The organism is Aquincola sp. J276, assembly GCF_024700035.1.
Lineage (GTDB): Bacteria > Pseudomonadota > Gammaproteobacteria > Burkholderiales > Burkholderiaceae_C > Aquincola > Aquincola tertiaricarbonis.
In genome coordinates this window covers 1222501-1337843 of record NZ_JAJONC010000002.1, presented here as the reverse complement: position 1 = coordinate 1337843, position 115343 = coordinate 1222501, and the positions used below count along the sequence as shown (strand labels likewise).

Genomic DNA, 115343 nt, shown 5'->3' with positions numbered 1-115343 from the left:
CCTCAGCGCAGTGCATGGCGCATGCGCGCCGCAAGTTCAACGACCTATGGGCCAACCACGGCAGCGAGGTCGGCCGCCAGGCACGGCGGCTGTCTGAGTTGCTGGGCCACCGGCCCTACCTAGCGCTTTCAAGCGGCGGTGGTCATGGCGCCGGTGGGCAACATCGAAACGCACTACGGCACCTCCGAAGGCAATTCCGACGCCGCCCCGCTGTACTTGCATTCCGCGCCGCGCTTTAACCGCGAGGCCGCGCGGCGGCTGTCGCCGCCCCAAATGTGGAGCGCTCGAAGACGCCACGTTGCTACTGCAGGGCAAAGAGGACGAACACGCCCCAAATGCCAGTCCCAGGAACTGTTCGTCAGCCTGCTGCGCGCTGGGTACACGCCGGCCGAGATGGTGCTGTACCCCAACGAGGGACACGGCTTCCTAGGCGAAAGCCAACCCGCCTGCCGCCACAATGCGGCCACCCGCATCGTGGCGTGGCTGCAGCAGCATGTGTTGTTGAAGCGTGAGCGTGGCCTCGAGACTCCATCGACCGAAGCTGCTTGAGTGCCGAGCATGCGTCCGCATGGACGTGAACCGACCCCCAGAAGTTGGACTCCGAAAACGTCGATGCTACCGCCTGCCTCGTCGCAGGAATCGCTGAGCCGCCGGTTCGGGAAAATGACTCGAATGCGGACGGCGTATGTGGCCGCCTGAGCGGCCGTCCGCAATTGCTGCGCAGTGGTCTCCGACGGTGGCAGCCGGGCGCTCATTTTGGGTCGAAACGGTGCGTTGACCGTCCGCTTCGCGCACACGGCTGTGGCTTGCCGAGGGGAGGGCAGGCCTGCCGTCAGCTTGAAAGGGTGCGTTCGACGGGGGCCATAGCCCGCCGCCGTGCAGCGACGGTCCGCTGCCAGCGCTGCCACGGACCGGCAGCGCCGCCTGACCTTCGGGCAGGCGTCCGCGAAGCGGACGTTGACGGCCCGCTGTCGGCCAACAACCGGCGGTGGAGCGGGAGCTTCCTGGCATTCCGATGTGTTCGCGTGCTCATCACCCGAGCGGCGCGACTCGCAATTGAACACAGGCGCCGCGGCGACACGCCGCGATCCATTGAGGAGTCGAGTAAGGCTTCAAAGCGCGGCTGATTGCTCTCGGCGCGCAAAGTGTGCGGGAGGCTGGCCGACATGGCGCGTAAACGCGACGCTGAACGCGCTGGCCGAGCCGTACCCGACACGGGCTGCGACGTCGGTGACCGTCGCGCCGTCGCTGAGCAGGCGCTTCGCGAGTGCAATGCGCCACCCGAGCAGGTAGTCCATCGGCGTCACGCCAACGAGGCGGCTGAACCGGGCGAAGAACGCCGACCGGGACATCGCAGCCTCCCGCGCGAGCTCGGCGACGGTCCACGCTGCGGTCGGCTGCTCGTGCATCCGCCGGATCGCCACGGCCAGCCGCTCGTCGGCAAGGCCGCCGACGAGGCCGGGCGAGGCCGCATGTCCTGGCGCCGAGCGAAGCGCTTCGATCAGCAGCACGTCCAGCAGGCGCGCGAGCACGACGTCGCGCGCCGGGCGCCGGGTGCAGAACTCCGCGTGTACCAGCGACACCAGCGTGGTGAGCGTCGGCTCGCCACGCACGTGCACGAGTTGCGGCAACAGCGACACCAGCAGCCGTGCGTCCGGGGACGCGAACCTGCAGTGACCGACCAGCATCCGCACGTCGGGCGGCGCGTCGGGGTCGCCGTGCCGGATCTCGCCGTCGGCGCGGAAGACGTAAGGCGTCGCCTCGCCGTCCGTGGGCGGCCCGAGGCTCGACACCGAGAAGTCGAATGCAGCCGGAATGAGAACGAAGTCACCCTGCTCGAGCACCAGGGGCTCGTGCCCCTGGACCGTCAGCCGGGTCGTACCCTCGACGATCGCGCAGAAGAACGGGCGGCCCGCCTCGGCGCGACGCGCCAGCCAACGCCCAGCGGCCGTCGCGAGCTTCGCGAACGGCGCACTCGGGCGTAGCAGCGTGACGACCTCAGCAAGTGGATCAACCATTTCTGGACTATCAAACACGATTCGTGGACTGCGCATCATAGTCAGTCCCGCCGACGAACCGTATGGTTCAAGGGTTGATGAGCGCAGCGCCAGATCCGCGGTGCACGCCACGCGATCCCAACCTTCAAAGGAACCGTCCTATGTCCACGTCCATCTCGCCTGTCGTCGGCACCCTGTCCGTCGAGCCGGTGCCCGTTGTCTCCATCAGCCCCATCGTGCTGCCCGCGCCGGGGCGCACCGTCCCTCTGCACGTGCGCGTGTCTGCGCCGGTGGCCGGTCGCGATCTTCCGATCATCCTGCTCTCGCACGGGCACGGCTCGTCGAACAACCTGTCGTCGCTGAACGGCTACGGGCCGCTCGCCAACTACTGGGCTGCGCGCGGCTTCGTGGTGGTACAGCCGACACATCTGTCGTCGGCCACCCTGCGTGGCGTCGTGGACCCGAACGGTCCTGAGGGAGCGCTGTTCTGGCGCTCTCGTGCGCAGGACATGACGCGCCTGCTCGATGCGATCGACGCGCTCGAGGCGTCCTTGCCGGGGTTACGCGGGCGGATGGACCGGAGTCGGGTCGCCGTGGCCGGGCATTCGCTCGGCGCCATGACGGCGGGGATGCTGCTCGGTCAGCGCGTGACGGACGCCGACGGTACCGTCGTCGATCTACGCGACCCGCGGATCGCCGCCGGCGTCATCATCGCCGGGCCGGGCAACCCGACGTACCTGACCGGGGCCGCGCAAAACCGCTATCCGATCCTGCGCACGCTCGACTTCTCTGCGATGGCCGCGCCCGCGCTTGTCGTAGTCGGTGATCAGGACGTCAATCCGATGTTTTCCGACCAGGCGGCGTACCGGGCCGGCGCCTACACCCTGAGTCCGGGCCCCAAGCACCTGCTCACCGTGTTCGGGGGCGAGCACATCCTCGGCGGCATCTCCGGCTACGACGCGGCAGAGACGACCGACGAAAGCCCGGCGCGCGTGGACGCGGTGGCGCAGATGACGTGGGCCTACCTGCGCACCGCGCTCAATCCGGCAGACTCGGCGTGGACGGCCGCTTGCGCCGCGCTGCGCGATGCGCCGAGCCCGTTCGCTCGCGTCGACGCTAAGTGACGCGAGCCGCCGACGTGCTTAACCGACGTCATACCTAGCTATGGGGGGGCCGAGGCAACTTGGCCTCGGGTGGTGGGGCCTTGCGATAGTGAGTTCACACGGTCTCAAGCCGTGCTCTGTGCCTGAATCGCCTGGGTGCTGCGTGCCGATTGCGCCCTGTGCTGCAGGTACTCCTCAGGGAGTTCACAAGGCTCCGACCGGCAGTTTCAGGGCGGCGGGTTCGGGGAGGCGGATGTCTTCTCAGGGTCGAAACGGTGCGTTGACCGTCCGCTTCGCGGACACGGCTGTGGCTTGCCGAGGGGAGGGCAGGCCTGCAGTCACCTTGAAAGTGTGCGTCCGACGGGGGCCATAGCCCGCCGCCGTGCAGCGACAGTCCGCTGCCAGGATTGCGACGGACTGGCAGCGCCGCCTTACCCTCGGGCAGGTGTCCGCGAAGCGGACGTTGACAGAGCGCTTTCGGCCAAGAGCGGTCGACTACGTATGACCGTTGGGAGGCCGACCACTCCACGACCGACGAAGGGTCCAGCCCTCCATGGGCCGTCGATATCGCTTAACGGATCCAACCTATGGTCGAAATGGCTCTGCTGACCAGCGAGCTCGTGGCTATTGCAGCCTTGGCAGAGATCCGCTTCGACCTGGACAGTGACCGATTTCAGATTGGCTGCGTACCGAGGTACCGTTCAAATACCTCATGTAACCGAAACCTCGCCGAGTTGTTGATGTTTGCGGACCGGGCCTGGAAGACCCCGATAAAGGGATGCTCCGGATTTGCTGACGGTAGCTGCGCGCGTAGGAAGCCGATGCGCCATAGAATGTTGATGAGCTCCGTGGGCTGCTTGTCTAGGCACCAGCGCGCGTCGGCGTCCACCTTCAGGTCGCCGGCGCACAGAAGTAGGCAGTGGTACTCCAGCTCGTCCCGCGTGAGGATCGTCTTGCCGTTGCGAAACGTCTCGATTAGGCTCATCAGCCCCGGATACTGGAAGCGGTACTCCGCCACTAGGTCGGACGATCGCTCCCGCGCGTACTGGGCGACGGCCTCATCGATGTCGTTTTCCGAGAAGGGCAGCGAGCGCTCCGCGTTGCGGGCAACCTCGAGCACTAGGCTACAAACGTGGATAAGTTCTCGCGGCCGCCACAGCGTCAGGTCGAGAATAGATTCGAACGACGGTGCGCCCCAGATCGACTTCGGCATGACGGTGTCCCAGGCGATCTGATCCATCGTGTCGGGCGCGAGCTGAAGGGAAAAGCGGATGCGCTTAGCGATCATCGCGAGTAGTTCCTTCGAGGACCAGTCAAGCATCTCGACGGCATCTCGCAGCTTCTGCGCATCGTCATTCAGTGAAGGGATGTTCTCAAATAACTCCCTGCGCAGAGTCATGACGACTCTGACGCTAGGCGTCCGCTGCGAGACCGCGGAGCCGGCCTGGAACAGGCCGGCTACGAAGGCGATCGCGTCTTCGGAAGCATCCCAGCCCTTGTCTAGCTCGTCTACGAGAATCAGCACCGGACGTTCGCGGCAAAACTCCTCGAGGTCGGCGAGTAGGTTGTTCAACTCCTCCAGCGAGTACAGGCGCTGCAGCTCTCGTGTCTTCGCGGCGGCTTCAAGCTTGCCAATTTTTACGGACTCGAGACGCTTGAGGAAGGACACCAGAGAACCGATCGGATTGCCAGACAGCCCGCTATAGTTGTCGCGCACAAAGTTGTAAATGCGCATCGATGCACCCGTTCGTAGGCCGGGCCGTCTGTCCAAGGCGGCCTTCATGGCAGAGACATAGAGCAGGTGTTTCCACGCGGCGGTATACGCGCCCTGCTTCGCCCAGGCCCCGGTCGCCTCCTTGGCCAGCAGATTGTTCAGTTGCTCATAGGAATAGTCTTCGGGACTGAGTCGCAGCACGATGCTGCCATTGCTCTCGGCCAAATTGCCGAGCATCGTCAACGCCGCGGACTTGCCGACCCCTCGATTGCCAAGGAGCGCCACCTTGCGCGACTGACGCGATCCCAGGAACTCGAACTTGGATGTGCGGAGGAACACCTGCGGCAGTGAACGCTCCCGTTCGGCCGCCAGCGCGCCAAAGTCCAGGGCGGCAATGTCGACGGACGGATTACGTGCGTTTGATAGAGGCATTTCGCGTGTTCCCGAGGAGAAGTCGAAGATCCTTTGTCCACTTGACGCTGCGGTCTGGGAGCTTCTCGCCGAGCACAAGTCGTGCGAGGAAGCCTGCGCCCAGTTCAACGTTGGTCGAGTTTCGGACGTTGGCAAAAAAGTCGTCAATGATTCGCCGCTTGTCTCCGGGCAAGTGGGCCAGCTTGAAAAACTCGGATTCTGGCGGCGCCTGCTCAGGCCGCCCAATGATGACCGCGACGCGCGCGTCTTCGGGCACCTTCACAAGGGTCGCATACGGTAATGGCACGTGGCCGCAGTCCCTCGCCTCGTCGCGAAGCATACGCAACGGTATACGCGCCTCTTCCCAACGCGCCAATGGCACTAGCTTCGCCCCCCTGGCCAAGTGCGGTCGACGATCTGAATGAACAAGCAGAGCAAGCATGACACCGCCATTCAGCTGTTGATGCAGCATTTTGCTCGTGCTTGGAGAGACTGGGAAGGCTTGTGAGATGCCTCGCTCGCTCGTCAGCGCCCGTGAGAACCTTACCTACGGTACTCGACGCCTTCTCCACCGCCGTATGGTTATTCTCTTACTTTGACAGCTTTGCTTAATCGGACCAATTCAGCTGTGCGGCGGGAAGAGCTGCTTTTCAGCGCTTCCCGTACGCTACGCGGCTGCCTGTGAGGCTGACTGCCGGATGCCCGCTTGGGGTCGGTGAGCGTCCGCGAACGTCCGGTCTTGCAGGCCGCGCAGAGGTTGCTCTCGCTCTCAAGCTGGATTCCGGCAATGCAGGTACAGGACACTGAGTCGCGCGCGTGTTAGTTTGCTTACTCGCGTAGACGCTGAGCCAACGCGACCAGCCGGCTCTGCCGGTGTCCTTACGACGCGGCCCTTGCCCGTGCCCGGGGATCGCGGGCTTTGGTTGCCTTCCCGCTGCGCGGGAACGCCGCCCGCTTGTCGTCCTGACCGGCTGCGCCAGCCAGCACGCCACCCCAGTCACCCGCCACGCCCGAAGCCGGGCCGCGGAGGTGGATGTGATCGCCCCGGCTCGTCCGTCGCGCCAGTCGCTGCGTTGCACTGCGCTTGGTGGCACGCCGGCCGCGGCGCCGCCGGGGCTCAAGGATGGGGCGGGTGCCTCCCGCGTGCAGCCGCTGCGCCAGGCAAGCTGTCACATCGGCTGCAGGCGCTTGGACCCTCTGTCCGTTGCAGCCCTCGCGCCGATCGGCCCACCGGGTCCCCCCACAAGTCCCCCCGATCCTGCAGCGAGGGGGGACTTGTGGGGGGATCTACATACGGTGGGCCGGGTGACCGGCGCACCGCTTCGGCTGCTGTAAAGCCTTCGCCCATCCCCCACCCCTTCCCGCCGGGAAGGGGCCGTGCCCCACCCCCGCCCGCCCGTGGGCGGGAGCGAGGAAGGTCCGAATGAAGGGATCAGCTTCTTAAAGCCACTCACCCCGGGTGACCAGCGATGCCTTCACGCAAAGGAGCGCACCATGTCCCCCGTCCAGATCATCCAGCGCCACGCCCACCTCGCCGGCCCGGTGCAACTCGACCACATTCCCACCTCCGACGGCCCCCGGGCCCGTGCCACCCTGACCGCGCTCAGCCAGCGCCGTCGGGGCAAGGACAAGCAGGACCCGCCGGTGGCCATCCGCTGGACGGTGTGGGGTGCGCTGGCCGAACACGCCGCCAAGTACCTCGGCCGCGGCAGCCACGTCAACGTGGTGGGCCACCTGCACAACCACAGCTACGTCGCCACCGACGGCCACACCGTGCACACCTTTGTCTTTACCGCCGAGGAGATCGACTTCCTTGACAGCAAGGCCGAAGCCGACGCCCGGCGCGAACGCCAGGCGTTCGTCGCCGAGATGGACCAGGCCCAGGCCACCCGCTGAAGGAGACCACCATGCAAACGATCCACTCCACCCCGACGCTGACCACCCGCTTCGCCTACGGCACCCGCGTGCTGCGCCAGGACAGCGGCCTGGCCGAAGACCAGATGCGGCAGGTCGCCCCGTCCATCTTCGCCCCCGGCAAACACGCCAGCCGGTCGGAGCGCTACAGCTACATCCCCACCATCGAGGTGCTGCGCGGCCTGCAGAAGGAGAACTTTCGTCCGGTGATGGTTGCTCAGGGTGCCAGCCGTGTCGAAGGCAAGGCCGACTACACCAAGCACCTGATCCGCCTGCGCCATGGCGAGCCGAACCAGCGAGACGAAGCGCAGGAAATCATCCTGATCAATAGCCATGACGGCGTCAGCGCGTACCAGATGCTCGCCGGGCTGTTCCGATACGCGTGTGCCAACGGCCTGGTGGTCGGCGACGTGGTGGAAGATCTGCGCATCCCGCACAAGGGCCAGGTGCAGGACCGGGTGATCGAAGGCGCCTTCCGCGTTCTGGACCAGTTCCAGGCGGTCGAGGAGCACACCGATGCCATGAAGGCGCTGCCCCTGCAACCGGCGGAGGAAAGGGCGTTTGCCACCGCCGCGCTTGCGCTGCGCTTTGGCGAGAACACCGTGGCCGACTTCGGCGGTCACACGGCCGCCCCAGTCACAGCCGAGCAACTGCTAGAAGCACGGCGGCCGCAGGACGTCGGCCACAGCCTCTGGCATTCCTTCCAGCGAGTTCAGGAAAACGTCATCCGCGGTGGCCTGACGGGGAGGGGTGCCAAGGGTAGGCGTCTGCACACCCGGCCGGTGAACAGTATCGACCGCAACGTCAGCCTCAACCGGGCCCTGTGGCTGCTGGCCGAGGAGATGCGCAAGCTCAAGGCTTGACGAGGGAAAGGGGCATTTCGAATGCCCCTTTTTCTCAGCTGAAGGTGAACAGCCACCAACCGCCTGCCAGTCCTGCGGTACCGCCGACGGAGAACGCGACGACGGCCAGCTGCCACGACCTGAGCAGATTCAAATGCAGCGCACGGCATCTTTCCTGGATGACGCGCTGCATCGCCATGCTCAGCTCGCGGTGGAGGATCTCCTTGGCCGAGGTCTGCAGGGCTTTGACCTGCGCCGCATGCGTGTCGCGCATCAACTGCTCGGTCCGGGAGGCGACGCGGCGCATGACCTCCACCTGGGCAGCCCACGCCAAGGCGTTGACCTCGTTGCGCATGTCTTTGACGCCGGTGTCCACCAGGACGCCGGCGGCCTGCACGGCCTTTGCACTCGCTTGCAGGTCACCGACACAGCTACGCGTCGCTTCCAAGGCGCTCAGGAGATCGCCGATCGCCTCGGCGACGAGCGCTTCGCGAACGGTCGTCGGGCTGCTCATCATGCTGCCGCCGGTGCGGGTGCCGGGGCGCTGCACGGCGCTACAAGACCCAACGCCGCAAAGCAGGCGTCCAGCTCGGGCACCACGCCGCGGGCGAGCCGCCGGGCTGCCAGCCGCCGGGCGTGCACCAGCTTCTCGGAAGTGTCGGTGGCCTGCGCGATCAACGCCTTGTGGTCGGTGCCGTCATCTGCCAGCACATGCAGGTCGACCGGTGACTGCTTGACCAGCTCGTACACCTCATTGAGGCCAATGCGACAAGCGCCATTGGCCCCCTCGATGCGGCTGTGCCGGGCAAACGCCAGCACCGGCTCGAACGCCCGATCGAAATCTTCGGTTTTGTCGACCATGTTGAACACCACCCGCAGCTTGTCCGAAGGGACCCCAAGGCGCCGCAGTTCCGTCAAGGTGGCGATTGTGTCCCGCTGTTGCTTGAACGCCGACACGGTGGGCACGATGAAGAAGTCGAAGTCTTCGTGACTGCCGGTGTAGCGTTCCATTAACGCCAGCAACTGCTCGACGTTGCTGGCCCCGATGTCGATCACCACACTGTCGACCGTCTGCACGTAGTCCTGCAGATCACCGAACTGGTTGCCTCGCAGCGACGCATGATCTCCCTGGTCGTCGTTGATGGTCTCCACGGCAACCAAAGAGGCGCCTGGCATTCGGGGCAGGAGCAGGTGGCGCGCCACTGTGGTTTTGCCGACATTGCCGGAGAAGTTGATGACAGCGACTTTCATGGATGCCTCCGAAGCAGTGGGTTGGAGATGCGGTTGCGCATGAACGCTTCGGCGAACTCTTTGCCATTGCAGTGCGCGCCGAGCATGCGTTGAACGAGCTGTTGATCCTCTGTGTCGCGGATTGCCGGGCGTGCAGACAGGGTGTTCCGGCATGGCGGTTGCACCACGCTGGGGATCGGTTCGTCTCGCGACTGCGCAGGCGTCGCTAGACGAGCCAGTGCCTTCTTGGCCTCTCTGTGCACCGTGCTCTTGCTGACAGTGATGCCCGCATTGGCTAGAGCGCGCCGGATTGCCTCCAAAGAGTAGCCGCGTTGGCGCAGCCTGGCGATGTCGTCGAGGTAGCCGCGGGCCTTCCGGTTGGGTCGCCCCGGCAGTTCGCTGAATTCTAGTGTCATGAAAACTCCTTTGTCCTGACACTGCGCAGCCCGAAACGGTGTGCTGCACTCGTCTTGTCACCAGTTCGCTAACGTCTCAGGTTCGTGTCGGTAGCGTGCCGCTTTTGTATGCGCTCCGTCTCGCATTCGCTCCTCTTTCGTTTGGCAATCGTCGCGGTTGGCTGCCTACGGGGGCTCAGTTTCAGGCCTTGTCGCTGGGAGTCGGACGGTGCGAAGCGATGTTGAGTGCCTTCTAAGGCGTTTCGGCCGCTGGATCTGGCGGACATCCAGCGTGAATGTGACCTGTGCAGTCACCGAAGATGAGGGCAAGGGTTAGTGCAGGATAGGCGCGGTGGCGCCGTTTGTCGGACAAGCTGGCGCTTGTCCTGGGAGGCTCGGATGGACACCTCACCTCGCGACCGCATTACGGTCGATTTGCAGGGCCTGAAGGCAGCGCTGATCGCGCGCGCAGAATCCGATGGGCTGATGCCGTCGCAGGTCGTGCGGCAGGCACTTGTTGCGGCGTTGGGCCCGAGAAGAGTGATGGCCACCCAGCCAAAGCAGCCAATCGCGCGACTGAAGTCTCAGCGCTTGTGCTTGCGCATGCGTCCTGAAGAGGTCAGGGCGGTGCTGACGTCCGCTGCGCTTGCTGGCCAGCGGCCCGGTCGCTGGCTTGGGCGGGTGGCGGCCGGTGGTCCTGGCGTTGCAACTGCAGAGCAACTGGACGCTCAGCACACCGCGTTGGTGGCAGTCTCCGCCGAGCTTGCGGCGCTCCGTCGAGCCCTGCAACGACTGACGTTGCAGAGTCGGACCGAGGCTCAGGCGGTAGACGCAATGGCCATTGCGCAGATCCTCGGCGACCTGCAAGCACTTCTGGCGTCAGTCGCATCGTCGACGGCGAAGCGCCTACCTGTCGGCAGGGCGGCGGGGCAGCGCACGTCCCACAGCCGCCTTGCTAGGAGCGCAATGTGACTTCAACGACGGAAACAGCACTGCTGCACTGGGGCGAACGTCTGTTCTACCCCGGCAATCGACGGGTGGCCAACTCGGCGCCGCACCTGCGGGGCACGCCAACCGAGCGAGCCGCGGCGCTGCGCCAGCGCATTGCTGCGGTGGTGCAGCGCCGAGCGCCACAAGTGATGGTCAAGGTCACTGGCGGGGGCAGGGGCATGCGGGCCATCACGGCGCACTTCCACTACATCAGCAAGCATGGTCGGCTGCCGATGGAGGATGACCGGGGTGAGTCAGTGCGAGGCCGCGAGGAGCTTGGTTTGCTGGTCGACGAGTGGCGCTGGGGCGGGACCCACATTTCAGAGCACACGGAGCGCCGGGAGGCCTACAACGTCATGCTGTCCATGCCGCGCGGCACGGACCCGTCCATCGTGCTGCGGGCGGCGCGCGAGTTTGCGCAGACTGAGCTTGCAGATCACAAGTACGTCATGGTGCTGCACGACCATCAGGCAAATCCTCACGTGCACCTCAGTGTGCGGGCGGAGTCAAACCATGGGCGCCGGCTGAACCCGCGCAAGGCCGACCTGCAACGTTGGCGGCAGACCTTCGCGGAGAAGCTGCGGGGATGGGGCATTGACGCAGAGGCGACACGTGCGCCGACACGTGGTGTGCGCGGGCGTGATGAACCGTTGTGGCAGCGGCAGGCGCGGGCACAACAGCGGCTTCGGCGAGACGCCAAACGACCGCCGGCCCGGATAGCACCGTCCCAGCTTGCGGCTCGTCAAGCCTGGGCGCACATCGGACAGGCGCTAATACGCTCAGATGACCCGCGCGACCGTGCGCTGGCCCGCCATCTCGCTGCGTTCATGCAGCGGACACCTGGTTTCGACGTTTCCAACCGCTCGGTACAGCGCATCATGGAAACAGATCGCAGGGACCGTACCTCCGAGCCACGCCGCTGAGCTATAACCTTTGACGAATACGACGTACTGGCAACGGTGCTCAGATTGGCACTACCGCCTAGCCTCGCTGCTGAAACGCTCGGGCGGCACCACTGGTCGCAACACGCTGGCCGCCGGCGGCGGAAGATCGGCACGCCCGTTCGGCGGTTGATTAACTGCTGCGCGTCCAACTGCCGGCCGCACCCACTGACTACCGCGACGACGAGACGAAACTGCAGGTGCTCAACGAGCCCGGCAAGAAGGCGCAGGCCAGGAGCCGCCTGTTGGCGAAAGAATGACGGAATGCTGGGGGGACGGCACAGGGCCGCCAATCCGTTCGAGGCCGAGATTAGACGCAAGGGGCTCGCGTGCGGTGCCCTGGGCTGCCGCCGCAACGGACACAGCGTGCCGGTGCTGACCGAGATCTAGGCACTGCTGGCGGCCAACCTACAGGCGGTTCTCCTATCCAGCCTGCTGGGCAAGGCACTGCACTACCTGGCTTCGCAGCGGCTCAAGCTCCTGCGCTTTGTCAACGATGCCACTGCCCGCAGGACAACAACGCCTGCCACCAGTAAACGGGCGCTCGCGGCTGCCTTCGCCAGCTAGGCGCTGTCAATCGGAGGCCTCGTGTTATCAATCAGGCCGACGGCGCCATGCAAGGAGTCCAACAGCGGCAATGCCCCCCAGCATTAACGCGTAAGACGATGGTTCAGGAATCGGCGCAGTCAAGCTCAGGGTATACAGCCCACCCTCCGCGCCAGTGGCTGTACCGGTGACTCGATAAATGAACTCGCCGGCTGGGAGGCTGAGCGCCACAATCCAGCCCAAACCCAGCAGCAGCATCAGGCCCACCGCCACAGCCTGCTGCCGCACCAGCACCAGCACCAGCACCAGCACCAGCACCAGCACCAGCACCAGCACCAGCACCAGCAGCAGTGGCAGCAGCAGCAGCAGCAGCAGCAGCATGACCGTGGCCGCCAGGCCGGAGGCCAGCAGCACCAGCCCGTCGAGGCCCAGCCGGGTGCGCAGCCGCAGCAGCAGTAGCGCCCCGCCGATGGCGCCCGCGCCCACCGCGCCCAGCAGCACGCCGTAGTAGCCGGCGGTGCCGCGCAGCAGCTGGCGCGCCGCCAGCGGCAGCAGCGCCAACACCGCGCTGGCGAACAGGAAAAACACTACCGGGCGCAGCATCACCACATGCAGCTCGCGGCTGGCGCGGGTGTAGCGCAGCCCGGCGCGGAAGGCGCCAAGGAAGTTTCCGACAGGCCGGTGTCCGGCGTGGCCGGCCGCTTCCACCGCAGCAGCGCGCCGATCACCTGCACGTAGCTGGCCACATCAGCGCCGTAGGTCACGCCGGCGCCGAAGCTGGCAAGCAGCAGGCCGCCCGCGGCCGGGCCGATCGAGCGGGCGATGTTGATGCCCAGCGAGTTGAGCGCCACTGCGCCCTTCAGGTCGGCGCGCGGCATCAGCTCGGGCACGATGGCCTGCCAGGTGGGCGCCATCAGCGCCGCGCCGATACCGCCGATGAAGGTAAGCGCGATCAGCCACTTTACCGTCAACTCGCCGGTCTGCAATAACACCATCAGCGTGCCGCCGCCAGCACCAGCTGCACGGAGATGAGGAAGCGCTGGCGGTCGAGGCTGTCGGACAGCACAACCGCCGGGATGGCCAGCAAGAACACCGGCAGCGTGGCTGCCGTCTGGATCTAGGTGTGAACCGTCAAGAGGTTCTTTCTTGATTTGGTGAGTTTGGACATCGGAAAAGCGCCGCTGATACCTGCGTGAGGGCGGTGCCAGTTGTAGTGGTGCTGCCAGCTGGCCAACGCCTGCGTGCGCTGGTCGGAGTTCTGGTAGGTCCATCCATAGGCCCACTCGCGCAGCGCCGACTGGATGAAGCGCTCGGCTTTGCCGTTGGTCTGGGGCCGGTACGCGCGGGTGAACTTCTGCGTGATGCCCAGAGCAGTGCAGGCGGCGGCGAAGTCCTTGGACCGGAACGCCGAGCCGTTGTCGGTCAGCAAGCGGCGCACCGTGATGCCCAGGCTGGCGTAGTAGGCCACCGCATCACGCAGGAACTGCACTGCCTGCGGCGTCCTCTCGTCCGGGTGCATGGCCGTGAAGGCAATGCGCGCGTGGTCATCCACGGCCACGAACAGCATCTCCCAGCCGGCCCCGTCGACCGAGTCGCGGCGGTTGCCCGTAACGCGGTGGCTGGGTCGCTCGATGCGTCCGAGCTTCTTGGTGTCGATGTGCAGCAGGTCGCCTGGCTGGTCGTGCTCGTAGCGCACCACCGGCTCGACCGGATCCAGATCGCTGAGCTTGGACAACCCCGCGCGAGCCAGCACGCGGCTAACGGTGCTGGCGGAGACGCCCACGCTTAGGGCGATGCGCGCCTGGGTCATGCGGCGCCGGCGCAGCTCCACGATCAGCAGCGCCTTGGACGGATCGATGGCACGAGGCGAGTGGGCGGGCCGCGACGACGCGTCGGCCAGCGCTGCCTCGCCCCCCGGCCAGGTAACGCCCAAGCCACTTGCGTGCGGTCACAGGCGTCACCCCGTGCTTAGCGGCCGCATCACTGGCCGACCAGCTCAGCTCGATCATCTGCTCAACCATCTCCAGGCGACGTGCGTACGTCAATCGGGCATGCTTATGGATGTTCATCCGGTTGGCTTCCTTGAGGATTGGGTGTTTGGCGACTTCCAGTCTCTCAAACCCAACCCGGATGAACACCGGATACAACCTATTGAAGCTTCACATCTGATATGGCCGCTCTCCGCAAGTCCTGTGCGTTTAGTTGATGCTTGAATGGCAATGGCCCGAGGGGATGCGACACGAAGCCTGCTGCGACGATGGATCAGACTGATATCCGTGGGTTGGGTACCACTGTGCATGGATCCGCCGTGGAAGCTGCCTCGCTCTAGTTTCGCGGGTTGCCAGGGCCTTCCGTCGTAGTGTGACTGAGGGTTCTTCCCGTCGGATGCCGTGTCGCATCGCCTCGGGCCACTACCGATCAAGCGCCGTTGCGTAATGGCGCAGCGGCTTGTGCCTGACGCGCTATCGCCCAGACGAATCCCGCCAGCTCGCGCGCGACTGCAACGCAGACCTTATTTATCTGCACGCCACGCGAGGACAACTGGGCAAACCGACTGCTGAGCCTCATCTGTGCCTTCCAGGCATGGTCGCGAATCGCAGCTGGCAGCTCCGCGCTGCGATTGCGCAGCGTCGTGCTCATGCGAGCCGCAAAGCGGTAGTTCCACGCTGCCTCCACGAGCAGCCGCCGAGCGTGGCCGTTTCCGGTCTTGGTGATGGAGCCGCGTCGCACGCTGTTGCCGCTTGAATGCTCCGACGGCACCAAGCCCAGATAGCCCATCAGGTCACGCGCGGTCTCGAAGCGCTCGAAATCTCCGATCTCGGCGATCAGGCCGATCGCCGTGACGCTGTCGACACCACGCAAGCTGCGCAGCGCCGCGACGACCGGCGCGAAGCACCAGCTCTGCACGATTTGCAGCAGTGCTGTCGTCAAGCGATCGACCCGCTGCTGAGCCGCTTCCACGGCCAGCAGGTATTCCGCCATGGCCAGTGTTTCGCCAGCATGGTCGAATCGCTGGTCGGCGATCCAGCGTTCATGGGTCTTGGTCCACGATGTCTTGCCGGGATAGCGCCGATCGTGGCGCAGCATGAACGACTTGAGCTGTTGGCGAGCCCGCAGCCTGGCCTGTACGGCGTCTTCCCGAGCTCGGCACAGATCCCGAATGCTCTCGTGCGCCTCGTCTGGAACCCAGATCGCTTTGAGTTCGCTAGCTCGCGACAGCTCCGCCAGTCGGCAGCAGTCACGTCGGTCGTTCTTGATCCGGTCGCCAGCACGCTGGGGGATCAACGAAGGCGCAACGATCTCGCACCGGTAGCCCCGGCGGCACAACTCCCGATACAAGCCGAAGCCGGTCGGGCCGGCCTCGTAGACGACGCGAATGTGCGATGGGTCGCCTGCCTGGGCCAGCAGCTTGGCTAACTGCCGAACGTCCGGTCCGAGAACACCGACGAATCTCGCCGGGGTTCGACCCGCCTCGCACGCCGCCACACTGATGCTGTCCTTGTGGACGTCCAGGCCGACAAAAAACTCGGTACGCTCTTCCATGGCTCGTCTCCTTCAGTTGCGTCTGGCTCGTCCAGCCGTATGTGGCTCGGCACACTTCGGTGAGTAACCCACGGATCTGGAGACGAGCCCTTGACGCTCTCACTGAGCGGCCATCATGTCTAGGCCACCGCGGTCGGGCCTGGCCGAAAAGTCAGTGACCAGCCAGGAGCTGGCGACGTCGCGCATGAAACTGCCGATGTTGCCCAGCACCGTGGCGGCCCACAGCACTGCGAAGGTAGCATGGCGCAGAGGGGCGAAGGCGCCGCTGGAAGGTGTGCTCACGGTGTGGATTGGTTGAGGTCGTGCCAAGCCACCAGTAGGAAAGCACCGGTCAGGCCCAGGTGTTCAAAAAATGCATTGGCGGCCATGAAGCGCTCGGGCGGCGCCATGGTCCAGAAACGCAATGCGATGAAGGTGGCCGCCAGCGTGAAGACCGACAGCGCTAGCGCGCCCAGCCAGCGCAGCCGGCCGCTGAGGACGAGTGCCGAGGCGCCCAGCTCCAGCACGACGATGCCCACCGCCATCGGCGCGGCCGGCGCAAGGCCAAAGTGGTTAATTTCGGCAATGGCACCGGGGAAGTCGAAGGCCTTCTGCAGGCCGCCCTGCAGGTAGGCCGCGCACAGCAGCAGCAGGGCCAGCCAGCGCACGGCCGGCGAAGTGAACACCCGCACCATTCTCATACCGCCCAGCAGGCGCAGCCGAGCGCGCCCCAGAAGCCTTTCAGGTCGGCAACCGGTAAGCGGGCGCTCCACGCCGTAGCATGGGCGTGGCCATGTACGGTGCACTGCTTGGCGCAGCTGCAGGCGGCCGCGGCTTGTCGATGCAAGCGGGCCTGCATCGGGGCGCCCTCCTGCTCGCCCCAGGCGGCATAACCGCCATAGCGGCGCACCGGCGACCAGTCGGGCATAGCCGGCGGCAGAGGGGCGTCGTCGTGCGCGGCGAAGGGACCGGCGCCGTATACCACCTTGCCGCCCACCACCGTCAGCAGCGAAGTGGTATCCGCGATCTCCGATTCGGCGCATGCAAAGAAGTCGCGGTCGGGCACCACCAGGTCGGCCAACTGGCCGGCCTGGATGCGGCCCTTCAGACCTTCTTCGTTGGAGAACCAGGTGACCTTGTCGGTCCACATGCGTAGTGCAGTCTCACGGTCCAGGCAGTTGCGCTGCGGCGTGAGCTGCATGCCGCCCACCGTCTTGCCGGTGATCAGCCAGCTGAGCGACACCCAGGGGTTGTACGAGGCCACGCGGGTGGCATCCGTGCCGGCCGACACCTTGGCGCCCATCTCGAGCATCCTTTTCACCGGCGGCGTGGCCTCGGCCGCACCGGGGCCGTAGCGCTCGACGAAGTACTCGCCCTGGTAGGCCATGCGGTGCTGCACCGCCACGCCGCCGCCCAGCGCGGCGATGCGGTCGATCGACCGTTCGGAAATGGTCTCGCAGTGGTCGAAGAACCAGTTCAGGCCCTGCAGCGGCACGTCCTGGTCCACGCGCTCGAACACGTCCAGCGCGCGGCTGATGGTCTCGTCGTAGGTGGCATGCATGCGCCAGGGCCACCGGTTCTGCGCCAGGATGCGCACCACCTCTTCCAGGTCGCCTTCCATCCCGGGCGCCATGTCGGGCCGCGGCTGGCGGAAGTCCTCGAAGTCGGCGGCCGAGAACACCAGCATCTCACCCGCGCCGTTGTGGCGGAAGTAGTGGGTGCCCTGCTTGTAGCGCGAGGTGGCCGTCCAGTTCAGGAAGTCTTCCTTCTCCTGCTTCGGCTTCTGGGTGAACAGGTTGTAGGCCAGGCGGATGGTGAGCTGCCCGGCATCGGCCAGCTGCTGGATCACCTGGTAGTCCTCGGGATAGTTCTGGAAGCCGCCGCCCGCGTCGATGGCGCCGGTGACGCCCAGGCGGTTCAGCTCGCGCATGAAGTGGCGCGTGGAGTTCAGCTGGTACGCCGGCGGCAGCTTCGGGCCCTTGGCCAGTGTGGCGTAGAGGATGGACGCATTGGGCTTGGCCAGCAGCAGCCCGGTGGGGTTGCCGGCGCCGTCGCGCATGATCTCGCCGCCGGGCGGGGCCGGCGTGTCGCGGTCGTAGCCCACGGCGCGCAGCGCGGCGCCGTTGAGCAGCGCGCGGTCGTACAGGTGCAGGATGAAGACGGGCGTGTCGGGCGCCACCGCATTCAGCTCGTCGAGGGTGGGCAGGCGCTTCTCCTCGAACTGGTGCTCGGTGAAGCCGCCCACCACCCGCACCCACTGCGGCGCCGGCGTGACGGCCACCTGCTGCCGCAGCATGCGCATCGCGTCGGCCAGGCTCTTCACGCCGTCCCAGCGCAACTCCAGATTGAAGTTGAGCCCGCCGCGGATGATGTGCAGGTGGTTGTCGATCAGCCCCGGCAGCACGCGGCGGCCGTGCAGGTCGATCAGGCGGGTGTGCGGGCCGGCCAGCGGCAGCACCTCGTGCTCGCTGCCGACGTGGGTGAACACGCCGCCGCTGATCGCCACCGCGCTGGCATTGGGGTTGGCTTTGTCCAGCGTGGTGAACAGGCCGCGGTGCAGGATCAGGTCCGGGGCCGCCTGGGCGGGCGGCAAGGGGGCTTCAGCCATGTTTGCGTTGCTCCGTGGGGGCGCAGGTCGGCAGTTCGCCGAACATGTGGGGCTTGACCTGGTGGTGTAGCCAGGAGGTGGCCACTGCAGGCCGGGCCATCCACTGCTTGACCAGCGGCGGGATCTGCTCGCCCACCAGGATACCGAGCAGCCCCACCAGCGCGATTACCGGCGGCGCCGGCGAACGCACCTGGAAGAGCGCGTAGATGACGCCGACCAGCAGGCCGAGCGCCACCGAGAGCAGGTAGGGCTTCATCGGCGCGCTCCGTGCTTCAGCCTTCGTGGGCGCCGAACATGGTCTTGGCGTAGATGATGCCCAGGCCGTAGGCGCCGCCGTACTGCTTGGCGATGCCGGTGGTCATCTCGTAAGTGTCGGTGCGGGCCCAGTCGCGCTGCAGTTCCAGCAGGTACTGCAGCGAGGTCATCGGCCGCGCGCCGGCCTGCACCATGCGGTCCATCGCGCGGTCGTGTGCCTCTGTGGACACGTCGCCGCAGGCGTCGGCGATCACGTACACCTCATAACCCTGGGCGATGGCCGACAGCGCCGGGCCGACGATGCACACGCCGGTCCACAGGCCGCTCAGCACGATGCGGTCTTTGCCAATCGAGTTGATCTTGTCGATAACTGCCGCGTCCTCCCAAGTGTTCATCGAGGTGCGGTCCAGCATCTTCTGGCCCGGAAACGCTTCCACGATCTCGCTGAACATCGGGCCGGAAAAGCTCTTTTCGGCCACGGTGGTCAGGATGGTGGACACCTTGAAGCCGGCGGCTGCGCGGGCCACGAGGCCGGCGTTGCTGCGCAGGTTTACCGCGTCGATGGACTTGGTGGCAAACGCCATCTGCGACTGGAAGTCGATCATGATGAGCGTGTGGTCGGCCGGCGTCAGCAGGCCGGGGCCGGCGGTGGGGGGTGGCGGTGATGGGCATGGTTGGCTCCTTGTCAAGAAGAAAGGGTGCTTAGATGGGTAATCAGGACGTTCAGCTCTGAATGAATGCCAGCAGGTCGGCGTTGAGCTGGTCCTTGTGAGTGCTGGCCAAGCCGTGAGAGGCGCCGGGGTACACCTTCAGCGTTCCATTGGGCACCAGCTTGACTGCCAGCTGAGCCGAGTTGTGAATTGGCACGATCTGGTCGTCGTCGCCATGGATGAACAGAGTGGGCACGTTCATCTTCTTCAGATCCTCTGTGAAGTCGGTCTGCGAAAACTGCTCAATGCAGTCGTACTCGCTCTTGAGCGAGCCCTGCATCCCCATACGCCAGAAGTTGTCGCGAAGCCCCTGCGACACCTTAGCGCCAGGCCGGTTGGCCCCATAGAACGGGCCGCTTAGATCCTGGAAGAATTGCGAGCGGTCGGCCTGCACGCCGGCGCGGATTCCGTCGAATACGTCTTTCGGCAGTCCGCCCGGATAGGCAACCGACTTCATCATCGTCGGCGGCACTGCGCCCACTAGCACTGCTTTGCCAATGCGCTCGGTGCCATGGCGACCAATGAAACGCGCCACCTCGCCACCGCCGGTAGAGTGGCCGACCATCACCGCGTCGCGAAGATCCAGTTGCTTGAACAGGACAGCCAGGTCATCGGCATAGGTGTCCATATTGTTGCCGCTCCAGGATTGGCCGGACCGACCGTGGCCGCGGCGGTCATGCGCGATGACACGAAAACCGCGCTGACCAAGGAACATCATCTGGTCTTCCCAGGCGTCGGCCGTGAGCGGCCAGCCGTGAGAAAAGACAACGGGACGCCCCGTTCCCCAATCTTTGTAGAAGATTTGAGTGCCGTCGTTAGCGGTACAAATATTGCTGCTCATGGTGCTCCTGTCTGTGAAGTTCGGTTTTTGCATTTGGCGACGTTGACTTCGCTAATGATTCCTTGCAAGTGTGGGGATCCTTCCTGATGCGGTAATTCTCTGCTAGGTGGCGCGTGCTAAAGATGGCACCTTCTACGCACGAGTGAAAACGGGAACACCGTGCTTCGCCGCTCTGAGCATCAGGTGGCGTGGCTGCACTATGCGCAACACATCCCGACTTGCTAGCAGTCATCTCAAGGAATGATCCGGGAGGACGCTTGACTGTGTGCATGCTGAATGCATTCGTTGCAGTGCAATAGGGTGGTCAGCCGTTAAATTAGCCCTTGTTATCGTTGATTCGGTATCATTGCATGGAGTAATAAACGACGGGGCGATTCGATGGTCTAGGAGTCCTCTGAATGTGGCAATCGCCGCAGCTTGAGTGCGTGACGACGCACCAAGCTTCTCAAGAACCGATTTAACGTGACACTTAACCGTGCTGATTGAGATGCCTAGGTATTTAGCGATAGTCTTGTTGCACAGGCCACATGACACTAACCTAAGAACTTGCCCCTCGCGGGGCGTTAATGTCTGACGCGTCACGCTTTCGACAATACATTCGGCCGCCTCGGGGCAGAAATGCCTGCCCCCTTGACTGACAATTTGGAGTGCGTTCATCAGATCGTTTGCGGTACAACTTATCAGTATGTAGCCCCGGGCGCCGAGAGTAATGGTTTGCAGCACCTCAACTTCGCGAAAGCCGCGCGCAACCACCATGACGGGCGGGTGTTTCGATGCACCGTTTTGCACCAACATCACGAGCGTCTTGTAGTCTGAAACGAGAACGTCCACATTGAAGAACGACGGGTCCGGGCTAGGCACGACCGAAACTCCCGGCGCTGCACCGAGCATCGTCATTAGCCCGGCTGCAATGATCGGCTCTTCGTACAGAACTGCAACGCGCAGATTGCCGTTCACGTTCATGTGACCTCCTTCCAAGTCTTCACAGCGATTACGGTTGCATCTTTGGTCAACAACGTGATCGTTGAAAGCCAGACGTCGCCTTTTTCGGGACTATGATTGATTAGGATGACCGGATCGTTTCAGGTCTAAGGGAAGAATGTTGCATGCGAAACAAGCTGGCGTAGTGAACTTGTTTGCGATCCCAAAGCGCCTGTTGTGAAAGCTCTGTAGCGTGAAGTTGGTCCAAGGTCTCCTACTGAGGGTTGAGGTGCTCGCGGCGTCTAGATGGAGGACTTGTTGCTGCTGTCGCTTATGTCATATGAAACACAGGCACGTCGAACGGGTCACCGCCTCCCACTGTGGCCGGCATAATCACTGCATCCTTGCTGCGCAACGGTCTCAGCTCCAATGAGCAAGACTACAAACGACTTGTTGAGAGAAACAGGCGACGCTACATCCGTCGGGGCGTGCGCAGCTGATGGGCTTGACTTTCGGCTGGCTCTCGACCAAATCCCTGGTCTAGTCTGGACAGCAGCGCCTGATGGCTACATCGAATATCTCAACCTGCGTTGGTGCGAGTACACCGGCTTGCCGATGGAGCAGGCTAGCGGTTGGGGCTGGCAAAGTGCGGTCTGTCCAGCCGACCTACCGGCACTGCTTCAGACTTGGCGGGGCGTTTTGGCATCCGGTCAGGCTGGCGAGGCGATTGCTCGACTGAGGCGGCACGACGGTGTCCTGCGCTGGTTCTTGTTCCGCGCAGTGCCCTTGCGCGACGACGCCGGACGCTTGTTGCGTTGGTATGGACAGACGACGGACATCGAGGAACGCAAGCAGGCTGAAACACGTCTCGAGCAGTCGGAGGAGCGGTACGCGCTGGCGATGGCTGCTATCGGCAGCGGACACTGGGACTGGCTACCCTGCGAGGCGCGTCTGTATGCCTCGCCGCGGCTCTTGTCCATGTGTGGACTGCCGGCCTCAGCTGCATTTGTGGATTGGCAACACTTCTCTGCCAGCTTGCCAATTCATGCAGACGACCGGGAGCAGTGGGACAGCGCTGTTCGCAATCACATGTCTGGTCGCCTAGCTGAGTTCAAGCTTGAAATCAGAACGCATGTTGACGGGTCCATTCACTGGTTCGAGTTTCGGGGGCTTGCCTCGTGCCGGGCAGACGGGCAGCTGGAACGGTGGACTGGGTCCGTTGCTGATGTCACTGGTCGACGTCGCGCTGAGCTCAACCTCCGTGAATCGCAGGAACGGTTCTCGCTCGCTGTCGAAGGCTCGCATGACGGAATTTGGGACTGGGACGTGGTATCGAACAAAATGTTTCTGTCACAGAGAGCGCAGAAACTTTATGGGATCACGGTCGGACCAAATTTGAGGGATTTCGATGACTGGGCGGCGTTGATAAAGCTACATCCGGATGACGAGGTTCGACATTGTCGCCAATTGAATGACTACCTGGCGGGGCGCGCGGCAATGTTTGACTGTGAGTTCCGAAGCCGGCATCTTGATGGCCATTACCATTGGCTACATGTGCGTGGTGTCTGTGTTCGTGATGGCAGTGGCCGGGCAACGCGAATGGCTGGTTCAGTCAGCGACATCGATGCTCGAAAACGCGCCGAAGCGGCGCTTCAGCGCTCGCAGCGACTCGATGCCATTGGCATTTTAGCCGGCGGTATTGCGCATGACTTTAATAATATACTTGGTTCAATTCTCGGATTCTCGGAAATAGCCTTGCGCCGCACCCGCAAAGGTAGCCAGGTGCGGGTCGATTTAGAATGCATTGTCAGTCAGGTAGACCGCGGTCGCGCACTTGTCGGACGCATACTGGCGTTCAGCCGCACGGGTGGCGGGAAGAAGTGCATGGTGCATATCGAAGGCATAGTGCATGAGTGGCTCAACATCCTTTCTGCCACAGCGCCAGCGAGCATCCGCATTCAATCATCTATGAGTTCTGGTCGCGCTTCGGTCATCGGAGATCCTACTCAGATCCATCAAGTATTGATGAACATTGGAAGCAATGCTTTGCATGCTATGGGCAGCATTGGTGAGCTTCGCATTGAGATTTCTCGGCAATTCCGTAATCACCAACATAACGTTACTACGGGACGTGTCGAACCCGGAGAGTACGTTGTCCTTCAGGTGCGAGACACCGGCCATGGAATCGCACCGGACATTCGAGATCGAATCTTCGACCCCTTCGTGACAACGAAAGACGTTGGAGCAGGCACCGGTCTCGGGCTCTCTTTGGTGCACGGCATCGTCACAGAAATGGGCGGCGCCATCGACGTGGATAGCGAGGTCGGGCAAGGCAGTTGCTTCACAATCTATTTGCCTTGCAGCGGCGATGCAGGATCGTCGAATATCGTTAAATTGCCGGAACTCCCTAGGGGTCGTCATCAACAAGTCCTTATCGTAGATGACGAGGAAGCGCTGGTCCACATTACCACGAAGACACTTGGCGATCTGGGCTATGTTCCGGTGGGATTCACGTCTAGCTCTGAAGCGCTGGCAGCGTTTCGTGCTCACCCGGACCGCTTCGATGCAATCATAACGGACGAGAGTATGCCTGGTCTTACAGGTACGTCGTTGATTCGGGCCGTGCGCGCTTTGCGGCAGACTGTTCCAGTAATACTGGTGAGTGGGTACTTAGGCGGGACTGTTGCGATCAATGCAGAAGCGGCGGGTGCAAGTTGCGTACTCAACAAGCCGCTGTCGCAAAGGGAGTTGGCTGAGGCGCTGGCTAAGGTGATCTCTTGAAATGTAGGATTGGTCACCGATTTCAAACTAAGACGCGTAAAGTCGCCTTGTCGTATTGGCTGGTCTAGACGGGAGGCACAGATGCCATTTGAGGGAGCTTACACGCGGCTGTGCAGTACCAAATCGGTTGGTGCGACAGTCTGCAATGTGTTGCTTGTCGACGACGACCCAGCCATGGGTGTCATGATGGCAAGATACTTCGCAAACTCAGAAATCCATGTATTTGCCGTGGGCTCTGGGCAGCAGATGCGCGATGTATTGGCCGAGGAAGCGGTTGATCTCGTCGTACTCGATCTTCGACTCGGCGCCGAGAACGGCCTTCAATTGGCCCAAGAGTTGCGCGAGCGATCGAGGATTCCGATCATCATTCTTACTGGCCTGCTAGAAGAGGCCGACCGAATTATGGGACTAGAGCTCGGCGCGGACGACTACTTGACAAAGCCGGTCTCTTTCCGTGAGCTGCTTGCGCGGATTCGGGCTGTTCTGCGGCGTACGAGGATGTACGAGAATGCAGCCGATGCGGTAGCAGATGTTCGTGCATATCGGTTCAACGGGTGGGAGCTCAACGTGCGGCTTCGTCGACTGTACGCACCTGATGGGACGCCTATTCATTTGCGAAACAGCGAGTTCAACTTACTGCTTGCGTTCTTAGCATCTCCTGGTCTGGTGTTGAGTCGTGACCAACTCCTCGAACGATCTCGATTGCATGTCGACGAGGTCTATGAACGTGCGATTGACGTCCTCGTGACAAGACTTCGAAAGAAGCTTGATGTCGCGCCCAGTCGTTTGAACTTCATCGCAACGCAGCGCGGGGCCGGATATCGATTTGACGGCAACGTCGAGTTGATCTGCGTTTGATGCGAAGACCGTGCTTTTACACAAAGCTGCCGAAGTTGCTCCACGAATGCATCGCACGGGCGTTCAAAGATGACGGTCCGGCGGATGTGCTGGCTAACGCCGGACTGCAGGACCCGTCCGTGTCCGACAGGAGAAACAGTCAAACGTAACAGCTGCACCCCAGCGCGCCCCAGAAGGCCGGTGCGTCGAGGGCCGGCACCCGGGTGCTGGCGGCCAGCAGGTGCTTATGGCCATGCAGCGAGCAGGCGGCTCGGCAGGCGCAGGCGGCGGCGTAGTGGTAGCGACGGTCTTCTTCACCCGACGCCCGCTGGCGGGCCTGGTAGCCGCCGAACGTGCGCACCGGCGACCAGCTGGGCGACGCCGGCGGCAGCGGCGGGGCCAGCCCGGCGAAGCGCTGTGAGCCGTGGACCACCTGGCCGGCCACGACCGTCAGCACCGACACGATGTCCTGGATCTGGTCTTCAGGAATGCTGAAGTAGTCCCGGTCCAGCACGGCCACGTCGCCCAGGGCGCCGGGTCGCAGCACGCCCTTCCTCCCGCTGTCGCGCGAGAACCAGGCGCCGTCGGCGGTCATCAGGCCCAGCGCCGCCCGGCGGTCCAACCGTCGCTCCTCTGGATACAGCACCGTGCCGCCGATGCTGCGGCCCGACACCAGCCAGTACAGGGCCTGCCACGGGTTGTAGCTGTTGACGCGGGTGGCATCGGTTCCCAGGGTCACCGGCAATCCCATCTCCAACATGCGCTTAACCGGCGGCGTCTCGGCCACCGCAGCTTTGCCGTAGCGGCGGACGAAGGCTTCGCCCTGCATTGACATGCGGTTCTGCACCGCAATGCCACCGCCGAGCCGCTTGATGCGCTCCAGGTTACGCGGTGAGACGGTCTCGCAATGGTCGAAGAACCAGCCCAGCCGGTCGATGGGCCGCTCCCGGTGCACCTTCTCGAAGACATCCAGCGCGCGCGACACCGTCTGGTCGTAGGTGGCATGCATGCGCCAGGGCCAGCCATTGCCGGCCAGGAAGCGCACGACGGCCTCGAGATCGGGTTCCATGGCGGCCGGCATGTCCGGCCGCGGCACCAGGAAGTCCTCGAAATCGGCCGCCGAGAAGGCCAACATTTCGCCCGCGCCATTGAGGCGGTACATGTCGCTGCCGTCGCCGGGCCGCCCGGTAGCCACCCACCGCTGCATGTCGGCCAGTTCGGCGCCCGCCTTTTGCGGGAACAGGTTGTAGGCAAAGCGCAGCGTGAGCCGACCCTCCTTGGCCAGCCGGTCGATGATCTGGTAGTCGTCGGGGTAGTTCTGGAAGCCGCCGCCGGCGTCCCCGACGGAGGTGACGCCGAGCCGGTTCTCCTCGCGCATGAAGTGCAGCGTGGAATTGATCTGGTCCTCCGGGCTGAGCTTGGGTCCCTTGGCCAGTGTGTTGTAGAGCACGAAGGCGTTGGGCTCGGCGAGCAGCAGGCCCGTGGGCTCGCCGTTGCCGTCGCGCTCGATGATGGCGCCCGGGGGCTGCGGCGTGTCACGTGTGTAGCCCACCGCTCGCAGTGCCGCGCGGTTGAGGAAGGCCTGGTTGTAGAGGTTCAGCACGAAGACCGGCGTGTCGGGCGCGGCATCGTTGATCTCCTTGAGCGTCGGCAGGCGCTTCTCGGCGAACTGGGTGTCGTTCCAGCCGCCGACCACCCGCACCCACTGCGGCGGCGGCGTCACGCGTGCCTGCGCCTTGAGCATGTCCAGCGCCGCATGCAAGCTGCGCACACCGTCCCAGCGCAGCTCCAGGTTGTAGTTCAAGCCGCCGCGGATCACATGGGTGTGGGAGTCGGTCAGCCCTGGAATGACCCGTCGCCGCTCCACGTCCACAACGCGGGTCTGGGCATCGGCCAGTGGCACGATCTCCGCATCGGTACCCACGGCCAGCACCAGGCCGTCCTTGAGCGCCAGCGCGCTGGCATCAGGCTGTGCGGAATCCATGGTGCTGATGCGGCCGTTGTGCAGCACCAGATCGGGGGCTGCCCGTGTGCTGCCGCTTTGTGCCGCCAACGGGCCGGCCAGCACGCTGAGCCCCAGCGAGCCAGCGGCCTGCAGGAAGTCGCGCCGAGCGGGGCGCTGGTCGAAGAGATGCGTCATGGCTACTCCGGGGGTTCACGGCTGCTGGACGAATTCGGCCTCGATGGCGATGTCGACCACCTCGCCCACGCCCTGGCGGACCGGCGGCGGATTGAAGCCGAATGCCAGGCGGGGCACCTGGCCGGTGATCGAAAAGCCGAGGGCCGGCACTTTGGCGAAGGGATGGGACTTCAGCGCGCCGTTGAGCGTGGCCGTCAGTGTCACGGGCTGGCTGACGCCCAGCAGGTCCAGCCTGCCTTCGACCTGCATCGTGCGCGGGCCCGTGGGGATGACCTTGGTGGACGTGAAGGTCGCTCGCGGGAACTTGGCGACGTTGAAGAATGGCTCGCTTCTGAGTTCGACGTTGAAGTCGCGGCCTTGGGCGGGTACGAAGTCCGTTTCGATCGAACCCAAGTCCACGCTGGCCTGGACCGAACTCCTGGCAAAGTCCGCAGGGTCGAACCGGATCGTGGTGTCAAAGCGCTTGAAGCGGGCGGTGTAGTTCGACAGGCCCATGTGGCGCACCCGCCAGGTCAGGCTCGCATGTTCCTTCTCGAGGATGTATGTGCCCGCGGGCGCTTCGATCGGCGCGGCATCGCCAGCGACGGCGCCGGCCATCACGAGCAGAGCGGGGATGAACAGTAGAGTGGAGATTGCGTATCGACGGCGTGTCATGACGGTACCTGAGCAGGGTGGTGTGTGGGCCTTTTCATTGAGCCGCGGTGGCTTGATCTAGCCAACCTCCGGAAGATCTGTAGGCGCCTCAATCTTTGGGGGTAGTACAGGGCTGGACCAGGGAGTCGACGCAGGGCGCGCCCAGCCATGGCGGCAAACCCAATTCGCAAGACGGCAACGGCAGCGCACGGCTCTTCGTGGTCGATGCGAATCAGTCGAGTTTGATGCCCGCCTCTCTGATCAACGCGGCCGCGGCATCGAACTCCCTCGCCAGCTGTTCGGTGAACTGCTTTGGCGTGGAGGAGGCCGGCTGCGCGCCCAACTTCTCCATCGCGGCCTTCACCTCCGGCAGCTTCAGTACCTTGACCGTCGCAGCATTCAGCCGGGCGACGAGCTCCGGGGCCGTCTTGGCAGGGGCAAACATCGCCACCCAGAAGGTGTAGTCGGAGTTCGGGAAGCCGGCTTCTACCGTGGTGGGCACATCCGGCAGGACTGGCGAACGCTCCGGCGTGCCAACGGCCAGCGGCGTGAGCTTGCCGTCGCGGATCAGCGGCATGGCACTCACCAGCGGGGCGAAGAACCAGTCGACCTGGCCACCGATGACGTCCATCAGTGCCGGCGGCGTGCCGCGATAGGGCACATGCGTGGCTGCCAGCTTGGCGGATACCCGGAACTTCTCTGCGTTGATGTGCGTTGCACTCCCGTTGCCCGCGGAGGCGTAGGTCATAGAGCCCGGCTTCGACCTTGCCTTGGTCACGAGGTCCGAGACGCTGGCTACCTTGCTTTGGGTGGACACCACCAGCACGTTCGGCAGCGTGGCCAGCAGCGCCACGGGCGCGAAGTCCTTCAAGGTGTCGTACTTCAGCTTTGGATAGAGCGCGGCATTGACCACATGGCCGGCCGAGTGCACTAGCAGCGTGTGCCCATCGGCGGGCGCGGCGGCGACCTGGCTAGCACCCAAGGTTCCGCCGGCGCCCGCCCGGTTGTCGACCACGATGGGCTGGCGCAGTTCCTTTGCGAGGTGCTCGCTCAGGATGCGCGCGATGACATCGGTGCCCGAGCCGGCCGTGAACGGGACCACCAGCGTGATGGGTCTGCCCACAGGCTCCTGGGCCAGCACGGCAGCCGAGGCGGCCGTCATCGCGAACGAGGCAATGCTGCGGAAGAGGACTCGACGGATGCACTTCATGTCATCTCCTTCATTCAAGGGCAATCGTTTGCCCTATTAGTCGAAATAGGAACTGTTGACTACGCCTGGTAACTCAAGAAGGTCGTGCGGGAGGCTGTGGGCCGTCCATCCGAGGCAAGGGCATCACCAAGAGCACGTTGCAGGGCTGGCTTGAGGTGTTGCGAAGCACGCGGCTTTCACCCGGGGCGATGCGGCAGGAGTCGAGGGGCCCCAGCTCCGCTGTCGAGCGCTGGTCCCCGTGGACGGCTTCGACCACGAGACGGCCCTCGACGACCACATAGAACTTCTCCACGTCGGAGGCCGACGCCGTGGTTCCGCCGCCGGGTTCGATGGAGGACAGACCGATCCAGACCGAGTCCGCGGGCCCGGCTTCGCGGCCTTGCAGCCTGCGCATCGACATCTGCCGGTGGCCTGGCGCCTCGTATGGCGGCGCCTGGAGGAAAGGAACCAGGTGCATGATGGCTTCCTCAGGGTGCGAGCACCACGCGCTCCATGGAGCCCGCCAGAACCTTGCGGTAGGCCTCGGCGGCCTGGTCCAGCGGGAGCAGGGTGCCGTCGTCGACGTCGAAAGCCTTGAGCGAGCCGTCGTCGAAGCCAGGCAGCAGGCTGTTGAGGATGCCGGCGCACTGGGCTGCGCTGAGCTTCAGACTGTCCACGCCCAGCATCTGGAGGTTGCGGCGGTAAAACGCCAGGATGTCGAAGCTCACGTTGCGCTCGATCGTGGAGATCAGCACCTGGGTGCCGTTGACGGCGAGTGCGTCCAGCGCCAGCTGGAAGTAGGGCGAGCCCACCGTGTTGTAGGCGATGTCGGCGCCGCGGCCGTCCAGTGCCTCCAGCAGCTTGCTGCCCAGCTGGGGGTCCGCCGAACTGAATAACGGCACCAAGCTGCTCGCATGCCCGATGTAGCTGTGGCTGTCGCGCTCGACGCCAACCACCTTGGCGCCCTGCCGCGTGGCCAGCTGAATGGCCGCCTGGCCGACCTTGCCGTTGGCGCCGAAGACCACGACGGTCTGGCCCGGCCCCGACAGGCCGGCACGGCGCAGGCCCTCGTGTGCCGTGATGAAGGGCACCCCCACCGTCGACGCAGCCGCGACGCTGACGCTGTCGGGCTTGCGGCTCAGTGCCTCCTCGGGCAACACCAGGTAGGTGGCATGGGTGCCGTCTCGGGTCATGCCGAGGTCGCCGCCTGTGCCCCACACCTCCACGCCGCGCCAGGGCGCCGGGCCGGCCACCACCACCCCGGCAAAGTCGCGGCCCGGGGTGCGTGGCCATACGGCATGCGGCATCATGCCCAGCGAGGCCTTGACGTCGCTCGGGTTCACGGCCGCGGCCCGCACCTGCACGACGGCATGGCCCGCAGGCGGCTCGGGGAGCTGGACGTCCACCAGGCGGGGTGCGATCGCCGCGGCATCGGCCGCCTTCTCGGCGAGGACGAGCTTGCGTCCATTCAAAACTTGAGTCACGGTGGTTCCTTTCAGAGGGACGGTGGGTGGTCGCGGCGTCTCAGCCCGCCGCATTGCTGTCTTGCAGGCCCCAGGCTTTGCGCGCCTGGGTGGCGCTCGCCAGCTGGCCGCCCAGGTCTTCGACGATGCGACGTGCTTTGCTCACCAGTTCGGCGTTGCTTCTGGCGAGCCGGCCTTTGTCGAGGTAGATGGTGTCTTCCAGGCCGATGCGCACATTGCCGCCCATCAGCAGCGACTGGGCGACGGCTTGGAACGCGTGGCGTCCCACCGCAAAGGCGCTCCACTGCGCCTGTGTGGGCAGCAGCGACTTGGCGAAGGCGATGGACTCGGGCGAGTAGGGCAGCGAATACCGCACGCCCAGGACGAAGGTGAAGAGCCCTGGTCCCTCCAGCGTGCCGTCGTCCATCAGCTTGCGCGCCAGCACCACGTCCCCGCTGTCGAAGCACTCCAGTTCCGGTACCACACCGGCAGCCCGGATGATCTGGGCCATGCGGGCGACGTTGCGGGGCGTGTTCATCACCACCTGATCGCCCGAGTTCATGGTGTTGAGGTCGAGCGAGCAAATGTCTGGCCTCAGTGCCGCGATGTGGCTGACCCGTTGCTCGGGCGGCAGGAGCGTGGTGCCGGCGGCTGCCAGGCGTGGGTTGCCGTCCGTGGGCACGAAGCGGCCGCCTGGCCCGGTGGTTAGGTTGATGATGAGCCGGGGGTCGTGCCGGCGAAGGTTGTCCACCACGCGGGCGTAAAGCTCCAGGTCCATCGACGGCGCGCCCGAGACGGGATCGCGCACGTGAATGTGAACCGCAGCGGCGCCTGCTTCAGCGGCGGCCAGACACTCGTCGGCGATCTGGCTGGGCGTGATGGGCAGATGGGGCGTCTGCTCCGGCCGGGTGAGGTTGCCGGTGACGGCGCAGGTAAGGATAGTGAGCGGCTCCATGTCGCGCACCTCAGCCCAGCCCGCGGCCGCCGTCGACCACGAAGATACTGCCAGTGGCATAGCGAAGCGACGTGGCGCAGGCGACGATGGCGGCGGCGACGTCGTCGGCCATACCCACGCGCCTGAGCGGAATCGTGGCGCCTACGCGCGCATTGAAATCCGCATCGCGGCCCGCGACGAAGGCGGTGTCGACCACGCCAGGCGATACAGCCACCACCCGCACGGTGGGTGCCAGGGTCTTGGCCAGCGCCTTGGTCAGCGCATCCACACCGGCCTTGGCTGCCGCATAAGCCAAGTTGCTGCCCATGCCCGACAGCGCGGCGATCGAGGACACATTCACCACCAGCCCGTCTTGGGACCGCTTAAGTTGCGGCGCGAATGCGCGGATGGCGGCAAAGGTGCCTCGCCAGGTGGTGGCAAAGATGCTGTCGATGAGGTCGTCGGTCAGCCCGTCCAGGTCCGCTGCAGGAACCGGTTGGGTGAAACCCGCGGCGTTCACCAGGATGGAGGTACCGCCGGTGCGCGACTGCACCTCCTCGGCGGCGCGGGCCAAAGCGGCGCTGTCGGTGACCGAAGCCGCCACCGCGAAGTGACCGCTGCCGGGCAAGGAAGCCAGCAGCGCCTGCGACTTCTGAGGTGGGGTGCGCTGCAGCAGCACCACGCGAGCGCCCAGGTGGGCTGCGCGCCGTGCGGTGGCGGCGCCGATGGCGCCGTTGCCGCCGGTGATCACCGCGACCTGGCCTTCGAGGCTGTCGTGCGGGGCGAATGTTCGAGCAGAGTTGTTCATGGCGTTCAGGGCAGTGGGCAGTGGGGCAGGCGGGCTTCGCCCGGTTCGAGCTTCAGGTCCACGTCGAGCCGGTAGCCGCCATGGCCATCGGGCTCGAACTTGCGCAGCAACGACCCCACGGCGCCGAACACGACGTCCTCGTAGGCATGGGGGTCGTCGACGTCGAAAAACTGCGTGGCCAGGCACTTGAACCCGTCGGCCAGCACGATGAAGTGCAGGTGGGCCGGGCGCATCACCTTGCGACCCTGGGCGGCCAGCAGCCGTCCGCATGGTCCGTCGGTGGGCACGGGGTAACCCGCCGGGCGCACGCTGACGAACGAGAAGCGGCCGTCCGCATCGGTCTCGAAGCGGGCTCGCAGGTTCATGTCCTCTTGCTCCGGGTCCTGGTTCTCGTACATTCCCTTGGGCGAGGCCTGCCAGGTCTCGACCCGCGCGCCGGGGACCGGTGTTCCGTCGAGGTCGACAACCCGGCCTCGCACCTCGAGCCGCGGGCCCGGTGTGGTGTCCGAGCTGATCGTGGCGCCGTTGGAGCGCAGCGGTTGATGGGCCCGCCAGAAGGGGCCGACCAATGCCGGCTCCGTGCCTCCGGCTTCCACTGAGTGGCGGGCGCTGCGCAGCTGCACGAGCGTCGCCAAGCCCAGGATGTCGGCCAGCAGGATGCCCTCGTTTCTTTCGGCGCCCGTCGCCTTGCCCACTTCCACCAGGAAGTCCAAGCCGACCTGGAGCTCCGCCGGCGTGAGGTCGACTTCGAGCGCGAATGCATGCAGGTGGCGGATGCCTGCGGCCATCACCTGGCGCAGCCGGGGGTCGGGCGTGGTTTCGTTGGCGGCCAGCACTGCTGCGAGCAGCGCGCCGGGGTCGGAGGATGAAAGCGGTCGATTCAAGGCAGGCTCCTTCAGGAAAAAGGGCAAACGATTGCCCTAGGTTAGGCATGCAGAACACGGACGTCAAGGACGAGCGTCTAGGGAATAGCGCCAAAAAATAGGTAAAGACTTCAGGCAAGAAAGGTAGTAGAAGGGCAAACGGTTGCCTTGTCGGAGAATGCTGCCGTGAGCACTTCCTCCCACGTCACCATCGAAGACGTCGCCCGAGCTGCCGGCGTCCATCCGGCAACGGTGTCGCGGGCCCTGCGTGGCATCGCGGGCAAGGTGTCGGCGGAAAAGCGGGCCGAGATCCAGCGCATCGCCATTGAGATCGGCTACCAGCCCAACTTCGTGGCGGCATCGTTCCGCACCAAGCAGACGAACCTTGCGGCCATCGTCGTGCCGGACCTGAGCAATCCGCTGTTTGGCCCGATCGTGCAAGGACTCGAGCGGGCACTGCGTCAGCAACACCTGCTGTCGCTGGTGGTGCAGACGCCGGAGGAGCCCACAGAGCGCCGGGATCTGGTGCATGCGCTGGCCGGTCGCCAGGTCAGCGGGTTGCTGGTCCTGGCGGCGGAAAGCAGCGACCTCATGCTGCAAGCCGCCAAGGAACGCGGACTGCCAACGGTGTTGGTCAACCGTGGCTCAGGCGACCGTCACTTCTCGAGCGTGGTGAACGACGACCGGGAGTCGGTGCGGCTGGTGGTCGCGCATCTCCAGGCCCTCGGTCACTGCGCCATCGCGCACATCTCGGGGCCATCGGCCTCGTCGACCGGACGTGCGCGTCGCGAGGCCTTTGAAGACCGGACGCGGGCGCTTGGGCCGAAGGCTGATTTCCCGATCCAGGAAGCTGCGGCATTCACCCGGTCTGCCGGCCAGGCGGCGGCGCGCGTGCTGCTGAAGCGCCGGCCCACGGTGACGGCGATCTTCGCCGCAAACGACCTCATTGCCTTGGGCGTACTCGATGTCCTGCGGGAGCGGGGCATCCGCGTGCCGGCCGATATGTCCCTGGTGGGCCACAACGACATGCCCCTGGTTGACCTGATCGATCCACCTCTGACCACGGTGCGGGTGCCAGTGGAGCAAATGAGCGAGCAGGCGGCGCAGCTGTTCCTGGAGCATTTGGCGCGGGCGGACCTGCCGGTGTCCACCCGGGTGCTGATGCCGACTTTCGTGGAGCGTTTGTCGACGGGCCGGCCAACTCGCCGTTGAACCAGCAACGGCGGTATGGCGGGGTTCTAATGACGCTGCCGGAGGTAGCCCGGGCCTGGCTGCACCTGCTGAGGCGGCGTGGTCAGTGCAGGCCGATGCTTGGATTCGACACGCTGAGAGCCACGCGGCCAGCTTTGCGCTGCTGGTGTACGCAAGTTGCTCGATCGAATGCCATGAGCCCGCCGCGTTCCTGTGTGCGCTGCTGAACTACGAGCGTGGCGTTCTACGGCACGGCGCAGTCCACCGGCCTCCATAGTCTGGCTGGCCATGTCAAACAGGGCTTCTGGCGGGCCCTGTTTCAGCTCCAGTTCCAGCTCGGCGAGCGCCTCGCGCGCCGTGTTGGCGCGCACCTCGCCTACGTCCAGAGCCACCTCCACGGCGCCGCCCGCGCCAGCCGGGAACACATGGTGCAGGCGCTCCTCATCTGACGCGTACTGCTCACTCAGCTGCGCGAGGTGGTCACCAAGCGCCGCGGCGAGGCACTTACCGGCTTCCGTGCCGGCGTGCAGGTTGAGGTCGAGCAGGGGCTCACGGCCCGGCTCTGCTTCAACGGCGACCTCGTGCTCGTAGCGTTGGACGCTGAGCTGTTCCTGCACCTTGACCGTCTGGACCCAGCGGCGGCCTTCGCTGCGGAGTCGAAGCGAGATGCCCGCTCGTGCCAGGTGGCCGCTGGGTGTGTTGAAGTAACGTGCCACAAAGCGCTCGCTGCGGGCGTCTGCATGGTGCATGCGCTGACGCCAGCGCTCGAGAGCCTCCGGGTTTAACCCCAACTTCACTTCGAGCTCTGCCATGGTCGAAATCCTCACGACGTGGGGCCGCGCGCGGCGTCCGCAGCAGGGTCTGCAGCTGGATCCAACAACCCGGTGTCTGCCAACGGGATCAAGCCGCCAACGGGACTCAGATCGTGGGCAGGCTCCGGCGCGGTAGTGCCTTCAACCTGCTCGTCGGAGCCGCCGCCGAGAGATGCTGCGCACGGTGCCGCTGAAGCGAGCGTGAGGACCGCCGACCCGCGGGCGCCACCGTGCTGCGCTGGCGGGCGAGGGCGCACCGGCCACCGGCACTCGAACGACGGTGGCGGTGTCGCGGGTCAGCCGCAGCTGCACCAGTAAAGTCAAAGCGGGGTCCGCGCCGACCAACAGCGACGGCGTAAGGGGGGTCGCTTCAGGGCGCAAGCGCGCGCGACGTTAAAGCTACGCTCGAACCTGTGACAGCACAATGGCCGACGAGCCTCTTCACAAGACCAGGGGTTCTCGGCTCACGTTCGCAAGATATGTTGGGCATTTCATGCGTCTGTCTAAGTCGTTTCGCCGTCGGTCCGCACAATAGCTCGTATTGGCTTGCTGGTCGAGCGCCATGGGAGTGATCGCTTGGGAGAAGCAGCGCACCGTGAGCGATGGCACCGCCGCACGGTAAGCGGCATCCGGGTTGAAACGGAGCGCGCTGGGCGGGAGCGCGCAATGCGAACCGCCGAGGTGTTCGACCGAATTAATCGGTCGAGGCTGCCGGTGAAATGCCCGAACGAGCAAGGAACCGGGCCTCGGGCCATGGCAGAGGCCCCTGGCGGCCGCTTGGTATGGCTGCATGCCTGCTGATCGGACAACGCCAGCGGCTTGACGTCCGCGGAGCCAGCCGCCTGCAGCGCCTGGGTGCGCATCCGCGCGTATAGGTGGCTTTCCAGGGTTTCATCTAAAGTCGTCGGTTGAACAATCAATTGGATTCTTCCCAATGGCCACCGTCCACCGGGACACCGCTGCAGTCAGCCGCAAGGAATACGCCGTCACCCGCGTGGGTGACGTGCAGGTGCCGCAAGGCAATACCAGCCGCGGCGTCAATCGCGAGATCTTCAAGTACCTGCAGGAGGCCGCCCCGGCCGCCGGCTGGAAGACGCTGCTCGACCTGCCCTGCGGGCATGGCCTGTTCGTGCAGACGATCAACCGCCACCTGCCGCTGCAGGCGCACGGTGCCGACATCATGCCCAGCCCGGCGCATCTGGCCCCGCACGAGTACACCCGGTTCGATGCCTCGGCCGCGCTGGCAGGGCCGCTGCCGGAACCACTGCAAGGCCGCTACGACGTCGTCACCTGCATCAGCGGCATCATGGAGTTCGGCAACACCTCGCAGTTCTTCGACTTCTGCGCGCAGCGGCTGGCGCCCGGGGGCTGCTTCATCGTCACCAACGATTCCATCTTCACCGTGCAGGACAGGCTGCTGTACCTGCTGCTGGGCCGCACCCGGCGCCTGAAGCTGTTCCGGGTGCGCAACCAGAGCGTGTGGCACATCATCCCGATGCCGACGACGGTGGGCATGCTGCATGCGGCGGGCTTCCGCGTCGAGCGCGTGGTGCATGTGCTGGGCAAGCCCAAGGACCTGTGGATGCTGCCGCTGGCGGCGCTGCTGTACCCGCTGCTTCGGCTGTACGTGGGCTGCTCGTCCTTCTTCGAGAAGTCGTCCATCGACCCCGGGCTCAAGGCCGGGATGTACAGCTTCCGGTCGCTGTTCTGCACCAGCTACGTGCTGATCTGCCGCCGGCAGGCGGATGCCCCGGGCGCCGCCGACACGGCAGGCGCCCTAGGTCGACTCGGCGCTGATTGACGGCATGGATGATGTAAAGCGCGAGCGCGTTTGCCGGGATAAGCTTTGCCGTGTGCAGTGGTGGGCAGTGTTCATTACCGTCGCCCTGCTCACGGTGGCTGCCTCTAAGCGGAACGACGGTTCCGATGTCAGCTGCTGGCTCTATCTGCTCACCCTTCCAGCACTGGTGGTGATCACGTGGCCGCATCCACGCCCGACGGCCAAGGCGGACTTGATCGAGGCACGGTCCAGCGCTTCACCCCTGGTTTCGGTCGCCTCGCAGGGCGACCATGCATTCAGAAATGAGGCCCGCGGCGTCCGGATGAGAGACTCCGCCTGCACATTCTTCAAGCTGCTGGCGCGTTAGCGAAGCCACGACACCGGCGCTTGACGTTCGCACGGCGATCTTAAAATTGCAGGGCGGCGGAGCCGGAGCGCCGTGCGCTTGATCTGGCAACGGACTGGCCGGCATCCACGATAAGACGACGTGCTGACCGACGCCGGAAAGCTCGGCGCGCAGTGCGGCCTCAATGGCCTGCTTGCCCAGCTGAACCTCGCCCTGCGTTTCGCCCATCCTCAAGGATACCCTGTCGGGACACAGTTTGCTGCGCTGCACCAGTGGGCGGTGCGGGGCGGAAGACGAAGGTGGCAATGCACGCAAGGGGGGCGACGCCTTGCAGCAGCAGAGCACGCCGATGAACAGCGCTGCGTGACTGCGCCGCGACGGTCGGTCTCAAGTTGTGCGGCGTTTTGGGTGTGCTGCCCTCGCGCCTGACGGGGCAGTCCCTCAAGCGGATACTCTTCGTATGACTCCGCTGTCGTTTGCTTACCCGGTCCTCATCGCCCCGACCTTTGCGGGTCTCGTGACGTTGAGCTGCCGCGACCTTCCTGAAATGCGTCTCGTGCTATCGGCGGAGCTTGGAAAGGTGCGTTTGCTGGCTGCTGCTGAAGCGGTCTTGGAAGTAGTGTGTCAGGTGCACCTGAGACAAGGCAAACCTCTGCCACCACCGTCGGAGCCACGGCCGGGTGAGGTGTTGTTGGCCCCTTCGCCCGCGCTCATCGCCCAGGCTGCAAGGAGAAGGATCGCACCGTAGCCGTGCTAGGACGCGCGGCTGTCCCGTTGAATCGCGCAGGCTATCAACTCAGGGGAGGGCGACGCCATGTATTCGCCTGGCTTTCGTTGGGACGGCTTAGGCAATGGCCTGCCCTCCGTCAAATGAAGTCCGAACACGTCATCAACCGGCTCCGACCGCAGCAATGTGACGGACTCCGCGAGCTACTGTTGCTGCGCCCGCACTGAAGGCGATGTGCTATCACCCGGAGGGCTGCGGCGGTCGGGCTCGCCGGTCCGTCGTCACGGCTGCCCTAGGGGCTTGTCCAGCTTGCCACAGGCATCCCTCCCTCTTATGCCCAGGCCCGCGATTCAAGAATCCCGCTGGTGCTCCGACAACACGCCATCCCATCTCAGGACGGCTCTGCACATCGCTTGCCGTCCCCTCCGGCCCGATCCCCATGTTCCAGACCGTCCGAACCCGTTTGACTCTTGCTTGTGTGGCCGTCGTGGTGCTGGCCCTGCTCTGTGTGACAGCGGTCAACTACCTGATCGTGCAGCGGCATGTGCAGGCCCAGACCACCCGGGACCTCGACATGCTGGCGGCGGCCCATGCACAGGGCATCGGCCACTGGGTCGCCACGCAAAAAGCCGTTGTGGCTGCCTTGGCGCCGGCGACAGCGGTCGCAGATCCGGTTCCGTTCCTGATCCAGGCACAGAAGTCGGGCGGGCTGGCCTCGGCGTATGCCGGCTTTGCCGACAAACGCATGATCTTCGACGTGCCGCAGCAGCTGCCGGCGGGCTATGACCCCACCGCGCGGCCGTGGTACAGCGCGGCCGCGTCGTCTGAAACGCCGGTCCTGACCGCCCCGTACGTGGACGCCGCCAGCAAACGCCTGATCGTGACGTTTGCGATGGCGGTCAAGGGCTCCGGCAGCACCAAAGCGGTGGTCGCGAGCGACGTCTTCCTGGACGATGTCTCGAAGACCGTGGCCGCCATCCGCCCAACAGCGCGCGGTCTGGCTTTTCTGGTGGACCAGAAGGGCGTGGTCATCGCCCATCCGCAGACGCAGTGGCTGATGCAGGGCGTGGACAAGATGTCCTCCCAGCTGAGCGAGGCCGCAATCACAGCAGCCACGGCTACGGAGGGCCACTGGGTGGAAGCCGCACTGGACGACAGCCCCTATCTGCTGCGCGGGGCGACGGTCCCGGGCACCCCCTGGATCTTGGTGACCGCTGCGCAGAAGGACGAAGCGCTGGCTTCGCTGAGCAGCCTGCTCGTGGCAGCCGCCGGCGCGCTGCTGCTCATGGCTGTACTGGCGGCAATCGCCACCTCCGCCATGGTGCGGACCCTGTTGGCCTCGTTGGGACGGATCAACACCGCCATGAGCCAGATCGGCTCTGGCGAGGCCGACCTCACCCAGCGGCTGCCCGTGCACGGCCACGACGAAATGGCCATGATCGCCGCATCGTTCAACGCGTTCACCGACAAGATCGCCCAGACCATCCTCGAGGTGCGCCACAGCAGCGAGTCGATCTCGACGGCCTCCACCGAGATTGCCAGCGGCAACACGGATCTCAGCCAGCGCACCGAAGAAACGGCTTCCAACCTGCAGCAGACGGCCAGCGCCTTGGAGCAGATCACGAGCACCGTGCGGCAGAGCGCCGAAAACGCCCAGTTGGCCAACCAATTGGCTTCCAGCGCAGCCTCGGTCGCCCAGCGCGGCGGGGAGGTGGTGGGTGAAGTCGTGACCACCATGGACCAGATCCAGCAGTCCAGCCGGCGCATCGCCGACATCATCGGCGTGATCGACGGCATCGCCTTCCAGACCAACATCCTGGCGCTGAACGCGGCGGTCGAGGCGGCACGCGCGGGCGAGCAGGGGCGGGGTTTTGCGGTGGTGGCCAGTGAGGTGCGCACGCTGGCCGGCCGCAGCGCCGAGGCGGCACGCGAGATCAAGGGCCTGATCGCCGCCAGCGTCGAACGGGTGGACGCGGGCAGCCGCTTGGTCGGCGACGCCGGGCAGACCATGGCGCAGATTGTCGGCAGCGTGCAGCGGGTGAGCGACGTCATCAGCGAAATCACGGCGGCGGCCCGAGAGCAGAGCGCCGGCATCGAGCTCATCAACGGGTCGGTCAACACGCTGGACCAGATGACCCAGCAGAACGCGGCGCTGGTCGAGCAGAGCGCGGCCGCCGCCGAGAGCCTCAAAGAGCAAGCTGGGCGGCTGCACGGCGTGGTCTCGACCTTTCAGCTGCACTGAGCAGACGACCACGCCTGTGCTGGTCACCGGCCTTGTCGGCCGGGGCGGCGGTCCCGCCCCCACGCTTCGGCCGTCTGAAGGTATGCCTCTTGCAGGCTCATGGGCGTGACGGCGGCGTGGAGGCACGATGGTGTACAGCCCGCAACTCGATGCGCTGGTGGTGGATGATGACATCGACTGCGCATTGGCCGTCAGCCTGCTCTTGCAAACCCTGGGTTGCCGCTCGATGGCCCGCTACGGCGCACAAGCCGCGATCGCCTCAGCCTTGGAGGTGAGGCCGGAGCTGGTCATCGTGGACCTGGCGCTGGGGTCCGAAGACGGTTGTACCGTCATGAACTCGATCTGCGTCGCCCTGCCGATCGGCCACCGGCCGATGATGGTGTGTTTGACCGGCAGGCCGGAGGTAGCGACCGAAACCCGGTGCCTTGAACGGGGCTTCGATGTCTTCTTGACGGTCGCGGTGGACGCGGTGCGTGAGGTCCTCGCCGTCGTCACCGACCGACAACTCCGGCGCCGTTGAGCCGCCCGCTGCCTAAGGGACCACGCAGTCCGCACAAGCAGCAGGGTTTGCACCAATCAAGTGCTTCTGCCCACCGGGTTAAGTCCAGAATTGTGCACTCCGCGCGAAGGGAGCAACTTCCTCAAGCTGCCGCTGAGTCGACCGACATCAAGGGGAGGTCAGCGTCGCTGGCGGCTCGGGAGGGATGTGGTGGTCGACTTGCGTTGGGTCTCCGTGCGTGTGCGTTTCCATGTCGTGATGGCGCTGGTCAGCGCCTCGCTGATCGGTCTGGGCCTGTGGAGCTGGCTCGACAGCCGCCAGGCCAGTGACGGCCCGATCGCCCAGATTTTTGACGAGGCCATTGCCGCGTCCACCGAGGTAGGCAAGCTGCGGGAGTCGCTGTCCGCCGTGCGGCGCTACGAGGCGGCGATGGTGGCGACCGCCGTCTCCAACCCCACGGACGTCGAGGCGCTGCATCAGGCCTGGAAAAAAGAAATCGAGGCCCTGAAAGCGGGCAGTGTCCGCTTGCTGGCGCAGAACGCCGACCAGGCGTCCCTGGCCGAGCTGATCGCGGCGCAGGCCAAGCTGCTCGACGACTATGTGGCCATCATCGATCCGGTGGCTGTGCAGCTGACGCAGGCCAAGATGGACGCGTCCGCGGGCCTGGCGTACACCCAGCGCGCGGGTGACACGCTGACCGCCCTGCAAGCCAACGCGGCCGCCCTGCTGCAAGCCCAGCACGAGCACATCACGCAGCTGCGCCAGACCTTGGCGGACAACACGGCGTGGGCTGCGTCGTTGCGCCTGCTGCTTGTGGCGGGAACGCTGGTCGTGGTGCTGCCACTGATGGTGTTGACCTTGCGTTCCATCTGCGGTCCCTTGGACCGGGCCGTAACATTGACGGCGCAGATCGCACGCGGCGACCTGACCACCGCAATCGACACCACCGGACAGGATGAACCCGCGAAGCTTATGCAGGGGCTGCACAGCATGCAGGCGTCGCTGCGCCACCTGGTCTCTCAGGTGCGCCACTCGGCCGCCAGCATCGAGGTGGCGTCCGCCGAGGTGGCCAGCGGCAATCTCGACCTCAGCCAACGCACCGAGCAAGCCGCGCAGCACCTGCAAAGCACCGCGTCGGCGATGACAGAGCTCACCCACAAGGTCCGCCAGTCGGCCGACTCGGCGCACAGTGCCAACGAGCTGGCCGGATCCGCCGCGGGTGTGGCGCACCAAGGCGGCGATGTCGTCACCGAGGTGGTGAAGACCATGCTGGAGATTGAAAGCAGCTCGCGGCAGATCGCCGAAATCATCAGCACGATCGATGGGATCGCGTTCCAGACAAACATACTCGCCTTGAATGCCGCGGTCGAGGCTGCTCGAGCCGGCGAGCAGGGACGGGGATTTGCGGTAGTCGCCGGCGAGGTGCGAAGCCTGGCCAAGCGGTCAGCGGACGCCGCCAAGCAGATTAAGTCGCTCATCGGGGACAGCGTGGGGCGGGTAGACACCGGCTCACGGCTGGTCAAGCAAGCTGGCGGCACCATGGGCAACATTGTGGGCAGCGTGCAGCGCGTGCGGACGATGATCGAAGAGATCACGCAGGTCGCGGGCACGCAGAGTCAAGACCTGGCGCAGATCAGCCGTGCTATCGGTGAGCTCGACCAGGCGACGCAACAGAACGCCGCCCTGGTGGAGCAGTCTGCCGCGGCAGCCGAATCGCTGAAGGACCAGGCGGGCACCCTGTCTGCGCTGGTGCGCACTTTTAGAACCGGCAATGCGCCTGAGTCGGGCGTGCGGTCGGCCATGACCGGTTGACAGTGCATGTGACGATAGGCCGCGTTGGCGGGCTCGGGCACGATGCCACGCATGCTCGGCATGCGTGGTCTTCCTTCCACTGACCCCGAGGGCCTCTCGCCCGAGGTCGCCGCGCTGATCGCCCAGCTGCAGCAGCAGGTGCAGGCCCAGGCGCAGCAACTCGGCGAGCGTGACCAAGCCCTTATGCAGCGCGACCAGGCGCTCGCTGAGCGAGCTGCGGAGCTGGCGCAGCGCGATGCGCTGCTGCAGCGCAAGGACCGCGAGATCGCGCTGCGCGAGGCCAAGATCGAGAAGATCAACTTCGAGCTCGCGCGGCTCAAGCGCTGGACCTACGGGGCCAAGTCAGAGGCCATGAACGCTGACCAGCGTCGCCTGTTCGAAGAGACGCTGGCCGAGGACGAAGCCGCGCTGCGTGCGCAGCTCGAGAGTCTGCGCCGTGAAGCCGAGGCCGCCGCGGCGGCCGCCGGCACCCAGCCCAAGGCGCCGTCACGTCAGCCCCGTCGCAGTGCACTGCCGGCGCACCTGCGTCGCGTCGAGCATCGCCATGAGCCCGACAGCACCAACTGCCAGGAGCAGGGTTGCGGACGTCCCATGAAGCGCATTGGTGAAGACGTCACCGAGCGGCTCGACATCGTGCCGGCCGAGTTCTTCGTGCACCGCCACATCTATGGCAAGTGGGCTTGCCGGCACTGCCAGGTCCTCAAGCAGGCGCCCAGCGTGCCGGAGATCGTTGAGGGCGGCATCGCCGCCAGCGGGCTGCTGGCGCACACGGCGATCAGCCGCTTCGTGGACCACCTGCCGTACTACCGTCAAGAGACCATCAACGCCCGCTCCGGCGTGCACACCCCGCGCTCGACGTTGGCAGTCGGGACCGGTCAGGTGGGCGCGGCGTTGGAGCCGCTGTACGTGCTGCACAAGCGCTTCGTGCTCGATTGCCGCGTGCTGCACGCTGACGAGACGCCGGTGGCCTTGCTGGACCCCGGCGCAGGCAGGACACGCCGGGCCTACATGTGGGCCTACGCGCGAAGTTGGCACGACGCGGTGCCCGGCGTCGTCTACGACTTCTGCCGCGGGCGCGGGGCGCAGTACCCGGTGGCCTTCCTCAACGGCGACGAGCGACGCGGCGAGCGACGATGGTCCGGGACGCTGCTCACTGACCGCTACGGTGCGTACGAGGCCGTGGTGGACCCACAGCACTACCCGGGTCGCATCAGCGCCGCATGCGCCGCGCATGCGCGCAGGAACTTCGAGGAGCTGACGCACGAAGGCACGAGCCCCATCGGGCTGGACGCATTTCGGCGGTTCGCCCGCATCTATGAAGTCGAGGGGAAGCTGAAAGACCTCAGTGACGAGGACCGGAGGGCGCAGCACGCTAGATGCCGCCGCGCTTCGGGTCGGTGCCCACCGGCATTTCGCGGCGAAATATGGCCGGACGGTCGTGCGGCCGATTGCGCTGCTGGGTCTTTGGCGCTTGCGCGCCAGGTAGAGGTTGGCGAGCGCGACCGCCACGAACGCCCTCGTCGCGTTCTTGGCCAAGCCGCGATAGCGCACCTTGCTGAAGCCGCACAACCTCTTGGTGACCGCAAAGACATGCTCGACGCGCGAGCGCACTTTGGATTTCAGACGGTTGATGACCTGATCCAGACCAGCGGACGAACTGCCCGGGCGCACGCGCTGGTTGGTGCGATCTCGCGCTCGGGGCGCCTTCGAGCGGATCAGCGCCTGCTGCGAGGCGTATCAGCGTCAACTGGAAAGTTCACCACGCCGGCGTTTGCGGCCTTGATGTCGGCCAAGCTCGCTGAACTGCTGAACTGGATCTCGGGTGGTTGCAGCACGCCGGCCAGTTTCAGTCCGATCTCGATAGTCGACGTCGTCGCGGAAGAGGGCGTGATGGACACGGCTAACGAGTCCAGGACGCGGTCGTGGCCGGTGGCGTCCGCCGCAAACTCTCCTTGCAGCAGGTCGAAGTCGGCTGTCCCCGTGGCCGTCAGGATCGGCGCGAGGAGTTCTTTGATTTGTGTGACCTGTACGGCCAACGTGGTCGCGTCGATCGACGCCGCGCCCGACTTGAGTTCCTCGACCAGCCTTGAAGGATTCCCTGAGGGGCTGAGGCGGGCAGCGATGATCGTCGTCGGCGACGTGACGTTGACGTTCGTGGTTGCCCCTGTTGCGTCGGCGAGCAAGCCCACAAGCGTCTGAGCCTCACCTCCGCCGGTGACGCGCCTGGCCACGATGACGAATGGCGCCTGAGCCGTGCTGGCCAGGGTTGCGGACCACTTGCCATCGGCGCCAATGGAACCGCTGACGCCCACCTCCGCACCCGTGCGGTCATAGACACGAACCGTGGCGTTGGCGAAACCGGCGCCGCTAGCCGCGGTCCCCGTGAGAGCGCGCTGGCTCGGGGCGGGCGGCTCGTCAGGACGGCCATCACTGTCGTCAATGTCACCGCCGCAAGCGGCGAGGACAAGCACGCTTGCAAGTAGCACGGCGCAAAGCGGATAGGGCGGGTGGGCAGATGACATAAACACCTCACATGGTTGATTGCAAGCGCGCCTGCGCTGGTTCGGGCCATGCGCCGACGCCCCATCGTCACAGGCGCATGGCGGAATGCCATCCTCATGAAAACGAAGAAGCTGGCCAGAAGGCTGCACTGATACCCCGGGGAACAAGAGCGGCCGGCACGGTGTTCCCGCCGACTTCGGGTTATCGATCACCTCGATCGAGCCCACCTCCCCGTTGGTTCGGCCTATAACCGGGTCATTGCGGGGAAGCAAAGCGAGCATGCCGTTAGATGTAGCCCACCCCACTTCACAAACCCGCCTGTCCGCTTGGCTGCCGACAGCGCTGGTCCTGGCCGCGCTGCTGATCGTCAGCGTTCTGGGCCTGTATGGCCTGTCCGCGGCAAGGGCGTTCATGGCTGCCGAGGGACGCTGGACCAAAGCGACTTTCACCGCACTGCTGTCGCTCGAGCGGTTCGCCGAACACGGGCTCCCGCAAGACCTACTCAGCTTCGAGCAGGCGGTGAACGTGCCCATCCTGATAAGGAAGGCTCGGGTTGCAATGGACACCGTCGACGCGCCGCTTGCCGTTCCCACTCGCTATCTGGTTGAGGCCGGGGTGAACGCCGCTGATGCGACCCTGATGTGCCGCGTATATCGTTTGGCTAAAGCAGGGGGCTGGACACGAGAGACGGTGGCGCGCTGGATGGAAGGCGACGACTTTGTGGAACAACTCATTGCGGCGGCCACCATGGTGCCGGGGCAGGCCTCGCGCCCGCTTCAAGAATCGGAGCAGCAGGCCCTGCGTCGGTCAGTGCAGGCCTTGAGCAACCGATTCGTCGAGGGGCAAGGCAGATTCTCGGAGCGCATTAGCGACCGCGCTCGCCTCACCGCGTACGCCACGATTGCGGTGGCCGTTGTGTTGACCGTGCTACTCGCCGTGGCAGCCGCGCTCCATGGGCTGCGCCTGCAGAAGCGGGAAGGCCGTATCCGTGCAGAACTGTACGCGGCCAGCTTGAGGCTGCGCCTGGCAACGCAAAGTGATCGACTTGGCATCTTCGACTGGGAAGTCGGTGCGCAGACGGTGCGGCTGGACCGCCGATGTTGTGAGCTCTACGGCTTGACAAGCTTTGGCGAGTGGACGCTGGTGGACCGCTCGACACTTCGGCACCGCGTCCATCCTGACGACCAACACGCACTTCGGCACGCCATGGAACATGCGGGGCGCCAACAGACACTGTTCAAGCACCGATTCCGCGTCGTGCCGGTGCCGTCGACGATCCGCCATATGGAAGTTACGGGTTTGTGTTCCGCGGAGCTGGGTCAACTGTGCATGGTGGGGTCTGTGCGCGACGTGTCGGACGAGGTGCATCGCGCCGAGGCCGAGAGTCAGGCTCGGGTTGACGAGACGGCGGCCCGCACACGATCGCGCCTACTGTCGCGGCTGAGCCACGAACTGCGGACGCCTTTGAACGCGATCTTAGGCTTCACGCAGCTGCTGCTGACACAGCCGCAGGGCATCAGCGAAACGCAGATCCAGTGGATCGGACGCGTCGAACAGGCCGGCAAGGGCTTGCTGCGCATGATCGATGATGTTTTGCGCATTACGCGGGTGAGCAGTGGAGGGCTCGTGCTTCAACATGAGCGAGTGCGGCTGGCATCGCTACTTGAGTCGGTGCTGGAGGCAAATGAGCCACTGCAAACGAAGCAACAAATCCAGTGCAGCGTGTTGCTGCCGGACCAGGCAGCCATGGTGCGCGCCGACCCGGCCATCGTGGAGGAGGCGTTCCTCCGCTTGGTTGAGCATACGTGGCAGGTGGTTCCGGCTCGAGCCAAAGTCGACTTGACATGCACCGTCTTCGCTGCATCCATCGAGGTCAGATTCGACGCCCAGCGATGGGCTTCACGGCCCGGCTTCGGCAGCCACTTGGTTGATGAGCCTCCGAGCCAGCATCTGGGCTTCGCTCTGAGCTTAGTGGAGGCGTTGTTGTCGGCGATGGGCGGCCGGTTGGACGTGCTTGGCCGGCCCGACGGCTCCACGTCGGTCATCGCAGAGCTCCCTCGATGGTTGACGCAGACTTCAGACAACTAGCCGGATGAGCCTATGACTGACGGGAGTCGGCCTGTAGCCGCCGCTACGCGCGCAGTGCCACGCGTCATGGCCACCTGCCGCGCCAGTTGTGTAACGCCGCATCCCGGCTAGCCATTCATGCTGGGTGGACGCGTCTAGGGTAAGCGGGCAATGACCCCCGTCCAGCACCTTGACCCGGTTGCGGCGACCGTTGCTGAACACGTAGATGCACGCGGCGAACAAGTCCAGACTCGCCGAGCAGGCCGCGCATCTGGTTGGCCTGCGCGGTGGGTGCCTTGACGAAGCCCTGGCGAACGCGGTGTGGTAAGAGCACCGACTGCTGCCGAACGTTCTTGACCGGCACGAAGCGCATTGACGGCCGGCTGACGGCCTCGCAGATTGCCTCGGCATCGGCCGCGTCGTTCTTATTGCTCTTGACGTAGGGCTTGACGAACTGGGGCGCCATCAACCTGACCGTGTGGCCCAGGGCCTGGAGCTTGTGGGCCCAGTGGTGAGCACTGGTACAAGCCTCGATACCGATCAGGCAGGAAGGCAGGTTCGCGAAGAAGGGAGCAACCTGGTCGCGCTTGAGCCGCTTGCGCAGCACCGCCTTGCCGCGCTCGTTGATCCCGTGACCTGTTATACGCTTTTTCCAGATCGAGGCCGATCGTCGTAATCTCCATGGTGGACGCTCCTTCCGATTAGGTGGTTGCTGACACATCCACTGTGGCACTCCGATGCCGTCTATGGGTGGGGGCGTCCATCCCATTGCGTACGCTGCGCGGCGACCTCAGCGATCCTCAACGGCTTGCCAGGAAGGGGTCAGTCGGGCCGCGGACGGTGGCCGCGGCCCTGGCGTTGATGCTGGCGCCGGTCTGGAAGCGCTACAGCTCTCCGTGTGCTCGCGTCGTCCATCAGGCCAAGCGACGTTGCTAGTCTGAAACGCCAAGCTTAAGTTGTCCTACGGCTGTCCGATAGACATGTGGTCGCTGGATGCTGCAGGTATCGCCTGATGCAGGGGTACCGAGGCCTCCAGCGACGCTCTGGCGCCATGCCAGGTGTTCGACAGCTGCCTGCGTTGGTACAGGACAACCTTCGAGCCCACGCTGCTGGTCGGCGAGGCTGCTGCGGCGTCGACTTTCTTCCCCCGAACCTGTCGCCGGCTCGCGCTGACGAGCGCCCAACCTGATGCTGTCCCGCCTTGTCCGTCATTGGCCGGTGCTGGTTGTGCTGCTGTTCTGCGCCTATGCCACTGCGCTGCTGCACAACGCTTTCCAGGCCCAAGGCCAACTGCGCGTGGCCGCCGATGCGCGGGTGGTAGCTGATAAGCAGCGGGTGTCCCTGGTGTTGGCCGATGTGCTGGCCGAGCGTCGCCGTATCGTCAAGATGAACGACGAATGCCGACCACTGCTTCGTGCGCTGATGGAGGCAGTTGACCGTTATCAAGCTCACGAGCAGGACTTGGTCATGCGGGGTGCCCTGGAAGCCAACGCCACCGTCCGGCAGGAACGTGCTCTGCTGCTGCTTGCAGGGCTGTTGTCTGTCGGCGTGGCACTGGGTTTGGGCTGGGCCCTCAGCGATGCGGTGACTCGACCCCTGCATGCTGCAGTTGCAACAGCGCGAGCCGTGGCGGACGGGGACCTGACTGCACGGGCACAGTCCGCTGGTCGTGACGAGACTGGTCAACTGCTGGTCACGCTGCAGGAGATGTCACTGAACCTCCGCACCGTGGTCACCTCCGTGCGGGCCACCGCGGACGGCGTGGCGGGCGCCTCGAGTGAGATTGCTAACGGCAACAACGACTTGTCGGCCCGTACCGAACAGCAAGCCAGCGCGCTGCAGCAGACGGCTGCCACCATGCAGCACATGACGACCATGGTGCAGCAGAACGCTGAGCACTCGCAACGGGCCACCGAGCTATCCAGTGCTGCTGCCGGCGCGGCCGAACAAGGCGGTCAACTGGTGCGACGCGTGGTCTCGACGATGGGCGAGATCAGCACCGCCAGTGACGAGATCGGTCAGATCATCGGCGTGATCGACAGCATTGCGTTTCAAACCAACATCCTTGCCCTCAATGCCGCTGTCGAGGCCGCACGTGCAGGCGAACAGGGTCGCGGCTTTGCGGTTGTCGCGTCTGAAGTTCGAGCGTTGGCCCACCGGTCTGCCGAGGCTGCGAAGCAGGTGCATCGCTTGGTGCACGCCAGCTTGCTGAAGGTGAAGTCGGGGGAAGCGCTGGTCAGTGAGGCGGGCTGCACGATGGACGCCATCGTGCAGCAAGTCAAGGCGGTCAACGCGCTGGTGGCCGGAATCAACGGCGCGACGGGCCAACAAAGCACCGGCATTGCGGAAATCAACGCGGCAATCGGCTCGATCGACCAAGGCACGCAACAGAACGCGGCGCTTGTAGAAGAGGGTGCCGCTGCTGCGGAGAACTTGAAGCAGCAGGCTGGTCACTTGGTGCAGATGCTGACCCGGTTTAAAACTGCCCCTGCCTCTTAAGCCAGTCTTGCCTTTATTCAGGCCCGCTGTTTGCGCGGGTGCTGTGTTCGCGACGGCCCCCTCAAGTCCTTGCGCGTAGGTGCTGCCGACACAGCGCCCTCTGCTTCGCGCAATTCAGTGCGCTGCGCTTGACTAGCACCGAACCCTTAATTGCCAAGGGCCTCGCAGCAGGCGAGTGGCCCATAAGAGTCGTTGATCGTCCGTATTTCAAGCAGGCATAGGGCGGCGCTGAGCTCGTCGTCTCAGGCCTACCTTGACCATCGGCGAATTGCCGGCGTCGTGACGCAGCTCGTCATTGGCGTCTTCTAAGAGATTCAGACCTAGGAAACGACGGTCACCTGTGGTGCCGACGGTCATAGTCCGGCAGGCGGCTTCCTGACAACGGCGAGCCGGCCGGGGCCCTGCACTCACGCCGACCGCAGCAACTCTTTGAAAACGTACCCGACCTCATGCTGCGCGCGCAACGGCGCCGTGCGCTGTGTAGCGAGCTCAATGCGCCGCCGGAGACGGTACACGCATGCGTTCATAGCGTCGTCCCTTGGCGTGACCCCGCCTTGCCGCAGGCAATGGCGAAGTGCTTCCCGTGGGACGGGATCGTCGCCGCGCGCCAGAAAGCAGTCCATCAGCGCCATGTCCGCCGCCGTCAGCGGTATGACAGACCCGTCCGGGGCGATCAACGCGCCGGCGCGGTGGTCCAGCTGCCACGACTGCGCGCTTTCGAACGCACGCACGCAGCGCCGCTGTATGGCCATTAGTGCCAACAAGGCGTCGTTGACTGGCAATGGCTTCGACAAGCACATGTCAGCACCAGCGGTGACGGCCAGGGTGAAGGCATCGGCGCTCAGCTGTTCGGCAGCTGCAACGATGCCGGCGTTGGTTCGCCTGCGTAGTATGCGGATCAACTCTGCTCCCGGGACGTCGGGCAGGGCCAGGCTGATCCAGTAAAAACCGAAGATGAAGCAGTCGCGATCGGCGAGCAAGTCGCCAGCGCTGGAGAACATCCTTACTGCCGTGCCGCGTTCAGTCGCAGCACTTGCCATCGACGTCACTAGGTCAGAGCGGTTGTCAATCAGAGCCAGCGTTGTAGGAAGCATGTGGTGGTCAGAAAGCCGCACTCCGGCAGAGTAGACGGCAGTCGCCGAGTCAAAGCGATGAAAAGGCCGGTTAGAGCCGGAGTGTTGGACTGACCGATGCCCTGTGGGATCTCCAGATTAGACAGCGTCCGTTGGAAGCGCAGCCAGTACGGATCGCTGCAGAGCGGGCCGGACACGTTTGGCGGGCTGAATGCGGCCTGTGTGCCCACCCCAGAGGGCAGCACGAAGTGGTGACTCCCATCGTTGGACCACGGCAAGCGACACCCCAGTTCTCGGCAACGACACCAGCTGTCCTTGGTCAAGGCAGTCGCTTAGTGGGCAGGCGAACGGTGAAGTCCGCGCCTTAGCCCTCACCCTCGCTGCGCACCTCGACCGTGCCGCCGTGGGCGTCCACCCATTGTTTGACCACGGCCAAGCCAATGCCACTGCCGCCACGCGCCAGGTGCAGCGAGCGTGGCTCCTGTGTGAACAGCTCGAAGATCCGGGGCAGCATATCGCCACTGATGCCCACACCGTTGTCTTCCACCCGCACCACCACATGCTCTCCTTCGACGGTGGCCTTGAGCCACACTTTGCCGCCCGCCGGGGTGCACTTGATGGCGTTGATGAGCAAGTTGTGGACGATCTGTTGCAGGCGACTGCGGTCTGCCCGCAGGACGATTTGGCCCGAGGGAAGCAAGGTCTCCAGCGTGATCCCGCCAGCGGCTGCTGCAGCACCAACGCCGTTCGCGACGTCAGTCAGGGTCTCGTTGAGCTGCACCGTCTCATAGATCAGCTTGGGCGTCGGCACTTCGCCTGGGTGCATACCTGTACGGAAGTCCTCCAGCAGACGTCCCAGGATGCCGACTTGGCGCGTCAGCATCTCGACCACCGGTCGACTGGCCTGCTCCGAGCGAGCCAGCAGTTCGACGGCTGCCGTCAAGGCATTCAGGACGTTGGCCTGTTCGTGCACCATCGTCTCGTCGAAGGCTAAGCGGTCCTGAGCCGTCTGCTGGAGACTGGCCACACGGTTTTGCAGCGTGACCAGCTGCGCCTTCAAGTCCGTCCGGTCACGCTTCACCTTTGCAAACCCCAACAGGTCGCCCCGATGGTCCTTCACCGCGGTGGTCACGCCGTTCGTCCAGATGGATGTACCGTCTCGGCGCACGTGCCAGCGGTCGTCCTCGCAAAAGCCGACGTGACGCGCGATGGTGAGTTCGTGCTGGTCCAGTCCCTTGGCGCGGTCCTCTGACGTGAACAGTCGGCCGAAGCTCTCGCCCACCAGGTCGTCGTGTACGTAGCCCAACAACAGCTCCGCGGCGGGTGAGACCCACAGGACGGTGCCTACCGGATCCAACGCTAGAAACGCATAAATTTCCTCCCGCTCGGGCCATCGCAGCAGCAACTGCTGGACTTCATCGGGCACGGGACGGTGCGGCGACATGTCCATAGGGGCTCCATGGCGCAGAGGATAGTGTGCGGCTAGTGGCACCAAGGCAGGGGGTTACACGTTTGTTCTGTCAGCGTATTACTACGAACTGACAACTGTGCTTTAGGATCCTCAGTGGTCCAACCGCAGGCGGTGCATCGCTTGTAACAAGCCCCGTGAGTATTCGCGCCCGCCTTCTACTTCTGCTGTTGGCCGTTTGGCTACCTGCCGCCACGGGATTTGGCCTGTTCGCCCGTTCCACCTACCTCCGGGAAGAAGCGACTGCGCGCATGAGCGTGCAAAACCTTGCGCGGTCGCTGAACGCGGCAGTAGAGACGGAACTGGAGCGCCGGGCGGTGATGGCCAAGACGTTGGCGGCGTCATCCGCGCTCAGTGCAGAAGATTGGATTCGTTTTCGAGGTGACGCCTTGGCTGCGGTTCACGGGACCGACAGTTGGGTGCTGGTCAATGCCGCGGACCGTCAGGTGCTGAATACATTGGTGCCGTACGAACCAAGCCTGGTGATCCCCCGGCTGCGGCCGGGGCCGTTGCCAGGCGGTGAGCCAGAGGCGCGGTTCAGCTTGCGCGGGCCGCTGATGGCCGAACCGGTCATCGGTCTGTTTGCGCCGGACCGGCCATCGCAACCGGACTACAACGTCGGCGTGGCGTTCAAGGGGGCAATCGTGCAAACACTGGTGTCGAGCCAGGTTCTTCCGCCAGGCGGCGTGGCCGCAGTCATGGATCAGCACCGCAAAATCGTGGCACGCAGCAGGGAACCTGCCAAGTGGGTGGGCTCTACCGCCACCGGCGACATCCAGCGTCGAGCACAGGCGCGTAGTGAGGGCTTCGCGGAGTCCGTGACGTTGGACGGCGTCGCTTCCTTGTCCTACCTGACGTCCGCGAACCGTTATGGCTGGACCACGGTCATTGCGCTGCCGTCCGCAACGTTGGTGGCCACCGCGAACCGGCTGACTGTGCAGGCGTTGGCGGCGGCCGGGGGGGCTGCTTTTGGCGGGCTTGGCCGTGGCCTTGTTCGCCTCCCGCACCATCAGTGACCCCATGATTCGGCTGCGCCAGGCAGCGCGCCAGCTTGGATCGGGCGATGTACCACCTGCGTTCAAAACGGGGGTGGTCGAGGCCGACGACGTTGCTGCCGCATTGCACACGGCTGCCGTCCAAGCACAGGCATCGACGGCTGAGCTGCAGTTGCGAGTCGCCCAGGCCGTGGCCGACGCACGTCAGATCCAGGCGCAATTGCTGGAGAGTCAAAAACACGAGGCGATCGGGCGCCTGACCGGCGGACTGGCGCACGACTTCAACAACCTGCTGCAGACGATCACCACATCCTTGCAGCTGGCGCTGCGCGCGGTGCCGCAGGACGGTCCGCAGCACAGGGCACTGCAGGCTGGCGTGCGCGCCACGGGCAAGGCTGCCGGTTTGATCCGTCAGATGACGGCGTTCGGACCGACTGCTGCGTTTTCGCCAGAGCCTATCCGAGTGGAGGATTGGTTGTTGCGCAGTGAGGAGCTGCTCACCAAGGCCCTCGCCGGCAAGGCAACCTTGGCTGCCGCAGTCGACACCAGCTTGCCGGCCCTGTTCGTCGACGCAGGCCAACTCGAGTTGGCCACCATGAACCTGGTGTTCAATGCCCGCGATGCGATGCCGCAAGGCGGCACCGTGCGCATCGAAGCGCGCAGAGCACGAACCGAGGAGGTTCGCGGGTTGGCGGCTGGGGAGTACCTCTGCCTGGCCATCGTCGACAGTGGCCACGGCATGACCAGTGAGGTCCTTGCGCAGGCCACCGATCCGTACTTCAGCACCAAGCCGTCGCCGACTGCCCGCGGCATGGGGTTGTCGCAGGTCCAGGCATTCGCGCGTCAGTCGGGTGGTGCCCTGGTGCTCGAAAGCCAGGAAGGACAGGGCACACGTGCCAAGCTGATCCTGCCGGCACAGGAGAACCGGCCAGCGTCTAGTCTTACGGGCGCGGCGCCCAAGGCGACGTCATCTGAAGGCATTGACCTGAAGCCGCTCCGTGTACTGATGGTTGAAGACGACGCGCTTGCCGCCTCTGTGGTCGTGCCGGCTTTGCAGGCAGCAGGGCACGACGTCCAGCTCTGCGAGACCGCAGACCGAGCGGTGCAGGTGCTGGAAGAGGACGAGCACTTCGACGTTCTGTTTACCGATGTGGTGATGCCAGGCCAAATGAATGGGATTCAGCTCGTGCGGTGGGCGCAGGTTCATCGTCCGGAGCTCCCAGCGGTGGTGGCCACCGGCTACACGGAAGAAAAGGTCGACCCAGCACTCGTGGTCCTGCACAAACCGTACGAGGTCGCGTCGTTGCTGGCTACCCTGCACTCGGTCACTGACCGCACTCGTTCAACGCCCGCCGCCTGAACCTCCGCTAAGCTGCTGTGCTGGCAAAACGTCCCGTGGGGCTCGGCGGCTTGCGGTGCCGAAGGGTTACCCGGCGGGCCTGTTACCAGGTGGCGCTTTTGGGCCCGTCAAGGCTCAAGCGGCGCAGCTGCGCGGCGACATCCGCGATCATCAACGGCTTGGCAATGAAGGTGTCCATGCCAGCCGCCAAGCAGGCGCTTTCATTGTCCGGGGTGGCGTCGGCGCTGGCGCCGAGGATCGGAAAGGGCGTTATGACGCCCGATTTCTGCAAGGCGCGGATGCGGCGCGTCGCCTCAATGCCGTCCATGACCGGCATGTTCACGTCCATCAGCACGGCTGAAGGAGGCGTGTGCAGACACAGGTTAATGGCGTGCCGGCCATCGTCGGCCTGGAGCACGGAATACCCCTTGGTTTCTGCCATCGCGCCCATGACGGCCTGGTTGACTGGATTGTCGTCGACGATCAGCAGGGACGGTGCCGGCCTGGCGGTGGCCAGCGGCATAGGCAGCGAGGCGATGTCAAACGTGGGCTCTTGAGCGGCGGTGAGGAGGGCAAGATCGTGCGGACTAAAGGGCAGCGCCTGCAGGTGGTAGGTGGAGCTCAGCCGTTCGAGTGCCGGATGCCCCAACGGCACCGCGAGCACGCGGGGCACCTCGAGCGCGACCGGCAGGGACAACCAGTTCATCACGTCCGCGTCCAGTGACGGTCGCCGTTCGTTGGCAACGAGCAGCGAAGGCTGTTCGGTCTGGAGTCGACTGACTGCATCTGTCAGGGCGGTTGCCGGGTCGAAGAGCACCACGTCCCAGCCGAGCCGCTGCAGCCTGCGCTTGAAGACACTGGATCTGGGGTTCTCTGGCAGACGGACCCAGGCGATCACACCATGTGCCGACGGCAGTTGAGGGCTCGCCTCGCCAGTCCAGGCAAAGGGCAGGGTGGCATCCAACACGAAGCCTTCCGCTGCATCGTGGACCAACACCAAGGTCCCGCAAGCAACGGGGCAGTGCCCCCCGTGCGACAAGCAACGTGCCCTTGGACAAGCCCGACTGCAACAGCTCTAAGTCCTCGATAGCGGATACTAGCCGTTGGCCGGCGACGAGCGCGCCCGCACCTGTGATGCGGACGGTCGGCAGTCCCTTGTCGTTGACCGAGCCGAGGATGGCGAGCAGTCCGGCGTCGATGAGCTCAAGTGCACCCTGAAAGAGCCGGTGCAGCGAGCGCTCCGCCGTGTTGACGTCGCCTGTTACGGTGAGCGACGGCACGTCCACGTCGAATGTGAAAGCTAGCCCTTGCTCCGCGATGCGCGGCACGACAAGCCGTGCACTTCTGGTGAGGCATTCGGCGAAGTCAAACATTCACTGCGTGAAGCTGCAAATAAGCGTTTATAACGGGGAACCGGCTTGCTGGCGATCCGCAGTGCCCCCAGCATCAGCGCCACACTACCGTGGCCTTCACCGTCAACCAATCGTTTTCTTCCCAGTGGCGCAGTTAGTCCAGGACGCACAACGGATACGCGTCCAGGGGCGGCCGCCCAATTTGCCGTGATCACGAAAGATCGATGACGTCTGGCTGCACCATAAGGTCTCCGTTCTCCATTGCATGACGGCGGCCTGCTCGGCGCTGTGCGCCGTGCGCTTCGTGCAGTGCCAGGAGGACAGCCACGGCTCGCAGATCCGCACCTTTGCATTCGGCGCTGCGGCTAAAGGCGGTTCCTGTCCGACGGCCAAGGCGAGGAACACCGCTCTGCGCTGGTCGTCCGAAGGCCGGCAAATAGGTGGGCCAGTTCGCGCAGAGCGCGACGCAGCTGCGCGGGTTGCACGACGACCGCTTGCTGCTGGTCACCGCCGCGGTTCCGGTGGACTGCGACCGTAAAGGTGAGAGACTCGGGTGATGCCTCATCTTCGTTTTGCGTTCCCGGTTGCTATCGTCCCCACCCCTGACCAGCGATTCGACGTTTACTGCCGCGACCTGCCTGAGCTGCGACTCACGTCGAGCGGCTCCGGACTGCTGCGCACGCTTTTAGAGGTCGAAGATGCCCTCGACGCGGTGATAGCGGAATACCTTCAACATGGTAGAGAGCTACCACGCCCATCGTTACGAGAAATGGGCGAGCACGTGGTGGCGCCATCTCCTGAGGTCATCGCGATGGCAATTCGGCGTCTAGGCATGGAAGCTGAGGGCGGGGTACGGGTACCGAACACTCTCTAAAACCGCCGGCGACCAGCCGTGGAATCGGCCAGCCGGGCGCAGGGTGAGCCCTAAGCCATCCTTCAAAAGCAGGCAGCAGCCCCAATCAACGGCATACCGGGCGAGCGTCAATGTGGGACATGGAAAGTGAAACGGGTGCCATGCTCTCGCGAGGACTCCACGGTGACGCTGCCGCCGTGCGCCCGCGCGATTTCACGAACGATGTACAGCCCCAAGCCCACGCTGCGTCCGCTGCTGGCGGCTTCAGTGCCCCGCTGCATTGGCTCGAAGATGCGCTGTAACGCCTGGCCTGCAATCGGTTCACCGTGGTTGTGTACCTGGATGGCGAAGCCCGTGTGGTCAACCTTCGAGTGAATGGTGATGGGCCGAGTCCGATCGCCGTACGCCGCCGCGTTTCCGACCAGGTTGCCGATCACCTGCGATAGTCGGTCGCCATCGGCCTCGCAGTCGCCTTCACCTTCCCGGTGGTGCTGCAAGCTGTGCTCGGGGTGTGACAGCGCGAGTTCCTCGACAACGTCGGTCACCAGTTCATGCAGGTTCAGCGCCCGTCGAGTGACGCGAAGGCCGCCGCCCACCCGTGCCTGAGTGAAGTCGAGCAGGTCGGCGATGAGGCGGTTGGCCCGTGCGGTGGCCAAGCCGATGCGGTCGACAATGCGCTGTTGGTTCGGCGTCAGTGGCGAGCGGCCCAGGAGCACCGCGCTCATGCGTACCGCCATCAGCGGTGTCTTGAGGTCATGGCTGACGATGCCGACCATCTGCTCGGCAAACAGCGCGCGGTCTTCCGCCTGCGCACGGCGCTCGCTCAACTCGGTCACGTCGTTGAGCACACCCACCAACTGCAGCGGACGTGACCGGTCGTCAAAGAAGGCACGGCCTGAGCCAGTGACGCTGCGCTCGTGGCCGTCGATGCCCAGCAGCCGGAAGCTGGCGCGGTACACGCCGTCGGCTGCATCCAGCGCGCGGGTCAGCGCCTGGGCTTCGGCGCCCCGGTCGTCGGGGTGCATGCACTGCAGAAGCGCCTGGCGGCTGACCGGCCTGGGCGAGTCATGGCCCAGCAGCAGTGCCACCTTGTCTTCATAGCGCGGCTGGGCACTGTCGGCGTCCAGGCTCCACACGAAGAGTCGCGCCGAATCCAGCGCCAGCCGCAGCCGTTCCTGCGTCAGCGCCAACACCTGCTGCGCCTCGCGCTCCGCAGTCAGCAGATCTTCGGCGCGGCGGCGTGCGACCAACAGCTCGCGCTCGTACTGGTGGCGGTCCTGCGCGATGAACAGCGCAAGATGATGAAGCACCACACCAGCCTGCTCGGTGCGTAGCGCGTTCATCATCATCGGCAGCACATGACCAGCGCGGTGCACCAGCTCCAGCTTCACCTCAGCCACCGAACCTTGCATCTGCAGCAAGGGCGCCCAATGGGTCTGGTGGAAGATGCGACCCCCCATGGTGAGCAACGACTGCAGCGTGTGTCGGCCGACGAGGTCTTCAGAAGCGTGGCCCAACCAGGCGCACAAGGTGCCATTGACCCGCAGGATGGTGCCGTGACGGTCGGTCAGCAGCAAGCCGCACGCGGCATGCTCATACAACGCCTCAGCCGCCGGCCAAGCGGCTGCCGCGTCGGCGGGAGGTTCAGTGGGGCTCGTCAAGGCTGGCGATGAAGCGATTGATGGCCTGCGTGCTCGCGGCCGGCTCGCTCATGTGCGGGCAGTGGCCGATGTTGTCGATGATGGTCAGCGTGCTGCGCGGCAGCACTTGGTGCATGTAGCGGCCCACGCTCACCGGCGCGATGAGGTCGTCGCTGCACTGCAGAATCAGCGTGGGCGTCTGCAAGCGCGGCAGCTCTGCGCGGTGGTCGGACAAGAAGGTGACACGCGCGAAGTGGCGGGCGATCTCCGGGTCGGTGCGGCAGAAACTGTTGGTCAGCTCGGCGGCCAACTCCGGTTGGCTGGGTGCGCCCATGATGGCTGGCGCCATGGTGCTGGACCAGCCGAGGTAGTTGCTTTCCAGCGTTTCAAGCAGCGACTCGATGTCCGCGCGGGTAAAACCGCCCTGGTAGTCACCATCGTTGATGTAGCAGGGCGAGGGGCCGACCATGACCTGCGCGATGAAACGACCAGGCGATGCGAGATCTGCCAACAGGCCAACCATCGCGCTGACGGAATGCCCGACGAAGATCACGGGGCCGGGCGCGAAGTGCTCGACGATCTCGAGCAGGTCGTCGGCATGGCCCTGCAGCGTGCCGTATTTTTGTGGGTCATACGCCGCCAAGTCGGAACTGCCGCTACCCACTAAGTCGAACAGCACCACACGGAACCGCTGTGCGAAGGCCGGCGCCAAGAGGCGCCACATGTTTTGGTCGCAGCCAAAGCCATGGGCGAACACGAGCGTGGTGGAACCGGTGCCGGAGACGGTCACATGGTGTCGCTTCTGAACGTCCATTTGACTGTGAAAAGTGAAAACAAATCGCATTCTCGCCGATTTGGACCGCCGCGCCCCGGTAAACGTCCGCGTTCCCTTGCCGCCGGCGGACGGGTCCAAATTTAGCTCCGGACGGCCCGCAGGCCGGTATTGGCGAACGCGCCGCGCCAGCTCTGCCGTGTAGGTCGCTCCGACAGCGCTTGTACAGGAAGCTGGCGTAGCACGGTGCAGCTTGCACGGCGCTTGTAGGGCTCGCCGCATCCCTGCCCGTGTTGGTGCTCACACCCTCGGAAGACGGCGTTCCAACCGGCGCACAAGAGGCGCAAACTATGTCGCTGTCGCGAACAGCAGCCGAGGGAGGTGCCCGTGACAGCCGTCTACTCACCGTCGACCCTCAGGCAGTTGGAGCAATTGGCTTCCGACGTTGTCCATCTATGCGACGGGAAGCACGCGATCGTGCGATGCGGCGACGTGGTCATCGCGCAGTATGGCAGTAACAGCGCCGAGGCCGTGGTCGCCGTGCAACCGTTCGGCGTTGGGAACAACTCCTTCGAGCTCATCCTGTTCGATGACGCGCCGCGTGACCTGACAGCCACGCAAGTCGGATCATTTCATGCGCTGAGCGCCGTGCTTCGCCGCCAGCTCGAAGTGCTCGAGCCGTCGATCCCTAGCGAAGAGGACTTGTGGATCAAGGACCATGTGGCCGTGGCGCTCGACTATGTCACCGACGCGTTTGTCTTGGTGCGAACTGACTGGACCATCCAGCATGTCAACACTACGTTGGAACGTCTGGCACGGGTGCCCCGTGGCCAGGTGCTTGGCCGCTTGTTCTGGGAGGTCTTCCCCCAAGTCGTCGGAACACCGTTCGAGACCGAGGCGCGTGCGGCGATGGGAAGCGCGCTGCCTCGGGTGGTTGATCTGCACAGCGAGCAGACCGACCGTTGGTACCAGTCCCGGGTGTTCCCGTGCTCCGCAGGCCTCGCCATACTGACCACCGATGTCACCGAACGCAGGCGCGAGGAGAGCGCCCGTGTGGAACGTGAACGCAGATCGCAGCTCTCAGGGCGATTGGAAAGTTTAGGCTCATTGGCGGGTGGCATTGCCCATGACTTCAACAACATCCTTGGTGCCATCCTCGGCCACGTCGGGCTGCTGAGCGACCAAGTGCCACCGGGGTACCCCGGGCGGGAAAGCATCGAGCAGATCGGCGTGGCGGGCCGCCGCGCCCGCGATCTGGTGCAGCAGATCCTGGCGTATGCACGGGCGGCGACGCGTGAGGTCATTCGGCGACCGATTCGGCCGATGGTCGAAGAAGCGGTGGCCCTGTTGCGCCCGACGCTGCCATCGAACGCGCGACTTCACATCGCTCTGTCCAGGCGCAACATGATCACGACGCTGGAGCCAAGTGAAGTGCAGCAGCTGGTCGCCAACCTCGGCACCAATGGCGGTCATGCGCTCAATGGCGCGGAAGGTGACGTGTCGATCCGGCTGCGCCCTGTGCGCATTGATGAACAGGCATCGGCCAGTATCGGCCGCCTCAGCGCTGGCGCGTATGTCGAGCTGTCGGTCTCCGACACCGGCACTGGCATGCAGCATGAGACGCTCCAGCATTTGTTCGAGCCCTTTTTCACGACCAAGCGACGAGGACAAGGCACTGGGCTCGGCCTGCATGTGGTCAGTGGCATCGTCACTGCGCACAAGGGTGCGATCGTTGTGCAATCCAAGCCGGGAGTAGGCAGCATCTTCCGTGTGTACCTGCCCGCCGCCGACCGTGCAGACAACGTTCCGGTCGAGATCCCCACTGCCAGGGCGCGACTGGGCCAGATGGAGCGGGTGGCTTATCTGGACGACGACGATGTGGTGCGCTTGATGGTGCAGCGCGTACTTGAGCATCACGGCTACGCTGTGACCGCCTACGCCGATCCGGCTCGCCTGCTGCGGTCGCTCAAGGAGCAGCCGGGCAGCGTCGACTTGCTGGTGACGGACTACAGCATGCCCGCCATGAACGGCTTGGAGGTGGCCTACGCGGCCCGCACGCTGCGCTCGGACCTGCCCATCATCATCGCCACGGGGCATGCGCCGGACGAGTTGCGCGCCGCCGTTCAGGCACTCGGACACACGGATGTCCTGAACAAAGAGCAGTGCTTCGAACAGCTGGGCGCGCGCGTTTGGCAGGCGTTACACCGTGCTGAAGTGCCGACTCCTTCTAACGGTAACGTGTAAGCCCACTCTGCCGTTGGCGCGTCTCTTCGGGCGGATGGCCGGCATCATTCGCAGCGCTCTGGCGTAGACGCGCATCGTGCTGGTCAAGCTGGGCGACTGTGCGGGTGCAAGCCACCAAGCGAGATCGCGGCGGGTCGAACGCGGTGACTTGCTAGGGGTAACACTCAGACCACTGTCGCTGCATGCGGCGGTATAAGCGGAGCAAGTTCAGGTAGCCAGGGCCTGCATGAGGAAGTCGGACGTTCAATCACATCCTGGTTCTCGCGCTGCGATCACTTCAATCGTGCTGACGCTCGGCGCGTTGCTGACAGCCAGCTTGATCAGCCTTCAAGCGCTGTCTGTCGCACGCGCTTTTGTCAGCGCCGAGAGCCTGTGGTCGAAGTCGACCTTCACGGCGGTGCTGGCGCTGCAGCAGTTCCTCGAAATCGGCCTCGAGGACGACCTTGACCGCTTTGGCGATGCCATGATGGTGCCCTTCGCCATGCGCCGGGCCAGGGCGGCGATCGAGGCTCCTGATGTCCCGCTCGAGCAAGCGCAACAGTACCTGGTGGACGCCGGTGTTGAGCCGGCGGATGCCACACCGATGACGTACTTGTACCGGCTGGTGGCTGACATGGCGTGGGCTCAGTCCACGGTGCAGAGGTTGGCATCCGCAGACGAATATGTCGACCGACTGCTTGCAGTGGCTGCGCAGGTGCCCCGTCAGGCCGAGCGACCGGTGGACCCGCAGGACTTGCTTCGGCTGAGGGCGGATCTCCGCCGTCTTGCAGATCACCTGAGCACCGCGCAGCATCAGTTTGGCGACCGATTGAGCGATCTCTCTCGCCAGGGTGTGCGGCTGGGTATCTTCATGACCGTGCTGCTGGCGACCGCGCTCGCCGTCGGTGCCAGCATCAACAGCTTGCGCTTGCAGCGGCAGGACGCCGCGCGCGGTGCCGCGCTCGAGGTTGCCAACGAGCGGCTCCGGCTGGCCACGCAAAGTGATCGGCTCGGCGTGTTCGAGTGGCCTGTGGGTACCGACCACATCTGGCTCGACCCGCGATGTTGCGAGCTTTACGGACTGCCTGCCGTTCCTACTGCCGTTTCCGTGGAGCGGTCGGTCCTGTGGAGCCGGACGGCCGACCAGGATCAACCCGAACTGCGGGATGCGCTGGAGCAGGCGGCGGCGCGGCGCGAGATGTTCAAGCACCGATACCGCATTTGCTCGGCGCCCGAGACGATGCGGGATGTGGAGATCACAGGACTGTTCAGCGCGGCGACGGGTCGCCTGCGCATGGTGGGCGTATTACGCGACGTATCGGAGGACGTCCGCAGGGCACAGGCGGAAGCCGACCTGCAAGCACAGCAGGCGGCTGCGCAGACACAAGCGCGGCTGCTATCTCGCTTGAGCCACGAACTGCGTACGCCATGAAAATGCCATTCTGGGCTTTTCGCAACTGCTGCAAGCCGACCCGTCTGCTTTGCGGCCGCTGCACTTGGGCTGGGTGGCCGAGGTGGACAAGGCGGGACGGCGTCTGCTGGCCATGGTCGACGACATCCTGCGCATAACGGCGGTGACGCAGGCCGATGAGCAGATCGTGCGCCAAGCCGTGGACCTGCAAGCGGCGATTGAAGTCGCAGTGCAGGCCAGTGAGGCCCTGCGGCTCAGCCGGCGGGTCCGGCTTACCTGGGCTCGCGGACTGGAGGCGGCATCAGTGGGCGCCCACGAGGAACTCTTGCAAGAATGCCTGCGGCGACTGTTCGACTGCGTATTCCGTTCGACAAGCGTTGGCAGCGACGTCCGTATGGCCTACCACCGCCTCGCCGATCGGGTGGTCCTGCGGCTGGAAGCGCCGGGCTGGCCGGGCAGTGTGGCTGCAGAGGATTCCTGGCTTTCTCCATCGTCATCCCACTCGGCTGGATTGGGTCTGGCCTTGGTCGACGCGTTAGCACAGCGCATGGAGGGGCGGCTTGGCGTCAGCCGCCTGGAGGCCGGCGGCGCAGCGCTGGAGTTAAGCTTGCCGATCGTTCAGGCGCCGCACCCTCCGGGACTCGAACCGCGCGGCGGCTGAGCGCGGTGCAAGCACTCGGGGAGGGCCGCCAGGAACAGGCCGTCACCGCCGGAAGCGGGACGGCTGCATCGGGAGTGCCGTGCACGGGCCTTGTGCACAATGGTTGCCTTGTTTCCAGAGCACCAACGTCGAGAGCACCGATGGAAGTTGGCTATGCAGTCCGCCTGGCACCAGGATTTCTGGGTGGCTACTTTGTGACTTGCCGCGACCTGCCCGAACTCTGTACACATGGCGTGAATTGGACCGAGGCGCTGCTGCGCGCTTCCGAGGTGATGGACCTGGTGCTTCGCACTCACTTGGACCTGGATGAAGCCGTACCGTGGCCTTCGCCGATCCGTGTGGGCGAGCAGCTGGTCAAGCCTTCAGAGACCGTACAGTCGCTGCTTCGACCGTACTTTTCGCTGTTCAGCTGACCGCCAATGCGAACTCGACCGCTGGTCGCCATTTCTCATCAATGACCGCATTCAATAAGTCCAGCCTCGGCCCACGCCCGACCGAGCCGCGCTACCGCTTGCTGGTCGACGCGATCACCGACCACGCGATTTTCATGTTGGACCCTGATGGATTTGTAACTACGTGGAACCCGGGCGCCCACCGCTTGAAGGGGTACAGTGAGGCGGACATCCTCGGCCAGCACTTTTCTCGTTTCTATCTTGACGAGGATGTGCGTGCCGGCTCGCCGGGCCGTGCCCTGGTCACAGCAGAGCGAGCTGGGCGATACGAGACAGAGGGGTGGCGCGTTCGTAAGGATGGCAGCCGTTTCTGGGCGAATGTCGTCATCGACCCGGTTTGGGACCCGCAGGGTGTGCTCATTGGCTTTGCGAGCGTCACCCGAGATCTCACTGATCGCAAAGCGGCGGACGAGGGTCTGCGGCGCAGTGAGGAGCAGTTCCGCTTGCTCGTGCAAAGCGTGACCGACTATGCGATCTACATGATCGATCCAGACGGGATCATCACGAACTGGAATGCCGGTGCACAGCGCATCAAGGGATACGCCGCGGAAGAGGTGATCGGCACCCCGTTCGCGCGGTTCTATCCGGCAGACGACCAAGCCAGTGGAGTGCCGGCTCGGGCCTTGCACACCGCGCTGGTCGAGGGCCGCTTCGTGGCAGAAGGCTGGCGGGTGCGCAAGGACGGCAGTCGCTTCTGGGCGAGCGTTGTGATCGAACCCATGCGCGACGCCCACGGACAGCACATCGGCTTTGCGAAAGTCACTCGCGACGTGACGGAAAAGCGGACCGCGCAGCAGGCCCTCGAGACGGCCAGGGAAGAACTGTTTCAGGCGCAGAAGCTTGAAGCGCTCGGGCAACTGACGGGCGGTGTTGCGCACGACTTCAACAACCTGCTGATGGTGGTGATCAGCAGCCTGACGCTGGCACGGCGACGTCTGCCCGTTGAACAGCACGACGTCCTGCGGCTGCTGCACAACGCCGCCAAGGCCGCACGCCGAGGCGTCTCGTTGACGCAGCGCATGTTGGCTTTTGCACGACGGCAGTCGCTCAGCCCCAGGGCCGTGGATTTGTCGAAGCTCCTCCAGGACATGCAAGAGCTGCTCGAGCAGTCGGTAGGACCGACTGTCGAGGTGGCTGTGAACATCCCCCGGCACTTGCCACGGGTGGCGGTTGACGCCCATCAACTCGAGCTGGCCATTTTGAACCTTGCCGTCAACGCCCGTGACGCCATGCCAGAAGGTGGCCGTCTGCGCATCGAAGCGAAACCTGGCCGTCTGCGCAGACCGGAAGGCAATGCCGTGGAAGGGGTGTGTATCAGTGTGGCCGACAACGGCGTCGGCATGGACAGCGCCACATTGGCGCGGGCCGCGGAACCGTTCTTCACGACCAAGGGCACCGGCAAGGGAACCGGATTAGGGTTGCCGATGGTGCACGGCTTGGCGGCGCAGTCGGGCGGTCAGTTGCTGCTGCGCAGCGAACAGGCTGTGGGGACCACGGCAGAGGTCTGGTTGCCGCTGGCATCCGAGGACATGGCCGAAGACGACGGCAGCGAATCGGCCTCACAGCAACAGCGGCCCCACACCGGCGCCCGGCGCTTGACGGTCCTGCTTGTGGATGACGACCCCTTGGTCCTGGACAGTGCCGCGGCCATGCTCGAAGACGAAGGGCACGACGTCGTGCGTGCTGGGTCCGCGGAGCAGGCGATGCAGCTGCTGTCAGGCGAACAGCTGATCAACGTGGTGGTCACGGACTATGCGATGCCCCGCATGAACGGGGTCGATTTGGCGAAGACCATGGCGGCGTCTGGCTGGCACCTGCCAGTCGTCTTGGCGTCGGGCTTCGCCGAGGCCGGGGGTGAGTTAGGGATCGACTGCGTGTCGTTGAGTAAGCCGTTCAGTCAGGAACAGCTCCAGGCTGCCATCGAAGAGGCTTTTGACCAGAGGGACCGCGGCGGCGCGGGCGCGGGAGTGGCCCCGTCATAGCGAACGGGTAGCCTGGTTCAGCGTGACGCCGCTGGCACAGCGCCAAGATGGGCAACCGCGGCACGGCGCTTGCCATAAATTCCCACGCCGGTACCGGCCGGTGATATGGGAATCGTGTGCTTTGCCCGGGGGTTGCGGGACCCCCGGCGTGTTTCATTCCGGGAGGACGTCTGCAATGACTACCGGTAACTGCTCTAGCGACACGCTGATCAATAGGCCAGTTGAGCGGCCTGCGACCGGCCAGCGCACGGCGTGCGGTGAAGCGATTTGAATTCGATGCCAATCACCGGCCTCGCTTCTGCGTTTTGGGGCGTTTGCGGCCCTATCTTGCCGCTCAAGTCGCACCTCGGCTTGCAAGTCCAACCATGATCGCTTGGCGAGCACCAGATTCAACAGAACAGGCTGAACAACTGCCCCTGGTTCTTCGCCATGCCTTGTAGCGAGCCTTGCGATGGCCGAACAGGTTCTTCACCACATGGAAGGAATGCTCGACCTTGGCCCGTACCGCGGCGTCCAGCCGTTCGGCTCCTCCAGCAGCCGCGCCCACTTCCTGATCAGGTGTAGGGCCCGGCGCTTGCCCGGCTGCCTGCCGACGAACCAGCTCGGCCCCTCGGCCTCTTCGCGCTTGTCCACGCTGTCCCGCGTCAATCAACGTAAGAGCCGCATTGACTCATCGAAATCGTTACCCGAGCTGACCCGTTGCCTCACGTAAGTTGCTACCCGTCGGGTGGGCCGGCGGGAGCGGAACGACGTAAAGAAGCAGATCACCATGGCAACACGCAAGGATTTGGTCGCGGCTGTGCGCCTGCGGTACCGCAATGCCCTGACAACCGACAAGACGCGCATCCTCGACGAATTCGTCGAGCTCACCGGCTACCACCGCAAGCACGCGGTGCGACTGCTCAACGTAAGCGCGACCCCACCACCCTCTTGACGGACGCGGCTGCTTTTGGTCAGACGTCAAGGACGTGGCGCAGCAGCCCGAAGCCTACCCGCCACTTCGTTCCGTCCCCCGGGTCGATGCTGGCCGTGCGGTCGTTGATGCGCACGATGGTGCCCACCACCGTCTGGAGGTACTTGTCCTCGAAGGCCACCTTCTCACCACAGCGGAAGTCGTTGCGGGTGGGTTTGGGTGGTGCCGGCAGCGGCGCTGCCGCAGCGGCCTGGGCCCGGACCGTGGCGTCGGGCGCAGGCGGCTCGATGGCCGCATAGGCAGCTTCCATTCCCGGCGCTCGAGCAGGTCCTGCACGGTCACCTGCGTGTCCTTCATGGCCAGCACCTTGCCTGCGCATTCCACCGATCGCGGACACCCATTCCAAGCTGATTGCGGACAGTGTTCCGGGTGATGGCGGACGCTCTGGTCGGGGTGCCTGAGTGACGGTGACATCGCTGGTGCCAGCCACCAGATTGCTGACATCACCGGGGTGATCGATGGCATTTGCCTTTCAGACCAACATTCTGGCCCTCAACGCCGCCGTGGAAGCCGCGCGTGCCGGCGAGCAAGGCCGTGGTCTTGCGGTGATCGCCGGGGAGGTACGAAGCCTGGCCCAGCGCTCGGCCGAAGCTGCCAAGCAGATCAAGGGGCTGATAGGCAACAGCACTGAGAAGGTGGCTGCAGGCAGCCGCCTGGTGGATGAAGCTGGCACCACCATGCAGGAGATCGTTGCCCAGGTCTAGCGCATGACTGCGTTCATCAGCAAGATCAAGACCGCGACCGCCGCCCAAGGCAGCGGCATCCTTCAGGTCAATGATGCAGTGTCCTCTATCGACCAGGGCACGCAGCAAAACCCGCTTTGGTCGAGCAAAGCGCTGCAGCGGCGGACAGTCTGGAGCAGCAGGGGGATGGCCTGCTGTCTGCCATTTTGGCGTTCAGAACCGAGCAGCGGCCGGTCGTCGCCTAAGGAGGCGTCGCCGCAGCGGGGGCCTGGGTGGCATGAGCCTTCCCGGCCAGGTTGCCCGAGCAGCGACCGATACTTCAAGGATGGTGTACTGGCTGCATATCAGCGGGTGGTCCTGCTTTCCCCAGGTGACGAGCAAGCAAGGGCAATGGCAAGGCATCGTGCGGGTTTATCTGAAGCGAGGCGTCCTTGTTACACATCGCTGTACCTACCTCAGGCCGTCTGAGGCGCTGGCTCGCCGAGATGCGTGTGTCGTCGCATGGAAGCTGGCGCAGCGCGCAGCGGAGGCTGCCAACCCTGTAGTTTTTTACTGGCCTGATCTGGACGACCGCTCCAGCGTGGAGCCCGACTAGGGGTACCAGGTAGAGCCTGACGCAGGTCGCCCATTTCTGACGTAAGTTTTGCCCCGCGAGGTCGAAAAAGGGGGATGGGCAAAAATTCACCTCGCTTTCCCCTCTCGTCCTGGCTGACCGCCGCCGTGCTTTCCACGGCGCTCGCGGCGGTCCTAACCACCGTGGTGGTGGTCGAGCTGTTCGCGCGACGGCATGCCGAGGCGCAAGCCGAAAGCACCTTGCGCCAGATTGCCTGGAACTTGCGGGACGCGCTGGACCACGGCATGGCCCAGCACTACGAGCAGGTAAAGGTGCTGTCGGCGCTGGACGTGTTCCGCACGGGCTCCAGCGCGGACATCCGGCGCACGTTGAACCACCTGAAGCTCAGTTTTCCGCAGTACGCATGGGTGGGGCTGACGGATTCCCGGGGGCGGGTGATCGCGAGCAGCGAGGGGCTGCTGGAAGGTGCAGACGTTGCCAAGCGGCCCTGGTTTGGCGGGGCGCAGCAAGGCATGTACGTCGGTGACGTGCACCCCGCAGTGCTGCTGGAGAAGCTGCTGCCCGTGCAGAACGAGCCGTGGCGCTTCGTGGATGTCGCAGCACCGGTCTACGGCGCCGAGGGCGAGCTGCGTGGCGTGCTGGGCGCGCACCTGAGCTGGGGCTGGGCGCGGGAGGTCCATGCGCGGCTGCTTGATCCTGCGCTCGCTACGGCGGGCGCGGAGGTCCTGATCGTGGCCAGCAATGGAAAGGTGCTGTTGGGCCCGCCCGGCCTGGAAGGCACAGATCTGCCCAAAGGCACGTTAGAGGCGGCGTCCAAGGAGCGCCTCCGCATCACCATCTTCAAGGTGCAGCGTCTGCAACACCAGCGCGTTTTTGCCGCGGTGGCCCCAACTAAAGGTGACGGCGCCTATCCCGGCTTGGGTTGGCAGGTGCTGGTGCGTCAACCAGAAGCCCAGGCGCTGGCAGACTACCAGGCGCTGCGCAACGACATCCTGCGAGTTGGTGCCATCGTGGCGCTCTTGAGCGGTGCGGCGGCCGTGCTGATCGCCAAGCTGCTGGCCACGCCGCTGCGCCGCCTGGCGCGTCACCTCAACAACGATGAGCCGGTGCGCATCGAGCGCATCGGCTTGTTCCGAGAGGCCCGCCAGCTGGCCGAGGCGCTGCAGCGCTCGGCCGAACGGCAGCACCGGCTGATGACCGAGCTGCAGGATGCCAACGAGCTGCTGGAACGCCGCGTGGCCCAGCGCACGCAGGTGCTGCAGGAGACCAACCAGCAGCTGGTGGACGCAGAGCAGCTCGTCAAGGGCATCGCCAATGGCGTGCCGGCGCTGATCGGCTACTTTGACAGGGAAGAGCGGTGCCGCTTCGCCAATGAGCCGGCGGCCCGCCGGTACGGCCACACATCGGAGTCCGTGCGCGGGTTGCGACTGCAGGAGGTGTTGGATGAGCAACTGTATGCCGAGCACGCGCCGCACATCCGCCAAGCCCTGGTCGGCGAGCCGAGCCACTTCGAAACCACCGTCTGGCGTGCGGGACGCCAGTTGCACTTCAAAGTCAACGTGGTCCCGGCTTGCGATGATGCGCAAGTGGTCAACGGCTTCTACCTCATGACTATGGAGGTCACCGCACTGGCCGAAGCGCGTCAGGCGGCTGCGGCCAGCGCCTTGCGCCTGAGGACCATCGCCGACAACCTGCCGGTGCTCATCGCCTACTACGACCGGGATCTCACGGTCCAGTTTTGCAACGCCACCTTCAAGGAGTGGGTGGGGATCGACCCCGCCAACGCCATCGGACGGCCTTTGCGGACGGTCATCGGTGACACCTTGTTCAACCAACGTCGCTCTGCGTTGCAGCGTGCATTGGCGGGGGAACAAGTCCGGTTCGAGATGCAATCAACCGCCCTGGGCACCACCCGCGACCTGGACACCACCTACGTGCCCCACATCGAAGAGGGACGAGTGGTGGGTGTTTACAGCCTCAGCAGCGAAGTCACCGCCTTGAAGGAGGGGAGCGCCGCCTGGAGGCACTGGCGCGAGTGGACGTGCTCACCGGCTTGCCCAACCGGCGTCACCTCATGGAACGACTGCCCGAGGCATTGGCCCGTGGCCGTCGCGGTGAAACAGGCATAGCCGCAATGTTCATCGACGTGGACCGCTTCAAGACCATCAACGACACCTTCGGCCATGCCATGGGCGACGCGGTGCTGCGCGAGTTCGCCCGCCGGCTCAAAGAAAGCGTGCGGGAGACGGACCTGGTGGCGCGACTGGCCGGTGATGAGTTTGTTATCGTGCTGGAAGGCTTGCACGCGGCTGCTGAGCCGCAGTTCATCGCCCGCAAGGTCATGGCTGCACTCGACCGGCCGTTCATGGTGGAGGGGCGGGAACTGGAAGTGGGCGGCAGCGTCGGGGTCGCCTTTGACGGTGGATGCTGCAGCCTGCCCGACGATCTTCTGTCCCGCGCGGACACCGCGCTCTATGCGGCCAAGAAGGCAGGGCGGAAGACGTTCCGGGTGCTGCTGGCCAACTGAGCGGCAAGCCCCAAGCGCCGTTCAGGGGGCCCTCCCGGCGAGTAAGCTGCAGGGGTGGACATTCGTTTCCTGCGCGCGGAGCATGACCGTCGCTACAACCGGGTATGGTGGACCGTGTTCCTCGTTGGCTGCTGCATCGCTGCTGAGCTGGCGATCGTTAGCAAGGGTGTCAGCCCCGAACCCTGGCTGGTCTTGAGCGGGTTGCTGGGCATGATCCTGGGCCGACGCCGGCATCACCGCGACCAGGCCGTCAGAGATGCCCAAGAAGATGCGGCGCAACGACAGCGTGCGGCCGCAAGAGCCAAGTCTCAACATGAGGCTACCGGCAAGAGCGACGCTTCAGGGCAGGACGGCTCTGCGAATGACTCCCCAAAGCAGTGAGCCCAACACCGCGCCCGCGGCGTGCCCCACCTTAACCGGCGGCTGCCATCCACGCCCACGGCGCGGTGCTTGGCGGAGCTCTTGAGTCGGGCCAAGCAGTTGCCGACGCTTTGCAAATTTCTCAGCTCGACAAGCTTTCGCCGCATCGATGGAAGCGAAGAAGCACCCCCGTTTCGAGCCAAGCGGCCGCGCCGTGAAGCACAAGCGATCAGCGTGTCCCATAGAGCATTGGCGACGTTTCGCTCCAACACCAGCCGTCGATCGACAATGCACTGATGGCGATCTCCGAACCGTCCCGAAGTCTGGCAGTGGACGCTGAATTGGCAGCAACGCTGTCTGCGCTGGGCTATACCGATCTCACGGTCACGGCGGGCGTTGTGTGCGGCTTGCAGTCGTTTGCCTTCTCGACCGGACTGGTTGTGTAGGAGGTCGGCATCGATCTGGTGAACCCCGGCTGGTCAACAGCAGCGCCGTCGACAACGGGCCTGTCTCGAGCGGGGTGAAACACCTGCTGCGTGAAAACGCGGTCGAGTTCCGTCCGTCTTGCTTTCGGGTCGTGCGGAGCCCAAACCAGCACAAGGTGCGTCTGTCGGTGAGCCTCAGCGGACGCATCTCAGCGAAAGGATCGCAGGTGGACGAAACGCGGCTTTGCTTTGCAAACTTGCAGGCCACAGTGGCAACTCAACTCGCGAGGGCCTTTGCTGCAGGGCATGCGTCCTTCCTACGGCCGTGATGCGGGGCACCCATAACCTGAGCGTCACCGTCTGCAGCCCTGACTCGATGGGACGTCGGCAAGCTCAGCGGTCAGGCCAAACACGGCGATAATCGCGTGCTCGAGCATCCATGCCGTCATCAATGAAGAAGCAAGCAGTGGTGGAACCCGTGGTTCGAGAAGACGGTTTACGCTACCGGGCCAAGCCAGCCGGTAGCCAGTTCCCTACCGCCGGACCATTTTCCGCGGGCACCTTGTCCTGCTTCAAGTGCGGAACGCACAGACCGTTGGCCGAGCTGGAGTACAAGTCCGTCATCGGCGCAAAACGACGTGTCTGCAAGGGCGGGTGTCGCCCGCGGGCTCCGTCGGCCTTGTGACGCCAGTCTCGTTTGAAGCTGCGATCTGGCGCGCTGGTTACCCAAGGTGCGCCGTCCATGTGGTCGTTTCCTAGGTCGCTCTTATGATTTCAGAACCGTTTGCTCGACAGTTCGACGTTGATGTGCCCGAGCGCGCGCCCAGCGCGGCGCGCTTGGCTGCGGAAGCGTTTTTTGCTCCCCGTTCCGAGCCAGTGCCCGGTGAATCTGCGCCCGACGTGGTGGTCAAAAAGAGCAGGCTAGAAGAATCCGAGCCGTCCGCGGCCGCGCACGCAAGCGCGCCGCTCGAGACGGCCCGCGCGCCGCGTGTGTTCCGCCTGGCGGCACCTCTCGCCGTAGCGGACATCACGGAACCGAAAGTACAAGATGCGCCGGTAGGCGCCCCGTCGGATCCCAGCCTGCAGGTCGGCACGTTGCACAGGGATGTGCCTTCAGCACCCCGTGCCTCGGGCCGCCGCACACAGCGGCGACATCTGCATGGCGAAGTCACGATCACGCGGCCCAGTGCGCCTTCCGTCGGCGTACCCACTTCACAACCGGGTGTGACGTTGTCGCTCCAAGTCCTTCCTGCCGCGCAGCCGCTGGCGTCGAGCGATTTCGCCAGCCCGGAGTGGCACGCTCAGGATTGGCCTCGCTACCTGGTGCTGCGACGGCAACTGCTGGCACTGCAAGCACAAGCACAAGAAGCGAAGCGGCGTAAAGCGCAAGCCGCACTGGTCTGGATCCGTCAAGCCATCGCTGACTACGACATCACCCCTGGTGACCTGGGTCTTTAGGCTAACCCGCTGTTGGGTCCGTGCCGGCTGAGTTGTAGCGCCCGCAAGGCCGGCCACCCGGGCTTGCCCGGCGTGCGGCGGTCGTTCGCCGGCTGGTTGCATCGCACGAGCCGGAGCTCAAGGCCTCGGGCGAAAGGAGGGCTGTCAGTGCCCTCTTTGCGACGCGCCCGTAGGGCTGGCATTTAGATCGCGGCGTCCTTCACCTTCTTGAGCGCACGCAGTCGCAGCTTGGTCGTCGCCGGTTTGGCGGCAAACACCTGTTCCTGCTTCGTGAAGGGGTTGATGCCCGTGCGCTTTTTCTTGGCCGGTACCGGCACCGCCGTGACTTTGATCAGCCCGGGCAGCGTGAACTCGCCCAGTCCCTTCTTGTGCAACGAGGCCAGCATCGTGGCTTCCAGGCCGGCGAGCACGGCCTTGACCTCTTTCACATCGACGCCGGTGGTCTGCGCCAGATGCGCCGTCAATGAGGTCTTGTTGAAGGCAGATGTGATCGGCTTGAGCGTCGTGCTGGTGGGCTTCTTGGCCGCGCCGGTCTTTGCAGGCGTCGAGGACTTGGCGGGGGTGGACTTCTTTGCGGTTGCCATGGTGATCTCCATATTTGTGTGCCAGCAATGTAGCGCAGCAGGAGCCTTGGGTTGTGCACCTGCCAGCTTCACGTAGCGGTCTGGCAGTCGCTATGCACCGGCATGGCGTTGTCCTCCTGACATCTTCACCACTGTGATGGACGTTTGAAGTTTCCAATGTGTTAAGCGGACTCGTGTCTGCAACAATGAAAGATTGCGGCATACTCGCCGCATTCAAAATGAAATAGGAACTTCAATGGCAAAGAAGTCGTTCGCTGATCTGCAAGCCGAGATCCAGAAGCTGCAGGCGCAAGCCGATGCGCTGCGCGAAGAAGAAAAGGCGGGTGTTGTTGCGCGCATCCGCGAAGCGATCACCGCCTACGAACTGACGGAGCGTGACCTGTTTGGCACCACGTCCCGTGTCGCTGCCAAGAAGCGGGGCCGTCCGGCCAGGTCGGCCGGCGCCCGTGAAGTTGCCTATGCGGACGGGACGGGCAATGTCTGGGGCGGCCGTGGCCCCCGCCCGCGCTGGTTGCGCGAGGCGCTGCAGCAAGGCAAGTCGCTGGAAGATTTCGCAACGAGTGGCCGTCAATCGCCGTCCGGTTCGGGCGACAGCGCGTCGGCGTCGCTGGTTGGTGACTCAGCCACCGACCACAACGATCAGCCGGCACGCCGCGGCCGCAAGCCGGGCCGCCGACCGGATCCAGCCGCCAAGGGCGCTGTCAACAAGCGGCCCGTGAAGTACCGCGACGCCTCGGGCAACACCTGGAGTGGCCGCGGGCTTCGGCCGAACTGGCTGAAGGCGGCCCTGGCCAGCGGCAGCTCGCTGGAGTCGTTCCTGGTCGAGGCCTGACCGCCTCGGTCAACCCCGCGTCGGGAAGTGCGACACCCGCTGCACCGACGGCGGGACCTTGCGCGGGGTGGTGACCCAACCGGTTGGGCGCTGGAGAGGTTTGGTGGCCGTCGAGGCGGGTAGGGGACGTTGGCAACTCGGGCACACCCGTACCAAGGAGCTCACCACGTCAGTGCACGCAGCGCATCGGATCAAGGCCATTGTTTTCTCCCTCATCACAACGGTGCCCAGCATGGCGCAGCCCGTCTGCTGTGCCTATCGCTCAATCGAACGCCCGTGATGCGGAGTCCTGGGCGCTCAGGCCGTGGGTCGGCGCTCAAAAGCGGCTGCAGGCGGCAGCTCGGCGTCGGCCGGCTGCCAAGCGATGTTGCGCACCTCGGCGAACGGCGGTCCGTCGCTTAACCAGCGGCGCATGGCCAGCAACTGGTCCACCGAGCCCTGCAGGTGCACCTCGACCGAGCCGTCTTTTCGGTTGCGCACCCAGCCGGTCACGCCGACCGCCTGTGCAGCCTGCACGCAGGCCTCCCGGAAGCCCACCCCTTGCACGCGACCGCGGATGCGAGCACACCAGCACCCCACTCCACCGTCCGGCGTGCGGTCATCGCGGGTAGACACCGGTTCCATGGTCAGTCGGTGCTCATAGCCGTCCAGTGTGCCAGTGACCGCCGTGGAGGGCTTCGCCGTCTTGCGGGGGGCGACCACGGACGTAGCGAGGCAGTTCGGCGAAGAGTGGCGACTACCCTCGCGCCTTCATCCGTCTCACGACGCTGCTTGCTTCAAGCCTGCCCCGGCGTGTCAGTGAAGAGTGGTGGCACAGTCCATCGGCGGGATATGCCGGCCGCGCCACGCGCTGAGATCATGTGCCTTGCGGCTCGATCTTGCTCAGTCGCGCCGGGCCGCTCTCGCGGCGAGAAAGGCGGCAATGGCAAAAAATGCCAAGCCGGTCACCGCTGGCGCCTCTACAAGTAAGTCCATGATGGTTGGCCGCTAGGAGATTGGCCTGCGGCTCTGGTTGCTCCCTGTGCCAAACTTTCCCGCAGGGCCCACGGTGGTTCAATCCCCTTATTGGGGGTAACCCTGAATCCCGCGGCCTGCGCAGCTTGAGCGCCGCCTTCGACCCACGAATCCCACAAGCGCCACAGCGCCCAGCAGGAACAGCTCTACGGTGGCAGCCTCTGGCACCGCCGCGATGTGCGCGACGATGCTGACTGAGTCGAAGCGAGCGAACGCGGTGCCGTACGCGGCCGCGGTGCCGTCTTCTCCTTGTTGGTAAAACGCGTTTGCACCGAGGAAAGCGCTGAAAGTTGTTTGGAATGGGTGCCAAACGTCGGAGGCGACGAAAGTGTCGCCGTTCTGGACCGGGATGCCGGGTACCGCAATGGGCGCTTGCCCGTTGCCCACTTGGCCACGCGCCCCCGTGACGGTGAATTCAACCCCCGTCAGCTGATAACCGGCCTTCGGCGCGAAGACCAACCGCTCAAATGTGAACGAGGCCGTCGCTTCATGGAAGCCCTCGAATCCGCTGCCGCCGACCTGGGCCGACATGTTCGGCGTGAAAGAAAAAACCGACTCGCGTGCCGCCGGCTGTGTCGATCACCGTGAGTTCTGGGAAATCGCCCGGACTGTAGCCACTGACGGACCCATCGCTGCCGCTGAACTGCGTCTCTCCAAAGAAGTTCTGCGTGCCCTGGTCAAAGACCAGGGTAGCGGCGTTGAACTGCAGCTCGCACACGTCCGTGCCTGTCGGGGCACATGAAAACGCATGTGCTCCCGTCGCAAGCAGCAGCAAACTCACACCGGAGATCCAGGATCGGATAGCCATCGCCGCCTCCCGTTCGCTGACTGGCCCATGGGTCGAGATCGGTGGGCTCAGCCGTTTGAAGAAGAGCAGTGTCTGAGTCGTCTCCCACCTTGGGCACCCTCACTGCAGGGGTTGAAATCCCAGTGTCCTTCGACAGGTTGGGGAAGTATGTCGGCGGTCCTGCGAGCGTGCTTTTGATCCCGGCCTGCTACATGCGGCCGCCAAGACAGCAACGCGGCGCCATCGAGCAAGCAAGTGCTCGGGAGAGGCACGACGTCTGTCACCGTGAACCGGCCCTCGGCACGAGGCATCTTCGACGCCATCGATGGAGTAATCTGCCTCTACAAACGCGCCGATGTCGGAGACGCCAGGCGCCAGATCGAGCCCCTTTAGCTTTGCGGTCTCTACTTGGCTGCACAGGACGCTGCACGCTTGCGCCCGGCGTTTGCGCCCATGAAGAGGAAGCTGCCGCACCCGAGCGCCATGCCGCGCAGCGCGGGCTCGACCGGAGAACTTGCTTTGCTCTGCCGCTGCTAAGTTTTTAGGATTGAGCGGTCCGAGTGGCGGCAGCTGTCGAGAAGAACGGATTGCGGCTCTTCCAGCGCCCTGTGCAGTCGCTGCCAACCCAGCTTCAACGGCGAGACCGTTGGTCCTGAAAGCTCCATACAAAGGTTGGGCGAGCACCGGACTGAATATTGAGCTTTCGTGGGCCGCCCGAACTGGGTCGGGTTGGGGTTGCGGCCACTAGCAACACGGGTGCGCCGCGAAGGCGACAGATTTGACGGACAAAATCTGGGGGATTGACGACCCGTGGCCGGTGCTCCAACGATGGCCGACACGGAGCACCTCAGGAGATCACGGTGGGAGTCGTACAAATCTTTCGTGTCGCAGGCCGCATCGGCCGGAAAGAGTTCTGGGTGATCTGGATGGCGATCATTCTTGCCGGTGCGTTAGGGGGTCTGATCACGGGACTTGCAGGCGGAAATCGAGCCGGCGTAAGCACCGTTGAAGGTCTGCTGCTGCTCGGCTTCTACGTCATTGCGACGTGGGTGAGCATAGCCATTTCGGTCAAACGGCTGCATGACACCGGTCGATCCGGTTGGTGGCTGGCAAAGTTCATGGTGCTCGCGGCAGCGCCTTGGAGCTGTACGTTCCTCGCTGCGCTGGCTGGCGGCCTCATCAGCACTTGGCTTGCACCAGCACTCGCCATCGTCGGTATCGGGGTCGGCGGCTATTCGTGGTATCTCATAGGCTTCAAACGCGGTGAACCTGGCGTCAACGACTACGGACTTCCGGGCTCTGGATCCGCCTGCTGATCGGTGGTTGAAGTCAGCGGCTACAGCGCATTGCCAGCAGCTGGGTGCCCGATCCGTGATCTGCACTTACAGGAGCCGTCGTGTGGCTTGCGCACGCAGCCGGTCACATCAACGGCTTGGGCGGCTTGGAATCGGGTGTCGCGGAGCCCACACCCTGCACCTGCCCGCGAGTAGGCAACCAGCACTCAACCGTCCGGCGTGTCTGCGTGCGCAGCAGACAGTTGGTTCGTGATCAGGCGAGGGCCGTTACCGTCCACTCTTCCATGACTGTTATAGCCGGCGTTGTTCGTCCGCAGGGGTCGGCGACGGGGTGCGTTGAGACGCTGTCCGAAGCGAAGGCAGCGCCGGCATGCACGAGTCCACGGGGGACCAGCACCAGGTGGTCGTGTCGTCAGCCTCGACCTCGGTGGACGACCCGTCGACGAGGATCAAAGGTGTGGGTGGCGTCTCAGTGTCCGCTAGAACCGCCGTCGGCAGCCGCTCAGCCGCCGCCAGCTGGTAGCGCATTGGCTTGCTGAAACGCCGTCCCTCCTGCACCAGGGCGTTTAGCAGCTCCGCTTCCCAGGCGTTATCCACCGGCAACCACGCCGCAGTCGTCAACATCAGCGTGACTTCGACCAAGCTCGGCAGCCCGTGCTCCGACAGCACTGCAGTGGCCAGCAGCACCAGGTGCAGGCGGCTGTCGGCATTCCAGGTAGCCAGCTCCGACTCAAAGCGCCGCGTCAGCCGTCGTGCCAGCGCCGCATCAAGTCCAAAGGCCACGTCGGGCAGGTGCTTGAGCACCGCCTGGTGGCCATAACGCGCCGGCAGCAGCTGCTTCAGCTCCGCCAGCACCAGCAGGAGCGGCTGCGGCTGGCCGGGCCGGGGCAGGGCGCTGGCCCATTGCTGGCGTCGGCGCTGCGCCAGCACTTCACGCTGTTCGGCGCTGAAGACCTCGGGAACGTACAGCCGTTGGGCCAACGGCTGCCCGTCCACCAGCGTGGTCTGCGCTGCCCGCAGCAAAAGCCGGCGCACCGCAGCCCACGGCCGGCGGCCCTCGAAGCCCGGATGCCAGCGGTTCAGCTCCGCCTGCTCCCAGAGGTAATGCAGCATCCCGCGCAAGGTCAGCCGGCAGCCCGTGCTGCGCGCACTGCCGCTGGGCTCACCGGCCGCCATCGGCACCGCGCGCCCGGGCCGCTGACACAGCGCAAAGTCCACCCGCAGCGCCGTGCAGCCGGTGGCCAGGTCCTCTCGGATGGCCGGTGCCACCTCCCCGCGGCCGGACATCTCAAGGGGCGGTTCGTACGACCCGCAGTCCGGTGCATGGCAGTGGCCGGTGAACGGCATGCGCTTGACGATGAAGCCGTCGCCCAGGCGCGCGATGTACATCGGCACACCCTCTGGTTGGCACAGGCAGCGTGGGCGGATATGGCGCAGGTGGACTCTGGCAAGCGCCTCCTCAAACCCCACCGATCCCGGGCTGACCACCTCGTCACCCAGGGCGTACCGCGGGACGTCGTCGGGCAGCGCCATGGCCGTGCTCGACTTCAGCGCGCGGGCGTCGTGCGGTCCCGGCCGCGGTTGCGCTCGGGCGGGGCCACCACCGGGCGCTGCGACGGCGCCTCGCGGTCGTAGACCGCCACCTTGGGCGTCGGACCGGTGCGTGTGCGTTGCGCCAGCTGCTCGGTGGCCGCGGCCAGCACCGCCTCACGCCGGGCCTCCGGTACGTTCTTGGCCACGAGGATCGCCTCGATGGCGGCCAGCACCGCCTTGCGGCCGCCGCCACCGCGGCCGCTGTTGCCCTTTGGGCATCCGGCGTGGCAGCGGGCTGGGCTGCTGACTGAGGGGCCGCCTCGATGTGGTTGCGCTGGCGGGCGCTGCGTTCCTTGGCCAGCACGTCGAGGTCGGCCGTGTTGGGCTCGTAGCCCAGTGCCTTCACCCCGCGCACGGAGGCTTCCAGCCACACCAGCCGTTTGAACTCCTCGTTCCCGGAGACTCGTAATGCGCGCCAATTGCGGGCCTCCGCGACATCGATCATCGACCGGGCCACCGACGGGCTGTTGGTGTCGGTCGAGAGCTTGAAGGTGGATTCGGTGAAGGCCACCCGGGTGGTGTCGCCGCGAAACCGGTACTCAGTACGCCCCACGGTCACATCACTGACCGTCATCAGCGCCCGCTTGATGATGTACCGGTCTTTCAGGGCCGCTTCCAGCTGCGCCAGGCGCACGCTGCGATCGGCATCGGCATCAATGCGGGGCAGCGGGCTGCTCGGGCGAGATCCGGAAGGCGCTTCGGCCGTGGGCGAAGGCGACGGGTCAAGCGTCTTGGCCTGCTGCGGCGCGGCGCGACCGCGTTCCTTCGCTTCGGCCGCCGCCACCAGATCGGGAATCTCATCACGCGTGGTGGCCAGGGCCGGCGGCCGGCTCGGCGCGGCGTCCCGCTGCGGCCCCCGGCGCCACTGGCCGTCGACTTTGTCGACCGTGCTGCGATGGCCTTGTGCATCGATGGCGGTGAAGCGCCGGCTGCCCAGCTGTTCCGCCTTGGCCACGATGTCCGGCCAGCGGGTCGCGTGGTACAGCACATCCGCAAAGGGATCGCGCAGTTCGAAACGTTCTGTGGCCGGTTCGGCAGGCGTCTGGAACCGGGCCTTGGCCACCGTCGCCCGGTTGGCCGGCTCCACGCTGCCACCGGCAGGGGCCGGGCGGGAAGGAAGGGGCGCATCGTCCATGGCAACCTCACATCAGAAGTGAAGACAAAGGACCGGGGTTTAGGGTCGCTGGTCTATGGCGCGGACGCCATGGCGGTCAGTGTTTGCGGGCTGACCGGCACCGGCAGCACCCGGTACAGCTCGATTTCCACCCGCCGGTTGAGGTCGCGGCCGCTGGGGCTGTCGTTGTCGGCCACGTGATCACCGGCCGGCTGGTAGGTGGTGCGGATGCGCGACGGCTCGATGCCCGCAGCCACCAGCACATCGCGCACGGCGTTGGCCCGTTCCCGCGCGATGCGGGCTTCCGCCAAGCTGTCGGTGGTGCCGTCGGTGCGCCCGCGCAGCACGATCAGCGGCGCCTGGCGCGCCAGCGGCACCAGCCCTTGCAGCAGGCCGGCCGGCAGCTCCGCCTGGCTGCTGCCAAACGCAAAGCGCACCGTCACCACCGTGTTGCCCTGCGGCGCCACTGGCAGAGGGATCGGCTGCTGCGCCCACTGCACCAGCCGCGTGGTCTGCTGCAGCACCTGCTGCCGCGATTCACTGAGCTCGATGCGGCTGTTGTGCAGCTCATGGCGGCAGCTTTGCAGCTCGACGGCGTCGGGCCGATTGGCCGGCCGGCGGGGTGCATCGTCGGCGGTGGGCAAAGGTGGCGGACTGCTGCAAGCGGCCAGCAGGCCACCGGCCAGCACACAGGACATCAGGACTCTCATGGCATCTCTCCTTGCAAAGCACGGTCAGCCGGCTGCAGCAACGGGTCAACGTGGGCGGCCGGCAGCACACCGTCGTCATCCGGCTCGGCCTCGATGGCACCGCCTTCGGTGATGGCCATGTCGAAGAGCGACAACAGCTCATGCGCCAGCGTTTCCTCCATGCCGTTAAAGCAGTCCGGCAGTGCCTGGTGATCGATGGCCAGCCGGCTCACGTCCAACGTCTCATTGGCCCCCAACTCGTCCGGCAATACGCGGATGCGGCGCTGCACCTGCGCCAGGTGCAGGTCCAGGTCCATGGCCGGCACGATGGGTGGCTTGCGAAGCCGGGCCTGGAACACGGGGTCCTGGTGGTAGCGGATCTTCTCGCCGAGGATCGGCTTGCAGTGTTCACACACCACCACCAGCCGCTCGCTGCCCAGCTCCTTGAACTCCTGCGGCAGCAGCAGCGCTCGCCGCTGCTCGCTCTCGTTGCGGCTGACACTGCTGGAGCTGCGCCCGCTGAACGTGCGGCTGCGACCATGGGAGGTTGCGCGTTCGGTGAAGGTGCCCAACATGGCGCTGTACTCGTCCGCGTCGCGTTGCTCACGCGGCGCAAACAGGATCTGCAACCCGTGATTCGTCGCAAAGGTCCGCGCTTCCTTGTCGCCGTACACGGCGTCCAGCTGCGACATCGCCTGCACCACCGTCAGCAGCCGCAGGTGGTAACCCGCCAAAAACGCCGCCGCGGTGCTGATCACCGGCACCCGGCCCATCGCGGTGAACTCGTCGTTGACCAGCAGGCACTGCACCGTCAGGCTGGCATCCTGCTGCGGAAGTTGCTGCGTGTTCAGGCTCACCAGCTGCGAAAAGAACAGGTTCAACAACGGCCGTGCACTCAACAACCGGTTCGGCGGAATGCGTACGTAGATCGACAGCCGGCGGCGCCGCAGGTCCTGCAGCCGGAAGTCGTCGCCGCTGGTGGCGGCGTCGACCACCACGTCCGCAAAGATCGTCAGCGGTGCATGGAAGGTGGCGACCACGCTGGACAAGGTATTGTCCGAGTTCGACAGCAGCCGCTGCAGCGCGTCCACACACTCGTCGGACAAGGCGGGCAAACGATCGGTCGCCTGCTCACGCCGTCGGTGGATCACGCCATTCAGATGGTCCTTCAGTGGCTGGCCCTGGCCGGACGACTGGCGCAGCATCTCGCCGATGGAGCGCGGCAAGGCGGGGGTCTCCAGCAGCAGCAACCCCAACCCCAGGAACAGGTTGCGCGCCTGGTCGTTGAAAAACGCTTCCGACGAGGTCCCGCTGCCGTCGTTCGGAAAAAACACCTGCCCGATGGTCAGCAGGTCCCCCACCCGGTGCAGCGGCGAGGTGCGCACCGCCGACAGCGGATTCCAGCGGTGGCTGCGGCCGTTCTCGTCGAACGGCGAGAAGGCAAAGACCTGTTGTCCAAATTCGGCGCGGTAACCGGCGGTCAGGTCGTAGTTCTCGCCCTTGATGTCCAGCACGACCACCGAGTGGGGCCAGTTCAGTAGGTTGGGGATCACCACGCCGACACCTTTGCCGCTGCGGGTGGGTGCCGACAGCATCACCGACAGTTGGCCCGGCAGGCTCAGGAACCGCCCGCGGTGACGGCCAATGAGGATGCTGGGGCCGGTGGTGGAGCGGGCGCCGGTCAGGCCCGCACGCGCGACTTCGGCTGGCGTGGCAAAGCGGGCTGCGCCGTGCAAGGCGCGCTTGGGCTGCGCGGCGATCACCAGTGCCACGGGCAGCAGCACGGCCGCTGCTGCGGGCAGCAGCGAAGCCAGCAGCAGCCGTGGCCGCAGGGTTGCCTCTTGGCCGTAGTGCTGCCAGTAGTCCAGGATGCTGGTCCAGCCGGCTTGGCGGGGGTCCACCCGGCTGAGCAGCAGGAACACCATGCCGGCTGCCTGCAGCGCACCCACCGCCAAAACCAGCACCGTCAGCGCCACGAACACGGCCGCCGCGACCTGTCGGCTGCGCGGCCAGGCCGACATCGGCAGCGCGGTGACATCGCTCACACCAGCGCTCCCAGGCCGCGCTGGGCCCGCGGCCGGTACTGCAGCTCGGCCACATGCCGGCCGTGCGCATCGCGGTCGAACTGCACGATGACGTCGATCACCGTGTGCAGCAGGCCGTGTATTTCCGGCAGGCTCAGGCCACCGCCGGCCGCACTTTCGCGGATCATCAGCGCCATCTGCGACAGCGCCAGTGCGCAGCTGCCGGCGTGCACGCTGGTGATGCTGCCCGGGTGGCCGGACGCCGCCAGCCGCACGAACGAAAAGCACTCCTCGCCTCGCACCTCGGCCAGGAACAGGCGGTCGGGTTTCATGCGCAGGCTGGCTTCGAGCAGGCTGCGGGCGGTGACCGCGTGGCCGGGCACGTTGCGGCTGTAGAACAGGTGCACGACGTTCGGGTGCTCGGGCAGGGTGAGCTCGGCCGTGTCCTCGATCGTGATCAGGCGCTCGTGGTGCGGTACCTCCTCGATCAGCGCCTTCATGAAGGTGGTCTTGCCGGAGCCGGTGCGGCCGCTGACCACGATGGTCTGGCGCGAGCGCACGGCCAGCCGCAGGAACTCCGCCCAGCGCCCGGCGGCCTGCAGGCCCTGCAGCTCCTGCTCCAGGGGCGAGATCCGTGCGTCGGATCCGGTGGCCACGCGGTCGAACAGGCCCTCGTGGTGCAGCTGGTCCAGCCGCTTGGTCACCGCCGACGGTTTGCGCACGGTGAGGGACACGGTACCCCGCGGCACCGCGGGCGGGATCACCACCTGCATCCGTTCGCCGGTGGGCAAGGTGGCCGCCAGCAATGGCCGCTCGGCATGGATCTGCTGGTCGCAGAAGGTGGCCACCGCGGTGGCCAGCGCCAGGCAGCGGTCGTACGTCATCGCCGGCGCGGTGACGGCCTGCCAGCCGTGCTGGGTCTCGACCAGCAGCTCCCCCGGCTGGTTGACACAGACCTCCAGCACACCGGGGGCATCGAGCGCCATGCGCAGCGGCTGCAGGAAGGTGATGACCGAGGTGGCGTCGCCGCACCAGGCGGAGGAGGATGCACACACAGCCGCAGCGGTGTCGTTTGGAGTTGCAATGAGGTTCATCGGGCCCCCGGCTGCAGGTCGTAGACGCTGGAGAAGTCGACGTCGCGCGCGACGTAGATGCCGACGATCGCGCCCTGGTGCTGGGTGATGACCGGCGGGATGTTGATCGTGCTGTCCAGCACCTTCTCGGCCAGTTCACTGGTGCGGTCGGTGGTGGAGCCCAGCACCACGGTGTCACCGCCCCGCTGGTCGCTCTGGTTCTGCACCACGACGTCGATGGCGTCGTCGATCAAGGAGACCAGCATCGCGGCGCCGATGCGCTCGCGCCAACGGTTGTCGACGTGGCCTTCCAGGCCGGACTCGCCCAACGCGCCGGTGGCGGGCGACTCCAGGTCCACCAGCACGCCCAGCGGTGTGCGCACCCGGGTCCAGATCACCGGGAGGCGGGTGGTGCCCGGACGTACCCCGGCGACGCGGTACTCGCCGTCGAGGTGGCTGCCGCGTTCGATGAGCAGCACCCGGCCGTCGTCGCTGTAGACGTTGCGCTGCACCTGGCAGCCGACCAGGCCGGCGTTCGCGCTGACCACCTTGGTCTTGAGGGCGCAGGTGAAAGCGGTGCCCTTGGGCAGGGTCAGGCTGCGCTGTCCGAAGGACGTGGCGGTCGCACGCGGTGTGGAGGACGTGGGCAGCGCGCCGCCGAGCAAGCCAGGGCGAGGAGAAGCCGGGCGGGCTATGGGAGATGAACTGTCGCTGGCAAAGCTGGCCGCACCGGCGGACGCCGGATTGTCGGTCGCGCGCGCTGCGCTGTTCTCCAGGTTCTGCAGCAGGCCTTGCAGCTGCCGCTGGTAGCCGTCCAGGCGCTGGCGGGTGGCGGCCAGGGGGTCGTCGGACGCGGAAGCGGGCGTCGGGGTGGCGACGGCGCCCGGCCTACTGGTCAGAAGCAGCACCGGGGCGTCTTCCGGCGCCATGGGGACCGGGCTGCCGCCAGCACCGCCGGAGGGGCCGGTGCGGCGGACAGGGATGGGCTCGGACAGCGGCGCGTTGGGATCGAGCGCCGGAATGAGCGGCACCGGCGCGGCCGCGGGCGGAAGAGAGGCGGACGCAGCGGGCGCTGACAGGTCCAGCCGGCGGGCTGGGGTGGTGGCCGCGGCCGGCTGCTGGCTGACCGTCGGCGCCGCCGGGCTGCGTGGCGTCTGGAAGCTGTCCAGCCAGCGGTGCAGCCAGACCCCGGCGCCGAGCGCCAAGGTGACGAGCAGCAGCCCAAGCGCAAACAGGCTCTTGCGTGAGATGCGCAGCGGGGTGGTCGTCGCCACGTGCGGGATGCCGGGTTCGCCCGGCAACGGGGTCAGCGTGTTCGGGGCCGATGCACGAGGCGGCTGCGGTGATGGGGCTTCGTCATCTGGATCCGGGCGCGGGGGAAGGTCAGTCATGGCCGGCTCCTGGAGGGGCAGGGCGGTGGGCCTTGCCGTGGGCTGTCGGAGACTCAGCGTCGGCCTTGAGCCGTCGCTGCACGCCCGGCACGGTGGTGCCGTCTTCGGGCGGCGCACCGTCGAGGTCAAACGCGTCGTTCCAGATCCCCACCACCGCCGTGCCCGCGCGCAGCGTCAGGCGCCGGGCCACCCGGTCGACTACCAGCAGGTCGTCTTCCATGCGCGCGTTGACGAGGCTCTCGCGGCCATCGCCCAGCACCTGGAACACCGCCGGCACCTCGCGGTGCCCTGCAAAGCGCAGGTAGGTGAAGCGGCCGTCGTCAAAGACCAACGACGGCAGGATGTCCTGAGAGGCGGCGCCTTCGGCCAGGGAGTAAGCGGTGTTGCGCACGGACGGCTTGGCAGCCAGTCGCTCCGCGACCAGCGCTTCGGGGGCCGGCAGTGGCGAAAGCAGGGGCGGCGAGGCGGGCACCAGCGTGGACGGACCCGCAGGGTGGGGCAGTGGCGCCGGCGGGAGGGGCGCACGCACGGTCAGCCGGTGGACCGGCAGCTGCCGGCTGTCGTCGACCACTTGCAGGCGGAAGTTGTGTACCCGCCGGTCGGTGACGACCGCCACCGTGTTCGGTGCCCGCGCGCCGCTCTTGGGCTTGATGAACACATGCCGGCCGCCGGGCTGGGCCGCGATGCACCAGACGGCCTCCGGCTTGCTGCAGTCGCCCCCCAGGCCGGCGGCCAGCTCGCTGATGGCTTCGCCATCGTCGAGCACAATCAGGGTCACGACGCCGCGTTGCACCGGCACCGTGAGCACCACCTGCGGGTCGTAGAACACGTCGCGCAGTCGGGGATCCGCCGAGGCGTTCAGCCCGGTCAGCAGCGCGGCGCAGCAGGTCCAAGTACGTGGCGTCATGGCTTGCCTCCGGCAGGGGGCTGGTCAGCTCGGGATCGGACCGGTAGGCGGTCACGACAAATCCCAAGGGGTTCTCCAGCCGGTCGCGTTCATTGGCCAGCACCTTGGGTTGGTACTCGAAGACGACACTCGCCACATGCCGGCTGCTGACCTCCGGGGGTCTGGCGGTCGTTCCGGCGAACGACCTTGTCGTAGGTGACGGTGGCATCGCCGCGGTTGCCGCGGCGCCCGGCGGGGGACAAGCGCACGCCAATGACCTGGATACGCCACTCCTCGGTGGCGGCCAGCTTCTTGTGCAGGGCGGCCTCGCCTTCGAACTGGCGGTTGTAGTCGGCAAAGACGGTGGGCACCGCCATGCGGGCGACTTGGTCGAAGTCGCGCTGCAGGAACATCCAGCTGTAGCCCTCGCGGGCCCGCACGAAACTAGCGAGGTTGTGCTTGTCGAGGGCGTCGAGCGAGGGGATGGTCTCCTCGGCCAGCCGCTGCTGGATGGTGGTCTCGCCCGTGACCCGATCGACGACGATCGGGATCTCGACGACCCGGCGCAGCGGGCCTTGCACGAACACCGCAGCGATGCCGAGCAGGCCCAGCAGGCCGCCGGCCGCGGCCACCCGCCAGGCGCGCCGCTCCGAGCGCTCCAGCAGCAGCGCGCGGTCCAGCTCCCAGTCGCGGTTGCGGGCGAACAGCTCGTCGGCGTCTGGCCTGTGGTTCGACGCAGCGTGGGATGCCGTCTCGGCACGACGCGGCAGGGGCGCTTCATCCGCCGCGCCGGTGTCATCCGGCCATGCGGCGGCGGCGCCTGGGCTCAGGACGGTGATCATGGGGGCCTCGGTTCAGGGCAGGTAGTCGGCGATGCGGCCGGTGCGGCTCAGCATCTCGTACTGGCGTTCGCGTTCGCGTGAGCGGGCGATCCGCTCCTCGCTGTCGGCCAGGCCTTGCAGCATCTGCAGTTGCGACAGCTCGTGGGCGAGCAGGGCGTTCTCGGCGCCGATGCGGGCCTGGATCTCCTGGACCGACTTCTGATCGGTGGTGGCGTCGATCTGGCCCATCAAGGCTTGGATCTGGTTGAGACGGCCAGCGGCCGAGCGCATGGCGTCCTGCAGCAAGCCCTTGTGCTGGTAGGGCTGCGCCAAAGTGGACTGGCAGGCCAGGCGGGCGTCACCTGTGCGGTCGGCACAGTTGTAGACCATGCCGACGTCCCGCAGCGCCTTGGCGGTGGCGCTCAAGCCGGAGTAGCCAGCGATGTTGACCGCGTTGACGACGTTGTAGGCCTCCGGTGGCACGTAGTTCTTCAGCAGCGGGTTGTTGAAGATGTTGCCCAAGCCGCGCATGCCGTTGAGGCTGTTGATCTGCGCTTGCAGCTGGGTGATCTGCTGCACCTGGTTCTGGATGCTGGTGATGTCGTTGGCCACCTGCTGAATGGTCTGCGCCAGGTTGGCTGTGTCGATGACCGGAATGCCCTGGGCAATGGCGGGGCGGGGGACAAGGGCAACCGCCGCCATGGCGAGCGCCAGGCGGGCGAGGGATCGACACAGGCAGGACATGGCAAGCTCCTTGGCGGCAGCGAGGGTCAGGACTGGCCGCGCAAGGCGGCGCGACGATAGGCGGGGGTGCGGGCGACGGCGGCGGTCGCTGCTGCGCTGGCGTGCCCGAGCAGGCCGGCGCCGGCGCGCACGGTGCCCCCTGAGCGGCTGCGGCAGGGGTACTGCGGGCGTGCGAGATCGAGCGCAGGCCGGCGATCATCATGGCGTTTTGCACCATCTGCAGGCCCTGCTGGACGGGGGCACCGCCGGTCAGGGCGGCGGCCAGTCCCGGCGCCTGGAAGCAGATGATGGCCATCAGCACCATCACGACGCAGTACTTGAGGCTTTCGGCGACGACGTTGAACGACGAACCTTCGAAGCCGCCTTGATCTTTGACAGCTTGCACCACAGCATCGCCAATGTGGGCACTCAAGCCTAGGGAGAAGAACGCGAACCATGTTAGGACAATCGCATTGAGCAACATTGAAAGCCAGCTGTCGAAGAAGCGAGCAGTCGGGCGCCAAGCCAACGACAAGACGAAAATGGGTCCGATGGCGATTGCAAAGGTCAGAAGCAGCTTTGCGAGTGTTACGACGAACAATGCAATGCAGATGAAGACAACGCTTCCTATTCCGGTAACCAATGCTGCCAAAACAAGGTCCAGGCGAAGCAGGCTGGCGTCCTTCATTAGGTCGACAACCAGTCCAAACGCTCGATCGGTAAAGGTGTCTAGAAGCGCATAGGGGGTGCTCACTGTGGACGAATTGACAGCGGGCGGCAGAAACGTGGTGGCAACACCAGTGGCTAGTCCGTCCGCGACGTCCGAAATGGTTTGAATGTAGAGTCCGGACTGAAGCGAGATCGCGAGAATCAACGATATCTTGAAGCAATGCCACACGAACAAAGGCAGACTGGCTGAGGCGTCTCCGCGTGCGACCGCCCACCCGTAGAAGGCGATCCACAACGTCATGGAGCTAAGTGCAAGTGGAATGAGTGCGCTTGCCAGTGCCGAAACTACATTCAGGAGGTACCCAGAAAGCACGGCGTCGAACTGATTGCCAACCCAGACAAACATACAGTCTCCTCTACTGAACAGCACTGTATGGAAGCGCTTTCGTGCTCACGCACTTACTGGCGAGATCCGGGTGCTGACATTGGACCCAGCCGCCGTTCTTTTTAACGATCCACAGTCGGCTCTGCTTCTGCTGCCCGAATGTGTTAGCTCTGCAGGTGGTAGGGCGGGCGTAGATTTCGGTGCATTCGGCGAGGCCCTGCAGAGTCTCAACCATGCGCCAGCCACTGGCAGCGCAGGCAGGGGTTGTTGCTGGACAAGGCGGTGGCATCGAGCCGCGCGGCAACGGTGGCGTCTCTACCCGTCGGCTACCATCCGGCAGGATCTTGACGGCCTCATTGCCCTTGACGAACTGAGCGGTGGTGGCGGTGGTGGCCAGCAGCAGGCTGGCCACGACGGTGACAAGTGCGGTGGTGTTCATGCGACCCTCCGGACGATGCGCAGCCGACGATCGTGAACCTCTCGTTGAAGCGCGGGAAGCCACTGAAACGGATCGTCACCATGGCGTTCGCGCAGCTGGTCCAGCAGCGCCAGGTGCTCGGTGGTAGCCGACAGCACCGTGATGAGGTCGTCCAGCCCCGTGAGGTCGAGCTCGCAGACGGCGCTGGTCGTTCCTTGCTTGAACAGGAAGCGCCGGCCGCCGTGCTGGCCCAGGTTGCGCACGATCTCGAACTCTGCCTCGCTGAGCCCGAAGCCGCACATGTACTCCTCGCGCACCGCATCGGTGTTGGCCAGGAAGATCTTGGTCACGCTCTGCTCGACCATCGTCCGCCCGATGGGGTGCCGGAGCACGTCCGACGGGCTCTGTGTGTCAAAGATCCCCAACCCGTTGTGCTTGCGGATGGTCTTTTGCTGCTGTTTGGCGAAGTCGCTGAAGACCTCATGGTCCAGCGCCTTCCAGAACTCCGAGATGACGTAGATCAGCCGCTCGCCGGTGATGCGCTCCTGCATCGCCTGCAGCAGCACCATCATCACCGGCGTACGCACCTCCGGCAGCTCGAGGAAGTCGGTGGTGTCAAAGCCCAGGATGGGTGCGTCGTGCAGCGATTGCAGCTGGTCGTCCGCTTCGTCGAACACCCAGCCGAGTGCGCCGCCGGCGCACCAACGGCCCAGGCGGTCGTACAGGCTGTTCGCCCCAGCCTTGGGCAGGTTCTGGCGCACGGTCGACAGTCGCCGCAGCGCCGCCGGCATGCTGGCCACCGCCTTGACGGCCTCGGCGATCGCCCGATCATCGGCCGGCAGCAACGGCAGCGCCGGGGTCTCCAGGCAGGTGCGCACCAGCTGCGCCCAAGCCTGCAGCCGCGCCGGTGTCGGCTCGAGCTGCAGCGGGTTGAGCCCGGTCGGCTGCCCGGCCTGCAGTCGGAGGTACCGGCCACCGAGCGCCCGGATCGCAATCTCGCAGCCCCGGTCCAGGTCAAACAGCACCAGCCGCGGCGCAGGCGTCCACTTGCGCGTCAGCACCAGCAGGAACATCTCCAGCGTCGTCTTGCCCACACCCGTCGAGCCGATGATCAGCGTGTTGCCCGGCAGGGCCTGGTCGGTGCTGTCCTGGCCGGGCGGGCTGCTGTGCAGGTTGAGGTAAAACGGCTGGCCGGACGGCGTGCGCAGCAAGGCGAGCGCTTCACCCCACGGGTTGCCGACCCGCTTGCCACGGGCGAAGTTGTGCCCGCTGGCCAGCGCTGCAAACGCACGCGACGACAGCTTGGCCTCCCGGGGCCGCCACTGCCAGTTGCCCGGCCACTGCGCAAACCAGGCGGCATCCGCCACCAGGTCCACCGGCGCCATCTGCAGGCTGGACGACTCGCCCACCGCGCCAATGGCCTGTGCCGCGCGCCGGCCGGCGTCCGCGACATCGTCGCCGAACACCACCAGGCTGTAGTGGTACTCCCCCATGCAGAACTGGCCGTCGCCCAGGTCGTTGAGTGCCGCATCCATGTCAGCCACCTGGGTGGCCACCACGTCGTCGCTGGCGATCAGCTGGTCGCGCTGCAAGGTGAGGGCGCGGAGCGCCTCGCGCCGCGGCAGGATCGAGAAACTCTGCGTCTCGATGAACTCGCTGGCTTCGTAGAGCAGGGCGTTCAGCACGCCCGGCTCCACCGCGTCGGCGTACTCCTTGATGTCCACCAGCGCGGCGTAGCGGCGGGTATCGCTTTGGCGCAGCTCGAGCTTGTCGCCCCCGAAGGACAGCCGGGTGGTCGGCAGCGTGCGGTACAGGGGCCCGGCGGCCAGTGGCACCGGGCGCCAGCAGCCGTTGACCAGGTAGCCAAGGAACTCGGCCACTTCGGAGTACATCCGGCCCTGGTGCTCGCGGGCACCAAGCAGTTGCGGCCCGAAGCTGCGCAGGACGCGGTCGACCAGCGCCGAGCGTTCGGTCATCTCCACCAGGGCATTGGCCTGCTGGCGGGCGATGGTGTCGCGGGTGCGCTGGGTCGACTGCAAGGCACGACCGACCCGCGACACAGTGGGCCGGTAGACCAGCGTCAAGTACAGCTCGTTGCTCATCATGCGCCGGGCTCCCAGGCGCTCCTGGTAGGCACGCGAGAGATCCTGCGCAAAGCCGGGCTCGGCCGGGTCGGCCAGGCGGTCGGACACCACCCGGTGCAGCCGGTGGGTCCAGACGGCCCAGTGGCCCCCCGCCAGGTTGCGCAGCAGGCTGCACAGCGCCTCGTGGCGCTCGGCGATCACCGGCTCGTCGGCGCACTCGAACGGGATGCCATCCAGCCGCCAGACTCGGAGGTAGTCGCCGCCCCGGGTCAGCACGTCGTTGGGTGTCAGCACCGAGGAGAAGGGAATGAAGCGCGACAGCGGGTTCTCCGCCTGCGCTTGCTGCCAGCAGCGCGGGTGCAGGACGTGCGACGCCGGCCGGCGCTGCACTCGGCGTGCAGGCGTCTGCGGTCGTTCACTGGCGGTAAGCATCACGGGCTCCCCGGTAAAGGGTGGGCGCATAGCTGCGCGACTGCCAGAAGCGCCGGTTGCGCTGGGGCAAGCGCAGCTTCAGCGCCAGGTAGGCCTGCCAGAAGCGCTGGTCGTCCTGGGCGGTGATCAGGCGCATGGCCACGAGCGCCGGGATCCAGGCCAGCGCCACGCCGAGCGCGATCCAGCCGCTGAGGAGCAGGCCGCCCCACAGCATCAGCAGGAACCCGGTGCCCAGCACCAGCACCAGCGGCACCAGCGGGATGCCCAGCTTCATGGCCGGACGCGTGGCGCCCTTGTAGATGACCTCGGCGTGCACGGCGAGGGCCTCAGTTGACGATGTAGGCCGCGAAGGCACCGGCGCCGCCCACCAGGGGGCCGCCCGCCAGAAGGGGGGGGGGGGGGGGGAGGGGGGGGGCCGGGAAGATAATTTTAAAGCCGGCCCAGATAATGGCGATGGTGACCACCGCCACCGAAATCGTCACCAGGATGGTGTTGATGTTGACGACAGTGGTGTTGACCTTGTCGAAGCCCTGGGCGCGCACGGCAGCGGCCACCAGCGGCAGGACAGCGGACGTGGCGATGTGGGCGCAGCGGACAGATCGGCTCATGATGGCTCCTTCGGCAAGACAGGCGGGACAGGGGAGGCGGCCGGCACCGCCGGGATGGCGGCGCGGACGCGGTGCACGTAGCCGTGCTGGAAACCGGTCGAGAAGTTGCCGCTGTAGTAGCAGGACAGCGAGCGCTGCAGGCCCTGCTGCGCAGACGCAAAGGACTGCGAACCCGCATCGCGGACAGTCGCCCGGTCAAAACACTCCAGCAGGACCGTCTGCATCGCCGCCAGGTTGCGGCAAGGCTCGAAGGCAGCGTCGAGTGACAGGCCGAGGCGCGGCAGATTGCGCACGTTGATCTGCCCGAGCCCGACGCTGAAGTTCCAGCCGGCGGCTTGCAGAGCACGGGCGGTCGCCAGCGCTTCTGCCGCGTCCTGGGGCTGGCGCTGCAGGGCGCCACCGACGACGCCGATGGCCCAGGGGTTGAAGCTGCTCTCGGTGCGCAGCAACGCCAGTGCCGTGCTGGTGTGCACCTGAGGTGCACACGTCAGCAGTAGAGGAACGAGCCAAGTCGGGGCCATGGCTGTCTCACGGGGCGGTCGGGTCGGGGACAACAGGCGGCTGCGCGGCGGCCCAAGCCGCGTAGTCGTCCTCGAAGCGGCGGTTCCAAGAACCCAGTTGGGCCTTGGCCGCTGGACTGAACTCACTGACAGCCTCACCGTCACTGCGCCACCAGGTGCGCACGAAGGGCTCGCCGCGGATGGACACCGACACCGCGCCTTCAAAGGCACAGTCGTACTGCGTGCTGTTCTCCGTGTCGAACGACGAGAGGTACTGCGGGGGACAGAAGTCCGGTGCGCTGGCCCACTGATGGGCGGCGCTGTTGCCGGCGCCGGCCATGGCGCACGTGGGAAACGGCCGGCCGAGCGCCAGGTCGCGAAACAGCTGGCGGACGGGCGGAACGCACTGCGGGATCGCTTGCCAGCTGGGTGCGGCCAGACAGAGGAGGACGAGACAGCCGTCGAGGGCGCTGACGTCCCTCGTCGATCCAATGCAGAGCACGACTGTCGTGGCTCGAATTGACTGTTTCCAGATCCAGAACATGATTGCCTCACAAGCAAATCTATCTGGGTCAAAGTTAGACGATTTGAAGCTTTGATTCGCCACTGGATTCGTCGGTGATCCAGCGACGCGATCGCTTGTTGAGGTGCTCAAAGCGAGAACCGAACTTCTATGCCATCCCTGAGTACCGACGCGCTAAGCACTGGACCGCTCGGCTGCGGATGACTTGAGTTCAATGATATTGGACAGAACGGAGCGCGACTGTCCCAACAATTCTTGACCTGATGTCACACGCAACGCTGTTCAACATGCCCCATGTCATCGTTGGCGGCATCTAGGCATCCATACGAGGCAGCAATGGCGAGTGCCTGCTGTCGACTACCTGCTCTGAGCTTTGCGCAGATTCGTTGGAATCGACAATCAATCGTTTGAGGCGGTACGCTGATCAGCTTTGATATATCTTTGCTGGTCATGCCGTCTTGCTGAAAACGGAGCAAAGCCGCTTCCTCGGTTGAAAGCCGACAGACCGAGCGAAGCTCGCGCTCGAGAATGGCCGACTGCAATCGGCTGACGGCCATCGCGAGACCGTAGGCCAACGCAGCTGCGCTTGCATCGATCAGCTCAAAGAACCCGGTCTTTGCTGCAGCAAGTACAAAGACAGCGGTTCGACGCAGTGATCTTGGCGTTGGGGCCGGCACTGCAAGCACTGAGCCTATGCCTGCGCCACGAACCGCGGAAGCGAACAAGTGATGACGCTCCGTCATCATACGCATAGCGCCATCCGACGCCGGCCATACCGAGATCGATGCGTGGTGCAACCATAGACAATCGGTGCCTTGACTGAAGTCTTGGAGAACATTGTCAAGTTGAGGACAGTTGGCCAGGACGTAGCGCCGTTCACCATGGATTGGGTCATCCTTGCCTACGCTGAGAAAGCAGGCGCAGTCGCAATCGAAGATTGAAATAGCTTCGAGCATTCGGGACAGTAGCGCCGCTGCTGTGCCTTGTTGCTCAGCACTATCGCACTGATGTTCCTGAGCACAGAGTTCGCCTCGATAAGACAACGCTCGGCTCAACAGATCAAACTTATTGTTCATTGGCGAAGAGAGCATGCACGCTTCTGACAAGCCGTTCAAAAAGCAGGGGGTGATCGAAGCGCAGTTGCTGTTTATGACACCAAGCTGCGAAGGACGCTTGGCTTTCAAACGAAAGGACTGTGCGCGACTCGAGACCATATGAACCGCAGTGCGCGCGATCAACTAGAACGACGTCACCATTCCGAAGAGGTGTGAGGACGATCGATCCATCTGCGCTTGCCAGGGAGCCACTTGACCGATGTAGACACCGGGAGTTTTCAATTCGGTTGGCTGCACGCCGGCATGCGGCGCAACGCGGCCGTATCGCGCCAACGTTCGATCGATCGGGCGTACTTACACGATGCGACTTGGGCAGCGTTTCAACTCTGGTACCGGTCCTCATTGCCATGTCCCCCGAGTCCACTGGAGAAGAGGAACCGGGCGGACACTTGGAGGCGCCGCCCGTTGAACACATCTTGGCGTTAAGGGGGAGGCGCTTCAACCCGTCAAACTTGACAGGGCATACTGGGGCGGAGTGTGACGGCACTGCGTCAGGGAGGTGCAGCGATCGAGCGTTAATCGTTCCAATTCGCTTGACAGATCATCCCAGGAAAGATGGTGTGCGAAGGCCGAGTCACGTTCGACTTGATTTTTAAGTCTGGGCGGCCACAATTGCACTTCGGGACGTGAGGAGACACATGGTGTTCTACATCTTGCAGCCGGACCGACCGTCACTAACATGGCGTGTACTTGTTTGCTTGGATGCCATAGCTTGGCCAGCTGGATGCTTCCTGATCATCGCTGCGTACGCTGGTGAAGTGCCAGTGTTCCTTGTTTTCTGCTCAGCGATGTGGACACTTATGCGGCTTCGACGGGCTCTGTTGTTCGCCGCTCAGTACCGACCAACCGCTTCCAAGGTTCTGGCAACGGCTGTGTTCCTGTGCGCATTCTTCTTGTTGGTCAAGGCGGCGGTCGTGTGAAGGCTTGACATGGGAGCTGACCAGCGAGGGGCAAGTTTTTCTCGGACTGAATTATTCAATGAGTCCGAGGCGAAGGGCTTTCAATACCGCTTGATGCTTTGAGTTGCACTGGAGCTTGTTCATCGCATTCTTCGTGTGCTCTGTTGCTGTTCTCTGGGATATGCCTAATATTTGACTGACTTCCCAGGCTGTCTTTCCCGCCATCGTCCAGTGAAGGGCTTCCTTCTCGCGTGCAGTGAGGTTGGGGTTGACGACTTTGTCGGGGCCGTCCAGTATGCGAGTCATTGCCTCTTGCATGTGGACCGCAAACAGTTGCAGATCGGCAATCATCTCAGTCATTCTCTTGGCTTCGTTCGGAAGGCCGCTGTCCGAGTCTAGGCCGAGCAAGAAGTGTCGCGCGCGCGGTAAATGGAGCGCGGTGGCGATGCCTGATTGGTAACCGTATGCCGCCTGCTTGTCCCACAGGTCCGAACAGCCTGCATGACTGTAGGTGTCCTTATCCCAGATCAGCGGTACGCCTCGAGTGCGCAGGTGCTTAAGGACAGGGTCTCGTCGCGCATCTGCTTCGTGAAAGTAGATGGCGTCATACCCTGACGGTCTGTTGTCGATGGTCAAGTACTGGAAGCCGACCGCGATGTGAGGCTGCACCACAACGGCACTTACAGTGCGAAAGCCCATACACGCTGTGAAGTCCAGCAGAGCTTGCTTGAGTTCGTCGAGATTCGAAGAACTGACGACAGCCGTGCAGTGTTCTTGCAGCATCTTGCTTCCACTATGACTGCTGCTCGTACATGCTAAGGCTCTAGAGCTGAGTCTTAGTGCTGCGATCCATTGCTCAAGTCGCTCCTCACGGCTTTTCGACCGAGGGAATCACGGGCCGATGCGATGGCACTTCCTGTAGACGACTGTTCGGCGCGGTTCATCAGGTCTTCCAACATGTGCACGGTGTGAAACAGCTCGTCGATGCGTTGCTCCGCGGCGGCCGAACGCTTCTCTGCGGCTTCAAGCTTGGCGTTAAGCTCGGCAACCACTCGGTCAATATGCGCGTGGCGCGAAAGAGAATCGGTCTCGTTCAGATGGAGTTCGTCTCGCTGGTTGGTCAGAGTAGCTGCGGCGCTTGTTCGGGCGGCGTTCCAAAAATCTGCCAACAGCTCACGGCCGCGCTCTTGCATGTGCTTTGGTAACCGGTCGCTATCGGCTGTCATGGTGCTGACCAGCCGCCGTGCTTTCCAGGCACGAAGGACGGGCGCGATGGTGGAAAAACTTCCACCTTTCGTGCATGTCCAGTCTGCTAGCAGCGCCCTAACGGAGCCGTTGGTGGGTGTGAGGCCTTGCGCTGCTAAATGGCGTACGGCTTTCCACACCAACTCGTCAGTGATGGTTGGCTCCATGCTCATACAGTCACCTCGTGGGTAGGTCTTGGTGAGCCGCGTGTTCAGTTGGTCCCAAAGATCAAGTCATAGCTCATCAATACGATTCCGCACTAGTGGAAACCCTCAGCACAACGATGTAAGCTTCACGATTGTTTCCATCTGCACAACCAGCTCTAGTGCCTTGCGGACGACCGATACGTAGTTGTGCACTGCCTTACTGCGGTCAGACCGGGACGCGACACCAGCGCAGGTAAAACGTTGCTTTACTCAGCATGCGGACGGGTCGTGAACCAGCCCGGTGCCACGGCGATCGCAGACAGCCGCTATCAAAAATTTGGAGGCGCTGCGTAGCCCGCCGTGGTGGACACTCCGCTGCGAACAGCCACGTGTCACGTTGGCTCGACTCGGTTCCCGCAAGAATAGGCGCCCGCTCACTGACCTTTGATGCTGGATTCGACGAAGTTCCAGCGGGCAACGTCGTGCGGTTCTGTATCGAGTTTCGAGCAGCCGCGTCGCCCCGACAGCCGTATACGGCTGGGACTGGCAGTTTTCCACGTGCGCTTGTCAACCGGCAACGCTCGAATTGAAACGTTTCCGTGCATGCGCTGGGAGCGAGGTCTTTGTAATGTATGCGCCGTAACTGCCAAGCACCTCCACAGAGACACTCGCCGAATGCTTGGCGGCAACCAGCGGACTGACGAGTCGGAATCGCTGCGCTAACTGGGGGCCTCTGCCGGCTCCTGGCCATGCGCAGCCGCGCCGGCTGGGCCGCCAAGCTCGGCTCTCTGCCACAGCCGGCGCTAGGCGGCAGTCACTCGGGCTGGATGTCGGCCTTCATCGCCACTGCCTTCCAGCGGCCAATCTCCTCGCCGATGAAGGTGGCGAAGTCGGCCGGCTTCATCGCCGCCGGTACCGCGCCTTCCTTCAGAAAAAAGTCCTTCATCTCGGCCGACTGCACCTGCTTGTTCAGCTCGGCGTTGAGCTTGTCGACGACCGGCTGCGGCGTGCCGGCCGGCGCCAGCACGCCCCACCACAGGTCGGCCGCGCTGCCCTTGTAGCCCGCTTCCTCCAGGGCCGGCAGCTCTGGCGACACCGGCGAGCGCGTGGCCGTGGTGACGGCCAGCGCCCGCACGCGGCCGCTGCGCACCTGCCCCAGTATGGACGGCGCGCTGGCCACCAGCACCTCGATCTGGCCGGCAAGCAGGTCGTTGGTGGCCGGGCCCATGCCCTTGTAGGGGATGTGCGTCATCTTGATGCCGGCCGCGTCGGCGAACAGCTCGGTCGCGAAGTGGTTGATGCTGCCGGCGCCCGAGGTGCCGTAGTTCAGCTTGCCCGGGCTGGCCTTGGCCTGCGCCACCAGGTCCTCGATGGACTTTAGGGGCGAGTCCTTGCCCACCGTCACCAGCATCGGGCCGCGCGCCAGCATCGCCACCGGTTTCAGGTCCTTCGTGGCGTCGTAGGGCAGGTTGGTGCGGATGGCCGCGCCGGTGGTGAAGGTGCTGCTCACCACCACCAGCGTGTAGCCGTCGGGCGCGGCACGGGCCACCACCGAATTGGCCAGCACGCCACCGCCCGAGGGCTTGTTGTCCACCACCACCGACTGGCCCCAAGCGTCCTGCAGCCGCTTGGCGATGGCGCGGGCGAACACGTCGTTGGAGCCGCCCGGCGCGCTGCCCACCACGATGGTGATCGGCTTGGCCGGATAGGCCGCGGCCTGCGCATGGGCGGGCTGCGTCAGCGGCAGCGCCGCGGTCAGGCCGGCCAGGACCAGCCAGCGGCGGAGCGTGAAGTGGGGCATGGGTGTCTCCAACAGGGCGTCCTGGCGGCCTCGGGATGGGCCGATCCGGACCGGGTCGATGCTAAGCAGCCGTGCTGCGGCGACCCGCGATGTTTCGTTACTCGATCAACGAGTTTTCCTCGTCGGTCGCGGCGCTTCGGCGGCGCACACTGCAGCGGCCCCCATGAAGGAAGCAGCACCGATGCGCCTGACCGCCGACGCCCAGGGCGTCTACCCGATCGCCCCCACGCCGTTCCATGCCGACGGCTCGCTCGACCTCGCCTCGGCCGACCGGCTGGTGGACTTCTACCAGGCCTGCGGCGCCACCGGCCTGACGGTGCTGGGCCAGCTGGGCGAGGCCGCCAAGCTGGAGCATGCCGAGAGCCTGGCGGTGGCCGAACGCATGATCCGCCGCGGCGGCCCGCTGCCGGTTGTGGTGGGCGTGAGCGCGCCGGGCTTCGCCGCGATGCGTGCGTTGACGCACGAGGCGATGGACCGCGGCGCGGCCGGCGTGATGATCGCGCCGCCCAACACCCTGCGCACCGACGACCAGATCGTCGGCTACTACCGGCAGGCGGTGGAGGCCATCGGCGCCGACGTGCCCTTCGTGCTGCAGGACTATCCGCTGACCTTCAGCGTGCAGATGTCGCCGGGCGTGATCCGCCGCATCGTCACCGAGCTGCCTTCCTGCGTGATGCTCAAGCACGAGGACTGGCCGGGGCTGGAGAAGATCAGCACCCTGCGCGGCTGGGAGCGCGAAGGCAGCCTGCGCCGCATCGCCATCCTCACTGGCAACAACGGCCTGTTCGTCGACTGTGAGATGGGCCGCGGCGCCGACGGTGCCAACACCGGCTATGCCTTCCCCGACATGCTGTGCGAGCTGGTGCAGCTGCACCAGGCCGGCCAGCGCGAGCAGGCACACGACCTGTTCGATGCCCACCTGCCGCTGCTGCGCTACGAGCAGCAGCCCGGCATCGGCCTGACGGTTCGCAAGTACCTGCTGCACCGCCGCGGCCTGCTGGGCTCGCCCACGCTGCGCGCGCCCGCCGCGCCTCTGACCGCGACCGCCCGCGCCGAGGTGGAACACCTGCTGGGCCGCCTGGCCCGCCACGACGAACGCGCGCGCCTGGCGCCGCTGGACTGACCGCAACACCGAAGGAAACCCACCGCATGCGAAGCAAGCTGTTCGTGCCCGGCTCGCGCCCGGAACTGTTTGACAAGGCCCTGGCCGGCGAGGCCGATGCCTTGTCCTTCGACCTGGAAGATGCGGTGGCCGAGCCCCGCAAGGCCGAGGCCCGGCAGACGCTGGGCCGCTTCCTGCACGAGGCCGGCGCGGCTGCCGCGGCCGCCGGCAAGACGCTGATCGTGCGCGTCAACGGGCTGGACACGCCGCACATCGAGGCCGACCTGCAGGCAGTGGCGCAGCCCGGCGTGCAGCTCATCAACCTGCCGAAGCCCGAGAGCGCCGACGACGTGCGCCGCGCCGTGGCGCTGCTGCAGGCCGCCGAGCAGGCCAACGGCGTCACCGAGCCGATCGGCCTGCTGCTGAACATCGAGACGCCGCGTGCGCTGCGGCTGGCCGCCGAGCTGGCCGGTGCCGATGCACGGGTGCGCGGCCTGCAGCTCGGCCTGGGCGACCTGTTCGAGCCGCTGGGCATCTCGCGCCGTGACGACCTGGCCGTGCGCCAGGTGATGCTGGCGGTGCGGCTGGCCGCGGGCGAGGCCGGCTGCTGGGCCTGCGACTCGGCCTTCGCCGACATCGCCGACACCGCGGGCTTCCAGGCCGAGGCGGCAGTGGCGCGCGGCCTGGGCTACATCGGAAAGAGCTGCATCCACCCGCGCCAGGTGGCGCTGGCCAACGAGGCCTTCCGCCCCGGCGACGACGATATCGCGCATGCGCTGCGCGTGGTGCAGGCCGCCGACCGCGCCGAGGCCGACGGCGTGGGCGCCTGGGTGGTAGACGGCCGCATGGTCGACGCGCCTTTCTTGGCCCGCGCCCGCGCCACGGTGCAGGCCGCGCGCCGCCTGGGCCTGCTGCCGGCCACGGCTTGAACCGTTTCCATCCCGCCATGAACGAACCGACATCCCATCCGCTGCCGGCCCGCGAAGGCCCACCCGGGCCGCTGAGCGGCATCCGCGTGCTCGACCTCAGCGCATACATCGCCGGCCCCTACGGCTGCACGCTGCTGGCCGACCAGGGCGCCGAGGTGATCAAGATCGAGCCGCCGGCCGGCGACAACCTGCGCAAGTACCCCTCGACGCTGGCCGAGGAAAGCCGCGCCTTCATCGGCGTGAACCGCAGCAAGTGGGGCGCGGTGCTCGACCTGAAGCAGCCCGCCGACCTGGCGGTGCTGATGTCGCTGGTGCGCAGTGCCGACGTGCTGGTGCACAACTTCCGTCCCAGCGTGCCGGCACGGCTGGGCATCGACTACGCACGGCTGCGCGAGGTGAACCCGCGGCTTATCTACTGCGCCGTCACCGGCTACGGCGAGCAGGGCCCGCTGAAGGACAAGGCCGGCTACGACCAGGTGCTGCAGACGATGACCGGCATGTGCAGCCTACAGGCGCCGCCGCAGCAGCCGCCACAGATCCTCTACGGCTCGGTGGTCGACTACTACGCCGCGGCGTTGATCGCGGCCGGCGTGTCTTCGGCGCTGTACGAGCGTGAGCGCAGCGGCGTGGGCCAGGAGATGGGCGTGTCGCTGCTGCGATCGGCGCTGGCGATGCAGTCGGCCCGGCTGGTGTGGGCCGAAGGCGAGCCGCGCGAGGTGGGCCGCGACATGCGCTCCGGCGGCATCACCGGCATCCACCCCACGCGGGAGGGTTACCTCTACATCTCGGCCAACACGCCGCACTTCTGGCGTGCGCTGTGCGAGAGGACGGGCCTGCATGACCTACTGGCGACCGACCGCTACGACAGCGTGCGCAAGCGCGCGCAGCACCAGGCCGAGATCGTGCCGCGACTGCATGCGGCCCTGGCCGAGCGCAGCGCGCTGCAGTGGGAGCAGGTGTTCGGCGAGGAGGTGCCCTGTGCCGCCGCCCGCACGGTGGAGGACATGTTCGACTTTCCGCAGGTGCATGCCGAAGGCATGGTGCACACCTTCCAGCATCCGGCCGTGGGCAGCTACCGCGGCTTCACCCGCGCGGTGACCTTCGGCCGCACGCCGGGGCCGGTGCCCTTCGCCAGCCCCGGCCTGGGTCAGCACGACGACGCGGTGCGCGCCGAGGCGCAGCGCAGCCTGTTTTGAAGTTTGCGAGCCACGCGATGAGCACATCCAGCCACCCCACCGCCGCCTGGCCGCCCGGCTACGCGGTGCACCCGCGCGCCGCCGGCCCCGACGCCGCCACCGTCGCCGCCTTCCGCCAGGTGCCGGCCGCGCATGCCAGCGATTGCCTGGGCCGCAGCGTCGGCGCCATCGGCCTACTGGCCTACCACGCCGACCTGAAGCTGGTGCTTTGCGGCCCGGCCATCACCGTGCGGGTGCGCCCCGGCGACAACCTGATGCTGCACAAGGCGATGCTGATGGCCCAGCCCGGCGACGTCATCGTGGTGGACGGCGGCGGCGACTGCACGCAGGCACTGATCGGCGGCCTGATGCGCACCACCGCGCTGGCCCGCGGCATCGCCGGCTTCGTCATCGACGGCGCGATCCGCGACATTGCCGAGTGGGCCGAAGGCGGCCTGCCGATCTACGCCCGCGGCCACACCCACCGCGGCCCCAGCAAGGAGGGGCCGGGCGAGGTCAACGTGCCCATCGCCTGCGCCGGCCTGTCGGTGATGCCGGGCGACCTGGTGCTGGGCGATGCCGACGGCGTGCTGGCCATCCGAGCCGCCGAGGCCGCGGCGCTGCTGCCCCGGGTGCAGGCCAAGGCCCGGCAGGAAGAACGTGTGCGCGAGGCCAACCGCAGCGGAACGCCCGATGTCGAGCGCATCGACGCGCTGCTGCGGGCACGCGGCTGTCCTGTCTAGACAAGTCGGCCCTGATGGAACGCATCGACTGCCTGGTGATCGGCGCCGGCGTGGTGGGCCTGGCGGTGGCGCGTGCGCTGGCGCTGGCCGGCCGCGAAGTGATGATCGTCGAGGCCGAGAACGCGATCGGCACCCACACCAGCGCCCGCAATTCCGAGGTGGTGCATGCCGGCATCTCGTATTCGCCGGGCTCGCTCAAGGGCCGGCTCTGCGTGGCCGGCCGCATGGCGCTGGAGCGTTACTGCGCCGAGCGCGGCATCGGCTACCAGCGCATCGGCAAGCTAATCGTGGCGGTGGAGGAGGCCGAGCTGCCCGAGCTGCAACGCTACCTGCCGCTGGCCGCGGCGCAGGGCGTGCACGACCTGCGGCTGCTCTCGGCCGCCGAGGCGAGGGCGATGGAGCCCGAGGTGCGCTGCGTGGGCGCGCTGCATTCGCCCTCCACCGGCATCGTCGACAGCCACGGGCTGATGCTGGCCTGCCTGGGCGACGCCGAACGGGCCGGCGCCACGCTGGCGCTGTGCAGCCCGGTGCTGGGCGGCCAGGCGCGGGCCGAGGGCATCGTGCTGCGCTTCGGCAGCACGCAGGGCGCCGAGCAGACCGAGGTGCTGTGCCGCACGGTGGTGAATGCCGCCGGCCTGGGCGCGCAGCGCGTGGCCCGTGCCATCGACGGCATGCCGGCTGCCGAGGTGCCTCCGCTGCACCATGCGGTGGGCCACTATTTCACGCTGGCCGGGCCGTCGCCGTTCCGGCGCCTGGTGTACCCCACGGGGCGCGAGGGCGCGCTGCGGGCGCACGTCACGATCGACCTGGGCGGCCAGTGCAAGTTCGGCCCCGACCTGAGCTGGCGCGACGGCGTGGACTACCGCTTCGATGCCAGCCGCGCACCTGCCTTCTACGCCGCCGTGCGCCGCTACTACCCCGGCCTGGCCGACGGTGCGCTGCAGCCGGGCTACACCGGCATCCGGCCGCGGTTGGCCGGGCCGGGCTCTTCGCTGCACAACACCGCGGCCGACTTCGTGCTGCAGGGCGAGGCCGAGCATGGCGTGCGCGGCCTGCTCAACCTGTTCGGCATCGAGTCGCCGGGGCTCACCGCGTCGCTGGCCATCGGCGAGCTGGTGGCGGGCCGCCTGAAGGAAGAGAGCCGCGCATGAACCACGCCATACCCCAGCTCATACCCCACACCGCCGGCACCCAGCCGCCCGGCTTCACGCTGCCCGCCGGCAGCTGCGACGCACACATCCACATCTACGACCACCGCTTTCCATCGGTCGGCGACCCAGCCCGCGTGCTGGCGCAGGGCACGGTGGCCGACTACCGGCGGCTGCAGCAGCGGCTGGGCTGCAGCCGCACGGTGATCGTCACGCCCACGGTGTACGGCACCGACAACCGGGTGACGCTGGACGCCATCGCGCAACTGGGCCCGGCCGACGCGCGTGGCGTGGCGGTGCTGCATCCCGACGTGGACGACGCCATGCTGGCCCGGCTGCACGCAGGCGGCGTGCGCGGCATCCGCTTCACGCTGTTCGACCCGGCCACTGCGGTGACCGACGTCAGCATGGTGGCGCCGCTGGCCGAACGCATCGCGCCGATGGGCTGGCATGTGCAGCTCCACTGGCGCGCCGACCAGATCGTGGCGCACCAAGCGCTGGTGGCGTCGCTGCGCTGCCCCATCGTGTTCGACCACTTCGCGCGGCTGCCGCATGCGCAGGGCACAGCGCATCCGGCCTTCGGCATCGTCACCCGGCTGCTGCAAGCCGGGCGGGCCTGGGTCAAGCTCTCGGCGCCGTACCTCGACGACCCGGCCGAGTCTGCGGCACATGACAGCCGCCAGGCCATCGCTGCCGACTGGGCGGCCCGCGTGCCGCAGCGGCTGGTGTGGGGCAGCGACTGGCCGCACCCCACGGAGAAGATTGTCAAGCCCGACGATGCCGCGCTGCTCGACCGGCTGGCCCGGTGGCTGCCCGACGAGGCGCTGCGCCGCCGGGTGCTGGTGGACAACCCGGCCGCGCTCTACGGCTTCGGGCCGGTGGCCGCCTGAGGCCGGGTGTGCGGGTTGTCGCGGTAGCGCTGCTCGGCCGCCTGGCGGAAGGCTTCCAGCAGCACCCGGGTGCGCGGGCTTTCGGCATCGGCGGGCCGGCACACCATCGCGATGTGCCGCACCGGCGCATGGCGGCCGAGCGCGATCTGCTGCAGCGGGTAGGCGTCCAGCAGCTCCTGCCGCAGCGCCGGCACCACCGAGCAGCCCAGCCCGGCCGACACCATCGCGGCGATGGGCTCGGTGCCCGGCAGGTCGAAGGCACAGCGCAGCCGCGGCGCCACCTTGTTGACGTACTGCGCCGCGATGTGGCCGCCGGTGGTGACGCGGTCGAAGCGTATCCACGCATGGCGCCGCATCACCTCGGCCGGCGTGCCCTTGCGCGCATCGGGCGGGGCGATGAGCACGAAGTTCTCCCGCACCAGCGGGAACCAGGCCAGCCGGCTCGATCCGCCGGCCTGCGGCCGCACCAGCACCGCGGCGTCCAGCCGGTTGGCCTTGACGTCGTCCAGCAGGTCGGACGACAGGCTGCGCATCAGCTGGTATTGCAGCGCCGGCGCCTGCTGCTGCAGCGTCTTCAGGGCCTGCGGCAGCAGCGTCACCTGCACCGATTCCACCGTGCCCAGCCGCACGCGGCCCGACACCTCGGCCTGGTGGCGGCGGCGCAGCGCCTCCAGCGCTTCCAGCGTGTGGGTCATGGTGGCGGCCACCTCGCCGGCGAACGGCGTGGGCCGCACGCGGCGCGCCGAACGGTCGAACAGCGGCTGGCCGAACCAGTCCTCGAGCTGGCGCATCTGCAGGCTCACCGCGCTGGGCGTGAGGTTCACTTCCTTGGCAGCCTCGGCGAAGGAGCCGTGGCGCATCACCATCGCGAGCGTCTGGAGGAACTGCAGTTTCATCGGGGGCGCGGACCTGATCCCATTCAACGAAGGAGACGATGATGACATTCGACGACAACCCGTCCGCCGGCCGGCGCCGCCTGGTGCTGGGCGGCCTGGCCGCCGCGGCCGGCACGCTGGGCGTGCAAGGTGCCCGGGCACAGGCCGGCGCGGGCTTTCCCGCCAAGCCGATCCGCATCGTGGTGCCGTATGCGGCCGGCGGCGGCGCCGACGGCAATGCCCGGCTGCTGGCCCAGGCGATGACCGCCGGCCTGGGGCAGACGATGGCGATCGAGAACAAGCCCGGCGCCAGCGGCATCATCGCCGCGCAGTCGGTGGTGCAGTCGCCGGCCGACGGCTACACGCTGCTGTTCGACACCTTCCCGTATGCGGTCAACGCGGTGCTGCGCAAGCTGCCCTTCGACCCGGTGAAGGACCTGCTGCCGGTTTCGCAGGCCATCAACATGCCCAATCTGCTGGTGGTGCCCGCCAGCGCGCCCTACAAGACGCTGAAGGAGCTGGTGGACCATGCCAAGGCCAACCCCGGCAAGCTGAACTACGCGAGCTACGGCGCCGGCGGCACCGCCCACCTGGCGGCCGAACTGCTGCGGCGCGAAGCCGGCATCGACTGGGTGCACGTGCCCTACAAGGGCGGCGCGCCGGCCATCACCGACCTGCTGGCGGGCCAGGTGTCGGCCTACTTCGCCAACCCGGTCTCCGGCCTGAGCTACGTGAAGGCCGGCCGCCTGCGCGCGCTGGCCACCACCGGCCCGCAGCGCATGGCCGCGCTGCCCGAGGTGCCCACCTTCAAGGAAAGCGGCTACCCGAATTTCGAGGTGCTGGAATGGAACGGCTTCTTCGCGCCGGCCGGCACGCCGCCGGCGGTGATCGACCGGCTGTCGGCCGCGGTGCGCGATGCCACCCGCACGCCCGAGGTGCAGCAGCGCCTGGCCGCGCTGGGCATCGAGCCGGTGGGCAGCACGCCGAAGGAGTTCGCCACCTTCCTGCAGGGCCAGATCAGCCGCTGGGGGGCACTGGTCAAGGCCGCCAACATCACGGTGGACTGACGACGCACCCGGCCTCGCCTTGCGTCGCTCTTGTCAGCAGAGTCGGGCTTCAGCGCAAGCGCTGCCTGCGGTGACCTGAATACACGGTGCGCAGGCGTGAAGCCAGACCGGTTCGTCGGTGAACCTTGCAGCAGGCCTGCGGAGGCCCTTGTTGCGGTGCGCACAGGTTGTCGAAATCGGTGAGAACTGGAGCCCGCCATCGGTGGGGATCGTGGGGGACTTCTGGGGGACTTGTCGCTTACTCTAGGGGCAGCACAGGGCAAGTGTCGTTGGAACGGAATGGCCCAGGTTCAATAAAATCAATGACTTAGGTGCGACAGTCAAGCTACGAACCAAGGGGTCGTGGGTTCGAATCCTGCCAGCCGCACCAGAACACTGTTCTGAATCAACGCCCTAGACGGTCAAACGTCTAGGGCGTTTTTCTTTGCCCGTGGGGCTTGGCGTGCTTGGCGGTTGACCCGCCCGATGTGCAGGTGGCGCCAACGGTCATCCCGACCGAAGGCGCCACGGGTCGCTTACTGGCAGCGCGTGCCGGCCGGCAACATCCGCGAGATGGCGGCGATGTCTCGCACGTCGATGAGGCCGTTCTGGTCCATGTCGGCCGCGGAGGTGAAGCCGACCTGGCCTGCGCGCTTGCCGACCGAGGCCGACGCCGTCAGCAGGTCGGCGCAGCCCAGCAGCGCGTCACCGTTCACGTCGCCCGGCAGGTACGGCTCGATGTCGTAGGCATACAGCTTCACGCGGGTACCTGCTTCCGGACCGGCCGCCTGCAGAGCGACGAAGCCGCCGCTGGCGCCCTGGCGCTGGCTGATGGCGTTGTTCGGGTCGCGGTTCGGCGTGACGCCGCTGTCCACTTCCTTCAGGGCGTAGTGCTGGTTTGCGCCGCCCCGGCCGCTGAACAGGAACATCCTCATCTCGCCGGTCTGCGGATCGATCGGCGTGTTGAACCACACCGCCTGGTCAAGGGCCCGCTCGGCGATCTGGGAGCCCTCGGCGCCGTTGGTCTGCCGCGTGATCAGCGAGTGCTGGCCTGCCACCACGGTGCCGTTGGCGCCGTTGCCGCGGAACACGGTGTGCGGATAGACGTTGGTGCCGTGGATGTAGCTCAGGATGGTGTGGCCTTCCTGGCCGGCATAGGCACCTGCGGCCGGGCTCCTCATGTCCTCGAACATGAACTTGAGGTTGTCCTGGGCCAGTGCCGGTTCGGTCTCCGGTGCGTTGGTGTTGCGCAGCGGCAGCAGCGTGTTGCCGCGCAGTACCACCGGCGTGCGCGAGAGCGATTCAGGCGCGTCCGTGGTCGCAGGCTTCGTGCGGTTGGTCAGGGCGTGGGTCTTAGATTCCCCGTTGTCCTGGAAGACCGATTCGGCGGACACCACCATGTAGGTCCGGGCCGGCTCGATCCGCTTGGCCACGCGCCAGGCCTTCTCGGTGCTGGCGTCGCGGGCCAGGCGCAGGCCGATGGGGCCGGCGATCGGGTCCTGCGACTTCAGCACCAGCGTGTTGCGGCCATGCCTGGGCACAGCAGCCAGCTCGGTCTGGCCGGTGGCGCGCGCCACGCCGTCCGCACCGTAGTAGGTCTTGTACTGCTTGAACTTGGTCACGCCATCACTGAAGCGCACCTCCGCATGCGACAGCGGTGCCTCCAGCGCATTGGTGTCGCCGAACCAGGACACGGCCATCTGGCCGAAGCTCAGCACGTAGGTGGCGGTGTTCTCCACGCCCACGTTCTTGTACGCCGGTGCCGGGTCCGCGCCGCGTGCGGTCACCGTCACGTGGCAGGGCTTGCCGGGGATCACTGCACAGTCCGACGGGCTGTACTTGATGCTCTCCACCGCGAAGCCGGCGGGCAGGCTGACGTTGTCGGCGGTGAAGCTGACGTTGCGGGTGGCCAGCGGCACGTTGATGTCGAGCATCGCCTGCGCGTTCTTGCCGCCCCAGGTGCGCAGCTTGAATGTCTCGCCGCCGTAGCGGAAGGTGGCTGTCACGCCGTTGGTCGGCAGGCCGGCGTCCTTCAAGTACTTCTCGGGGTCGGCCGCGGCCCAGAAGGCCTCCTTCGGCTGGCCCACGCCCGACCACGGATAGCCGTTGGTGTGGTAGCCGGGGTCGGTCATGCCCCACCAGGTCACGCGGTGCACGCCGCCCTTGAACTCGGGATGTTTGCCACCGGGGCCGGCGGCGTACTCCTTCATCAGGCTGAACAGCTTGGCGTACTGCACGCCCTGTTCCATGAACAGCTCGTTCATCTCCGGGCCGTTCTGGATGCGCTGGCCCTTGTCCAGGCCCAGGGTGGGCGCCAGGTCCAGCTCGGTCAGGTCGACATGGGCGCCGGTGGCCAGGTACGTGCGGATGGTGCGCTCGAAGGCGTCCATGTTCAGCCGCATGTCCCAGTGGCCTTGCGTGCCGATGACATCCACCAGCGGGCGCGGATTGCCCTTGGCATCCATCAGCGGGCGGGCCTTGCCCGCGGCCACTTCGGCCGCATAGCGCTCATTGAACTCCTTGACCATCGCGGCGATGGCCTCGGCCTTGGAGGCGCGCTCGTTGTCGTTGAAGTCGTTGTAGTTCAGCAGCGAGGTGGTGTTCTGCCGCGCGAAGTAGAACGCGTCGTACATGTAGTCCCAGCTCTTGCCACCCTTGGCATAGGCCTGGGCCCATCGGGAGGGGCGCTCCTCGGGGCTGTAGCCCGAGCGCAGTGCATGGCGCCAGTTGGCCGGGTTGTCGGGGTTGTCCTTGAAGGCCTCGTTCACCACGTCCCAGGAATACGTCTTGTGGGGCTCGCGGTCGAAGTGGCCGGCCACGGTGCGGATGTAGTACTCCAGGCTGGTCTTGGCCATGGCGTAGTCCCACGGCGTTTCCCAGGCGCCGCCGGCCGTCAGCACATTGGGCGCAGGCCACTGGCCGGACTGGTTGTGCCACAGCAGCGTGTGCCCGGTCACCTTCACGCCGCGGGCATTGGCCGCGGCGATGTCGGCATTGATGCCGGAGGTGAAGTTGGTCAGGAAATTGGGCGTCGGGTTGCTGATGCCCCCGTTCCAGAAGTCGGGCTTCATCGCGTTGCTCGGCGTCACCGCGTTGAAGTGCTTGAGCGTCATGGCCGGCACCGAGTTTTCACCCGGCGTCGCACCCGGTGCGAAGTTGTTGGCGCTGAGGTTGGTGCTGCCGATGAGGAAGTGGTTCTTGTAGACGTCCTTCAGTGCGGGCCAGTCGGCGGGATTGGCCGGCCGGTCCGCGGCCCAGGCGCCGGGCGCCGCCACCAGGGCGGCTGGCAGCGCGATGACGAAGCTCTTGATGCAGAGTCTGCTCAACATGGTTGACATCCTTTTCAAAGGGGGGCGTGCGGGCGACGCCCGGTCACGCGGTCCTGCGCTTGAACGAGCCGGCGCCGAGCACGGCCGCCAGGCCGAGCGCGAACATCAGGTAGGTGGAGGGTTCCGGCACCGCCGTCACCAGGCTGCGCACGTCGGCGCTCAGTTCGCTGCCCGCTGAGTCCAGCAGCACCACCTCCGACAAGGTGAAGGTGGCCAAGCCGGCCTGCTGCACGCTGAACGAGAAGCGCGCCAGGTCGCCGGAGCCGCTCACGCCACCGATGGGGCCTGTCAGCGTGCCCAGCACGAAGGTCACGCTGCCGGCCAGGTTGTCGATGTCGCCCGGCCGGAAGAAGGTGGTGCCTGCGGTGGACAGGAACGAGCCCTCGGCCTGGGCCGTGGCCTTCAACAGCGAAGGATCGAAGTTCAGCGTGAACTGGTACGCAAACAGGTCGACGACGTCCTGTGCCCGCACCGTGAGGTCGAACCCCGTGGCCGAACTGGCGGCCGTCATCTCGACGACGGGGGCTGCCTGCGCCGGGCACAGCAGCGCCAGCGCCAGCGCGCATGCGCCTGCACCGCGCACGGCGATGCCTGATGGATTCATCATGATGGTCTCCTCTCTTGGGTGGTTGGCGCATGGGGCGCCGGCTTGCAAGGCGGATCGGCTGCCCGTGGCACCACCGATCCGTCGGCTCTCAGTAGAACCAGCGCAATGGCGCCAGCACGGTCTGCGGGAACAGGACCATGACGAACATCACCGCGAACTGGGCCGCCATGAACGGCAGCACTCCGCGCGTGACCTCGTCCATCTTCATGCGGCCAACGCCGGCCACCACGTTGAGCACGGTGCCCACGGGTGGCGTGACCAGGCCGATCGAGTTGTTGATGATGAACAGCACGCCAAAGTAGATCGGGTCGATGCCCGCGGCCTTGATCAGCGGCATCAGCACCGGCGTCATGATCAGGATGGTGGGCGTCATGTCCATGGCCGTGCCCACCAGCATCACCAGCAGCATGATGGCCACCAGCAGCAGCGTCTGGTTGTCCAGCAGCGGGCGCAGCAGTTCAACCATCTGCGCCGGCAGGTTGGCCACCGTGATCAGCCAGGCCGAGACCATGGCGGCGGCCACCAGGAACATCACCACCGCCGTGGTGCGCGCCGCGGTGACGAAGATGCGGAACAGCGACTGCAGCGTGAGTTCGCGGTAGATCACGCGGGCCACGAACAGCGCATACACCGCCGCCACCACCGCGGCTTCGGTGGGCGTGAACACGCCCATGCGCAGGCCCACGAGGATGAACACCGGCAGCATCAGCGCCCACACCGATTCGCGCGCGGCGGTCCACACCTCGGCGCGTGTCTTGCGCGGGGGCAGCACCAGCTGTTCCTTGCGGCCCACCCACCACCAGGTCAGCGCCAGGGCCGCACCGATCATGATGCCGGGGAAAATGCCGGCGATGAACAGCTTGCTGATCGACACGTTGGCGGTGACGCCGAAGATGACGAAGCCGATGCTCGGCGGAATGATGGGCCCGATCACGCCCGACGCCGCGATCAGCCCGCCCGACACTTCCTTCTTGTGCCCGGCCTTGAGCATCATCGGCAGCAGCAGCGCCGTCAGTGCGGCGGCATCGGCCACGGCCGAGCCCGACAGCGCGGACAGCAGGCAGGCCGCCAGGATGACCACGTAGCCCAGCCCGCCCTTCACATGGCCCACCAGCGCCAGCGCGAACTTGACGATGCGCTGCGACAGCCCGCCCACGTTCATGATCTCGCCGGCCAGCATGAAGAACGGCACGGCCAGCAGCGGAAAGCTGTCGGCGCCGTTGATGAAGTTCTGCGCCAGGATCTGCGCATCGAACAGGTCGAGGTGCCACATCAGCGCCACGCCGCTGGCCAGCAGCGCATAGGCGATGGGAATGCCCAGCGCCATCGAGCCCACCAGGCTGCCCAGGAAGATGAACACCGTCATGGCCGTGCTCCGCTCGGGCTGCCGGCGGGCTGGGCCTCGCTGCGTGCCAGCTCGGCCTGCAGGGCTTCGAGCTCGGCCTGTTCCTCGGATTCCTTCACCATCACCAGGTCGCTTTCGCTCACCCGGCCGCTCAGCACCCGCAGCAGCTGCAACAGCAGCAGCACGCCGGCACAGGCCGAGAAGATCACGCCCGAGGCATAGAACACGGCCACCGGCGCGCCGGTCACCGGGGCTTCCACATCCAGGTTGATGCGGGCCTGCTGCCAGCTGCCGTCCAGGAACAGCCAGGTCACGTACAGCATCAGCGCGTGGCCCAGCACCGCGCACACCTTGCGGCCCGCCAGCGGCAGGCGCGCCACCAGCATGTCGGTGCCCAGGTGTCCGCCGTCCTTCAGCGCGGCGATGGCGCCCATGAAGCACAGCCAGACGAACAGCCAGCGCGACACCTCCTCGCTGACGGCGATGCCGGAGTTGAAGACGTAGCGCAGCACCACGTTGCCGAACACCAGCACCACCATCACGGCCAGCGCGGCGGCGATGAGCACGTCGATGGCGCGGCAGAAGCGCTCGATCGCGGCGTCGAGCAGGTTCACAGCCGCGCCCCTTGCAGCAGGCCGCGTTCGGCCAGGTTGCCGATGAAGGCGCGCAGGCCGAAGCGCCACGGCGGCGCCGCCTCGCAATGCGTCACCCGGTTGCGCAGGGTGCCCAGCCAGTGGCTGTGGATGGTGACCACGTCGCCCAGCTTGGGGTGAAGCCGCCGCCCGGCTGGTCGCGGTCCTCGGTGGGCGCGAACAGCGTGCCCAGGAACAGCATGAAGCCGTCGGGGTACTGGTGGCAGGCGATGGTCTGCGCCACCAGCTCGGCGGGGTCGCGGCTGATGCTGGCCATGGTGTTGATGCCGCGCAGGGTGTAGCCGTCCTGGCCGGCCACTTCCAGGTGCACCGTCTCGCGCCGCAGCTGGTCCAGGCCGAACTGTCCGTCGAACAGGCGGATGAAGGGGCCGATGGCGCACGACGCGTTGTTGTCCTTGGCCTTGCCCAGCAGCAGCGCGCTGCGGCCTTCGATGTCGCGCAGGTTCACGTCGTTGCCCAGCGCGGCACCGACGATGTCGCCGCGGCCGTTGACGGCCAGCACCACCTCCGGCTCGGGGTTGTTCCAGTCGGAATCGGCGCGGATGCCGATGTCCTGGCCATGGCCCACGGAGGCCAGCACCGGCGCCTTGGTGAACACCTCGGCGTCGGGGCCGATGCCCACCTCCAGGTACTGCGACCACAGCTTCTTTTCCTGCAGCAGCCGCTTCAGCGCCTGGGCCTGGGCCGAGCCCGGGCGGATGTCCGACAGGCTGTGGCCGATCAGCTCGGTGACCTGGCTGCGCAGGCCCTGCGCGCGGCTGGCGTCGCCGCCGGCCTGCTCCTCGATCACCCGCTCGATCATGCTGGCAGCAAAGGTCACGCCGGCGGCCTTGACCACCTGCAGGTCGCATGGCGCCAGCAGCCAGGGCAGGGCCTCGTCGCGACCTTCGGCGCGGCTGTTGTCCAGCAGTGCATCCACGCTGCACAGGCGCTCGCCCACCACCGAGTGCGCGGCCTGCGCCGGCTGTTCGGCCTCCAGCAGCGTGCTCATGGTGGGAAAGTGCGTGCTCAGGTCGAACACGCCGTCGGCACGCAGTGCCACCACCGCCGGGCCGGCGGGGTTGCCGGGTCGCCAGACCCGGCCCACCAGGGTGCCAGCCAGGCCGTCCTGCGGCAGCACGGCATGCAAGCCATCGGTACGCACCGGCGTGGCCATCGTTGTTGCAGTCATTCAGCGTTCCTCGGGCGTGATCAGTGGTTGTGGCGCGGTGTCTTCTCGGCGATGCGCCGGTACTTCAGGGCCATGTCCAGCGTGGCGCCGTCCACCAGCTGCCCGGTGTGGCTGCGGTAGATCTCTTCCCACGGGGACTGGCTGGGCGGCACCGGCGGTGGCGGCTGCTCGCGCAGGCGGCGGGCGATCTCCTCGTCGCTCACCAGCGCGTCGCAGCGGCCGGCGTTCAGGTCGATGCGCAGCACGTCGCCGGTCTGGAGCCAGCACAGGCCCCCGCCGACCGCACTTTCAGGCGACACGTTGAGGATGGACGGGCTGTCCGCCGTGCCGGACTGGCGGCCGTCGCCCAGCGTGGGCAGCGTCTGCACGCCGCGCTGGATCAGCGCATCGGGCGGCTGCATGTTCACCACCTCGGCCGAGCCGGGCCAGCCAATGGGGCCGGCGCCGCGCATCACCAGGATGCAGGCTTCGTCGATCTCCAGCGCCGGGTCGTTGATGCGGGCGTGGTAGTCGTCGGCGCCGTCGAACACGATCGCGCGCGCCTCGAAGACGCCCTCGTGGCCCGGCCGGCTCAGGTAGCGCTCGCGGAAGCGCTGCGAGATCACGGAGGTCTTCATGATCCCGAAGTCGAACAGGTTGCCCGACAGCACCAGGAAGCCGGCCTTGTGCATCAGCGGCTCGTCGAACGGGCGGATCACCTCGCGGTCGCTGGCCTCGCGGCCTTCGATGTTCTGCGCCACGGTGCGGCCGGTGACGGTGGGGCAGTCGCCATGCAGGCGGCCGGCCTGCAGCAGCTCCCACATCAGCGCCGGCACGCCGCCGGCACGGAAGAAGCGTTCGCCCAGGAAACGGCCGGCGGGCTGCATGTCCAGCAGCAGCGGCAGGTCGTAGGCGTGCTGGGTCCAGTCCTCGGGGCGCAGCTCCACGCCGGCGTGGCGGGCCATCGCCATGATGTGCACCTGCGCATTGCTGGAGCCGCCCGCGCAGCTCACCACCGACAGCGCATTCAGGAAGCTCTCCCGGCTGAGCAGCCGCGAAGGCCGTAGGTCTTCATGCGCCATGCCGACGATGCGCTTGCCGGTCTCGTAGGCCATCTGACCGCGTTCGCGGTACGGCGCCGGAATGGCGGCGCAGCCGGGCAGGGACAAGCCCAGCGCCTCGGCCACTGCATTCATCGTCGAAGCCGTGCCCATGGTGTTGCAGTGCCCGGCCGAGGGCGCGCTGCTGCAGGCGCGCTGGAGGAACTCCTCCTCGTCGATCTGCCCGGCCGCGAGCTGCCGCCGGCTGCGCCAGATGACCGTGCCCGAGCCCACCAGCTGGCCGTCATGCCAGCCGTCGAGCATCGGTCCGCCCGACAGCACGATGGCCGGGATGTCCACGGTGGAGGCGGCCATGATGCCGGCCGGCGTGGTCTTGTCGCAGCCGGTGGTCAGCACCACGGCGTCGATCGGGTAGCCGTACAGGATCTCCACCAGGCCCAGGTAGGCCAGGTTGCGGTCCAGGGCCGCGGTGGGCCGGCGGCAGTTCTCGAAGATCGGATGCACCGGGAATTCCATCGGAATGCCGCCGGCGTCCCGGATGCCGTCGCGCACCCGCCGCACCAGGTCGAGGTGGATGCGGTTGCAGGGCGACAGGTCGCTGCCTGTCTGGGCGATGCCGATGATCGGCCGGCCCGAACGCAGCTCCTCGGGCGTCAATCCGTAATTCATGAAGCGCTCGAGGTAGAGCGCCGTCATGTCCGAACGTTGTGGATCGGCGAACCATTCGCGCGAGCGAAAGCGCCGACCGGCCGGTTTGTCCATTGCCGTCGTCGTGGGAGAAGGGGGAGGGAAACGAAGGCGGCGGCGCCGCCTCCGGGGTGAAGCGGGTTACTTCGCGGCCGACGCGCCGCCGCGCACCTTGGCCAGTTCGCCGTTCATTTCGGCGGTGGTGTCCTCGCCGAACTCCTTGCTGAACTTGGCCAGCACCGGCTGCAGCTTGGTGCGCATCTTGGCCTGCTCGGCCGCGGGCAGTTCGGTGATCTGCATGCCGGCCTTCTTCAGGTCGGCCAGCGCCGTCTCTGAGAAGGCACGGATCGTCTTGCGCTCGTACAGCTTGGCTTCGCGCGCCGCGTCCTGCACGATCTTCTGTTCCTCGGCCGACAGGCCGTCCCAGGTCTTCTTCGACATCAGCAGCACCCAGGCGCTGTACATGTGCCGCGACAGCACCAGGTGCTTCTGCACCTCGTAGAACTTGCTGGCCAGGATGGTGGCCGGCGGGTTTTCCTGCCCGTCCACCGCCTTCTGCTCCATCGCCGAATACAGCTCGGTGAAGGGCATGGGCGTGGCATTGGCGCCCAGCGCGCTGAAGGTGTCGAGGAACAGCGGGCTCTGGATCACGCGCAGCTTCAGGCC

Annotated in this window: 95 protein-coding genes and 13 pseudogenes (2 of these 108 only partly in view); 41 read left to right on the top strand and 67 right to left on the bottom strand. The window is 65.8% G+C overall.

The genetic code is table 11. The features are described 5' to 3' along the window. Window positions 1–239, top strand: the end of a protein-coding gene (locus LRS14_RS24130) for an IS66 family transposase (RefSeq protein ID WP_257801425.1). Its footprint begins 259 nt before the window's first position; 239 of the gene's 498 nt are visible here — the last part of the coding sequence; its start codon lies beyond the left edge, outside the window; it ends in the stop codon at window positions 237–239. Between the two features lie 873 nt (window positions 240–1112). Here LRS14_RS24130 and LRS14_RS24125 read toward each other — a convergent pair. Beyond that, window positions 1113–2018, bottom strand: coding sequence for an AraC family transcriptional regulator (locus tag LRS14_RS24125; RefSeq protein ID WP_257801424.1), 906 nt, complete (start codon window positions 2016–2018; stop codon window positions 1113–1115). A gap of 140 nt (window positions 2019–2158) precedes the next feature. Here LRS14_RS24125 and LRS14_RS24120 point away from each other — a divergent pair, with 140 nt between their 5' ends. Next, the gene (locus LRS14_RS24120) at window positions 2159–3121 is read left to right on the top strand and encodes a chlorophyllase (protein ID WP_257801423.1); all 963 of its coding nucleotides are present in this window, start codon (window positions 2159–2161) and stop codon (window positions 3119–3121) included. A 652-nt stretch (window positions 3122–3773) separates the two neighbouring features. Here the strand turns inward: LRS14_RS24120 and LRS14_RS24115 are convergent. Next, on the bottom strand, window positions 3774–5246 hold the full coding sequence (locus LRS14_RS24115; protein ID WP_257801422.1) for a P-loop ATPase, Sll1717 family: 1473 nt from the start codon (window positions 5244–5246) through the stop codon (window positions 3774–3776). After that, a complete protein-coding gene (locus LRS14_RS24110) occupies window positions 5224–5508 on the bottom strand; it encodes a hypothetical protein (protein WP_257801421.1) in 285 nt (94 codons plus the stop codon). The genes LRS14_RS24115 and LRS14_RS24110 overlap by 23 nt, the downstream gene beginning before the upstream one ends. Window positions 5509–6719: 1211 nt before the next feature. On the opposite strand from LRS14_RS24110, the gene LRS14_RS24105 reads away from it, so the two are divergent. Both LRS14_RS24105 and LRS14_RS24100 read left to right on the top strand, forming a co-directional pair. Further along, entirely contained in the window at window positions 6720–7121 is a 402-nt protein-coding gene (locus LRS14_RS24105) for a single-stranded DNA-binding protein (RefSeq protein ID WP_257801420.1), read from the top strand. An 11-nt stretch (window positions 7122–7132) separates the two neighbouring features. Beyond that, complete coding sequence (locus tag LRS14_RS24100; RefSeq protein WP_257801419.1) at window positions 7133–8002, top strand: DUF932 domain-containing protein; 870 nt, start codon at window positions 7133–7135, stop codon at window positions 8000–8002. 34 nt (window positions 8003–8036) lie between these two features. Here LRS14_RS24100 and LRS14_RS24095 read toward each other — a convergent pair whose 3' ends face one another. Genes LRS14_RS24095 through LRS14_RS24085 form a run of 3 tightly spaced genes read right to left on the bottom strand, consistent with a single transcriptional unit; the run spans window position 8037 to window position 9627 of the window. Further along, the gene (locus tag LRS14_RS24095; protein WP_257801418.1) at window positions 8037–8495 is read right to left on the bottom strand and encodes a hypothetical protein; all 459 of its coding nucleotides are present in this window, start codon (window positions 8493–8495) and stop codon (window positions 8037–8039) included. After that, the gene (stbB, locus tag LRS14_RS24090; RefSeq protein ID WP_257801417.1) at window positions 8495–9232 is read right to left on the bottom strand and encodes a StbB family protein; all 738 of its coding nucleotides are present in this window, start codon (window positions 9230–9232) and stop codon (window positions 8495–8497) included. The genes LRS14_RS24095 and stbB overlap by 1 nt, the downstream gene beginning before the upstream one ends. Then, entirely contained in the window at window positions 9229–9627 is a 399-nt protein-coding gene (locus LRS14_RS24085) for a hypothetical protein (RefSeq protein ID WP_257801416.1), read from the bottom strand. The genes stbB and LRS14_RS24085 overlap by 4 nt, the downstream gene beginning before the upstream one ends. A gap of 378 nt (window positions 9628–10005) precedes the next feature. Between LRS14_RS24085 and LRS14_RS24080 the strand changes: the two genes are divergently transcribed. Then, window positions 10006–10578: a hypothetical protein gene (locus tag LRS14_RS24080; protein WP_257801415.1), complete on the top strand. Its 573-nt coding sequence runs from the start codon at window positions 10006–10008 to the stop codon at window positions 10576–10578. Then, a complete protein-coding gene (locus LRS14_RS24075; protein ID WP_257801414.1) occupies window positions 10575–11519 on the top strand; it encodes a relaxase/mobilization nuclease domain-containing protein in 945 nt (314 codons plus the stop codon). The genes LRS14_RS24080 and LRS14_RS24075 overlap by 4 nt, the downstream gene beginning before the upstream one ends. Window positions 11520–12140: 621 nt before the next feature. Here LRS14_RS24075 and LRS14_RS24065 read toward each other — a convergent pair. The 10 genes and pseudogenes from LRS14_RS24065 to LRS14_RS24020 form a co-directional block, all read right to left on the bottom strand. Continuing rightward, window positions 12141–13200: pseudogene (locus LRS14_RS24065) on the bottom strand (MFS transporter); the annotation flags it as partial. Further along, window positions 13201–14152 (bottom strand): annotated as a pseudogene (locus LRS14_RS24060) (IS481 family transposase). 349 nt (window positions 14153–14501) lie between these two features. Continuing rightward, window positions 14502–15626: an IS110 family transposase gene (locus LRS14_RS24055; protein ID WP_257801413.1), complete on the bottom strand. Its 1125-nt coding sequence runs from the start codon at window positions 15624–15626 to the stop codon at window positions 14502–14504. 105 nt (window positions 15627–15731) lie between these two features. After that, a pseudogene (locus LRS14_RS24050) lies at window positions 15732–15935 on the bottom strand (MFS transporter); the annotation flags it as partial. Next, window positions 15905–16300, bottom strand: a complete 396-nt coding sequence (locus LRS14_RS24045; protein WP_257802214.1) for a DoxX family protein — start codon at window positions 16298–16300, stop codon at window positions 15905–15907. The pseudogene LRS14_RS24050 and the gene LRS14_RS24045, both read right to left, overlap by 31 nt. A 2-nt stretch (window positions 16301–16302) precedes the next feature. Next, entirely contained in the window at window positions 16303–18213 is a 1911-nt protein-coding gene (locus tag LRS14_RS24040) for an amidohydrolase (RefSeq protein ID WP_257801412.1), read from the bottom strand. Continuing rightward, the gene (locus LRS14_RS24035; protein WP_257801411.1) at window positions 18206–18469 is read right to left on the bottom strand and encodes a XapX domain-containing protein; all 264 of its coding nucleotides are present in this window, start codon (window positions 18467–18469) and stop codon (window positions 18206–18208) included. The genes LRS14_RS24040 and LRS14_RS24035 overlap by 8 nt, the downstream gene beginning before the upstream one ends. 16 nt (window positions 18470–18485) lie before the next feature. After that, a complete protein-coding gene (locus LRS14_RS24030; RefSeq protein WP_310740872.1) occupies window positions 18486–19157 on the bottom strand; it encodes a hydrolase in 672 nt (223 codons plus the stop codon). A 34-nt stretch (window positions 19158–19191) separates the two neighbouring features. Beyond that, window positions 19192–20052 carry an alpha/beta fold hydrolase gene (locus LRS14_RS24025; RefSeq protein WP_404977610.1) on the bottom strand — a complete coding sequence of 287 codons (861 nt, stop codon included), beginning with the start codon at window positions 20050–20052 and terminating at the stop codon, window positions 19192–19194. A gap of 195 nt (window positions 20053–20247) precedes the next feature. Then, entirely contained in the window at window positions 20248–20982 is a 735-nt protein-coding gene (locus tag LRS14_RS24020) for a response regulator transcription factor (protein ID WP_257801408.1), read from the bottom strand. Window positions 20983–21369: 387 nt separating this feature from the next. Between LRS14_RS24020 and LRS14_RS24015 the strand changes: the two genes are divergently transcribed. Continuing rightward, window positions 21370–23721: a PAS domain-containing sensor histidine kinase gene (locus LRS14_RS24015; RefSeq protein WP_257801406.1), complete on the top strand. Its 2352-nt coding sequence runs from the start codon at window positions 21370–21372 to the stop codon at window positions 23719–23721. Window positions 23722–23802: 81 nt separating this feature from the next. Beyond that, window positions 23803–24579 carry a response regulator gene (locus tag LRS14_RS24010; RefSeq protein WP_257801405.1) on the top strand — a complete coding sequence of 259 codons (777 nt, stop codon included), beginning with the start codon at window positions 23803–23805 and terminating at the stop codon, window positions 24577–24579. A 139-nt stretch (window positions 24580–24718) separates the two neighbouring features. Here LRS14_RS24010 and LRS14_RS24005 read toward each other — a convergent pair whose 3' ends face one another. The 8 genes from LRS14_RS24005 to LRS14_RS23970 all read right to left on the bottom strand — a co-directional run bounded on the left by LRS14_RS24005 (window position 24719) and on the right by LRS14_RS23970 (window position 32609). Beyond that, window positions 24719–26698, bottom strand: a complete 1980-nt coding sequence (locus tag LRS14_RS24005) for an amidohydrolase (RefSeq protein WP_257801404.1) — start codon at window positions 26696–26698, stop codon at window positions 24719–24721. Between the two features lie 15 nt (window positions 26699–26713). After that, entirely contained in the window at window positions 26714–27352 is a 639-nt protein-coding gene (locus LRS14_RS24000; RefSeq protein ID WP_257801403.1) for a YceI family protein, read from the bottom strand. A 211-nt stretch (window positions 27353–27563) separates the two neighbouring features. After that, a complete protein-coding gene (locus tag LRS14_RS23995; RefSeq protein ID WP_257801402.1) occupies window positions 27564–28541 on the bottom strand; it encodes a tripartite tricarboxylate transporter substrate binding protein in 978 nt (325 codons plus the stop codon). 73 nt (window positions 28542–28614) lie between these two features. After that, the gene (locus LRS14_RS23990) at window positions 28615–28998 is read right to left on the bottom strand and encodes a cupin domain-containing protein (RefSeq protein WP_257801401.1); all 384 of its coding nucleotides are present in this window, start codon (window positions 28996–28998) and stop codon (window positions 28615–28617) included. A 10-nt stretch (window positions 28999–29008) separates the two neighbouring features. Then, entirely contained in the window at window positions 29009–30004 is a 996-nt protein-coding gene (locus tag LRS14_RS23985) for a zinc-binding alcohol dehydrogenase family protein (protein WP_257801400.1), read from the bottom strand. Window positions 30005–30044: 40 nt separating this feature from the next. Continuing rightward, window positions 30045–30938: a 3-keto-5-aminohexanoate cleavage protein gene (locus tag LRS14_RS23980; protein ID WP_257801399.1), complete on the bottom strand. Its 894-nt coding sequence runs from the start codon at window positions 30936–30938 to the stop codon at window positions 30045–30047. Between the two features lie 10 nt (window positions 30939–30948). Further along, window positions 30949–31725 (bottom strand): SDR family NAD(P)-dependent oxidoreductase, encoded by a 777-nt coding sequence (locus tag LRS14_RS23975; RefSeq protein WP_257801398.1) that lies wholly within the window; start codon window positions 31723–31725, stop codon window positions 30949–30951. Between the two features lie 5 nt (window positions 31726–31730). Further along, window positions 31731–32609: a dioxygenase gene (locus LRS14_RS23970; protein ID WP_257801397.1), complete on the bottom strand. Its 879-nt coding sequence runs from the start codon at window positions 32607–32609 to the stop codon at window positions 31731–31733. Window positions 32610–32774: 165 nt separating this feature from the next. On the opposite strand from LRS14_RS23970, the gene LRS14_RS23965 reads away from it, so the two are divergent. Next, window positions 32775–33800 (top strand): LacI family DNA-binding transcriptional regulator, encoded by a 1026-nt coding sequence (locus LRS14_RS23965; RefSeq protein WP_257801396.1) that lies wholly within the window; start codon window positions 32775–32777, stop codon window positions 33798–33800. Between the two features lie 263 nt (window positions 33801–34063). Here LRS14_RS23965 and LRS14_RS23960 read toward each other — a convergent pair. Further along, a pseudogene (locus LRS14_RS23960) lies at window positions 34064–34591 on the bottom strand (CYTH domain-containing protein); the annotation flags it as partial. A 934-nt stretch (window positions 34592–35525) separates the two neighbouring features. Here LRS14_RS23960 and LRS14_RS23955 point away from each other — a divergent pair. The 6 genes and pseudogenes from LRS14_RS23955 to tnpC all read left to right on the top strand — a co-directional run. Next, entirely contained in the window at window positions 35526–36392 is an 867-nt protein-coding gene (locus LRS14_RS23955) for a bifunctional 2-polyprenyl-6-hydroxyphenol methylase/3-demethylubiquinol 3-O-methyltransferase UbiG (RefSeq protein WP_257801394.1), read from the top strand. A 4-nt stretch (window positions 36393–36396) separates the two neighbouring features. After that, window positions 36397–36738 carry a hypothetical protein gene (locus LRS14_RS23950; RefSeq protein ID WP_257801393.1) on the top strand — a complete coding sequence of 114 codons (342 nt, stop codon included), beginning with the start codon at window positions 36397–36399 and terminating at the stop codon, window positions 36736–36738. Window positions 36739–37883: 1145 nt separating this feature from the next. Further along, on the top strand, window positions 37884–39686 hold the full coding sequence (locus LRS14_RS23945) for a methyl-accepting chemotaxis protein (protein WP_257801392.1): 1803 nt from the start codon (window positions 37884–37886) through the stop codon (window positions 39684–39686). Window positions 39687–39816: 130 nt separating this feature from the next. Continuing rightward, complete coding sequence (locus LRS14_RS23940) at window positions 39817–40206, top strand: response regulator (protein ID WP_257801391.1); 390 nt, start codon at window positions 39817–39819, stop codon at window positions 40204–40206. A gap of 189 nt (window positions 40207–40395) precedes the next feature. Continuing rightward, window positions 40396–41997 (top strand): methyl-accepting chemotaxis protein, encoded by a 1602-nt coding sequence (locus LRS14_RS23935; protein ID WP_257801390.1) that lies wholly within the window; start codon window positions 40396–40398, stop codon window positions 41995–41997. A 42-nt stretch (window positions 41998–42039) separates the two neighbouring features. Next, a pseudogene (gene tnpC / locus LRS14_RS23930) lies at window positions 42040–43362 on the top strand (IS66 family transposase); the annotation flags it as partial. Window positions 43363–43470: 108 nt separating this feature from the next. On the opposite strand, the pseudogene LRS14_RS23925 reads toward tnpC, so the two are convergent. Then, window positions 43471–43734 (bottom strand): annotated as a pseudogene (locus LRS14_RS23925) (transposase); the annotation flags it as partial. Between the two features lie 1044 nt (window positions 43735–44778). Here LRS14_RS23925 and LRS14_RS23920 point away from each other — a divergent pair. Then, the gene (locus LRS14_RS23920; protein ID WP_257801389.1) at window positions 44779–46587 is read left to right on the top strand and encodes a sensor histidine kinase; all 1809 of its coding nucleotides are present in this window, start codon (window positions 44779–44781) and stop codon (window positions 46585–46587) included. A gap of 217 nt (window positions 46588–46804) precedes the next feature. Here the strand turns inward: LRS14_RS23920 and LRS14_RS23915 are convergent. Further along, a pseudogene (locus LRS14_RS23915) lies at window positions 46805–47249 on the bottom strand (IS110 family transposase); the annotation flags it as partial. Between the two features lie 505 nt (window positions 47250–47754). Between LRS14_RS23915 and LRS14_RS23910 the strand changes: the two are divergent. Continuing rightward, complete coding sequence (locus tag LRS14_RS23910; protein WP_257801388.1) at window positions 47755–49065, top strand: methyl-accepting chemotaxis protein; 1311 nt, start codon at window positions 47755–47757, stop codon at window positions 49063–49065. Window positions 49066–49472: 407 nt separating this feature from the next. On the opposite strand, the gene LRS14_RS23905 is transcribed toward LRS14_RS23910, so the two are convergent. Further along, window positions 49473–50045 carry a winged helix-turn-helix domain-containing protein gene (locus LRS14_RS23905; protein ID WP_257801387.1) on the bottom strand — a complete coding sequence of 191 codons (573 nt, stop codon included), beginning with the start codon at window positions 50043–50045 and terminating at the stop codon, window positions 49473–49475. Between the two features lie 457 nt (window positions 50046–50502). Beyond that, the gene (locus LRS14_RS23900) at window positions 50503–51588 is read right to left on the bottom strand and encodes a PAS domain-containing sensor histidine kinase (protein WP_257801386.1); all 1086 of its coding nucleotides are present in this window, start codon (window positions 51586–51588) and stop codon (window positions 50503–50505) included. 269 nt (window positions 51589–51857) lie between these two features. Here LRS14_RS23900 and LRS14_RS23895 point away from each other — a divergent pair, with 269 nt between their 5' ends. Next, window positions 51858–52622 carry a hypothetical protein gene (locus tag LRS14_RS23895; protein WP_257801385.1) on the top strand — a complete coding sequence of 255 codons (765 nt, stop codon included), beginning with the start codon at window positions 51858–51860 and terminating at the stop codon, window positions 52620–52622. Between the two features lie 4 nt (window positions 52623–52626). Beyond that, window positions 52627–53961 (top strand): ATP-binding protein, encoded by a 1335-nt coding sequence (locus tag LRS14_RS23890; RefSeq protein ID WP_257801384.1) that lies wholly within the window; start codon window positions 52627–52629, stop codon window positions 53959–53961. A gap of 82 nt (window positions 53962–54043) precedes the next feature. Here the strand turns inward: LRS14_RS23890 and LRS14_RS23885 are convergent, their stop codons facing one another. The 3 genes from LRS14_RS23885 to LRS14_RS23875 all read right to left on the bottom strand — a co-directional run bounded on the left by LRS14_RS23885 (window position 54044) and on the right by LRS14_RS23875 (window position 58599). After that, window positions 54044–54904, bottom strand: a complete 861-nt coding sequence (locus LRS14_RS23885) for a response regulator (protein ID WP_257801383.1) — start codon at window positions 54902–54904, stop codon at window positions 54044–54046. 1369 nt (window positions 54905–56273) lie between these two features. Further along, window positions 56274–57746 carry a sensor histidine kinase gene (locus tag LRS14_RS23880; protein WP_257802213.1) on the bottom strand — a complete coding sequence of 491 codons (1473 nt, stop codon included), beginning with the start codon at window positions 57744–57746 and terminating at the stop codon, window positions 56274–56276. A gap of 43 nt (window positions 57747–57789) precedes the next feature. Further along, complete coding sequence (locus LRS14_RS23875) at window positions 57790–58599, bottom strand: alpha/beta fold hydrolase (protein WP_257801382.1); 810 nt, start codon at window positions 58597–58599, stop codon at window positions 57790–57792. 345 nt (window positions 58600–58944) lie between these two features. Here LRS14_RS23875 and LRS14_RS23870 point away from each other — a divergent pair, with 345 nt between their 5' ends. The 5 genes from LRS14_RS23870 (at window position 58945) to LRS14_RS23850 (ending at window position 65286) form a co-directional block, all read left to right on the top strand. Further along, on the top strand, window positions 58945–60801 hold the full coding sequence (locus LRS14_RS23870) for an ATP-binding protein (RefSeq protein WP_257801381.1): 1857 nt from the start codon (window positions 58945–58947) through the stop codon (window positions 60799–60801). A gap of 283 nt (window positions 60802–61084) precedes the next feature. Further along, window positions 61085–62212: a hypothetical protein gene (locus LRS14_RS23865; RefSeq protein WP_257801380.1), complete on the top strand. Its 1128-nt coding sequence runs from the start codon at window positions 61085–61087 to the stop codon at window positions 62210–62212. 73 nt (window positions 62213–62285) lie between these two features. Continuing rightward, a complete protein-coding gene (locus LRS14_RS23860; protein WP_257801379.1) occupies window positions 62286–62852 on the top strand; it encodes a hypothetical protein in 567 nt (188 codons plus the stop codon). Window positions 62853–62992: 140 nt separating this feature from the next. Continuing rightward, the gene (locus LRS14_RS23855) at window positions 62993–63265 is read left to right on the top strand and encodes a type II toxin-antitoxin system HicB family antitoxin (protein WP_257801378.1); all 273 of its coding nucleotides are present in this window, start codon (window positions 62993–62995) and stop codon (window positions 63263–63265) included. 41 nt (window positions 63266–63306) lie between these two features. Next, the gene (locus LRS14_RS23850) at window positions 63307–65286 is read left to right on the top strand and encodes a PAS domain-containing sensor histidine kinase (RefSeq protein ID WP_257801377.1); all 1980 of its coding nucleotides are present in this window, start codon (window positions 63307–63309) and stop codon (window positions 65284–65286) included. 395 nt (window positions 65287–65681) lie between these two features. Here LRS14_RS23850 and LRS14_RS23845 read toward each other — a convergent pair. Next, window positions 65682–65788, bottom strand: a pseudogene (locus LRS14_RS23845) (transposase); the annotation flags it as partial. Between the two features lie 267 nt (window positions 65789–66055). Here LRS14_RS23845 and LRS14_RS23840 point away from each other — a divergent pair. Further along, on the top strand, window positions 66056–66220 hold the full coding sequence (locus LRS14_RS23840; RefSeq protein WP_257802252.1) for a hypothetical protein: 165 nt from the start codon (window positions 66056–66058) through the stop codon (window positions 66218–66220). 19 nt (window positions 66221–66239) lie between these two features. Here the strand turns inward: LRS14_RS23840 and LRS14_RS23835 are convergent, their stop codons facing one another. Beyond that, window positions 66240–66509 carry a hypothetical protein gene (locus LRS14_RS23835; protein ID WP_257801376.1) on the bottom strand — a complete coding sequence of 90 codons (270 nt, stop codon included), beginning with the start codon at window positions 66507–66509 and terminating at the stop codon, window positions 66240–66242. A 159-nt stretch (window positions 66510–66668) separates the two neighbouring features. Here LRS14_RS23835 and LRS14_RS23830 point away from each other — a divergent pair. The 6 genes and pseudogenes from LRS14_RS23830 to LRS14_RS23805 all read left to right on the top strand — a co-directional run. Beyond that, window positions 66669–67187 (top strand): annotated as a pseudogene (locus tag LRS14_RS23830) (methyl-accepting chemotaxis protein); the annotation flags it as partial. A 475-nt stretch (window positions 67188–67662) separates the two neighbouring features. Next, on the top strand, window positions 67663–69645 hold the full coding sequence (locus LRS14_RS30425) for a PAS domain-containing protein (protein ID WP_257801375.1): 1983 nt from the start codon (window positions 67663–67665) through the stop codon (window positions 69643–69645). Next, window positions 69591–70043: a GGDEF domain-containing protein gene (locus LRS14_RS23820; RefSeq protein ID WP_257801374.1), complete on the top strand. Its 453-nt coding sequence runs from the start codon at window positions 69591–69593 to the stop codon at window positions 70041–70043. Before LRS14_RS30425 ends, LRS14_RS23820 begins: the two co-directional genes overlap by 55 nt. Before the next feature lie 54 nt (window positions 70044–70097). After that, window positions 70098–70424, top strand: a complete 327-nt coding sequence (locus LRS14_RS23815) for a hypothetical protein (RefSeq protein ID WP_257801373.1) — start codon at window positions 70098–70100, stop codon at window positions 70422–70424. Between the two features lie 275 nt (window positions 70425–70699). Continuing rightward, complete coding sequence (locus LRS14_RS23810; protein WP_257801372.1) at window positions 70700–70849, top strand: hypothetical protein; 150 nt, start codon at window positions 70700–70702, stop codon at window positions 70847–70849. A gap of 747 nt (window positions 70850–71596) precedes the next feature. Then, window positions 71597–72286, top strand: a complete 690-nt coding sequence (locus tag LRS14_RS23805) for a hypothetical protein (protein ID WP_257801371.1) — start codon at window positions 71597–71599, stop codon at window positions 72284–72286. 182 nt (window positions 72287–72468) lie between these two features. On the opposite strand, the gene LRS14_RS23800 is transcribed toward LRS14_RS23805, so the two are convergent. Further along, window positions 72469–72882, bottom strand: a complete 414-nt coding sequence (locus LRS14_RS23800) for an HU family DNA-binding protein (protein WP_404977609.1) — start codon at window positions 72880–72882, stop codon at window positions 72469–72471. 223 nt (window positions 72883–73105) lie between these two features. Here LRS14_RS23800 and LRS14_RS23795 point away from each other — a divergent pair, with 223 nt between their 5' ends. Beyond that, window positions 73106–73702, top strand: a complete 597-nt coding sequence (locus LRS14_RS23795; RefSeq protein ID WP_257801370.1) for an H-NS family nucleoid-associated regulatory protein — start codon at window positions 73106–73108, stop codon at window positions 73700–73702. Between the two features lie 297 nt (window positions 73703–73999). On the opposite strand, the gene LRS14_RS23790 is transcribed toward LRS14_RS23795, so the two are convergent. From LRS14_RS23790 to LRS14_RS23780, 3 genes are all read right to left on the bottom strand, one after another. Next, complete coding sequence (locus tag LRS14_RS23790) at window positions 74000–74404, bottom strand: acylphosphatase (RefSeq protein WP_310740871.1); 405 nt, start codon at window positions 74402–74404, stop codon at window positions 74000–74002. A 360-nt stretch (window positions 74405–74764) separates the two neighbouring features. Beyond that, window positions 74765–75247, bottom strand: coding sequence for a PEP-CTERM sorting domain-containing protein (locus tag LRS14_RS23785; RefSeq protein ID WP_257801369.1), 483 nt, complete (start codon window positions 75245–75247; stop codon window positions 74765–74767). Further along, a complete protein-coding gene (locus LRS14_RS23780) occupies window positions 75204–75497 on the bottom strand; it encodes a hypothetical protein (protein WP_257801368.1) in 294 nt (97 codons plus the stop codon). Before LRS14_RS23780 ends, LRS14_RS23785 begins: the two co-directional genes overlap by 44 nt. Before the next feature lie 866 nt (window positions 75498–76363). Here LRS14_RS23780 and LRS14_RS23775 point away from each other — a divergent pair. Then, complete coding sequence (locus LRS14_RS23775; RefSeq protein ID WP_257801367.1) at window positions 76364–76819, top strand: DUF805 domain-containing protein; 456 nt, start codon at window positions 76364–76366, stop codon at window positions 76817–76819. A gap of 270 nt (window positions 76820–77089) precedes the next feature. On the opposite strand, the gene LRS14_RS23770 is transcribed toward LRS14_RS23775, so the two are convergent. The 10 genes and pseudogenes from LRS14_RS23770 to LRS14_RS23725 all read right to left on the bottom strand — a co-directional run bounded on the left by LRS14_RS23770 (window position 77090) and on the right by LRS14_RS23725 (window position 87133). Then, a complete protein-coding gene (locus tag LRS14_RS23770) occupies window positions 77090–78331 on the bottom strand; it encodes a DUF1173 domain-containing protein (RefSeq protein ID WP_257801366.1) in 1242 nt (413 codons plus the stop codon). Further along, on the bottom strand, window positions 78291–79526 hold the full coding sequence (locus tag LRS14_RS23765; protein ID WP_257801365.1) for an LPD7 domain-containing protein: 1236 nt from the start codon (window positions 79524–79526) through the stop codon (window positions 78291–78293). The genes LRS14_RS23770 and LRS14_RS23765 overlap by 41 nt, the downstream gene beginning before the upstream one ends. Window positions 79527–79579: 53 nt before the next feature. Further along, entirely contained in the window at window positions 79580–80215 is a 636-nt protein-coding gene (locus tag LRS14_RS23760) for an OmpA family protein (RefSeq protein WP_257801364.1), read from the bottom strand. Beyond that, window positions 80212–82239, bottom strand: coding sequence for a type IV secretory system conjugative DNA transfer family protein (locus LRS14_RS23755; protein ID WP_257801363.1), 2028 nt, complete (start codon window positions 82237–82239; stop codon window positions 80212–80214). Before LRS14_RS23755 ends, LRS14_RS23760 begins: the two co-directional genes overlap by 4 nt. Next, window positions 82236–83273 (bottom strand): P-type DNA transfer ATPase VirB11, encoded by a 1038-nt coding sequence (virB11, locus tag LRS14_RS23750; RefSeq protein ID WP_257801362.1) that lies wholly within the window; start codon window positions 83271–83273, stop codon window positions 82236–82238. The genes LRS14_RS23755 and virB11 overlap by 4 nt, the downstream gene beginning before the upstream one ends. Before the next feature lie 35 nt (window positions 83274–83308). Beyond that, window positions 83309–84682, bottom strand: a complete 1374-nt coding sequence (gene virB10, locus LRS14_RS23745; protein WP_257801361.1) for a type IV secretion system protein VirB10 — start codon at window positions 84680–84682, stop codon at window positions 83309–83311. Beyond that, window positions 84675–85589, bottom strand: a complete 915-nt coding sequence (locus LRS14_RS23740; RefSeq protein ID WP_257801360.1) for a TrbG/VirB9 family P-type conjugative transfer protein — start codon at window positions 85587–85589, stop codon at window positions 84675–84677. The genes virB10 and LRS14_RS23740 overlap by 8 nt, the downstream gene beginning before the upstream one ends. 88 nt (window positions 85590–85677) lie before the next feature. After that, window positions 85678–85797 (bottom strand): annotated as a pseudogene (locus tag LRS14_RS23735) (hypothetical protein); the annotation flags it as partial. Window positions 85798–85813: 16 nt separating this feature from the next. Next, window positions 85814–86410: pseudogene (locus LRS14_RS23730) on the bottom strand (VirB8/TrbF family protein); the annotation flags it as partial. 12 nt (window positions 86411–86422) lie between these two features. Next, window positions 86423–87133 carry a type IV secretion system protein gene (locus LRS14_RS23725; RefSeq protein ID WP_257801359.1) on the bottom strand — a complete coding sequence of 237 codons (711 nt, stop codon included), beginning with the start codon at window positions 87131–87133 and terminating at the stop codon, window positions 86423–86425. A gap of 208 nt (window positions 87134–87341) precedes the next feature. Here LRS14_RS23725 and LRS14_RS23720 point away from each other — a divergent pair, with 208 nt between their 5' ends. Next, window positions 87342–87551 (top strand): hypothetical protein, encoded by a 210-nt coding sequence (locus LRS14_RS23720; protein ID WP_257801358.1) that lies wholly within the window; start codon window positions 87342–87344, stop codon window positions 87549–87551. Here the strand turns inward: LRS14_RS23720 and LRS14_RS23715 are convergent. From LRS14_RS23715 to LRS14_RS23665, 11 genes and pseudogenes are all read right to left on the bottom strand, one after another. Next, window positions 87468–88082: pseudogene (locus tag LRS14_RS23715) on the bottom strand (type IV secretion system protein); the annotation flags it as partial. The gene LRS14_RS23720 and the pseudogene LRS14_RS23715 overlap by 84 nt on opposite strands. A gap of 115 nt (window positions 88083–88197) precedes the next feature. Beyond that, window positions 88198–88605 (bottom strand): hypothetical protein, encoded by a 408-nt coding sequence (locus tag LRS14_RS23710; RefSeq protein ID WP_257801357.1) that lies wholly within the window; start codon window positions 88603–88605, stop codon window positions 88198–88200. Continuing rightward, on the bottom strand, window positions 88602–91100 hold the full coding sequence (locus tag LRS14_RS23705; RefSeq protein WP_257801356.1) for a VirB4 family type IV secretion/conjugal transfer ATPase: 2499 nt from the start codon (window positions 91098–91100) through the stop codon (window positions 88602–88604). The genes LRS14_RS23710 and LRS14_RS23705 overlap by 4 nt, the downstream gene beginning before the upstream one ends. Further along, complete coding sequence (locus LRS14_RS23700; protein ID WP_257801355.1) at window positions 91084–91416, bottom strand: type IV secretion system protein VirB3; 333 nt, start codon at window positions 91414–91416, stop codon at window positions 91084–91086. Before LRS14_RS23700 ends, LRS14_RS23705 begins: the two co-directional genes overlap by 17 nt. Before the next feature lie 10 nt (window positions 91417–91426). Then, entirely contained in the window at window positions 91427–91708 is a 282-nt protein-coding gene (locus tag LRS14_RS23695; RefSeq protein ID WP_257801354.1) for a TrbC/VirB2 family protein, read from the bottom strand. Further along, complete coding sequence (locus LRS14_RS23690) at window positions 91705–92181, bottom strand: lytic transglycosylase domain-containing protein (RefSeq protein ID WP_404977608.1); 477 nt, start codon at window positions 92179–92181, stop codon at window positions 91705–91707. The genes LRS14_RS23695 and LRS14_RS23690 overlap by 4 nt, the downstream gene beginning before the upstream one ends. Before the next feature lie 55 nt (window positions 92182–92236). Further along, window positions 92237–92752, bottom strand: coding sequence for a hypothetical protein (locus tag LRS14_RS23685; RefSeq protein WP_257801352.1), 516 nt, complete (start codon window positions 92750–92752; stop codon window positions 92237–92239). A 245-nt stretch (window positions 92753–92997) separates the two neighbouring features. After that, entirely contained in the window at window positions 92998–93915 is a 918-nt protein-coding gene (locus tag LRS14_RS23680) for a LuxR C-terminal-related transcriptional regulator (RefSeq protein ID WP_257801351.1), read from the bottom strand. A gap of 902 nt (window positions 93916–94817) precedes the next feature. Then, entirely contained in the window at window positions 94818–95528 is a 711-nt protein-coding gene (locus tag LRS14_RS23675) for an autoinducer binding domain-containing protein (protein WP_257801350.1), read from the bottom strand. A gap of 53 nt (window positions 95529–95581) precedes the next feature. Continuing rightward, on the bottom strand, window positions 95582–96163 hold the full coding sequence (locus LRS14_RS23670; RefSeq protein WP_257801349.1) for a DNA-binding protein: 582 nt from the start codon (window positions 96161–96163) through the stop codon (window positions 95582–95584). Between the two features lie 787 nt (window positions 96164–96950). Further along, window positions 96951–97937, bottom strand: a complete 987-nt coding sequence (locus LRS14_RS23665) for a tripartite tricarboxylate transporter substrate binding protein (protein ID WP_257801348.1) — start codon at window positions 97935–97937, stop codon at window positions 96951–96953. A 181-nt stretch (window positions 97938–98118) separates the two neighbouring features. Between LRS14_RS23665 and LRS14_RS23660 the strand changes: the two genes are divergently transcribed. The 6 genes from LRS14_RS23660 to LRS14_RS23635 are packed head-to-tail and all read left to right on the top strand — an operon-like array spanning window position 98119 to window position 103924. Further along, the gene (locus LRS14_RS23660) at window positions 98119–99060 is read left to right on the top strand and encodes a dihydrodipicolinate synthase family protein (RefSeq protein WP_257801347.1); all 942 of its coding nucleotides are present in this window, start codon (window positions 98119–98121) and stop codon (window positions 99058–99060) included. A gap of 26 nt (window positions 99061–99086) precedes the next feature. Then, the gene (locus LRS14_RS23655) at window positions 99087–99968 is read left to right on the top strand and encodes a CoA ester lyase (protein ID WP_257801346.1); all 882 of its coding nucleotides are present in this window, start codon (window positions 99087–99089) and stop codon (window positions 99966–99968) included. A gap of 17 nt (window positions 99969–99985) precedes the next feature. After that, window positions 99986–101164, top strand: a complete 1179-nt coding sequence (locus tag LRS14_RS23650) for a CaiB/BaiF CoA-transferase family protein (protein ID WP_257801345.1) — start codon at window positions 99986–99988, stop codon at window positions 101162–101164. A gap of 17 nt (window positions 101165–101181) precedes the next feature. Continuing rightward, the gene (locus tag LRS14_RS23645) at window positions 101182–101886 is read left to right on the top strand and encodes an RraA family protein (RefSeq protein WP_257801344.1); all 705 of its coding nucleotides are present in this window, start codon (window positions 101182–101184) and stop codon (window positions 101884–101886) included. 14 nt (window positions 101887–101900) lie between these two features. Continuing rightward, on the top strand, window positions 101901–103037 hold the full coding sequence (locus LRS14_RS23640) for an NAD(P)/FAD-dependent oxidoreductase (RefSeq protein ID WP_257801343.1): 1137 nt from the start codon (window positions 101901–101903) through the stop codon (window positions 103035–103037). Continuing rightward, window positions 103034–103924, top strand: coding sequence for an amidohydrolase (locus LRS14_RS23635; protein ID WP_257801342.1), 891 nt, complete (start codon window positions 103034–103036; stop codon window positions 103922–103924). Before LRS14_RS23640 ends, LRS14_RS23635 begins: the two co-directional genes overlap by 4 nt. Here LRS14_RS23635 and LRS14_RS23630 read toward each other — a convergent pair. Then, complete coding sequence (locus LRS14_RS23630) at window positions 103897–104820, bottom strand: LysR family transcriptional regulator (RefSeq protein WP_257801341.1); 924 nt, start codon at window positions 104818–104820, stop codon at window positions 103897–103899. The genes LRS14_RS23635 and LRS14_RS23630 overlap by 28 nt on opposite strands. 41 nt (window positions 104821–104861) lie before the next feature. On the opposite strand from LRS14_RS23630, the gene LRS14_RS23625 reads away from it, so the two are divergent. Continuing rightward, window positions 104862–105866 carry a tripartite tricarboxylate transporter substrate binding protein gene (locus LRS14_RS23625; RefSeq protein ID WP_257801340.1) on the top strand — a complete coding sequence of 335 codons (1005 nt, stop codon included), beginning with the start codon at window positions 104862–104864 and terminating at the stop codon, window positions 105864–105866. A 515-nt stretch (window positions 105867–106381) separates the two neighbouring features. Here the strand turns inward: LRS14_RS23625 and LRS14_RS23620 are convergent. The 7 genes and pseudogenes from LRS14_RS23620 to LRS14_RS23590 form a co-directional block, all read right to left on the bottom strand. Then, the gene (locus LRS14_RS23620) at window positions 106382–109174 is read right to left on the bottom strand and encodes an endo-1,4-beta-xylanase (RefSeq protein ID WP_257801339.1); all 2793 of its coding nucleotides are present in this window, start codon (window positions 109172–109174) and stop codon (window positions 106382–106384) included. Window positions 109175–109217: 43 nt separating this feature from the next. Continuing rightward, window positions 109218–109781, bottom strand: a complete 564-nt coding sequence (locus LRS14_RS23615) for a cohesin domain-containing protein (protein WP_257801338.1) — start codon at window positions 109779–109781, stop codon at window positions 109218–109220. Between the two features lie 88 nt (window positions 109782–109869). After that, complete coding sequence (locus LRS14_RS23610) at window positions 109870–111147, bottom strand: TRAP transporter large permease subunit (protein WP_046116030.1); 1278 nt, start codon at window positions 111145–111147, stop codon at window positions 109870–109872. Continuing rightward, window positions 111144–111734: a TRAP transporter small permease gene (locus LRS14_RS23605; protein ID WP_257802210.1), complete on the bottom strand. Its 591-nt coding sequence runs from the start codon at window positions 111732–111734 to the stop codon at window positions 111144–111146. Before LRS14_RS23605 ends, LRS14_RS23610 begins: the two co-directional genes overlap by 4 nt. Before the next feature lie 2 nt (window positions 111735–111736). Beyond that, window positions 111737–112950, bottom strand: a pseudogene (locus LRS14_RS23600) (fumarylacetoacetate hydrolase family protein). A 20-nt stretch (window positions 112951–112970) separates the two neighbouring features. After that, a complete protein-coding gene (locus tag LRS14_RS23595) occupies window positions 112971–114752 on the bottom strand; it encodes an IlvD/Edd family dehydratase (protein ID WP_257801337.1) in 1782 nt (593 codons plus the stop codon). A gap of 66 nt (window positions 114753–114818) precedes the next feature. Continuing rightward, a protein-coding gene (locus tag LRS14_RS23590) for a TRAP transporter substrate-binding protein (RefSeq protein ID WP_257801336.1) crosses the window boundary here: on the bottom strand, window positions 114819–115343 show its 3' portion. The gene runs 495 nt beyond the window's last position; 525 of the gene's 1020 nt are visible here — the last part of the coding sequence; its start codon lies beyond the right edge, outside the window; its stop codon occupies window positions 114819–114821.

Bases quoted from the DNA above. Each gene is read 5' to 3' on its own strand.
- LRS14_RS24125 (WP_257801424.1), bottom strand. From the start codon at position 2,018: ATGGTTGATCCACTTGCTGAGGTCGTCACGCTGCTACGCCCGAGTGCG.
- LRS14_RS24120 (WP_257801423.1), top strand. From the start codon at position 2,159: ATGTCCACGTCCATCTCGCCTGTCGTCGGCACCCTGTCCGTCGAGCCG.
- LRS14_RS24115 (WP_257801422.1), bottom strand. From the start codon at position 5,246: ATGCCTCTATCAAACGCACGTAATCCGTCCGTCGACATTGCCGCCCTG.
- LRS14_RS24105 (WP_257801420.1), top strand. From the start codon at position 6,720: ATGTCCCCCGTCCAGATCATCCAGCGCCACGCCCACCTCGCCGGCCCG.
- LRS14_RS24100 (WP_257801419.1), top strand. From the start codon at position 7,133: ATGCAAACGATCCACTCCACCCCGACGCTGACCACCCGCTTCGCCTAC.
- LRS14_RS24095 (WP_257801418.1), bottom strand. From the start codon at position 8,495: ATGAGCAGCCCGACGACCGTTCGCGAAGCGCTCGTCGCCGAGGCGATC.
- stbB (WP_257801417.1), bottom strand. From the start codon at position 9,232: ATGAAAGTCGCTGTCATCAACTTCTCCGGCAATGTCGGCAAAACCACA.
- LRS14_RS24085 (WP_257801416.1), bottom strand. From the start codon at position 9,627: ATGACACTAGAATTCAGCGAACTGCCGGGGCGACCCAACCGGAAGGCC.
- LRS14_RS24080 (WP_257801415.1), top strand. From the start codon at position 10,006: ATGGACACCTCACCTCGCGACCGCATTACGGTCGATTTGCAGGGCCTG.
- LRS14_RS24055 (WP_257801413.1), bottom strand. From the start codon at position 15,626: ATGGAAGAGCGTACCGAGTTTTTTGTCGGCCTGGACGTCCACAAGGAC.
- LRS14_RS24045 (WP_257802214.1), bottom strand. From the start codon at position 16,300: ATGGTGCGGGTGTTCACTTCGCCGGCCGTGCGCTGGCTGGCCCTGCTG.
- LRS14_RS24040 (WP_257801412.1), bottom strand. From the start codon at position 18,213: ATGGCTGAAGCCCCCTTGCCGCCCGCCCAGGCGGCCCCGGACCTGATC.
- LRS14_RS24035 (WP_257801411.1), bottom strand. From the start codon at position 18,469: ATGAAGCCCTACCTGCTCTCGGTGGCGCTCGGCCTGCTGGTCGGCGTC.
- LRS14_RS24025 (WP_404977610.1), bottom strand. From the start codon at position 20,052: ATGCAAAAACCGAACTTCACAGACAGGAGCACCATGAGCAGCAATATT.
- LRS14_RS24020 (WP_257801408.1), bottom strand. From the start codon at position 20,982: ATGAACGTGAACGGCAATCTGCGCGTTGCAGTTCTGTACGAAGAGCCG.
- LRS14_RS24015 (WP_257801406.1), top strand. From the start codon at position 21,370: ATGAGCAAGACTACAAACGACTTGTTGAGAGAAACAGGCGACGCTACA.
- LRS14_RS24010 (WP_257801405.1), top strand. From the start codon at position 23,803: ATGCCATTTGAGGGAGCTTACACGCGGCTGTGCAGTACCAAATCGGTT.
- LRS14_RS24005 (WP_257801404.1), bottom strand. From the start codon at position 26,698: ATGACGCATCTCTTCGACCAGCGCCCCGCTCGGCGCGACTTCCTGCAG.
- LRS14_RS24000 (WP_257801403.1), bottom strand. From the start codon at position 27,352: ATGACACGCCGTCGATACGCAATCTCCACTCTACTGTTCATCCCCGCT.
- LRS14_RS23995 (WP_257801402.1), bottom strand. From the start codon at position 28,541: ATGAAGTGCATCCGTCGAGTCCTCTTCCGCAGCATTGCCTCGTTCGCG.
- LRS14_RS23990 (WP_257801401.1), bottom strand. From the start codon at position 28,998: ATGCACCTGGTTCCTTTCCTCCAGGCGCCGCCATACGAGGCGCCAGGC.
- LRS14_RS23980 (WP_257801399.1), bottom strand. From the start codon at position 30,938: ATGGAGCCGCTCACTATCCTTACCTGCGCCGTCACCGGCAACCTCACC.
- LRS14_RS23975 (WP_257801398.1), bottom strand. From the start codon at position 31,725: ATGAACAACTCTGCTCGAACATTCGCCCCGCACGACAGCCTCGAAGGC.
- LRS14_RS23955 (WP_257801394.1), top strand. From the start codon at position 35,526: ATGGCCACCGTCCACCGGGACACCGCTGCAGTCAGCCGCAAGGAATAC.
- LRS14_RS23950 (WP_257801393.1), top strand. From the start codon at position 36,397: ATGGATGATGTAAAGCGCGAGCGCGTTTGCCGGGATAAGCTTTGCCGT.
- LRS14_RS23945 (WP_257801392.1), top strand. From the start codon at position 37,884: ATGTTCCAGACCGTCCGAACCCGTTTGACTCTTGCTTGTGTGGCCGTC.
- LRS14_RS23920 (WP_257801389.1), top strand. From the start codon at position 44,779: ATGCCGTTAGATGTAGCCCACCCCACTTCACAAACCCGCCTGTCCGCT.
- LRS14_RS23910 (WP_257801388.1), top strand. From the start codon at position 47,755: ATGCTGTCCCGCCTTGTCCGTCATTGGCCGGTGCTGGTTGTGCTGCTG.
- LRS14_RS23900 (WP_257801386.1), bottom strand. From the start codon at position 51,588: ATGGACATGTCGCCGCACCGTCCCGTGCCCGATGAAGTCCAGCAGTTG.
- LRS14_RS23895 (WP_257801385.1), top strand. From the start codon at position 51,858: ATGAGCGTGCAAAACCTTGCGCGGTCGCTGAACGCGGCAGTAGAGACG.
- LRS14_RS23890 (WP_257801384.1), top strand. From the start codon at position 52,627: ATGATTCGGCTGCGCCAGGCAGCGCGCCAGCTTGGATCGGGCGATGTA.
- LRS14_RS23875 (WP_257801382.1), bottom strand. From the start codon at position 58,599: ATGGACGTTCAGAAGCGACACCATGTGACCGTCTCCGGCACCGGTTCC.
- LRS14_RS23855 (WP_257801378.1), top strand. From the start codon at position 62,993: ATGGAAGTTGGCTATGCAGTCCGCCTGGCACCAGGATTTCTGGGTGGC.
- LRS14_RS23850 (WP_257801377.1), top strand. From the start codon at position 63,307: ATGACCGCATTCAATAAGTCCAGCCTCGGCCCACGCCCGACCGAGCCG.
- LRS14_RS23840 (WP_257802252.1), top strand. From the start codon at position 66,056: ATGGCAACACGCAAGGATTTGGTCGCGGCTGTGCGCCTGCGGTACCGC.
- LRS14_RS23835 (WP_257801376.1), bottom strand. From the start codon at position 66,509: ATGGAAGCTGCCTATGCGGCCATCGAGCCGCCTGCGCCCGACGCCACG.
- LRS14_RS23820 (WP_257801374.1), top strand. From the start codon at position 69,591: ATGGAACGACTGCCCGAGGCATTGGCCCGTGGCCGTCGCGGTGAAACA.
- LRS14_RS23810 (WP_257801372.1), top strand. From the start codon at position 70,700: ATGGCGATCTCCGAACCGTCCCGAAGTCTGGCAGTGGACGCTGAATTG.
- LRS14_RS23805 (WP_257801371.1), top strand. From the start codon at position 71,597: ATGATTTCAGAACCGTTTGCTCGACAGTTCGACGTTGATGTGCCCGAG.
- LRS14_RS23800 (WP_404977609.1), bottom strand. From the start codon at position 72,882: ATGGAGATCACCATGGCAACCGCAAAGAAGTCCACCCCCGCCAAGTCC.
- LRS14_RS23795 (WP_257801370.1), top strand. From the start codon at position 73,106: ATGGCAAAGAAGTCGTTCGCTGATCTGCAAGCCGAGATCCAGAAGCTG.
- LRS14_RS23785 (WP_257801369.1), bottom strand. From the start codon at position 75,247: ATGTCGGCCCAGGTCGGCGGCAGCGGATTCGAGGGCTTCCATGAAGCG.
- LRS14_RS23770 (WP_257801366.1), bottom strand. From the start codon at position 78,331: ATGGCGCTGCCCGACGACGTCCCGCGGTACGCCCTGGGTGACGAGGTG.
- LRS14_RS23765 (WP_257801365.1), bottom strand. From the start codon at position 79,526: ATGGACGATGCGCCCCTTCCTTCCCGCCCGGCCCCTGCCGGTGGCAGC.
- LRS14_RS23760 (WP_257801364.1), bottom strand. From the start codon at position 80,215: ATGAGAGTCCTGATGTCCTGTGTGCTGGCCGGTGGCCTGCTGGCCGCT.
- virB10 (WP_257801361.1), bottom strand. From the start codon at position 84,682: ATGACTGACCTTCCCCCGCGCCCGGATCCAGATGACGAAGCCCCATCA.
- LRS14_RS23740 (WP_257801360.1), bottom strand. From the start codon at position 85,589: ATGACGCCACGTACTTGGACCTGCTGCGCCGCGCTGCTGACCGGGCTG.
- LRS14_RS23725 (WP_257801359.1), bottom strand. From the start codon at position 87,133: ATGTCCTGCCTGTGTCGATCCCTCGCCCGCCTGGCGCTCGCCATGGCG.
- LRS14_RS23710 (WP_257801357.1), bottom strand. From the start codon at position 88,605: ATGAACACCACCGCACTTGTCACCGTCGTGGCCAGCCTGCTGCTGGCC.
- LRS14_RS23705 (WP_257801356.1), bottom strand. From the start codon at position 91,100: ATGCTTACCGCCAGTGAACGACCGCAGACGCCTGCACGCCGAGTGCAG.
- LRS14_RS23695 (WP_257801354.1), bottom strand. From the start codon at position 91,708: ATGAGCCGATCTGTCCGCTGCGCCCACATCGCCACGTCCGCTGTCCTG.
- LRS14_RS23685 (WP_257801352.1), bottom strand. From the start codon at position 92,752: ATGTTCTGGATCTGGAAACAGTCAATTCGAGCCACGACAGTCGTGCTC.
- LRS14_RS23675 (WP_257801350.1), bottom strand. From the start codon at position 95,528: ATGCTGCAAGAACACTGCACGGCTGTCGTCAGTTCTTCGAATCTCGAC.
- LRS14_RS23670 (WP_257801349.1), bottom strand. From the start codon at position 96,163: ATGAGCATGGAGCCAACCATCACTGACGAGTTGGTGTGGAAAGCCGTA.
- LRS14_RS23665 (WP_257801348.1), bottom strand. From the start codon at position 97,937: ATGCCCCACTTCACGCTCCGCCGCTGGCTGGTCCTGGCCGGCCTGACC.
- LRS14_RS23660 (WP_257801347.1), top strand. From the start codon at position 98,119: ATGCGCCTGACCGCCGACGCCCAGGGCGTCTACCCGATCGCCCCCACG.
- LRS14_RS23655 (WP_257801346.1), top strand. From the start codon at position 99,087: ATGCGAAGCAAGCTGTTCGTGCCCGGCTCGCGCCCGGAACTGTTTGAC.
- LRS14_RS23650 (WP_257801345.1), top strand. From the start codon at position 99,986: ATGAACGAACCGACATCCCATCCGCTGCCGGCCCGCGAAGGCCCACCC.
- LRS14_RS23645 (WP_257801344.1), top strand. From the start codon at position 101,182: ATGAGCACATCCAGCCACCCCACCGCCGCCTGGCCGCCCGGCTACGCG.
- LRS14_RS23640 (WP_257801343.1), top strand. From the start codon at position 101,901: ATGGAACGCATCGACTGCCTGGTGATCGGCGCCGGCGTGGTGGGCCTG.
- LRS14_RS23635 (WP_257801342.1), top strand. From the start codon at position 103,034: ATGAACCACGCCATACCCCAGCTCATACCCCACACCGCCGGCACCCAG.
- LRS14_RS23630 (WP_257801341.1), bottom strand. From the start codon at position 104,820: ATGAAACTGCAGTTCCTCCAGACGCTCGCGATGGTGATGCGCCACGGC.
- LRS14_RS23625 (WP_257801340.1), top strand. From the start codon at position 104,862: ATGACATTCGACGACAACCCGTCCGCCGGCCGGCGCCGCCTGGTGCTG.
- LRS14_RS23620 (WP_257801339.1), bottom strand. From the start codon at position 109,174: ATGTTGAGCAGACTCTGCATCAAGAGCTTCGTCATCGCGCTGCCAGCC.
- LRS14_RS23615 (WP_257801338.1), bottom strand. From the start codon at position 109,781: ATGATGAATCCATCAGGCATCGCCGTGCGCGGTGCAGGCGCATGCGCG.
- LRS14_RS23610 (WP_046116030.1), bottom strand. From the start codon at position 111,147: ATGACGGTGTTCATCTTCCTGGGCAGCCTGGTGGGCTCGATGGCGCTG.
- LRS14_RS23595 (WP_257801337.1), bottom strand. From the start codon at position 114,752: ATGGACAAACCGGCCGGTCGGCGCTTTCGCTCGCGCGAATGGTTCGCC.